This window comes from Myxococcus sp. RHSTA-1-4, from assembly GCF_020037125.1.
GTDB lineage: Bacteria > Myxococcota > Myxococcia > Myxococcales > Myxococcaceae > Myxococcus.
The window spans coordinates 1-91,662 of record NZ_JAIQDG010000044.1 but is presented as its reverse complement, the minus strand read 5'-3'; the positions used below and the strand labels follow the sequence as shown (position 1 = coordinate 91,662).

Below are 91,662 nucleotides of genomic sequence, written 5' to 3'. Positions count from 1 at the left end.
TGGGCGAGCGGCGCGAACCCATCACGCCGCCGGCTCGAACTCGGGCCTCGAGCCCTCATCCAGGGTGCTCGTCAACAGGCGACGAGCAGGCGCCCGCGCACGGCGAAGAGGAATCCAGAGGGCGTCGTGCCATGTGAGCTCGTCGTCACCGGGGTGGCTGCCGGCAGGCCCTGCGCATCCACCGCGAAGACGAAATCCGGTTCGTTCCCTTGATGGTGACGGCCAGGAAATCACCCGTAGGCTGAATCCGACCTGGGCGGGCGAGACGAGGAAGAATGGGCGCACTCCTTCCCAAGGGGAGGGGAGGTGGGGGCCCGCAGCAGGTGGGCGAAATCCCCAAGAAATCAGGGACGAAACTTGCGTGCGCGGAGGTGCGATAACCGATCCATCGGTAGGCGTTTTCTCACCTTTCCAGCCAAAGGGCTACTCCCATGACCACCCCCATTGCCTCGAACCACTCGCGTGCGACCCAGTTGTCCTCGCGTACCCGCATGGACGTCTCCCACTCCCGGAGCAGTGTGCAGGTCGAGGGAGGTGCGGTCAGTGCTTCGCGGATGGATTTCCGCGCGTCCTTCCAGACGGACAGCTTCAGCGGTGGGGGCTCCCGCGTGTCCTCCCAGTCGGAGGGCATCCGCGCCGGGGGCTGCTTCCCGACGCCGCCGGGGGGAGACACCCAGGCGAAGCAGTTGGAGGCGGCCATCGAGATGTTCCAGCAGCTGACGAGCCTCCTCGAGGCGTGCCTGGGCTTCTTCAAGTCGCAGTGCGAGCCGCAGACCCCGCCGGGCTGCCAGACTCCGACGAAGCCGAACTGCCCTCCCACGCAGCGTCCGCCGCTGTGCCCGCCCGAGGGCAAGGACGGGAAGATGTGGGACGTCTTCTTCGACGCGAAGTCGGGCACGGAGACGAAGCAGAAGTCGCCCATCGTCCTGGACCTGAACGGCAACGGCCAGGCGGACATCACCGGCAGCAACATCAAGGGCAACGGCAAGCTGGAGGGGCAGACGGTGAAGGGCTTCGACCTGGACCCGAGCAACCGTCAGTGGACGACCAAGAGCGTCATGCGCCGCCCGGGCAAGGGCGCCCCGGAGCTGCCCAAGGGCACGAAGGTGGAGGTGTTCGACGCCAACGGCAAGAAGGTGAAGTCGCTGGACGCCAGCGCCCTGAACAAGGCCAAGGCGAAGTCGGGCGACATGGGCCTGGGCCTGGGCAAGGACATGCGCGCCGAGTTCCGGGATGCCAATGGCAAGCTGGTGGGTGAGCTGAAGACGGACGCGAAGAAGAACCAGCTCATGTACCACTTCGGCAACGTCAACGAGAACGAGTGGACCAAGGCCTGGGACGCGAAGAAGGGCGGCGACGGCATCCTGGCGTGGGACGTGGACGGCGACGGGAAGATCACCAGCGGCAAGGAGATCTTCGGCCACGTGGACCTGGATGGGAAGAACCGCTTCACCAACGGCTACGAGAAGCTGTCGAAGTACTTCGACAAGGACGGCGACGGCCGCGTCGAGGGCGGCGAACTCAAGGGCTTGAAGGTCTGGGAGGACCGCAACGGCGACGGCACCACGCAGGAGGGGGAACTCGTCGACCTGGCCTCCCGTGGCGTCAACCGCCTGAGCACCTGGTTCAACGCGAGCGACATGAGCTCGTCGTACAAGCACGGGTAGGCGCCCGTTCCCGCCGCGAGGGCTCAACTGCCTTCGCGGCGGGAGGTGGCCTTGCCCGGCTGGGGGAGCGTCTCCTCCTTCTTTTCCTTGCCGAACGCCTCGGCCAGCATCCCTTCCATGTCGGGAACGAACGTGCGCTCGGGGACGACGCGGGCCCGTCGGATGCGGTCCATCCGGAAGAGGCGCGCGGCGGACTTCTCCACGTCCCGCGCGAGCACGTACCAGGCGGGCGCCTCCACCAGCAGTCCGTGCGGCTCCACCATCCGCCGGGTCGCATTGCCATGGCGGTCGCGGTAGTCGAAGGACAGGCACACCTGTCCGCTGAAGGCACGCTCGAAGACGGCGAGCAGCTCCTCGGGCGGCGTCCCCAGCTCCTCCATCACCCGGGCGCTGGCGGGACGCCCCACCACCACGCGGCGGCACAGCTCGCGCATGCTCCGGGCCCGCTCGCGCGGCACGCTGGCGAAGAGCTTCTCCAGCCCCGAGCGCGCGGCGCTCCCCCACGGCAGGGCACTGGCCGTCGCCGACAGGTTCGCGGCCAGCCACAGCGCCACCACCTCTTCCAGCGACAGGTGCACCGCCGTCAGCCCGCGGTCGCGCTCCAGCCGCACGCCCCCTCCCGGCCCCGTGTCGCTGCTGATGGGCACCCCCTGCTCCCTCAGCGTGGCCAGGTCCCGGTGCACGGTGCGCACGCTCACCTCCAGCGCCGAGGCAATCTCCGCGACCGTGGTGGCCTCGCGCCCCCGGAGGAAGTCGTGCAGCCGCATCACCCGGTTGACTCGTGCCATGACTGGATTCTGACAGCGCACGGCGGCGCCTGCTTCTTTTCGGGTTCCTGCCAGTTCCTGACAGGGATGGGGCGTACTCCAGAGTTCATGGTGCGCGGGGCCGCGCACCCGGAGACCCAGGGAGACTGTCATGGTGAAGGGGCCTGCTGGAGCGCTGCACGTCGATGATGGAGGGAAGGGTGGGCTGCCGGTGGTGTTCGTCCACTCGAGCTGCGGGAACACCACGCACTGGGCGGCCCAGTTCGTCCACCTGAGGAGGAGCCGGCGGGCCGTGGCGCTCGACCTGCGGGGCCACGGGAAGTCGGCGCCTCCGGCGGACGGGGACATCTCCGTGGAGGACTTCGCCCGGGACATCGAGGCGGTGGTGGACGCGCTCGGGCTCCAGCGCTTCGTGCTCGTGGGGCACAGCATGGGCGGAGCGGTCTGCGCGGCCTACGCGGGCCTGCACCCCGACCGTGTCGCCGGGCTGTTCCTGCTCGACCCGGCCTCGGACGGACGCTCGATTCCGGCCGAGCAGGCCGCGGGTTTCATGCAGGTGCTGGCGACCGACGCGTGGAGCGCCGTCATCGAGGAGTACTGGACGCCCATGCTCGCGCCGTCCCGGCCCGAGGTGCGCGAGCGCGTGCTCTCGCAGATGCGGGCCACGTCCCAGGCGGGCGCGCGGGCGGGGCTGGGGGCGCTGCTGACCTTCGACCCTGTCGCGGCGCTCCGGCGCTACCCGGGGCCCCGCCTCTCCGTCATCACCGCGTTCAACGAGGAGCCCGGCTCGTACCAGCGCCTGGTCCCCGAGCTGCCGTTCCGGAAGGTGGAGGGGACGGGCCACTGGGTGCAGCTCGACGCGCCGGACACGGTGAACGCGCTGCTGGATGGCTTCCTCGCGTCCATCCGTTGAGCCACAGTGCGGGCATGGGGCCCCTGTTCGCCTACAGCCTCGTGCCCGTCCTCTCCGTGGCGCTCCTGCTGTGCTTCACCGCCGCGCTCCGGGGCCGCAACGCCCGGGGGCTCGCGCTCTACTGTCTGGCCACGGCCCTGTGGAGCGGCGCGCTGTTGTTGCTCTGCATTCCCCGGTGGGCCTGGGTGGGCGAGCGCTTCGTCGCCGCTGGCGCCTTCATCGCCGCGACGTACCTCCATGCCGCCTACGACGTGACGCGGCAGCGCTCCTACCGGCTGGTGGTGCTGGCCTATGCGGTGGCGGTGGTGGTGGCGGGCCTGGGCGTCTTCCTTCCCAACCTCCTCCATGGGCCGCTGGCGATGACTCGCGGGCCGCTGTTCTGGCCGTCCATGGCGCTGGCCGTGTCCGCGGCCGCCGTGCCGCTGGCGCACCTGGCGCGCTCCTACCGCCACGAGGCGCCCGAGCGCCGGCCCGTGCTGCGCAGCCTGGGCATCGCCGGCGTGCTGGCGTACTCCGGCAGCATCGGCAACGCGCTGCTGCTGTCGGGCGGCTACGCGCTGCCCTTCGGCATGTACCTGGTGCTGGCCGCGCTGCTGGTGCTGGCGCACGTCCTCAACGCGCACCAGGCGCCGGGGGACCGGAGGCTGATGGAGCGCAGCCTCGTCTACTCGGCGATGGCGGCGGTGCTGTCCGCGGGCTTCCTCTTCGGCGTGCTGACGCTCATGGCCGGCAGCGGCCAGCCCTTCCTCGCCGAGTACCGCGCCGGCGCCTTCTTCCTGTTGGCCCTGGCGGCGCTCGCCTTCGAGCCGGTACGTCAGGGACTCCAGGAGTGGCTGGGGCGGCGGCTGCTCAAGGGCCGCGCCACCGGCAGCGACCTGGCCGCCGCGCTGGCCACCCAGGAGGCCCGCGCGGACCAGGCGGCGCGGCTCGCGGAATTGGGCCAGTTCACCTCCGCCGTGGCCCACGAGGTGCGAAACCCGCTGGGCGTGCTCGCCGCGCACCTCAAGCTGGTGGAGCGCCGGGGGGGAGACCCGGAGTCGCTCGCCGCCATGCGCGAGCAGATAGAGCGCGCCAGCCATTTCGTGGACGAGCTGCTCCGCTATGGCCGCCCGCGCCCCCTGGACCTGCGCCGCGTGGACGTGCCCTCCATCCTTGCATTGTCGTACTCCACCGCACGTCAGGGGTTGGGCGCCCTCGCGCCGGAGGTGGCTTTCGAACCGCCCGTGAGCGAGTCATTGGAAGTCGAGGCGGACCAGGCCCAGCTCTCGCAAGTGTTTGTCATTTTACTCGAGAATTCCTTGCTTGCGCTGAGAGACGTTCCGTCCCCCCGGCTGCGCGTCCAGTGCATGTGTGACGCGAGGACGCTCCGGGTCCGGTTCGAGGACAGCGGGCCCGGTATTCCCGCGGAGTTGCTGCCGCGCCTCTTCCAGCCCTTCGTGACGGGGCGCAAGCGCGAGGGGCCCCGGCCGGGCACGGGACTGGGCCTGGCCATCGCTCGCGGCATCGTGGAACGTCATGGAGGCAACATTCGCGCGGGCCGCTCGGAGTCGCTCGGTGGAGCGCTCTTCGAGGTGGAAATGCCTTTGATTCAGCCTGCTTCGCTCGCGGCCGCCGCCTCGTAGAGCCCTCTCACTGCAAGGAATTGCCGGCCTTGTGAATGCGGTCACAGCGCCGTCACGCGCTCGTGTCTAAGACACCGGTACGGGGGGTTCGATGAATTGTGGATAAGAAATCGGACCCACCGCGTCTTCTGGTTTGAACGGAGGGGGCCCGTGAGAGCAAGAGCGAGATTGTGGGTCGTGAAGTCGCCACTGGGGGGGGAGTTCGAGTCCTTCGCCTGGCGCATTCAGCCCACATTGTTTGCCATCCTGGGAAAGTATTGCGCCGGGATTGAACACGAGCTCGAAGACCTCGTGCATGACGTGCTGCTCCGCGCGCTGCTGCGGTGGGAGCACCTGAAGCTGCTGGACGAGGACGCGCAGCGGGCCTGGACGGGGCGGGTGGCCCACAACTGCTTCCTGGACCGGTGCCGCCGGAAGGGGAGCGAGGCCAGCCGGATGGAGGCGCTGCTCCACCTGCACGAGCAGTCGGAGCAGCTCGGCGAGGACTGGGAGCCGGAGCTGTGGGAGTTCGTCGGGCCGGAGGACCTGCTCCAGGCCATCGAAGGGCTCAGCAGTCACAAGCTGCGCAGGACGTTCGAGCTGTACCTCCAGGGCCTCTCGTACGCGGAGATTGGCCGCGACACGGGGGACAAGTCCGGCACGGTGGGCGCGCGGTTGACGCGGGCGCGCAAGGAGCTGCGGGCGCTGCTGCGTGAGCCCGCGGAGCGGCGGCGGCGGGAGCGCAGGCGATGAACCCCGACGACACATGCAAGGAGCTTCCCCGCTTCCTGGATGGGGACATGTCCGCCGAGGAGCAGGTGCGCTTCCGCGAGCACCTGGCCGGCTGCGAGGCCTGCTCCGAGGCGTTCCGCGAGGCGCTGCAACTGGAGCTGCTGGGGCAGATGACCGAGGAGGAGGAGCCGGTGCGTGCGTCCGGGGAGACTCGGAGGCCCCGGGCCCCCTTCGGGCGCTGGAAGGACCGGCGGACGTGGCTCGCCGGTGGCTCGGCGCTGGCCGCCGTGCTGCTGGTGGCGCTGTTCGTGGCCGTCCTGGGGCGCCAGAGGGCCGCGGACGTGGCGTGGCTCGTTCCGAAAGGTGGGCGGCACCTGGAGGCGCGGCTGACGTACGAGGCGGTGGACCGCCACTACCGGCGCTACGTACCGGACCGGAGCGGGGCCGACACGGCGGCCCGCGTGGCGGCGCTGCCGCTGCACGAGCTGGCCCGGATGGAAGCCAGGGAGGACCTCCATGGCATCGCCACCGCGTACCTGCTGCATGGTGCGCCCCGGCAGGCCATGGCCTTCCTGGCGCAGATGCCCGACTCGCCGGACAAGCACTGTGACGCGGCGGTGATTGCCCTGGAGCAGGCCCGCCTGGCGCGGGACGGGGACATGAATGGCGCCCTGTTGAAGCAGACCCACCTGGACGCGGCCCTGGGACTGCTGGATGAGGTGCTGCGCGAGGAACCGGACCATCCCCAGGCCTTGTGGAACCGGGCGCTGGTGCTGCGGGAGATGGGGCTGACGCTGCTGGCGGCGGAGGCGTTCGAGGCGGTGGCGAGGCGCGCGGAGCCGGGGTGGAGCGAGGAGGCGTGGAGCCAGGCGCGGAAGCTGCGGGACGAGACGTTGGCCCATGAGCGCGAGTGGAAGGAGGCCTACGCGGCGACGCGTGACCTGGTGACGGACCCGGCGGCGCGGCTGCCGTTGGAGGAGGCCCGGCAGTATCCGGGCATCGTCCGGCTGGTCTTCTACGACGCGGTACGGGCGGCGCCCACGCGCGAGGCCGTGCTGCGGCTCCTGCCGGTGGCGAAGGCGCTGGACCTCGCGTACAGCGGCCGCGTCCCGGATGACCGCCAGCCCGGTGACCGGGGGCCGCGTGTCGAGGACTACGTCCGGCGGGTGGCGGAGCGGGACTTCACCCGCCGCGGGCCGGCGGCGCGGAGCTACGGGCTGTACTACCGGGGGGAGCTCCCCGCGACCTCCGCCCTGGCGGAGGAACTGCGGCGCTCGGGCGAGGAGGACATCCTCCTGGGGCTCCTCGTGCACTCGGGCACGCGTGTCGCGACGGACTTGGAGGAGCTGGCGCGGCTGGCGGATGCGCGGGAGGACCCCTGGATGCAGCTGCAGGCCGAGCGCGAGCTGGCCGCTCATGATTCGCGGGAGGGAGCCTGGTGGAAGGCGGAGCAGCGGCTGTTGCGGGCGCTGGAGGCGTGCCAGCGCGAGTCGCTCGCCTACCGCTGCCTGGGCCTGGAGCGGGAGCTGACGGACCTCTACCTGGACCTGCACCGGCCGGCGGACGCGCTCCGGCATGCGTGGAGCGGCTGGACCCGCGCGAAGGACGCACGGGAATGGCGATTCGAACAGGAGTTCCTCCAGGAACTGGCGGACGTCGCGCGCTACCAGCACGCCTTCGCGAGCGCGCGCGCCTACCTGGAGGAGTCGCAGGCGCGCATGCCCGAGGACTGCGAGCAGCGCACGCACATCCAGGCGAGCCTGGCCTCCGTGGAGTGGCGGAGCTTCCGGCCGGACAGCGCCCGCCGCGCGCTGGACCGGGCCCTGGCGTGCCAGCGGCCGCTGGGACTGACGGGGGCCTTCGTGCTGTCGGACCTGGCGCGCTCCAGGCCCCAGCCCCGGGACGGGGACCACCTCCGCCGCTCGCTGGCGGAGCTGCGCCGGCCCGGTGTTTCGCGGGGCCGCGAGGCCCTGCTGCTCTTCATCGAGGGCCAGTTCGCCCTGGCGCGCTCGCACGCGGAAGGTGAGGCGGTGCTGTGGCGCGCCATCGAGCTGGCGGAGCCGTGGCCCGAGGACGTGGAGGCGCGCAAGGCCCGGGCCTACGCCTATGACGTCCTCATCGCCGAGGAGGGAAGGGCGGGACGGTGGTCCGAGGCCCTGGCGATGCTGGGCCGCCAGCTCCGGATGGAGTCGGTACCAACGGAGTGCCTGGTCGCGGTGTCCATCCACCACGAGCGCACGCTGGTGCTGGCCCAGGGGGCTTCCGGCAGGCTGCATGGCTACTTCGACGACACGCGCACGCGGCCACTGGACGGGACGGAGACGCTGGTGCCGAAGCACCTGGTGGCGGAGCTGCGGGGCTGCGAGCACGTGGACGTGCTGGCCCTCCCGCCCGTGCACGGGCTCACGGGGCTGTTGCCCATGGACCTGGCGTGGAGCTACCGCGTCGGGCGGGGCGCTCGGTCGCTGCGGCCGCCAGCGGAGGGGCCCGGGACGCACCTCGTCGTCACGCGCGTGGCGGCTCCGGCGTCGCTGAGGCTCCCGCGGCTCGACATGCTGGAGCCTCCGCGAGTCCCGGACCCGCTGCGCGTGGAGCTCCAGGGCACGCAGGCCACGCCCGCGCGGGTGCTGGAGGGAATGGTGGAGGCCAGCGAGGTGGAGCTGCACGCGCATGGAATGTTCAGCCCGGCGGTGTCGGACGCGTCGCTGGTGGTGCTGGCCCCGGACGGGGACGGCCGGTACGCGCTCACCGCGGACCGCGTGCGTCAGACGCGGCTGCGGCATGCGCCGCTGGTGCTGCTGGTCGCCTGCAGCGCGGCGAGGACGGCGCCCTTCCGGCATGAGCCGTTCAGCCTGCCAGGGGCCTTCATCCAGGCGGGGGCGCGCGTCGTGCTGGCCTCCACGGTGGACATCCCCGACACGGCGGGCGCCTTCTTCGAGGCGGTGCGGGAGCGCATCCGGGGAGGGGCGAGGCCCTCGCTGGCGCTGCGGGACACCCGCACGCGGTGGCTGATGGAGCGTCCCGCTGACGGGAAGTGGCTGAACCACGTCCTCCTCTTCGAGTGAGCGCACGAGGTATTCCGGCAGGTCTCCGGCAAGGAGCCAGACCCGGTGCGTTGTCAGGGTGGCTACTCGGGCCCGTCATGACGGCGGGCCACGATGGCCAAAAAGGGGGAGCGCGACATGTTGAGCTGCCAGCACGACAAGCCGGACCGGCCCGAGGTGAGGGACCCGCCGCCGAAGGGACCCACGGGACTGGCGCCACTGCTCGATGAGGTGGAACCCGGCGGCGGTCTCCCGGACGCCGCGCTACCGCCTCCGGAGGAGCCCGCGCGGTTCGACGAGCCCGAGGTGCGGGATCCTCCGCCCAAGGGGCCGACCGGCTGAACCCGGCGCCCCGTCCTTCCGGGCCGCTCGGGGCGTGAAATGAAGTGAACACCCCGGTTCATGGCACGGGTGGACCGGGGCCTCCCGCCCCACGGGGCAGGCCCTCCCGCCGGAAGGCGGAGCCGGGTGTCGCCCAACCCGCGCAACCCCGCGTCACTGCGTCGTTTTCCGGACGGCCACCCAAGGATTCCCGCCCAGCGCGTTTCGACTGATGCGTGGAAGGAAGGTGGGGGTCGATGAGGGTCCAGCGCATTGCAACGGTCGCCGGTTTCGCAGTGGCCTACAGTGCCGCCGTGCATCACGACGGCTTCGAGGACTTCGCGCAGCGGGTCAGGCCCATGCTGCTGGCCCTGGCGAAGCGCATGTGTGGACAGGGCGGGCTGGACCCGGAGGACCTGGTCCAGGAGGCGCTGGCGCGCGCGCTCGTGCATCACGGTGCGTTGTCCGTGCAGCCGGAGCCCGTGTACCGGGCGTGGCTGTGCCGGGCCCTCACCAACCACTTCCTGGACCTGTGCCGCAAGCGCAGGACGGAGGTGCTGGAGCTGGAGCGGGGCGACCTGCGGCTGGTCCGCGAGGAGGCGACGTCGTCGCCGGACGCGCGCGAGGGCGAGGTGTGGGAGCAGATCTCCGAGAAGGACTTCCGGACCGCCATCGCCCAGCTTCCCAACCCGCGCGTGCGCGAGGCGTACGAGCTGCACGTGACGGGGCTGCGCTACCGGGCCATTGCCCAGCGCATGGGCGTGCCCGAGGGCACGGTGGGGAGCTGGCTCTACCAGGCACGCAAGGAGCTGAAGGCGCTGCTGCTGCCGCTGACCGGAGCTGACGGGGGAGGGGACGCGACATGAGCCCCCAGTGCAACAAGCTGTATCTCTTCCTGGATGGCGAGCTGGGCGCGGTGGACGAGGAGAACTTCCGGCACCACCTGGCCCGCTGCGAGCCGTGCGCGTCCGGGCTGCACGAGGCGATGCAGCTCGAGCTGCTCGGCCAGTACGCCATGCGGGACGTGAGGGCTCCGCCGAAGCCCGGGCCCATGCTCGTGGATCCGGAGCCGGAGCAGGAGCCCGTGGTGGACCTGGAGCCGGCGCGTCGCCGGCGGCTGCCCCGGTGGGTGCCGCGCGGGCGCCAGGCCGTGGGCGCCCTGGTGGCCCTGGCCGCGGGCGTGGCGGCCCTCGTCTTCTTCGTCCCGTCCCACCGCGACGCCCCGCGGGAAGTGTGGCTCGCCCAGGCGCCCACCCGGCTGCTGGAAGCACGGGTGGCGTACGCGCACGCGGACGGGCACCGTCCCTACGCGCCCATGCGCAGCGGCTCCGGCACGCCCGCGGCCACGCCGCCACTGCCGCTTCGCGACCTGGCGGACCTGGAGGAGCAGGGCGACCTGCACGGCATCGCCGCCGCGTACCTCGTCCGAGGAGACCTGCGGCAGGCGTCGGACTTCCTCCAGCGCGTGCCGCCGTCGCCGGACCGCGACTGCGACCGGGCCGTCGTCGCGCTGGAGCAGGGCCACCCCGAGGAGGCGCTCGCGCTGCTGGAGGGCGTGCTGCGCCAGGTGCCGGACCATCCGCAGGCCCTGTGGAACCGGGCGCTGGTGCTGAGGGAGATGGGGCTGACGCTGCTGGCGGCGGAGGCCTTCGAGGCGGTGGCGAAGCGGGGCGAGCCGGGCTGGAGCGAGGAGGCCCTCATCCGCGCGCGGGCGCTGAGGCAGGACACGCAGGCACGGGGGCGGGCGTGGAAGGCGGCCTTCGCGGCCGTGCGCGACCTGATGACGGACGAGGGGGCGCGGCTGCCACTGGAGGAGGCGCGGCAGTTCCCGGGCATCGTCCGGCTGGGCTTCTACGACGCGGTGCGGGCGGCGCCCACGCGCGACGCGGTGCTGCGCCTGCTGCCGCTGGCCGAGGTGCTGGACGGCGTGCAGGGCGGCGACGTGCTGCGCGGCTACGTGCACCATGTGGCCGCTCGGGACTTCGGCCGGCGGGGGCCGCTGGCGCGGGACTACGCGCGGCTGGTGCGCGGCGAGCTGCCCTCGCGCGACGCGTTCCTGGAGACGGCGCGGCGCTCCGGGGAGGAGGACGTGTACCTGGGGGCACTCACCGTCCTCGGCCCCTCGGTGCGCCTCCGGCACATGGAGGACTTCACGCGCCTGGCCCGGTCCGGGCAGGACGCCTGGCTGGCGCTGCTGGCCGAGCGTGAGCTGTCCGTGGCCGAGGAGCACTCCGGCCACTGGTGGAAGGCGGAGGCGCGGCTGCGAGCCGCCCTGGAGGCCTGCCAGGGACGGGGCATGGTGTACCGCTGCATCTCGCTGAAGAAGCGGCTGGCGGACCTGTATCTCGCCCTCAACCGCCCGGCCGACGCCTTCGAGATGGCGTGGAGCGGCTGGCGCACCTCCCATGCGCTGGGGGAGTGGGAGCTGGAGCAGCAGCTCCTCCAGGAACTGGCGCACATCGCCCGGTATCGCCTCGACGTCACCAGCGCGCGCGCGTACCTGCGGGAGTCCCTGGCGCGCACCCCCGAGGTATGCGAGCAGCGGACGTACGTCCACCGCAACCTGGCATACCTGTCCTGGCTGGACTTCGACCCGAGGGGGGCCCGGAGGGAGCTGGAGCAGGCGCTCGAGTGTGGCCGGCCGCTGGGGCTGCCCGGCGCGCTGGTGCTGTCGTACCTGGCGCGCTTCGGCTCCGATGCGCACGACGCGGACCTGCTGCGCCGCACCCTGTCCGAGCTGCGCCGGGGCGAGCCCACGCCGGGCGAACTGGCGCAGCTCGGTTTCGCCGAGGGGCAGTTCGTCCTGGAGAAGGACCGTGCCGCGGGACGGGAGCTGCTGCGCGGTGCCATCCAGCGGGCGGAGGCACTGCCCGGCGACGTGGACGCGCGGAAGACGCGGATGGGCGCCTACAACGTGCTGGTGAACGACGCGGGGCGGAGCGGCGACATGGGCGAGGCGCTGGCGCTGATGGGCGCCGCGCTGCGCGTGCAGGTGCCGGACCGGTGCGTGCTGGGCGTGGCCGTCGACTACGAGCGCTCGGTGCTGGCCGTGCGCGGCGGCGACGGCGGGCTGCGGGGCCACTTCGACGCGAGCCGCGCCACGCCCCTGGGACGGGACGCGTCGGGGCTGGTGCCGGCGTCGCTCCTGGCGGCGCTGCGCGGCTGCGAGCGCGTGGATGTGCTGGCCCTGCCGCCCGTGCACGGCCTGCCCGGACTGCTGCCCGCGGACATGGCGTGGAGCTATCGCGTGGGCCGCGCGTTCGCGCCGCCGCCAGCCGGGCCTCGCGCCGGGGGCATCCACCTGGTCGTCAACGATGTGCAGGCGCCCGCGTCGCTGCACCTGCCGAAGCTGCCGCCCTTGAAGTCCCCGAGCGTTCCGGACCCGCAACGGGTGGAGCTGAGCGGGGCGCGCGCCACGCCGTCGCGCGTGCTGGAGGCGATGGTGGACGCGAGCGAGGTGGAGCTCCATGCGCATGGCTCCTTCAGCCCGGAGATGTCGGACGCATCGCTGGTGGTGCTCGCCCCGGAGGTGGACGGCCGCTATGCGCTCTCCGCCGCGCAGGTGCGGGAGCTCCGGCTGGAGCGCGCGCCGCTGGTGCTGCTCGCGACGTGCAGCGCCGCGCGGGCCACGCCCTTCCTCCATGAGTCCTCCAGCCTTCCGGTGGCCTTCATCGAGGCCGGGGCGGGCACCGTGCTGGCCTCCACCGTGGACATTCCCGACACGGCCGGACGCTTCTTCGAGGCCGTGCGCGAGCGCATCCGCGCGGGCACGCCGCCGGCCATCGCCCTGCGGGACGAGCGGCGCCAGTGGCTGGCCGCGGCTCCCTCCGAGGACTGGGTCCATTCGGTGCTGCTCTTCGAGTGACAAGGATTCCGACCCGGCACGTTCTACCGGAGTCGGTTGCACGGTGACGGCATGGAGCCGCTCCGGGTTGACCGGAACACGAGGAGGGGGACGCCATGGTGAATCAGGTTTCGAGGGTCGAAGGGGAAGAGGGGCCGGTGGAGGGCATCAACCCCAAGGACCCGCCTCCGGAAATCACGCAGGGTCTGACCTTGCAGCCGTACTCCGCGAAGATGTCCGTGCCGACCTCTCAGCCCGCGGTTGAAACATCGACGCAGCAGGCCAAGGACGGCGAGTAGCCCCCGGTTCCAGGGCTGCCTGGAATCACGGATGAGTTACATGTTTTACGGGGCATTTCCCCTCGGGGAGGTGCCCCGAAATTTTTTGAACGGCTCACACAAGAAAACGGGCCGCCTGCGTATTTGAAGATGAACGGCGGCCGCGGGGGGGACCTGGCCGCCAGCATCGCAAGGGGGGAGTGATGTTCCGTTGTGACGCACGTGGCCATGGGGAGGCCAACGGGATGTGGGCGCCTGAGGAGGGGCGTGGGGCGATGGGGGGCGGGTGGTGGTCGAAGTCGGAGGGGGACGTGACGGTGACGGCGCGAGTGGGGCAGGGGGATGTGCGGTTCGAGGGGGAAGCCGGGGGGGACGAGGAGGACCTGGGGGGGCTGGAAGTCGAGCTGTTCTACGAAGACGACCTGGAGTTCCAGATCGCCAGCTTCTGAGTGTCTGGCGCGAGGGGCCCGGGGCGCTCCGCTCTGGCCGACGGCGTCGGGGGACGGCCGTCATCACGAAGGGTGGACTCGTCGAGCCTGGGGGGACGAGCAAGAGACTCGGTAGGAGGGGGGACCGGGTCCACCTGGAGGAGCCAGGGTGCGGTGCTCGAGGGGATGTGTGAGGGGCGCGCCCAGGTCCTCCGCCTCCGGAGTCTCCAAGGGCTCCGGGGGCGGGGGACCCCTGCTTTTCCTGAGATAGGGTGAGGGCTCCTTCTCGATGGGAGTCCTCGAATGCGGTGTCGGAGTCTGGCCGTCCTCGCCTGGGTGCTGCTGGCCGCCTGTGCCACGCCGGGCCGGCGGGGGACGGTGGCCGATGCGCCGCGACTGCTGCCGTGGTCGGAGCAGATCGCCGCGCGCGAGGCCTGGCTGGAGAAGCGCCATGCCCTGCTGCTGGAGATGATGCGGCGGCACGGCGTGGGCATGTGGATCATCGTCAACGAGGAGTTCCATGATGATCCACTCACCCAGTTCGTGGCGCCGCCACGGCCGTACGCGGGCAACCGGGACGTGTTCGTCTTCGTGGACGCGGGAGCCGAGGGGCTGAAGCGGGTGGCGCTGACCGGCTACGCCGAGGCCTCGCTCAAGCGCTTCTTCGAACTGCCCGAGGAGGGCCGCACGCTACGTGAGGTGCTGGCGGAGCTGGACACTCGCTACCAGCCGAAGAGCATCGGCCTGGGGATTGGCGGCAGTCGCGGGGTGACGCGCAGCCTGACGCGTGACGGATATGCCTTCCTGTTGGCGCTGCTGGGGGCGGGGGCGGAGGCGCGCTTCGTGAGCGCGGCGCCGCTCATCGAGGAGTACCTGGACACGCGGCTGCCGGAGGAGTGGGAGCACTACCGGACGCTGGTGGCGCTGACGGAGGCGGTGGTGAAGGAGGCCTTCTCGCCCGCGGTGGTGGTGCCGGGGAAGACGACGGTGGGGGACGTGCGCCGCTGGCTGTACGACAGGCTGTGGGAGCTGGGGGTGGACACCTGGTTCCAGCCGGACCTGCGCGTGCAGCGCAGGGGAATGGTGAATGGCACCTCGCGCGGTTTCCTGGCGCCCTCCACGGAGGACGTGGTCATCCAGCGGGGGGACTTGCTGCACGTGGACTTCGGCATCACCTACATGGGGCTCAACTCGGACTGGCAGAAGATGGCGTACGTGGCGCGCGAGGGCGAGACGGACGTGCCCGAGGGACTGAAGCGGGCGCTGGCGAACACGCATGCGCTGCAGGACGCGCTGATGCTGCGGGCCTCGCGGCCGGGCCGCTCCTCGGCGGAGGTATATGAGCAGACCCTGGCGGAGATGAAGGAGAAGGGCATCGAGGCCATGGTGTACAGCCACCCGCTGGGCAACCAGGGCCACGCGCTGGGGGCGCACATCGACTTCCGCTCGGCACGCCGGAAGGAGGAGCCCAGGATGCTGCGCGAGGGCTCGTACATCGCCATCGAGCTGAGCACGGCCACCGCGGTGCCCGAGTGGGACGGGCAGAAGGTGTACGTGATGCAGGAGGACCCGGCGTACCTCACGGCCGAGGGCTGGAAGTTCTTCGTGCCGCGGCAGGAGGCCTTCTACTTCATCGGGGGCGGAGGCCTCACAACCCGAGGAGCGCCCCTACGCTGAAGGCCCACATGCGGTGGGTGTCCGGGCGGGGGCCGTCCTCGGGCCTGCCCAGGTCGACGCGGACGCCGGCCCGCAGGGACGCGGCGCCGAGACGGGCACGGACGAAGGGCTCCAGGGAGAGCTGCGAGTCGTTGCCGTCCCAGGTGGCCTCGGTGAGGCGGGGCGAGACGGCCTGGGTGCGCACGCCGGGCTCCAGCAGGCCGAGCCCGAGCGAGGCTTCCGCGCTGGCCTGGGCGACGAAGTGCGTGTCCTCCGACGCGCGGGAGACGGGCACCAGCATGCCCACCGCCACGTCGGCGCGGAGCTGGAAGCCGGGCAGGTCCACTCCGGCGGCGAGCGGCAGCACCACGGAGGTGGTGTCGAGCGCCCACAGCCACGGGTCGGCCAGCCCGCGCACGGCGGTGGCGGCGGCGTAGTTCGCGCCCTCGGCGAGGACGGGCGCTTCTTCCCGGAGCGAGTCGTCGCGCAGGGCGATGGGGAGGGCCACGGCGGCGCCAACGCGGAGGAAGAGGCTGTCATTCACCGCGGTGCTGACATGGTGGAGTCCGACGAGGAGGTTGGAGGGGCCGACATGGCTCCACTCCCGGCTCCCCCCGGCCCCGAGCGACGTGTAGGGCAGGCCCCAGTCCAGGCGGAGCTGTCCGTGCTCGGACACCTTGAAGCCGGCGGAGAGGGTGGGGGAGAAGTGGCGCGTGGCGACGTCGTTCAGTCGCGGCGCCGACGAGAAGAGGAGGGTGGTGGCGAGGAAGTTGTCGGGCTCGCGCACCTGCGCCGTGGCGGCGGTGCCCGCGAGCGCGAGGCAGGTGGCGAGAAGCCACGCGGCGGCCCGGCGGTGCGGGCCGCGACTGCGGGAAGATGTCTTCATGACGGCGTTTCCCGTGAGGCCTGTCCGGCTCACGGCCCCCTGTGCTGCTTGAAACACCGGTAACAACGAAGACGGTCACCGCATCTTCAAAACGCGCGCGGATTTTCCACGCGCCCGTGCAGGGGATGACACACCCGCGCGGCGCGTCTCATCCTTCAGCAATTCGAGAGCGTGGCGTGGACGCTCATGCCGCTTCCGTCGCCCCGCGCCCGCACACGTCCGCCCAGGTGAGGCCGAAGCGCGCGAGGTACTTCTTCAGCCGGTCCGCGTCGTTGACGCTCTTCTTCTGGGTGCGCGAGTGCGCGAACAGCACGCGTCCGGCGTCCGACAGCGAGCGCGCCGCCCGGCAGACGCTGAGCACGTCCGCGAGCTGCACGCGGTCGAACCGGTCCAGCTCCCCGGCGAGGCCCTCTCCCAGAATCTCCGCCACGAGGTCCACGGCTCCGGCGCGCGAGTCCGCCCGCGCCCCGGCTGGCCGCCACTGCTCGCGCAGCCGGGCAATCTCCTCGTCCACCACCTCGCGCGTAATCCGCCCACCCGCGGCGAGCGTGGCCATGCGCAGCACGGCGGCATTGAGGTCCCGGAAGTTGCCAGACCACCGCGCGTCCGGCGACGTGGCGAAGGCGAGGAACCGTTCCTGCGCCTCCTTGTTCATGGTGACTCGCGTGCCCATCGCCTCGGACGCCTGGTCCAGCTCGTAGAGGAGGTTGGGGGGAATGTCCTCGGGGCGCTCGCGCAGCGCGGGCAGCCGGAAGGTCCACAGGTTGATGCGCGCGAGCAGGTCCTCACGGAAGCGCCCGCGCTCCACCTCGGCCTGGAGGTCGCGGTTGGTGCCGGCGATGAGCTGGAAGTCGCTCTCCACCTCCTTGTCGGAGCCCACCGGCAGGAAGCGCTTGTCCTCGAGCGCTCGCAGCAGCATGGCCTGTTCATCCGCGCCCAGCTCTCCAATCTCGTCCAGGAAGAGCACTCCGCCGTTGGCCTGCCGCAGCAGGCCGGGCCGGTCCTGGAGGGCCCCGGTGAAGGCGCCCTTCACGTGGCCGAAGAGGGCGGACATGGCGCCGTCACCCCGCAGCGTGGCGCAATTGAGGTCCACGAAGGGGCCGGCCACCCCGCGCCGCGCCTTCTTCAGCGCGTAGATGCGGCGCGCGAGCTGCGACTTGCCCGCGCCCGTGGGGCCCGTCACCAGCAGCGGAGCGCGGGAGTGGACGGCCACCTGCTCGATTCGCTCGATGAGCCGGTTGAAGGCGGGGTTGAGCGTGTCGATGCCGGCCTTGAGGAAGGACAGGCCCTCGCGCTGCTCCTGCCGGAAGCGCGCGGCCAGCGTGTCGTACTGGGACAGGTCCAGGTCGATGAGGGTGTGCGTGCCCGGGCCCGAGCGGTCCCTCCCGGTGCCCGCGGGCGACACCTGCACCAGCTTCCCGGGGATGAACCGGCTCTCCACCAGGAGGAACATGCAGATCTGCGCGATGTGCGTGCCCGTGGTGATGTGGACGAGGTAGTCCTCCTCCTCCGGGTTGAAGGTGTAGCCGCGCACGTAGTCGAGCAGCGCGCCGTACACCTCCTCCAGGTTCCACGGGTCGCGGATGTCCAGCACCGTGGGCCGCACCTCCGTCTCCGGTGACACCTGGCGGATGTCCACCACCAGCGTCCCCGCGAGCGCCGTCGCGTTGGGCGGGTGCAGCAGCTCCAGCCGGTGCACCAGGAGGTCCTCCTGCTGGCACAGCGCCACCGTGGGCCGCCACTTCGCCCACCGCTGCGGCCCCTGCCCCGTGTCCAGCGTCGTCCCCAGCATCCCGAGGACCACCGTCTTGCGTGCCCGTGTCTTCGCCATACAGATAGGACTTTATCTCAACGGATAGGACATGGCACCCCACCTGGAGTGGCCTCCCTCGGGAGAAGGGTTGGCACGCCGGCTGCTCTACCTCCCGACGTGCCCGGGACGCAGAGCCCGGGCGGACGACCGAAAGGTGAAGGACATGAGCCGCGACAACGTGAACTACGAGGTGCTGTCGGACGAGGCGGGCCGCCCCATCAAGGCGTGGACGGTGGGGGTGCCGTTCGAGGACGAGGCGAAGAAGCAGCTCCGCAACCTCCGTGGCCTGCCCTTCATCCACAAGTGGATCGCCGTGATGCCGGACGTGCACCGCGGGTACGGCGCGACGGTGGGGAGCGTGGTGCCGACGGTGGGCGCGGTGGTGCCGGCGGCGGTGGGTGTGGATATCGGCTGCGGGATGATTGCGGTGCGCACGACGCTGCGCGCGGACCAGCTTCCGGACTCGCTGCGCGGGGTGCGCTCGGCCATCGAGCGGGCGGTTCCGCACGGCCGTACGGACAACGGTGGCCGTAACGACGCGGGCGCGTGGCGCTCGGCGCCGGCTCCGCACCAGGCGGCGTGGGCGCGGCTGATGGAGGGGTACGACCGCATCGTCGCGAAGCACCCGCGCATCGGCCGTGGGCCGGACCTGGCGCACCTCGGGACGCTCGGGACGGGTAACCACTTCATCGAGCTGTGCCTGGATGAGTCGGACGGCGTGTGGCTGATGCTGCACTCGGGTTCGCGCGGGGTGGGTAACCGCATCGGGAGCCACTTCATCGAGCTGGCGAAGGAGGACATGCGCCGCTTCTTCATCAACCTCCCGGACGCGGACCTGGCGTACCTGCCCGAGGGGACGGAGCACTTCGAGGACTACGTCTTCGCGGTGAGCTGGGCGCAGGACTACGCGGCGACGAACCGGCAGTTGATGCTGCACTCGGTGGTGGAGGCCCTGAAGCTGAGCGGTGAGCTGCCGCCGTTCGAGCTGAAGGACGAGGCGGTGAACTGCCACCACAACTACATCTCCCGTGAGCACCACTTCGGGAAGAACTGCTTCGTGACGCGCAAGGGCGCGGTGCGGGCGCGCGAGGGTGACCTCGGCATCATCCCCGGCAGCATGGGGGCGCGTTCGTACATCGTCCGCGGGAAGGGGAACGCGGACGCCTTCGACTCGTGCAGCCACGGCGCGGGCCGGGTGATGTCGCGTGAGGCGGCGAAGAAGCGCTTCACGCTGGAGGACCACGCGAAGGCGACCGCGGGCGTGGAGTGCCGCAAGGACGCGGACGTCATCGACGAGACGCCGGCTGCGTACAAGCCCATCGACGTGGTGATGGCGGCGCAGGCGGACCTGGTGGAGGTCGTCCACACGCTGAAGCAGGTGGTGTGCGTGAAGGGCTGAAACGGAGGCGCGTCCATGCCGGGATGAAGACACCGAGGCGCCCGCTTCCCCCTAGAGGCCGAAAGGCCGCCAGAATGGGGGAGGCGGGCGCCGCTATTTTGGGAAGGGTGTCAGGCCGTCCCGGTTGGTTCGTGGGTCGCGGGGAGCAAGGAGACTGAAGATGGTGCGCATCGATGGTTCCAAGGGAGAGGGTGGCGGACAGGTGCTGCGCACGTCGCTGGCGCTGTCGCTGGTGACGGGGACGCCGTTCACCATCACGAACATTCGCGCGGGCCGGAAGAAGCCGGGGCTCTTGCGCCAGCACCTGACGGCGGTGAAGGCGGCGGAGGCGGTGGGCGCGGCGGAGGTGTCCGGAGCGGAGCTGGGCTCGCGGGAGCTGACGTTCCGCCCGCGGGCGCTGGCGGCGGGCAACTACCACTTCGCGGTGGGGACGGCGGGCAGCGCGACGCTGGTGCTCCAGACGGTGCTGCCGGCGCTGCTGATGGCCCAGGGGCCGTCCACGCTGATGCTGGAGGGTGGGACGCACAACCCGGCGGCGCCGCCGTTCGACTTCCTCCAGAGGGCGTACCTGCCGCTGGTCCGGCGGATGGGGCCGGCGGTGGAGGCGACGCTGGAGCGGCCGGGCTTCTTCCCGGCGGGAGGCGGGAAGTTCCGCGTCGACGTGAAGCCGGCGCCGCTGAAGCCGCTGAGCCTGCTGGAGCGGGGACGGGTGCTGCGCCGCGACGTGAAGGCGGTGGTGGCGATGATTCCGTTCGACGTGGCGAAGCGCGAGCTGGACACGGTGGCGGGGGCGCTGAAGTGGCGGCCGGATGAGTTCCGGACGGAGGAGCTGAAGCGCTCACCGGGACCGGGGAACGTGCTCGTGGCGGAGGTGGAGAGCGAGCACGTGACGGAGGTCTTCACCGCGTTCGGCGAGCGCGGGAAGCGGGCGGAGGCGGTGGGTGAGGAGGTGGCGGAGGAGGTGATGCGCTACCTGGACGCGGAGGTGCCGGTGGGCGAGCACCTGTGCGACCAGCTCCTGCTGCTGCTGGCGCTGGCGAAGGGCGGGACGTTCCGCACGCTGCCGCTGGACGGGCACGCGGAGACGCAGCTCCACACGATGGCGCACTTCCTGGACGTGAAGGTCCAGGTCCGGGAGGTGTCTCGCGAGGTGCGGGAGGTGGAGGTGCGCGGGTGATGGAGGCTACGGGGGGCCGCCGAGCTCGCGCTGGAGGTCTCGTGGAACGGGACGTTCCAGCTCGAAGGCGACGGTCATGGGCTCATCACCGGGGGACACTCCGTACCCGGAGGTGGGCGCCGGTGGAGAAGGGCTCAGGTGTCGAGAGCCTGGCGCGCGGGCTCGCGTGGCATCAGGCCGCTGAACTCGTAGATGAAGGCGCCCTGGTCGGTGACGTCGACGGTGCAGGCGCCCGCGCGCGAGAGCTGCTCGAGCACCTCCTTGGCCTCGGTGAAGGTGAGGTCACTCTCGGCCGCCACTTCGGCGATGGTGACGCGGCCACCATGCTGCTTCGCGCAGGTGAGGACCGTCCGCTCGACGTCGCGAGGGGACCTGGCGGGGAGATGCGCCACGGCGGGCGCCGCCTTCAGCTCGGCTGGCAGCTTCGCTCGCCGCGCGCCGCGGATGAGCGCGCCGCCTCCGAGGACGAAGATGGTGGCGAGAACGAGCCCCACGGCGGTGTTGTCTGTCGTGCCCTTCCGCAGGTTGTCGATCTCCACACCAAAGCCAGTGAGCCCGAAGATGACGAGAAACCAGCCGGCGACGCTCCGCATGCGACCCTCACTGCGATGGGGCGGACCATCCGTCCCCGGGCCCTGTCATAACAGAAGATGCCGTTCCGCCAGGGACGCCGTGCCACGCGCACGAGGCCGCCGCGGTCCGCTCGGAACCCTGTCGAGCTCCACCGCGTACCCGCGGTGCTGACGAACCCACGGGCGGGGAACCCTGGCGCGTCGCGCAGGCGGTCGCCGACCCGTGGCTCGATGTCCCCACCATGCCCAACGCGCATCAGCCCGGGGGCCGTTCGCTGGGCAGGGGATGGGAGGAGCGGTCGCGCTTCCCGCGCCGGCTCCTGCTCGTGGAGCAGCCGGGCCGTCCAGGCCACAACCTCATGAGTAGCGCGGATGCCGACCTACGCAGCAGTGTATGTGCGAAGGGGGTGACTGCGTGGCCGAAGTCCCCGAAGTGGAAATCATCGTCCGAGACCTGCGGCAGGCCGTCGTGGGACGGCGCTTCACGGATGTCGAGGTGCCCGCGCCCGCCGCCGTCCGCTTCCCCTCACCGCCGGAGTTCATCGAGGAGCTGAAGGGTCGCCGCGTCACCGACGCGCGGCGGCGGGCCAAGTTCATCCTGCTGACGCTCGACGACGGGAGGATGCTCGCCATCCACTTCATGCTCTGGGGGGACCTGAAGCTCGTCCCGCGCGGAAGCGAGCGTCCCGCCGCGACGCTCGTGGTCCTCGCGCTGGAGGGGGGCGAGGAGCTGCACCTCACGGACACGCTGGGCTATGCGCGCGTGGCGGTGGGCCGCGCCCCCGAGACGGCCGCGCGCCTGAAGCTGGAGGAGCTGGGGCCCGAGGCGCTCGATGAGGGCTTCACGCCGGAGGTGCTCGCGCGCCAGCTCCGGCGACGGAAGAGCCCCCTCAAGACGGTGCTCCTCAACCAGCGCGTCCTCGCGGGGCTCGGTAACCGTGACGCGGACGAGAGTCTGTGGCAGGCCGGGCTCGACCCGCGCCGGCTCGCGTCCTCGCTCACCACCGAGGAAGTGGTCCGGCTGCACCGTGGCATCCGCGCCGTGCTCGAAGAGGGGCTGAAGCTGCGCGGGACGCAGCGGGACCTGTTCGGCGTGCAGGGCCAGGCGAAGCACCGCCGCAACGTCTTCGGCCGCACCGGCGCTCCATGCCCGCGCTGCGCCACGCCCGTGTCGCATCTGCGCATCGGCGGGCGCAACACGCACTGGTGCGCCACGTGCCAGCCTCCCGAGAGCGCTCCGTCGACTCCCGCGCAGTCGTCACTCTTGTAGCCCCGTTCGCGAATCACCGGGGCAGGTTCTCGTGGAGACGGTGCGCCTGGGGTGTTAGTCCTCGCGCTCGTGCCCGCCGCATGAGCCGCGGGCAGAGGAGATGGCGCCATGATTCGCTCGCTGTTCCTTGCCTCGTTCGCTTTCGTTGCCCTCACCAGTGCTCCGGCCATCGCCCAGCAGCCGGCTCCCGCACGGCCCGCCGCCCCGAAGCAGGCGCCGAAGGAGACTCCGCCAGGGAAGCTGCAGCCCGAGCCTCCGGCGAAGCCCGACACCCAGAAGAACGAGGTCCAGCTCGAGCAGGTCGCCGAGCTGAAGGAGGGCCCCGGCAACATCGCCGTCGCCGGCCGCCGCATCATCCTCAGCATGCACCCGTTCTACTCGCCCACGCTGCGCGTGGTGGAGCTGAAGCCGGACGGCTCGCTCGTGCCGTTCCCCAACGAGGACTGGGCCCGTGCTCCGGAGAAGGACGCGCCGGACGCGGTCGGCATGAACGCGGTGCTCGGCATCCGTGCCGACTCGCGCGGCGTGGTGTGGATGCTGGACCACGGCGGGAAGGTGCCCAAGGTCGTCGGCTGGGACACGCGCAAGAACAAGCTCGTCAAGGTCATCCCCCTGCCGCCTCCGGCGACGACGCCCACGTCCTTCCACAACGACCTCGCCGTGGACGCGGTGCATGACGCCCTCTTCATCGCCGATGTGGGCGGCGGCAGCACGCCCGCCATCGTCGTGGTGGACGTCAAGACGGGCCAGGCCCGCCGCGTGCTGGAGAGCCACGCCAGCGTCCGCTCCGAGGACGTGCCCATGGTCGTCGAGGGCAGGCCCGTGCGCCGCAAGAGCCCTGACGGCTCCGTCACCGAGCCCCGGCTCGGCATCAACCCCATCGCCATCGACCCCAACGCGCAGTGGGTCTACTACGGCGCCATGCACGGCACGTCGCTCTACCGCGTGCGCACCAAGGACCTGCTCGACACGAAGCTCACCCCCGAGCAGCTCGCCTCCCGCGTCGAGCGCTACGGCGACAAGCCCGTCAGCGACGGCATCGTCGTGGGGAAGGATGACAACGTGTTCATCACCGACGTGACGGCCAATGCCATCGGTGTCACCGGCAAGGACGGCAAGTACCGCCGCATCGTCCAGGACGAGCGCCTGAGCTGGCCGGACGGGATGGCCATTGGCAGCGACGGCAAGGTCTACGTCACCGTCAACCGGCTCCACCGCTCCGCCGCCCTCAACGCGGGGGAGAACGAGTCCAAGCCCCCGTACTACGTCTTCCGCTTCGCGCAGCCTCGCAAGCAGGGACGCTGAGCCGGTCGTCATGTCCGTAGCGGGGCCGGCACCGCGCGGGCCTCCTGCGTGCTTCAATAAGAACGGCCCCCCGGGTCCGCCGGGCCCGGGTGGGCGGGGGGCCCGTCCGCTGTTATGTCTCGGGCGTGTCCGACGTCACCGAGCCTCCCTCTCTCGACGCCGCGCTGGCCCGGGCCAGCGAGGAGCTGGGCCTCCCCGGCTACTACCAGTCCACCGTGCGCCCGCTGCTGCGCAACCCCGAGGGGCGCTGGCCCCGCTGCTGTGGCGGTGGCTGCGAGCCCTGTGCCCAGACGCTCATCCGCGTCGCGCTGCGCACCCTGGAGTTGATGGGCACGCCGCGACAGGCCCCGCTGCCGGACTGAGCCTGGAGACACCCCATGCCCGCACCACACGCGCTGCTGCTCGTGGATGACGATGCCGCCTTCCGCAAGGTGTACGGCGGCCTGCTGCGGGAGGCGGGGTACGAGGTGGTGGAGGCCGCGGACCGCCCGTCCGCCCGCGCCGCCTTCGAGGCTCGCGCCTTCCCGCTGGTGCTGCTGGACTTGATGCTGCCGCCGGACGGCAGCGTGTCCGCGGGGCTGGAGGGGCTCGGCGCGCTGCTGAGCGCCCGGCCCGGCACCAAGGTCATCGTCGTGTCCGGAGCGGGGGACACGCGCCACACGCTGGAGGCGGTGCGGCTGGGCGCGTACGACTTCCTCACCAAGCCGGTGGACCCGGACGTGCTGCTCGTCGTCGTGCAGCGGGCCCTGGCCCGGGTGACGCTGGAGCGCCAGGTGGAGGCGCTGCGCACGTCGCTGGCGCGCGCCGGCGGAGACACGTCGCTGGTGGGGCAGAGCGCCCCATTCCTCGCCGCCGTCTCCCTGGCCGAGCGCGTGGCCCCCAGCGACCTGCCCGTGCTCATCACCGGAGAGAACGGCACGGGCAAGGAGCTGCTCGCGCGCACCGTCCACCTCAAGAGCCGCCGCCACGCGGGGCCCTTCGTCCCCATCAACTGCGGCGCCCTGCCGGAGTCGCTGCTGGAGAGCGCCCTCTTCGGCCACGTGAAGGGCAGCTTCACGGGCGCGACGAAGGACCACCGGGGCCTCTTCGCGGAGGCCGACGGCGGCACGCTCTTCCTCGATGAGCTGGGGGACATGACTCCGTCCCTCCAGGTGAAGGTGCTGCGCGCGCTGGAGACGGGCGACATCCTCTCCGTGGGCGCGGACCTGCCGGTGAAGGTGGACGTGCGGCTCATCTCCGCCACGCACCGGGATTTGGGCCGCATGCAGCAGGAGGGCGCCTTCCGCGAGGACCTCTACTGGCGCGTCAAGGGCGTGGAAATCCGCCTGCCGCCCCTGCGTGAGCGCGCCTCGGACCTGCCGCTGCTGGCGAAGCACTTCCTCAACCAGTGCGCCCATCTGTGCCCGGACGGGCGCGCACGACTCCTGTCGGACGCGGCCGCCGAGGCGCTCGCCGCCCATGCATGGCCCGGCAACCTGCGCGAGCTGCGCCATGAAATGCAGCGCGCCACCGTGCTCGCCGGGGAGCGCCGCGAAATCCAGCCCGAGGATTTGTCCTTCACCGGCAGCGAGCGCCCCCGCGCCAGCGCGCCCGGTGCCACCACGCTGGCGCGGAAGGTGGAAGCGCTGGAGCGCCGCGAAATCGAGGAGGCGCTGAAGCGCTGTGGCGGCAACCGCACGCACACGGCGGAGGCGCTCGGGCTGTCGCGCCAGGGCCTGCTCAAGAAGCTGGAGCGCTTCGGCCTGACGTGAGTCAGAACAGCCGCGCGCCCAGCCCCAGCCTCGCGGACCAGCCCAGCCGCGTCTCACCCGCGCCCGGGCGCTCGCGGAACGTCTCGATGCCCACCTGCCCCGCGGCCAGCGCGGACAGGTTGGAGCCCAGGTACACCTCCACGCCGCCACCGCCGAGCGCCTGGAAGCGCCGCGCCTCGTCCTCCGACAGCCCGATGTCCACCGGCAGGTCCACCAGCCCCAGCAGCGTCACCGTGTCCGCCACCCGGTAGCCGGCCACCAGCCCCGGCGACACCCGCAGCAGCACGCCGGAGAAGTTCTCCTCGTCCATGTACGTGGACCCGGAGTTGAGCACCACGCCCACCGCCAGCGTCGGCGCCAGCGACAGTGCCCCGCGCTCCAGCACCTTGAACCGTGCCCCCAGCTCCAGCGCCGCGGAGAGCTGGAACCAGTTCAGCCGCGCGCGCGCCTCCAACTCGAAGCCGGAGATGCCCTGCCGGAAGCCCACGCCCAGCTCCGGCGCTCCGACGTAGCCGTAGAGCGCCGTGGTGCCCGCGGGCAGGGTCACCGGCGCCACCACCGCGCCCAACCGGTCCTCCTCGCCGCCGCCCGCCGCCGTGTCCTCGTCCATGACGCGCTGCTCCCCAGAGGGGAGCGCGGGGGCGGACTCCTGGGCGGCGGAGGTCTGGAAGGACACCAACAACAGCGCGGACACGAGCAGGCGGGAGAGAACGAGGCGCGTCATGGCGCGCACGCTACCTCGGGAAAGCACTGCTCGAAACCCAACGATTCCGGTGACTTGTACGGAGCTGAATGATCTGTCACGCTTGCCTGGAAGACACCGGAATCCATGGCTGCCGCGCTCTCACAACGTTTCACGCGGATTGAAGCGGGCTCCTCCGCCTCGGCGGAGACGGGCATGCGGCGCCGCGCGTCACGTCGTCGTGCGCGGGTGTTGCTGGTGGACTCGGACGCGGGCGCGCAGGCGGTGCTCGCGGGCGCGCTGGCGGAGGCGGGCTTCGAGGTGCTGATGGTGGGCGGCGTGCACGCGGCGCTGGACGCGCTGACGTCGGACGGCGAGCCGCCGCACCTGGTCATCTCCGAGGTGGAGTTGCCGGACGGAGACGGCTTCAGCCTCTGCGGCCAGGTTCGCGCGGACACGCGCACGGCGCACCTGCCGGTGCTGCTGCTGGCGCGGCGGCAGGAGGACTTCCACAAGGACCTCGCGGGAGGCGTGGGCGCGGACGACTACCTGCCCCAGCCGGTGACGGTGGGGGACGTGGTGGCGCTCGCGCGGCTCAAGACGGGCCGGCGCACGGGTGACGCCACCGTCGAGTCCCACACCGCGCGGCTGCCGCTGGCGCACGTGGCGCGGGCGCTGCTGGCGGGCGTGCGCTCCGGCCGGGTGGTGCTCGCGGAGGGCGAGGGCTGGTTCGCCTTCCGCCATGGGTTGGTGGTGGACGCCGTCTTCCATGGGGAGCGGGGCAGCCTCGCCTTCCGGCGCATGTTGTGCTTCGGCAGCGGGGCGTACGCGGTGGTGCTCGGGCCGGAGCTGCACAAGGGCTCGTTCACCATGGACCGCGCCTACCTGTGCGAGACGCTGCTTCCGGGCCTGGAGCGCTTCGATGCGCTGCGCGCCCGGGGCCTGCCGCTGGCGTCCCGGCTGACGGTGGACTTCGCGCGGCTGGCGGAGATGCTGCCCACGCTGCCCGAGGACGTGGGCGAGGTGGTGCGCCTGTTCGACGGCCGCCGCACGCTGCGGGCCATGCTGCTGGAGTGCCCGTTCCCCGAGGCGGTGGCCTACGAGGCCTCCACGCGGCTGTTCGCGCTCGGGGTGCTGGTGCCCGCCTGCCTCGTGGAGGAGCGTGAGCGGGCCCGCTGCGGCACCACGGTGCCCGGCTTCTTCGAGCCGGTGCTCCCGCCAGCCCCGGAGCCGGCGTCCGCCGTGGATGCGTCCAACCCCGAGTCCTTCGAGGCGCAGGTGGAGCTGGTGGGCGGCGCGCAGCCTCCCGTCATCCTGACCTTCCCGAAGAAGCCCGCGCGTACCGGGAGTGGACCGGACGGAGTGGACTCCGCCGCGAGCCCCGACGACGCCGGGATTTGAAGGGTTTGACTCGGCGGCCCGGGGTGGGCGACAAGGCCCGCCAGAGGCCACACCCATGTCCGGTCACAATCGCTGGTCGAAGATAAAGCGCCAGAAGGCAGCCATGGGCGCGACCAAGGGCAAGCTGTACTCGAAGGTCATCAAGGAGATAACCGTCTCCGCGCGCCTGGGCGGGGGCGACCCGGCCGGCAACGCCCGCCTGCGCGTGGCGCTGGCCGCGGCCCGCGAGGCGAACATCCCCAAGGACACCGTCGAGCGCGCCATCAAGAAGGGCACCGGGGAGCTGGAGGGCGAGAGCTACGAGGAGGTGACGTACGAGGGCTACGGCCCCGGCGGCGTGGCCATGCTCGTGGAGTGCCTCACCGACAACCGCAACCGCACCGCGGCCGACGTGCGCTCCGTCTTCGGCAAGTGGGGCGGCAACCTGGGCGCCGAGGGCGCGGTGGCCTGGATGTTCCAGAAGAAGGGCTCCATCACCGTCAAGCCCGGCCCCACCGAGGACCAGGTGATGGAGCGCGCCATCGACGCGGGCGCCGAGGACGTCATCAACCACGGCGACGACGGCTTCGAGGTGCGCACCGCCCCGGCGGACCTGCACACCGTGGCCACGCGCCTGGAGCCGGGCCTGTCGCTGGGCGAGCAGAAGTACACGTACCTGCCGCAGAACACCGTCCGCGTGGAGGGTGAGAACGCGCAGAAGATGCTCAAGCTGATGGATGCGCTCGACGACAACGACGACGTGCAGAACGTGTACGCGAACTTCGAAATCGACGAGTCCGTGATGGAGGCCCTGTCGCGCTGAGCGGCGGGGAGGGAGTGGCGACATGCGCGTGCTCGGCGTGGACCCCGGCAGCCGGTTCATGGGCTACGGGGTGGTGGAGGAGAAGCGGGGCCGGCTGGTGCACGTGGGCCACGGCGTCATCAAGGTGGACGCGGAGGCTCCGCTGGCCGCCCGCCTGAAGGATTTGCACGCCGCGCTGGAGGCGGCGCTGGCGCGCTACCGCCCGCAGGCCGTGGCGGTGGAGGGCCTGTTCACCTTCCGCAACGCGCGCAGCGCCCTGGTGCTGGGGCATGCACGCGGGGTGGCGCTGCTGGCGGCGGCGCAGGCGGGGCTGACGGTCTACGAGTACGCACCCGCGAAGGTGAAGAAGTCCGTGGGCGCGGGCGGCGCGGACGGCAAGGACGCCGTGGCGCGCATGGTGCGGACGTTCCTGGACCTGGAGGCGTCGCAGCTGGAGCGGGCGGACGCGAGCGACGCGCTGGCGGTGGCGCTGTGCCACCTCAACCACGGCCGCGCCGCGGTGCCGCCGTCCGCGGCGGGCAGGAAATCGAAGGGCGCGGCGGCGCTGCTGGCGGGCCGCCTGGCGCCCGCGTATCGCAAACCGGAGGCGAGATGATTTCGCGGTTGCGCGGGACGGTGCTGGAGAAGGGCGCCGAGGACGCCACCATCGACGTGGGGGGCGTGGGCTACCGGGTGAACTTCTCCGGGCTGGCGCTGGGGAAGCTGCCCGCGGAGGGACAGCCGGTGGACGTGCGCGTGCGCACGGTGGTGCGCGAGGACGCCTTCGAGCTGTTCGGCTTCCTGTCGCGGGGCGAGGAGGAGGTCTTCCAGCTCCTCAACGAGGTGTCGCGCGTGGGCCCCCGGCTGGCGCTCACGGTGATGTCCGGCATGGAGGTGCCGGAATTGGTGGCCGCCCTGTCCCGCGCCGAGGTGGCGCGCCTGGCCAAGATTCACGGCGTGGGGAAGAAGACCGCCGAGCGGCTCGTGCTGGAGCTCAAGGACAAGGTGAAGACCATCCACCTGGAGGCGGTGGCGCGGGGCACGGCGCCGGCCGCCCCGAGTGGGACGCACTCCGACCTTGTCTCCGCCCTGCTCAACCTCGGCTACAAGCAGCCCCAGGCGGAGAAGGCGGCGGAGCTGGCCGGCGAGCGGCTGGGCGCGGAGGCCTCGTTCCAGGCCCTGTTCCGCGAGGCCCTCAAGGCCCTGCGCTCGGGTGGCTGAGCGGCGTGTGGGTGTGACAGGCCGTGACGGCGCTGTGACGACAAGTCTAGCGTTCCCAGCAAAACCTGCCCAAGCTTCAATCCTCCAAGAAATTGAATCGGTCCGGGGCCTGACGGCCCCGGTGTTCAGCTGTCGGCACAGGTCGTCGCGCGTCGCGGCATGGCGGACAGCATGGGCGTTCTCCTTCCCCGGTCTGAGTAGACGCGTCCCCCATGAGTGACACTTTTCAGCTCCAGCGGCGGAGGTCCGTGCTCCACCGTGGACAAGGGGCTGCTCACATGAAGTCTTGGCGCGGCGTTCCGGTGCTGATGTTCATGCTCTCCGGGGTGGTGGTCGGGTGTGGGCCTGGACCGGAGGATGAGGTGGCGGTGGCTGCCCCGGAGTCGGAGGCGGCTGACGCGGCGGCGACAGGCGCGAGTGGGCCGGAGCTGCTCGCGAACCGGTGGGAGGTCTGTGACGACGTCGCGCGGCGCGTTCCGGGAATCTCCGGGGCGGTGGATTCGGGAGAGGCGCCGCCCGTGCACGGGCATCGGCGGCTGTTCTTCGTCGCGAGCGACGAGGCGCATGGCCCGGAGCTGTGGGCGACCACGGGCGAGGCGAGCGACACCGCGCTGGTGAAGGACGTGTGGCCGGGGCGGCAGGGCTCGACTCCGCGCCACCTGACGGCGATGGGGCGGTGGGTGTACTTCGTCGCGGCCGACGAGAATCACGGGCCGGAGCTGTGGCGCACCGACGGCACGGAGAAGGGCACGGAGCTCGTGAGGGACATCCAGCCCGGCCCCGTGGGCTCGGCGCCGGACGCGCTCACCGTGGTGGAGGGCGCGCTCTATTTCACGGCCTACGACGAGGTGCACGGCCGCGAGCTGTGGCGCTCGGACGGCACGGAGAAGGGCACGGTGCTGGTGCGTGACTTCGTGCCGGGGCCCAGGCCCGGGCCGAACTCGTACTCGGAAGGGCTCACGCAGCTGACGGCGTGGGACAAGGGCCTGGCGCTGGTGGCCTACGCGCACGGCCAGCCGGCGGTGCTCTGGTGGGTGGACCGGAAGGGGCGCGCCAGCCCGCTGTTCTCCCTGGACTACGGGGCGTTCCTCGAGCTGGAGCCCGCGGGCCGGCAGCTCTTCTTCACGGTGGATGCGGGCACGGACGAGGCGGACCTGTGGGTGACGCGGAGCTCGCCGGGGAGCGCGACGAAGCTGCGGCACTTCCCGGGGGAGTACCCGTCGTACTTCACGGCCATGGGGGACGCGGTCTACTTCGTCGCGGGAGGAGAGGGCTGGTTCGGTCCCGGAGACCCCGAGCATGGGAGCGAGCTGTGGACCAGCGACGGGACGGAGGAGGGCACGCGCCTGCTGCGGGACATCAGCCCGGGCCCCGAGAGCGCCTTCTCCTTCGAGTTCCTGCCGCAGTTCGTGACGACGGAAGGCGTGCTGTACTTCGTGGCGCATCACCGGGAGTACGGCCGCGAGCTGTGGCGCAGCGACGGGACGCCGGCGGGCACGTCGCTGGTGCGGGACGTGGTGCCGGGCGAAGCGGGGAGCGCCCCCAGCCACCTCGCGGCCGACAGCGGCTGGGTGTTCTTCTCCGCGGACACGCCCGGCGAGGGGCGCGAGGCGTGGTACAGCAGCGGGCGGTTCTGGGACACGAAGCCGCTGGCGGACCTGTCGCCGGGGACGGCGTCCTCGAATCCGCGCTACTTCGTGCGCTCGGGCTGGGACATCTTCTTCATCGCCAGCGACGCCATGGGCGGCCAGGAGCTGTGGTCGGTGCCGTTCCGCCCGGCGGCGCGCTGCGGCGAGCGGAATCCCTGAGGCCCGCGCTACGCCGCGCGCCGGGACGCGGGGGTGGGGCGGATGTCGCCGAAGTTGGGCGCGGGCAGGACGATGGTGGGGGACAGCGCCGGCGCCATCAGGTGGGTCGTGAGCTGTGAGGACGGGTGGAAGTTGACGAACGCGCCTTCCACCGCGGACGTGCCGGCGAACAGCTTCTCCACCACCATGGACGAGTACTGGTCCAGGGAGTTCTCGCGCGTGTTGCCGTTGAGCACCACCTCCCAGCCCATGTGCTCGGCATGGCGGCGCACGCCGGGGATGGCGGACTGGAGCGGCGTGTAGCACTCCGTGGCCACGCCGTTCTCACTGACGACGAACACCTCGCGCGAGGTGGCCACCGCCAGCGACATGTTGCCCTGCGTGTGCCCCGGCGTGCAGAGGAGGGCCGCGCCCTGGCCCAGCCACACGTCCCCCTCCAGCAGCACCACGCGCTCCTTCGGCACCTCGGCCCCGCCCGGCACGAACCACACCGTCTGCATGGGGTGCAGGTCCTTCACCATCTCCCACTCGGCGCGCTGCACCAGCAGCCGCGCCCGGGGGAAGTAGGCCTGCATCCCGTCACCGCCCAGCCAGCCGCGCAGGTCCTGGATGTGCAGGTGGTCGTACGCGATGTAGTCCACGTCCGCGGGCGTCAGCCCCAGCGACGCCAGGTGGCTCTGCACCGAGCCGTGCTTCGTGGACATCACCTTGTCGGAGACGAACGCGCCGTAGCGCTCGCGCAGCGCGCGGTAGAAGGGCGCCGCGTAGCCCTTCTCGTAGTCCGACGGGTTGAAGAGCAGCGTGCGCCGCTCGCCCTCGCGGTCCACGAACTGCACCACCTGCATCCGGTTGGTCATCATCACGTACGGCGCCGGGGACAGCGCCGCCCCGCTGAAGGCGAACTGCGCGGGGTACGGGAAGGTGATGAGGTCGCAGGTGGCCACCGCCGCCACGGGGCCTTCCCGGACGAAGGCTTCGCGCGCATCCAGCGCCGCGCGGCGCAGCTTCTGCAACTTCACCCCCGGCACGGACTCGGCGCGCGCGCCAGCCAGGGAAGGGAGGGGACGAAACGCAGGGCTCGAGCTCATGACGTGAGATTGGCCTCAATCGCCTCCTGGTGGCGAGCCAGGGGGAAGGGGGGCTTGACGAGAACGGAACAGTCCGGAGGGGGCGCTCCGGGCAGGCGGCGGCCCGGCCGCCAGCCAGGCGTTCGCGGTGGAGAGGTCGAAGACGAGGCCCTTCATGGGACGCGCGCTCCCTGGCTGCTCGGCCTGCTGGCCGTCCGAGTCTAGCGCCGCCAGATGTGCGGCGACACGCGCGGCCTTCCTGTATAGGGTTCCGGATGGTCATGGCGAGGAAGTCCGAATCCCGGAAGACCGACACACTCTCGGAAGAAATCCAGCCCGATGAGGTCCGGCTCGAGGCCTCCCTGCGTCCGCGCTCGTTCGACGAGTACGTGGGCCAGGGCCCCGTGGTGGAGAAGCTCAAGGTCTACGTCCAGGCGGCCCGCAGCCGCGGGGATTCACTGGACCACTGCCTCTTCTCCGGGCCCCCGGGCCTGGGCAAGACGTCGCTGGCGCACATCATCGCCAACGAGCTGGGCGTGGGCATCCACGTGACGAGCGGCCCCGCCCTGGAGCGCAAGGGCGACCTGGCGGGCCTGCTCACCAACCTCAACGCCCGCGACGTCCTCTTCATCGACGAAATCCACCGCCTCAACGCCGCCGTGGAGGAGTACCTCTACCCGGCCATGGAGGACTTCCGGCTGGACATCACCATCGACACCGGGCCCGCCGCCCGGGCGATGAAGATAGATTTGCCGCCCTTCACGCTCATCGGCGCCACCACGCGCACCGGTCTGCTCACCTCGCCGCTGCGGGACAGGTTCCAGATTCAAGAGCGCCTGGAGTACTACGACCCGAAGGCGCTGGAGCTCATCCTCCACCGCTCCGCGCGCATCCTCGGCATCCCCCTGGACAAGGACGCCGCGCGCGAGGTGGCCACCCGCTCGCGCGGCACGCCCCGCATCACCAACCGGCTGCTGCGCCGGCTGCGCGACTTCGCGGAGGTGGAGGGCAACGGGAAGATAACCCTGGAGCTGGCGAAGAAGTCGCTGGACCGGCTGGGCGTGGACGCCAGCGGCCTGGACGCGATGGACCGGAAAATCCTGCTCACCATCATCGAGAAGTTCGGCGGTGGCCCGGTGGGCGTGGAGACCATCGCCGCCAGCGTGGGCGAGCAGCGCGACACGATTGAAGACGTCTACGAGCCCTTCCTCATGCAGGAGGGCTTCCTCCAGCGCACGCCCCGGGGCCGCATGGCCACGCACCGGGCCTATCAGTATTTCAAGAAGCAGCCCCCCCCGCCCACGCCCCAGGGCATGCTCTTCTGAGAGTAGACTCTTCCGCGCCATGGACTCCGCCACTCCTCCCATCACCTCCGCCTCTGGCCGTGACTTCTACGGGGACCTGATGCGCGCGTCGCAGACGTCGCGCGCGGGCTTCCTCGCCGAGCGCGAGCGCTGGCTGCGCGGCGTGCCCGTGGAGGGCCGTGAGGAGCTGCTCTTCGAGTTCGAGATGCTCCTGCGCGCGGTGGAGCGCTACCTCAACCTCAACACCGTGGTGGACGCGGGAGGCCGGCCGCTCGTCACCCGCGACTTCCACGAGGAGCTGGCGGACGTGCGCGACGCCATGGACCGCGCCATCCGCGTCGCCCGGCACCTGCAGGACCCGGACAGCGACCAGAAGATGGTCTTCCGCAAGTACGTGGAGACCCAGCTCGCGGACGACCGCATCCGGCGCGCCCTCATCGAGGAGGAGCTGGACCAGGAGACGCCGCCGGAGAGCCTCTTCGTGCTGCGCGAGGCCTTCGACGCGCTGAAGAACCTGCTGGACCACCTGCTGAAGCTGCCGGTGGCCAACCTCGGCCTCTTCCAGGACGTGGGCAAGCTGGCCCTGCGCGAAATCGTCCTCAACCGCTACTTCCGCCCCTTCCGCCCGCTGGAGTTCCGCGTCGAGTACGACCGGCTGCGCTCGGTGCGCCTGCTGGACACGCTGGCCTCGCTCGCGGAGGAGCAGCGCGTCCTCTTCGCCACCGCCTTCCTCGGCCTCTTCCGCCTCCTGCACTACCTGGCCTACGTGGACGCGGAGGGACAGCCGCCGTACCCGCGCCGCGTGCGCGTGCTGCTGGCGCTGGTGCGCAGCGAGGCCAACTCGCTGGCGTCGTGGATGCACTCGGAGCTGTCGCCCAGGGCGGGCTCCAAGGCGCTCCAGGCCGCCACGCTGCGCGCCGCGCGCGACATCGCCCGGGAGACGGAGCGCGTGGCCCGCGAGGTGCTCGTCAACCTGGACCGGGACCCGGAGGCCCCCGCCCGCGCCGCCGCCGCCTTCACCACGGTGCTGCGCACCCAGGTGGTGGTGCTGGTGGAGACGCTCGCTCCCAACGGCGGCCTGACGGACGGTGTCTTCGACGAGCTGATGAGCCCCCAGGACGCCGCGCTGCGGCTGCGCAAGGACCTGTGGGTCTACGCCCAGCTGTGCCGCGCGGCGGAAGGCCACCTGCGCGCCGAGGACGTGCCCGCCGCCGAGCGCGCGCTGGACGCCCTCAAGTCCTTCCTCGCCTACTTCCACGACGGCGGCTACCAGCTCCTGCGCTACGCGGACTACGACGCCTTCGACCGCTTCACCTCGCTGCTGGTGGAGCTGCCCTGGCCCCCGGAAGGGCCCGGCATCCGCGCCCGCCTCGCGGAAGATTTGCGCCGCTTCGTCCAGACGCTGGAGTCCACCTTCCACGCCGTCAGCCGCCGCACGCTCCTCCAGGGCCGCGGCTTCGACCGGCAGGAGGCGGAGGCCCTCCGGGACCGCTTCCTCTCCGCCGCCGCCCGCTAGGGGCAGGACACCGGCGCCCTACCTCACCCACGCATCGTGCGCCGCCGCCCTCACGCGGGGTGATTGCCGCGCCGCGTTTGCGTCCAGCCGGTTCCTTGCGCTATTGACGCGCCCCTGTTGCATGGATGACACGCCGGGCTCCGGCGAGTCGAGGTGAAGGGGACGCGGATTCCGGGCTTTGCCAAATCCCGGACATCGGTGTCGCGGTATCGGGAGGAATCACCGGGCTTCATACGGGGGGCGGGCGCCAGGCCGGAACCGGCGCCCACCACGACGCACCAGAAAGCCGAGTCGTTTCAAGGGGTTGTCTTCACTTTCACCCCTCCGGCTCCGCGGCCCCTGTCACACGGGTGTGGCATGCCGATTGCTGAATCAGTGCGTCGCGTCAGATGACTGATGAACGTTTCCAGGTCCTTCCGGCGGGGCCTGGACCGGCAGACAGGCAGTCCCGCGGTACCGAGCAGCCACGAGGCAACACCGACATGCGACCGTCCTCCTACAACCAGCGCACTGTTTCCAAGACTGCCAGCCTGCAGGGAGTGGGTCTCCACTCCGGCGCGAAGGTGACGCTGACCCTGCGTCCCTCGCCCGCCGGTCATGGCATCGTCTTCGTGCGCACGGACCTGCCGCGGCCGGTGAGCATCCCCGCCCTGGCGGACTACGTGGTGGACACGTCGCTGGCCACCACGCTGGGCCGCGACGGCGTGCGCGTGGGCACGGTGGAGCACTTCATGTCGGCGCTGGCCGGCCTGGGCATCGACAACGTCCGCGTGGAGCTGGACGGGCCGGAAGTGCCCATCATGGACGGCAGCGCCGCCCCGTTCGCCGCGCTCATCCAGGACGCCGGCATCCGCGAGCTGGACGCGCCCAAGGAGCTGCTCGTCATCCGCAAGCCGGTGTCCGTGGTGGACGGTGACAAGCAGGCCTCGCTCACCCCGTCCAGGCAGTTCCGCATCAGCTGCACCATCGACTTCGAGCACCCCGTCATCCAGGGCCAGGCCTTCGACCTGGACTTCAGCGACCGGGACTTCTCGCGCGAAATCTCCCGCGCGCGCACCTTCGGCTTCCTCCGCGACGTGGAGAAGCTGAAGCAGCTGGGCCTGGCGCGCGGCGGCTCGCTGGAGAACGCCATCGTCGTGGACGAGGTCTCCATCCTCAACCCGGACGGGCTGCGCTTCCCGGACGAGTTCGTGCGGCACAAGATTCTCGACGCCATCGGCGACGTGTCGCTGTTCGGCCGCCCGGTCATCGGGCACATGACGGCGTACAAGACGGGCCATGCGCTCAACCACAAGCTGGTGCGCAAGGTGCTCTCGGATCCGAGCTGCTACGAGATTGTCCCCGCCCGCCGCCGCGAGCTGGAGGGGCTGGACCTGGGCTTCACCGGCATGGCGGGCGCGCTGGAGCTGGAGCCCCTGGTCGCTTGAAGTAGATTCCTTGCAGGTCCGGTCAAGCTCGATTAAGTCGGCGGGATATGCTCAACCGTCCCACCCGCGTCATCCTCGCCGCGCTCCTGGCGGCATCCCTCACCGCAGGCTGCAACAAGGAGAAGGCGCCGGCCACCACACAGGGGCCCGCCGCCACCGCGCAGCAGGCGAACGCGGGGGAGCCCGCTCCCGACACCGTGGTCGCCACCTTCGGTGACGGGCAGAAGATCACCTACAAGCAGCTCAACGAGAAGATCCAGGACCGCCTGTCCGAGCTGGACAAGCAGAAGCACCAGCTCCGCAAGCGCGGCCTCGAGGGCATGGTGACGGAGGCCCTGGTCGACGCCGAGGCGAAGAAGCGCGGCATGACGCAGGACCAGTACCTGAAGGCGGAGATCGACGACAAGGTTCCGGCGCCCCCCGAGGAGCGCATCAAGGAGGTCTTCGAGGGCGCCAAGGGTCAGCTTCCGCCGGGGGCTACCTACGAGCAGATGAAGCCGCAGATCGTGGACTTCCTCACGCAGCAGCCGAAGCAGGAGCGCGCCCAGGCCCTCTTCGCGGAGCTGCGGAAGAACGCCAACGTCCAGATCACCCTGCCCGAGCCGCCGCGTCCGCCGGCCGAGCGCAAGCAGGTGGCCGCCACCGGCGCCGCGAAGGGCGGCGGGGAGAATGCTCCCATCACCATCGTCGAGTTCAGCGACTTCCAGTGCCCGTTCTGCAGCCGCGCCAACGCGTCCGTGGACCAGGTCCTGAAGGAGTACGGCGACAAGGTTCGCCTGGTGTTCCGTCACTTCCCGCTGGACTTCCACAAGCAGGCGCCGAAGGCCTCCGAGGCCGCGCTGTGCGCCGGCGACCAGGGCAAGTTCTGGGAGATGCACGACACGCTCTTCGCCAACCAGCAGAAGCTGGAGGTCCCGGACCTGAAGCAGCACGCCGCGGACCTGAAGCTGGACACGGCGAAGTTCGACAAGTGCCTGGACTCGGGTGAGAAGGCGGCCACCGTCCAGAAGGACCTGGAGGACGGCAAGAAGGTCGGCGTGTCCGGCACCCCGGCGTTCTTCATCAACGGCATCCTGCTGTCCGGGGCGCAGCCGTTCGAGGAGTTCAAGAGCATCATCGACGAGGAGCTGAAGACCGCGAAGAAGTAGTCGCGGAAAGGGGAGGAGGGCGGGTGGCGCCAAAACCCAAGGCCACGCCCCGCGTCAGCGGTGAGCAGGCGTCGCTCGAGCTGGAGCGGCCGCTTGCCGCTGGCCTCTCCGCATCCCGTCCCCTCGGGGCCTGGTACCACGGGCCCGAGGGGATGGTGCTCCTCCAGGAGTCGCCCGGCTACTCCGGCTTCCTCGCCGGCAGCCTGGGCACGCTCTCCATCGAGGAGGTCTTCGCCCACGTCCTGTCGGGCATCCGCAGTGGCCTCCTGGCCGTGCAGCACGGCACGGTGCGCCGCACGGTGTCCTTCCGGGACGGGCAGGTGGTCTTCGCGACGTCCACGGAGCGCTGGGAGCGGCTGGGCGCGGTGCTGGTGCGCCTGGGGCTGCTCAAGCAGGCGCAGCTCACGCAGGCCCTGTCGAAGGTGACGCCCTCGCGGCGCATCGGCCAGGTGCTGACGTCCGAGGGGCTGGTGTCCGAGGCCAGCCTCTACGGCGCCATGACGTACGTGGTGCGCGAGGTGGTGCTCAGCCTCTTCGAATTGGTGGAGGGCAGCTTCCTGTTCGTGGAGGGCCCGGCGCCCATGGCGGACGTGGTGAAGCTGCCCGAGCGCACGCGGGACCTGGTCCTCACCGGAATCAAGCGGACGGAGGAGGTGTCGCGCCTGCGCCGCCGCTTCCCGGAGGACATGCGCGTGGAGCCGGGGCCGGGAGGCACGCCGCCCGGTGACGAGCCCCTCTTCGCGCGCCTGGGCGCGGGCGCCACGCTGAAGGAGCTGCGCGCCGCCTACGAGGGCGGGCACTACGGCTTCTACACGTGGCTGGACGAGGCCGTGCGCGGCGGCAACCTGGTGGTGAAGGCCGCCGAGCCGCCCCCGCCTCCCATGCCCGCGGTGGAGGGCATGGCCTGGGAGCTGCTGTCCGCCGAGGAGCGCTACAACCTGCTCCTGTCCCTGGTGCACCGGGCGCTGCGCGACGCGGGGAAGGACGTGGACCTGCTGCGCGGCTTCCTGGACGCGCCCCCGCCGGGCCTGGAGGAGGCCTACGCCGGGGTGACGCTGGGCCCGGACGGGCGCGTGGACGTGGCGCGGCTGAGCGCCAACCTCTCCGGTGGGGGCGAGGCCGTGGGCCGGGCCCTCACCCTGGAGGCGCTGGACGCCATCGTCTCCTACGCGCTCTTTTCAGCGCGCAACGTCCTGCCTCCCGAGGTGGCGGAGCGGTTGTCCAACACCTACCGCACACTCCAGGGAGGGCTGGCCTAGGCGCCCCTGTGTGCCCACGTTCGCGTCCACGGCCTTGACGGCGGGGGACGAGCGACATGGGCGCGATGCGGAAGCTGGCGTGGGGAGTCCTGGCACTGTGCACGGCCTGCGGCGGCTCGCGCCCGGCGGTGAAGGCCGAGGCGGGCCGGGGCGAGGGCGTGGGCGGCTCCGGGAAGTCCGAGCCGGTGAGCCACTCCACCGCCCGCCGCTACGTGGACGAGGACCTGGGCTTCGAAATCGTCCGGCCCACGGCGGACTGGGAGCTCGACGAGACGAATGAGCGCACGCCGGAGGGGCTCTCCATTCCCGTCATCCTCCGCCACAACACGTCCGGGGCGCAGGTGGTGCTGCAGGTGGCCCCGGCGGTGGCGTCTCCCACGCAGTTCGCCGAGCGGCTGACGGAGGGGCTGCGCCAGCAGCCGGGCTTCACCACCACGGACCCCGCGCCCATTCCGCTGTCCGAGGACGCGGTGGGCTTCGACTTCCAGGTGGGGGACACGGTGCTGGGCCGGGTGGCGGTGCGCGAGGGCCGCCCCGGACGCGTGCTGATGATGCTGGCCACGTGGCCGGCCCAGGCCTCGTCCGACGTCACCCGGAGCGTGGACGCCCTCATCGAAGGCGTCCGTCCGCTTCCGGGCCCCGGGGCCACGCAGGCCATGCTGCCGCGGGGCCGCTGGCGCTAGCTTCCTAGCCTCGGGCCGGCTTCCGGGCGCGCTTGCCGGCCGCCTTCGAGGCACCCTTGACGGTGGGGGCCGGCGCGGCCTCGTAGGCCTCGGGATTCGCGGCGCGCAGCCGCACCCACTCCACCAGGGTGCGCAAGCCCACGCCGGTGCCGCCCTTGCTCAGGTAGCCGCGCTCCTTGGGGCTGTTGGAGGGGCCGGCGATGTCCAGGTGCACCCACGGCGTCTCGCCGACGAACTCCTTGAGGAAGAGGGCGGCGTTGATGGAGCTGCCCCATCGCTCGCCGGAGTTCTTCATGTCGGCCACCTCGGAGCGCAGCGCGTCCTTCTGCATCTCGCTCATGGGCATGCGCCACATCTCCTCGCCCGCGGTGCGCGCGGACTGGAGCACCTCGTTCACCGTGCCGTCGTGCTCGCCGAAGGCGCCGGTGATGTAGTTGCCCAGGGCGATGACGCAGGCGCCGGTGAGGGTGGCCAGGTCGATGACGGCGGACGGCCTGTGCTCGCAGGCCCAGGTGAGGATGTCGCCCAGCACCAGGCGGCCCTCCGCGTCCGTGTTGGTGATTTCCACCGTCTTGCCCAGGCGCGAGGTGAGGATGTCCCCCGGCTTGTAGGCGGTGCCGGAGGGCATGTTCTCGCACGCGCCGATGAAGGCGTGCACGGGGAAGGGCGGCTTGAGGGCGGCGATGACCTTCATGGCGCCCAGCACCGCGGCCGAGCCCGCCATGTCCGTCTTCATGTCAATCATGCCGTCGCTGGGCTTGAGGGACAGGCCGCCCGAGTCGAACGTAATCGCCTTGCCCACCAGCGCCAGCGGCGGGCGCTTCGCGTCGCGCGCGCTCTTCGGCGTGTAGACGACGTGGATGAGGCGGGGCTCCTCCGCGCTGCCGGCGGTGACGCCGAGGAACATGCCCATGTCGAGCTTCTCGATTTCGCGGAGGCCGCCGATGGTGACCTGCAGGCCCGCTTCCTTCGCGGCCTGCCGCGCGGCCTCGGCCAGCACCGTGGGCGTGACGGCGTTGGGCGGCTCGTTCACCAGGTCGCGCGCCCAGTTGGTGGCCTCCCCCACGCGCTTCGCCAGGGCCAGCGCGTCGTCCAGCTCACGCGTCTTCTCCACGCCCTCGGGCAGCACCAGCGCCACCTTGCCGACGCGGGCCGGGTTCTTCTCCTCGCGGGCGGAGGACTTGTACTTGTCGAAGCGGTAGGCGCCCAGGAGCAGGCCCTCCGCCACCGCGCGCACCGCGTCCGCCGCCGCGTCCGTGGCCGGGAGCACGAAGGCCACCGAGCCCGCCTTCAGCCGCAGCGCGGCCTTCACCGCGCGGCCGGCGGCCAGGCGCAGGGTTTCCGGGTGGAAGCGGGCGCGGTTGCCCAGCCCGAGCAGCAGCACGCGGTCCGCGGTGGCGCGGCCATGCGTGTGCATGAGGAAGGACTGCTCTCCCTTGGCCTTGAACCCCTCCTGGGCGGCGGCGCCGCGCAGGCGTCCCTCCAGGGCGGTGTCGGCCGCGGCCAGGGATGACGGGGCGGTGTCTCCCAGCTCGCCCTCGAAGAGGGGGATGACGAGCAGTTCGCCGCTCGCCCGCGTGGCGTCGCCGGAGACAAAGCTGAAATTCATGGGCCGTGGAACTCCTGAACGGATGAAAGAGGGAACCGAAAAGGCGCGGACTGTAACGCCCGCCCTGTCGTGCGCAAAGCGCCGGATTTCATTCGAGTATTGCATTGACGCGGGGGTCTGGATAGCAGTGTGGGGAATGCCCACGCTGCTGATGCATCTGACCGCCATCGAACGGATGGCCGCCAATCCTGGCGACCTTCCGCCAGACTGGGTCCGAGCGCTGTCGGAGGACCTCCCGTACGCGCGGTTCGGGGCGGCGTTGCCGGACCTGCCGCTGTGCGAGGGCGTGCGAGGCGGCCTGTCCGCGTTCCTCCCGGAGCGCGAGTGCCCGCGCTTCGCCCGGCTGTACCACGAGCGCGCGCCGGTGGGCTTCGGGCTGAAGATGGCGGAGCTGGTGGCCACCGGGGCGCTGGTGGGCACCGAGCCGGGGCTGGCGCTGCTGGCGGGCTACTTCACGCACCTGTGCCTGGACCGGCGCCTGTATCCGGTGGTGGACAGGCTGGTGGCGCGCCACCGCCGCCGGGGCGAGAAGGCGCGGGACGCGCACCGCGACATCGAGTGGGCGCAGACGCTCTTCTACCTGCGCGAGCTGCACGGCATGGACCTGCTGGGCACGCCGCGGCTGCGCGAGAAGTGTCAGGTGGTGAAGAGCCCGGGCTTCCCGTGGCGGGGGATTGGCCGCGGCATCTACGAGCTGGTGCGCCTGTCGTCGCAGGAGCGCGTGGGCCAGGCGCCCTCCAAGGCGGACGTGGACGGCTGGGTGCGCGGTCTGTACGTCTCCGGACTCTTCCTCTCCAGCCCCATGGGCCGCGCGCGCGCGCTGCCGGCGTACGCGCACCTGTCCTTCCAGGAGCTGTACCGCAACGACACCTTCGACTTCGCCAACGAGGTGGAGGAGGCGCTGGAGTCGGCGCGTTCCGTCCTTCGCAGGTTGCACGGCTACATGGCGAGGGGCACCTTCACGCCGCGTACGCGCGGGCGCTTCCTCGAGGCGTTTCCCGAGGGCGCGCTGGGCGCGTGTGCCGCGTAGCGTCGTCGAGCGACGGCCGGGCCCCCACAACTCCTCGTGCGCAGGGCAGGCATCCTGGCGAGCATTTTTCCCAGGGGGGAATGCCGCTGTCCGAAGCGGGAGACCGCTCCTATCCTCGTAGAGGAATGACGGTCCTACTCCTCATGGTGGCGGGCGGCCTCGCGGGCTCTCTCGGGGCGATGCTGGGCATCGGGGGAGGCATCGTCCTGGTCCCCGCGCTCGTGTTGCTGTTCGGCATCCCCGTGGAGGACGCGGTGCCGGCCAGCCTGATGTGCGTGGTGGCCAACTCGTGCGCGGCGGCGGCGGGGTACGTCCACAACCACCTGAGTGACATCCGCCTGGGCCTGACGCTGGAGCTGTCCACGGTGCTGGGCGCCATCTTCGGCGGGCTGGTGGCGGCGATGGTGGCCCCGGCGATGGTGGCCGTGGTGTTCGGCCTGTTCACCTTCTACGTGGCCTTGCAGATGCTGCTCTTGCGCGCGCCGCGGCAGGAGCCGGCGACGCTGGATGACTACTCGCCGACGAACTACCCGCTGGGCATCTCCGGCTCCTTCGTCGCGGGCGGGCTGTCCGCGCTGCTGGGGGTGGGAGGCGGGCCGCTGAAGGTGCCGCTGATGAGCTACGGCATGCGGGTGCCCTTCAAGGTGGCCAGCGCCACCAGCAACCTGATGATTGGCGTGACGGGCGCGGCGAGCGTCGCGGCCTATGCCCTCCGGGGCCACCTGAAGCTGGCGCTGGTGTCGCCGCTGGTGGTGGGCGTGCTGGGCGGCGCGTACGTGGGCAGCCTGCTGATGCCGAAGGTGCCCACGCCGGTGCTCAAGAAGCTGTTCGCGCTGGTGCTGCTGGTGGTGGCGAGCCAGATGTTGTGGAAGGGAGGGGCGGGACTGTGGCCGAACATGTTGAAGTGAGCGAGCCGGAAGCAGCCGGGCCCGAGGGGCCGGCGGTGTCCGCCGCGGTGATGGCGGACGCGCATGTCACCCACAACGTGGTGGTGCCCACGGTGGAGCAACCGCTGGCGCCGGAGGTGGACGCGGAGCCCATCACCCAACCCGGCGCCGAGGCGCCCCCCATGGGACGGGCGCGGCGCCGGGACAGGACGGTGGCGGGAGACCGGTGGATTGCCCGGGTGCTGCGAGGCGGCGCGGTGGTCAGCGGCGGGATGTTCGTGGTGTCTCTAGGACTGGAGGCGCTGCCCCAGTCGGAGAACGTGCACGTCGCCATCGACCTCCTGCGCAAGGGCGCGGCATCAATGCTGCTGGTGACGCCGGTGGCGCGCCTGGCGGTGGCGGGAACGCTGCTGGGCCTCAAGGGCGAGTGGCGCTACACCCTCATCGCCGCCGGTGTGCTGGGCCTGCTGGCCATCGCCGTGAGCACCGGCATCCCCACCTGAGGTGCCGCGCTGACGGGAAGCGGAAGCGGCCTCCCCGGAGCCCTCGCTCCGGGGATGGGCGCTCAGACGCCGCGCGCGGCGAAGTGGGCGAGCACGTTGCGGACCTTGGCGACCTCGTCCGTGCGGCCCTGCTCCTCGTAGAGCGGCAGCACGGCCTCGAACTGGGCCCGGGCCGCCGGCCAGTCCTGGAGGTAGTAGCAGGCCAGGGCCAGGTCCCACCGGGCGCGCGCCTCGTACACGTGGTCGTGCATCTCCGAGTACAGCTCCACCGCGCGCAACAGGTGCGGGCGGGCGCCGTCGTGGTTGCCCAGGAGTCCCTCGGCCTCGCCCAGGAGCAGGTGGCCCTGCGCGAGCGCCTCCGGGTCCTCGCCCTGCTCCAGGAGCGGCACCGCCTCCAGGAAGCGCTTGCGGGCCGGCTCGTACTCGCCCTTCTCCATGCGGATGTCGCCGATGTCCAGGAGCAGCCGCGCCACCCGGTCGGTGTTGCGCGTCTGGCGCAGGAGGATGAGCGCCTCCTGGTACTTCTCCTCCGCGCCGTCGGGCTGGCCCAGGGCGCGCAGGGACTCGCCGATGCAGGCGCGGGCCAGGGCCTCGCCCTCGCGGTCCTTCACCTCGTTGAAGAGGGAGGCCGCCAGGGCGATGCGCTCAATCGCGCCGCGGTGGTCCTCGAAGTACGCCTTCACCACGCCCAGGCCCATCAGCGCCTGTGCCTGGCCGGGCTTGTACTTCGCCTGCTGGAAGAGGCCGAGCGCCTCCTCGTAGCAGTCCCGGCTCGCGGCGTGGTCCTCCAGCAGGCCATGCAGCTCGGCCAGGCTCACCAGCCCCTGGCCCACCTCGGTGGGCGCGCCGGTGATGCGCAGCGAGGCCAGCGTGTTCTTCTGCTTCTGGATGGCGTCCAGGATGTGGGCGCGTTGAGAGTCGTCGGACGGGTGCATGTCGGCCTCAGGCGTCGCCACCCTTGCGGCGGCGGGGCGGCTTGTCCAACGAATCGTCCTTCTCGCTCCCGTGAGAGCCGTTGACGGGGGCGGGCAGGTGGCTCATGGGCAGGGCCGGCAGGCCCCCGCCGTTCGCATGGGCGCCGCCGCCATTGCCGTGGCGGTGGTGGTGCTCCTTGTCCGCCTTCTCGTGGACGAGCAGCGGGGAGAAGAAGCAGTCCTTCTTCGTGTACTCGTCGAAGGCGAAGGCGAAGCGGTAGCTGGCCGCCGCGCGCTGGTTGCAGTCGGTGCGCTCGCAGAAGCGGCAGGAGATGCCGGAGGGAATGGCGTCCTTGCGCAGGTCCGTGGTGGGCAGGCCGTAGGCCAGGTACTTCGCGTTCTCCGCGTGGGTGCCCAGGCCGATGGAGTAGGCGGTGCCCTTGACGATGGAGCCCTCGATCGGCTGGAGCTGCACCTTGGCGAAGCAGAAGTACGTCGTGCCGTCCGGCATGATGGAGTACTGCCGGGTGATTTGGGACGGGTTGAGGAAGGCCAGGTGCACGGCCCACTTGGCGCAGCTCCCGCCGCCGGTGGCGAAGCGGATGCCGGTGCCGCTGTAGCGCTTGGAGATGTTGCCGGCGATGTCCGCGCGCAGGAAGTGGAAGGGGATGCCCGGGCGCTTCGGGTCCGACAGGTTGCAGAGCCGGTGGGCCACCGTCTCGTAGGTGGAGCCGAAGATGCTGGACAAGAGCTCCACGTCGTAGCGCGTGCGCTGCACCTCCTTGAAGAAGTCCCCGTAGGGCAGCATCAGCGCGCCGGCGAAGTAGTTGGCCAGGTTGACCTTGATGAGCCGCTGCGTCTCCGCGTGGCGCATGCGGCCCGCGTTGAGGATGCGCTCCACCAGCTTCTCGCGGTCCATCACCAGCAGGCCGATGGAGGCGGCAATCTGGAACTTCAGCGGCTGCTCGGTGAGGAAGGGCGACAGGGTGAGCGTCTGCTCCTCCGGGTCCAACCGCCGCACCACGGACGAGCCGCTGGGCGCCGGGTCGTCGAAGTTGACGCGGTAGCCGAAGCGCTCCTCCAGCAGGCGGATGAGCTGGCCGCTGGTGATCTGCCGCTCCAGGCGCACGTCCTTGCGCAGCGCCTCCGCCTGTTCCTCCAGCTCCGGGAAGTAGTTGCGGTGCTGCTCCAGGAAGTCGCTGACCTCGTCGAAGGGCGAGTAGTCGAAGCGGACGCCCGGCACCGTGCCGTTCTGCGCGCCGCCCTGCGCCCGCGTGCGCTCCTCCACGTTGAGCTGCGCCAGCACGTTCTCCAGCTGCGTGCGCGTGTTCTTGTAGAGGTTGAAGAGCGCGGCCACCGTGCCCGCCAGCTTCGGCTCCGCCGACAGCGACTGGAGCGACTCCGGGTCGATGTCGAGGCTCTTCAGCAGCGGCTCGTCCAGCAGCTTCGCCAGCGCCTCGTCCACCCGGCCCTCGCCCAGCGTGGACATGAACTGCTCGGGGTCCTGGTCGAAGTACCTCAGCGCCTTCCAGAGCAGCGGGAAGGGCATCACCCGCTTCCCCTTCTCGATGAGGTTGAGGTACGCGGGGGACACACCCAGGTCCTTGGCCGCGTCCGCTTGCTTGATGTTGCGTGCGAGCCGCAGCCCCCGGAGCTTCAGGCCCACGTTGGCGTTCAGTGCGTTGTCGTTCATGGCCGAGTCGGCCCCCGCAAGCGCGCCTCTGGCCTCGCGCTCTTGGGGCCTCAGCCCACTTTGCAAACCGATTTACCGATTTGCAATCAACGTTTTGGGGTGGGGGGCCCCCTGTCCTGCGAGCGACGGAACTGCTGTCCCTCCGGGCGACAGCGCTGTGAAAATGGGCGTAAGCACATGTAATCACTGTTGTTGACGCGGGGTGTCATGTGCGTTCCGGCAGGTCTTCGCCGCACCTTGTCAACCGTTTACTGTCGCACCGCGCCATGGAACCTGTGGTGCGTCAGTAAACGAGATTTCACGGTTTACAAAGAAAGGACCTCCTCGCGGGCGGAGGGGGACTCAGCCGATCACCCGCTGGAACACCAGCGACACGTTGGTGCCGCCGAAGCCGAACGAGTTGCTCATGACGGCATCGACGCGGACCTCGCGGGCGGTGTTGGGCACGCAGTCCAGGGAGATGCGGGAGTCCTGCCGCTGGAGGTTGATGGTGGGCGGGAGCACGCCGCGGGTGAGGGCGAGCACGCTGATGACGGCCTCGGCGGCGCCGGCCGCGCCGTTCATGTGGCCCGTCATGGACTTGGTGGAGGAGACGGCCACGGTGCGCGCGGCGTCCCCGAAGACGCGGGTGATGCCCCGCATCTCCAGCACGTCGCCGATGTCCGTCGAGGTGCCGTGCGCGTTGATGTAGCCGATGTCGGCGGGCTTCAGCCCCGCGTCGGCGAGCGCGTTGCGCATGCTGCGCTGGGCGCCCTCGTGCTCGGGGGCGGGCTGGGTGACGTGGTACGCGTCGGAGCTGGCGCCGTAGCCGGTCAGCTCCGCGAGGATGCGCGCGCCCCGGGCCCGGGCATGCTCGTACTCCTCGAGCACGAGCATGCCGGCGCCCTCGGCGAGCACGAAGCCGTCGCGGTCCTCGTCGAAGGGCCGGCTGGCCGCCTGGGGTGCGTCGTTGCGCGTGGACAGGGCCTTCATGGCCGCGAAGCCGCCAATGGCGAGCATGGTGATGGGGGCCTCGGCGCCTCCGGCCACCGCCGCGTCGAACTCGCCGCGCTGGATGCCGCGCATCGCCTCGCCGATGGCGTGGGCGCTGGTGGAGCAGGCGGAGTTGGTGGACCAGGAGGGGCCTTTGATTCCGTGGCGCATGGTGACGTAGCCGGGCGCCAGGTTGATGATCATCTGCAGGATGAAGAACGGACTGATGCGGTCCGGTCCCTTTTCCAGCGCCTTGCGGTAGGTCTCCTCCAGGCTGGCGATGCCGCCGATGCCGGAGCCGATGATGGCCGCCACGCGCTCGGCGTTCTCCGGGGTGATTTTCAGCCCGGAGTCCGCCAGCGCCATGTCCGCGGCCACCACCGCGAGCTGCGCGAAGCGGTCCATTCTCCGCAGCTCGCGCCGGTCGATGTACTCCTCCGGCCGGAAGTCCGTCACCTCGCCCGCGATGCGGCAGTCCAGCCGGCTTGCGTCGAAGAGGGTGATGGGGCCCACGCCGCTCCGCCCGTTCACCAGGGCGTCCCAGCTCTTCTCCACCCCCGTGCCACAGGGGCTGATGAGCCCCATCCCGGTCACCACGACACGCCGCTTCTGCATGGCTCTCTCCCTGTCTCCGCACGCACCGGCAGGACGGCGGACGGGCCCGGCCGCCCGGGGGCCCTCCGTTCCGGCGTGCGCTCGATGGGGCTTTGTATTATGACCATCATGTCATCAGGGCAAGCGATACAAACAGGACCGCCGTGACACTACCCACGATGAAATGACGACCATCATTCCAAGTGGGAGGAGGGAGCACCGATGAGCCAGGGAGACGCGGGGCCGCGAACGCGGACGGTGACGTGGAGGGACCCTCGTGAGGGCGTGGCCGCGGCGAGGTCGCTGCCGGGGCTGGAGTACCTGCGCGCCATCGTCCGGGGGGAGCTGCCCGGGGCCCCCATCGCGGAGTTGATGGGGTTCGCGCTGGTGGAGGTGGGCGAGGGGCGGGCGGTGTTCGCGGTGGAGCCGGCGGAGTACCACTACAATCCCATTGGTACGGTGCATGGGGGGCTGGCGGCCACGGTGCTGGACTCGTCGCTGGGGTGCGCGGTGCACTCCACGCTGCCGGTGGGGGCGGGGTACACCACGCTGGAGTTGCATGTGAATCTGGTGCGGGCCATTGCCCATGACACGGGGCGGTTGACGTGTACGGGAGAGGTGGTCCACGTGGGTGGGCGGGTGGCCACCGCGCAGGCGAAGCTGACGGATGCCTCCGGGAAGCTGTATGCCCACGGCACCACCACGTGTTTGTTGTTCCGGCCCCCCGGAGCGGGAGGCCGAGAGTAGGCAGGAGACGGCGATGCGGTACGGACCGGAGCACAAGCAGGCCACACGCGAGCGCATCCTGTCGGCGGCGGAGAACCTCTTCCGCAAGCAGGGCTTCGAGGGCGCCAGCGTGGAGCGCGTCATGCGCGCCGCGGGGCTGACGGTGGGCGGCTTCTATGCCCACTTCGCGTCGAAGGACGCGCTGCTCGCCGAGTCCCTCCGCGCCTTCTTCCAGCACAACGGCCAGCGGTGGCTGGGCGGGCTGGAGGAGCTGCGGGGCGCGGAGTGGCTGAGCCACTTCGTGCGCCGGTACCTCAACCGGCACATCCGCGACAACATGGAGACGGGCTGCGTCCTGCCGTCGGTGCTGTCGGACCTGGCGCGCGGCACGCAGGAGTCACGCGAGGCCTTCGCCGAAGGGGTGGAGGGACTGACGGCGGAGATGGCCTCGCGCGTGCCGGGGGAGGACGGTGTCACCGCGCGCAAGCGGGCGCTGGCGACGGTGACGTGTCTCATCGGCGCGATGACACTGGCCCGGGCGACGAAGGGGCTCTCCCTGTCGGATGAAATCCTGGAGGCGGCGCGGGAGTTCCTGCTCGCGGGCGGGGAGGGGACGGAGGCGGCTCCCCCGGCGCGCAAGAAAGCCGGCTGAGCGCGAGACCCAGGGCGGTATCATCCCCCCGCGAGGCTCGCGGGAAGTGTTCGCTTGCGCGCGAGCGGCCGTACGGTCGATTCCCGCGGGGCGCGTCCTCGCGGGAGCCTGTCCGTACCCACCCATGGGAGTGAAGTGTCGTGGTTGATATCCGTCCGTTCCGCGGTGTGCGTCCTCCCAGGGAGGGAGTGGAGCAGCTCGTGGTGCCGCCGTACGACGTGGTGAGCACCGAGGAGGCACGCGCGGGCGCGAGCGGCAACCCGCGCAGCTTCTTCCGCATCTCCCGCCCCGAGGTGGACGCGGCGCCCGGTACGGACGAGCACTCCGGCGCGGTCCATGCGCTCGGGCGCCGCAACCTGGAGGAGTTCCTCTCCAGGGGCTGGTTGCGGCAGGACGCGCGGGCGGGCTTCTATCTCTACCGCCAGCGCATGGGCGACCATGTGCAGACGGGTGTGGTGGCCGCCGCCAGCGTGGCGGAGTACGACGCGGGCCTCATCAAGAAGCACGAGCTCACGCGCGCGGACAAGGAGGAGGACCGCACGCGGCACGTCGACTCGCTGGGCGGCAATGACGAGCCGGTGTTCCTCACCTACCGGGCGCGCGCCGCCATCGACGCGTGTGTCTCCGAGGGCACGCGGGAGCCCCCCGAGTACGACTTCTCCACCGGGGACGGCATCCGCCACACCTTCTGGTGCGTGCGGGGAGACCTCAACGTGCGCCTGTCCGAGGCTTTCGCCGAGGTGCCGGCGCTCTACATCGCGGACGGCCACCACCGCAGTGCCGCGGCCTCGCGCGTCCACGCGTTGCGAGAGGGACGCGGAGCGGGCGGCGAGCATGGCCGGTTCCTCGCGGTGGTGTTCCCCCACGACCAGCTCCGCATCCTCGACTACAACCGCGTGGTGAAGGACCTGAACGGACTGTCACCGGAACAGTTCCTCCACCAGTTGGCGGAGCGCTTCGAGGTGACGCGTGGGGCGCGGAAGCAGCCGGACCGGGAGCATCGCTTCGGCATGTACCTGGACGGCGTGTGGTACCAGCTCACCGCGAAGCCGGACGCACTGGAGGCCACGCCCACCGGCGTCCTGGACGTCAACGTCCTCCAGCGCCACGTGCTCGGGCCGCTGCTGGGCATCGGTGACCCGCGCGCGGACGCGCGCATTGACTTCATCGGTGGCATCCGGGGCATGGAGGCGCTGGAGCGGCGGGTGGACTCGAAGGCCGCGAGGGTGGCCTTCGCCCTGTACCCCACGGGCCTGGAGCAGCTCATGGCCATCGCCGACGCGGGCGACATCCTTCCGCCCAAGTCCACCTGGTTCGAGCCCAAGCTGCGCAGTGGGCTGGTGCTGCACCTGTTCTGACGCGCGCGCCGTGGGCTCGCGCGTCGTCCTCCAAGAGGGTGGGGTGGGTGATGACGAAGCTCCTCGCGCCGGTACGTGCCGCCCCTCTCGTCCTGCTCGCGCTGGCGTGGCTGTCCTGCCAGTCCACGGCGCGCTCCCGTCCCGTGGGAGACCCGGCGGCGCTCCGCTACAACGTCACCTACGTGCGCGAGCCCGAGCACGCGCTGGACGTGGAGGTGGTGCTGGTACGGGGCTCCCCTCGCGAGTTCCTCTTCAGCAAGCCGGGAGGCGTGGACTCCGTCCAGGTCTGGAGCGATGACGGCGAGGTGCGCTCGCTGCGGGTGCACGAGGGCGCGGTGCGCCTGCCGGCGGGCACGCGCTTCCTGCGCTATCGCTACGCACTGGACGCACGCATTCGCGAAAAGGGGCCGGACTTCTTCGCGGGCATGGGGGAGGGGGACGCGCGCCACGTGGCCGGGCGCGAGTACCTCATCCGCCCGCGCGTGGTGACGCCGGCGTTGCGCGTGGAGCTGTACGTCGAGGGCGCGGAGGCGCTGCTGCCGTGGGCGCCGGGGGAGGGGGGCCTCTACCGGCTGCGCGGCGAGGACCTGGTGGACTCGGGCTTCCACGGCTTCGGCGGGCGCCGGTGCCATGTGGGTTTGCCGGACGCGGTGCTGGAGGTCGCCATCCTCGGCCACTTCACGCGGCTGGACGACGTGGCCGTGTGCGCGTGGCTGCGGCAGGCCGCCGAGGAGGTACGCACCGTGCGCCGCGCCTTCCCGTACCCGCGCGTCTCCGTGCGTGTCATCCCCGTGCCGGCGCGCGGGAGCTCCAGCCTCTTCGGCATGGTGCTGTGGAGCTCGCCGCCCAGCATCTCCATCCTCGTGGGGCAGGACGCGGAGGCCGCCACCTTGGAGCGGGACTGGGTGGCCGTGCACGAGATGCTGCACCTGGCACACCCCGTCCTCCTCCCTCGCGTGCCCTGGCTGTCGGAGGGGCTGGCCACCTACTACACGGAGGTGGCGCGCGCCCGCTCGGGACGGCAGAGCGCGGAGCGTGCCTGGGAGGAGTTGGTGGACGGCTTCACGCGCGGACGCGCCCGCGCCGGCATGCGCACCATGGAGGAGGCCGTGTCCGGGAGCGACTTCTCCCTCCCCGTGTACTGGACGGGTGCGCTCTTCGCCTTGCATCTCGATGTGGAATTACGCCGTGTCACTGAAAACAAGCGCCGGTTGGATGACGTGCTGGAGCTGCTGGCGGAGCGCGGCCCCACGTCGACGTTCGGCGCGTTCGGCGTGGCGGTGGATGCCGTGGCGGGCCAGCCGTTGTTCGACGCGTTGCTTGCCCGGCACCTTCCGCGGCCTGCTTTTGCGGAAATGGAAGGTCTGCTAGAAGCGCTGGGCGTGAGGGCCGACACGGCGGGAGTCACGCTGGTGCCGGCCCGGGACAGCCTGTTGCGTGAGGCGGTGGATGGCCGGCGCACCCGCGGCGCTGGCTTCTGAACGGAAGTGGCGGAACGGGTGATGTAACCGGCGGACGGGAGCTGCGTACCGGATGCATCCGCGAACCCCTGACACTCGTAAATGAGGTCCGTCATGTCCCGCAGCCTCCTGGCGCTCGTCGCCCTCCTGTCGCTTCCCGCGCTCGCCGCCGAGCCCGCCGCGGCGCAGTCCTTCGTCTTCAACGACCCGAACAGCCGCGACACCGTGGCCTTCATGCTGGACGCGCCGCTGGAGGTCATCAACGGCCTGTCCAACGCGCTTCGCGGCCGTGTGGAGCTGAAGGGCAACAAGGCCAGCGGGAAATTCCAGGTGCCCGTGAAGTCCATCAAGACGGGCAACGACACGCGCGACGAGCACCTGCGCAATGACCGCTGGCTGGACGCGGCGAAGGCCCCGGACATCGTCTTCGAGTTCGCCGACCTGGCGCTGCCCTCCACGCTGGAGCCGGGCAAGCCGGTGAAGCTCCAGGGCAAGGGCCGCTTCACCGTGCGCGGCGTCACGCGCGAGGAGCCCGTGGAGGTGACGGCCACGTACCTCAAGGAGTCCGCCGAGACGAAGCACCGCGCGGCCGGAGACCTGCTGCGCGTGCGCGCGAAGTTCCAGATTCCGCTCGAGGCCTACGGCATCAAGCGGACGGAAGCGTTGGTGCTCAAGGTGGGGGAGACCGCGGAGGTCTCCGTCGACGCCTGGGGCTCCACGCAGTTCAAGCTGTAGTTCCACCCCCCAAGGCAGTACCGAAAGGAAGCAACACCATGAACGTCAAGACCCTGGCGGCCATCGTCGGCACCCTCTCCCTGTCCGCGCTGGCCACCGGCTGTGCGTCCACCAAGTCCGCGGAGGCCCAGCCGGCCACCGCCGAGAAGGGCGCCGAGGGCAGCTGCGGCGCGAAGGCCACCGAGGCCACTGGCGCCGAGGGCGCCCAGAAGCAGGAGGGCGCTGCTCCCGCCGCGACCCCGGAGAAGGGCGCCGAGGGCAGCTGCGGCTCCGGCTCCTGCGGCTCCGGCTCCTGCGGCGGCACCAAGAAGTAGTCACGCCCGCGTGAGGGCCGGGTGAAGCCCTGGCCTTCGCGCGGCCGGGCGGTGGGGAGCGTGCTCTCCGCCGCCCGTGTCATTTCCTCCCCTGAAGCAGGAGTCCCCCGGTGGTGGCGACATACGCGCGGAGACACGGGCTGAAGCCGCTGGGCGCGGGCATCGGGCTGCGGAGGAGCTTCTACGAAGAGCTGCCCCGTACCGGCCGGGCGCTCGACTGGGTGGAAGTCATCCCGGAGAACTTCCTCACGCTGGGAGGCCGCTCGCAGCGCACGCTGGACGCCTGCGCGGAGCGCTGGCCGGTGCTGCCGCACGGCGTGGGGCTGAACATCGGCGGGCCGGACGCGCTGGACGTGGACTACGTCACCCGGCTGGCGGCGCTGGTGGCGCGCGTGGACGCGCCGTTCTTCTCGGACCACCTGTGCTACTCACGGCTGGACGGGGTGTACCTCCACGACCTGTTGCCGCTGCCCTTCACCGAGGCCGCCGTGGAGCACGTGGTGCCTCGCGTGCGTGAGGTGATGGCTCGCGTGGGCCGGCCCTTCCTGCTGGAGAACCCGAGCTACTACGCGCGGATGCCGGGCGGCACGCTGTCCGAGTCGGACTTCCTGCGGCACGTGGTGGAGGAGGCGGACTGCGGGCTGCTGCTGGACGTGAACAACGTCTACGTCAACGCGCTCAACCACGGGTACGATGCGCGCGCCTTCGTGGACTCGCTGCCGCTGGAGCGCGTGGTGCAGGTCCACCTGGCGGGCCACACGCGCTACCCGGACGTCATCATCGACACGCACGGGGACCGCGTCTGCGACGACGTGTGGTCCTTGTACCGGTACGTGCTGCGACGCACCGGGCCGGTGGCGACGCTCATCGAGTGGGACCAGGACATTCCCTCCCTGGACGCGGTGCTGGACGAGGCGGACGTGGCGCGCGCGGCGCTGCGGGAGGTGGCGGGGACATGAAGCCGGCGCTGAAGCACTTCTTCGACAGCATGGGCGCGTACTTCGCCCGCCCGGGCCCCGAGTCCCTGGAGCGGCTGTACGCGGAGCACCCGGGCTGGGACGCGCCGCGCGAGCGCGTGGCCGTCTATGGCGATTTCGTGCGTGGGCACGTGCGAGGCGTGCTGGAGAAGGTCTTCCCCCTGGTGCGCGGGGCGGTGGGGGCGGAGGCGTGGAGCGCGCTCGTGGAGGACTTCACGCTGACGCGCCCGGCCCGGCACCATGAGCTCAACCACCTGGCCGAGGGCTTTCCGGCCTTCGTGGCGGACGCGGCGGCGTCCCGTGGACTGGCGCCCTTCGTGCCCGCGCTGGCGCGCTTCGAGTGGACGGACTTCGCGGTGTTCGCTTCCGAGGCGCCGTCGCCGGAGTCCGTGGAGCGGCTGACGGCCAACCCCACGCTGATGGTGCTGGAGCACCCCTTCCGCCTCTGCGCGTACGTGCGGGCGAAGGGCGCGCTCGCGGAGCCGGAGGCGGGGGACGAGCTGGCGCTGCTGTGGCGCCATCCGGCGCGGTTGGTGACGTTCTACGTGGAGGCCACGCCGCCCGCGCTATTGGTGCTGAAGATGGCGGTGGAGGGGCTCTCGGTGGAGGACGTGGCGGCGGCCACCGGCATGTCCGCGGCGGACCTGCGGAGCTCCGTGGAGCGCTTCTCTCTCGACGGCCTGGTGCTGGCGCCGCGCGGCTCTGGAGTCTGAGGACCCTCCGGCCCGGCTACGGGCCCGAGTAGCTCGCGACTCCGCTCGCGGTGCCGATGTAGCGGGCGCCGTGCGCTCCGTCGACCAGTGCGTGCACCTCGGGGGAGGGGAGCCCCTCCGCCGGAGTGAACAGGGTGACGATGTCGCTCGCCACGTCGTAGCGCACCAGTCCGCCCTTCGTTCCCGCCCACAGCACGTCGCGCGAACCGGTGTCCGAGGTCTGCCGCTCGAAGAGGAGCGTGCGCACCTCCTCGTCGGCAAGCTCCCAGGGCGCGTCGCGGAGCTGCGGCCCCGGCTGCCCGAGGGCGCTGAAGCCCCTCCGCGTGCCCGCGAACACCTGTCCCTCCGGGCCCACCGTCACGGACAGCACGTCCTCGTCCGGCACCGCGGGGGCCACGTGGAGCACCACCGCGACAGAGGCGAGCGCGGGCTCGAACATGTCGTCCACGTGCACGGTCAGCTCGGCGAGCCCGTCGGACGTCGCGGCCCAGGCCTTCACCTGCGTGGCCGTGGAAGCGGGCGAGAGGACCACCTGCCGCACCTCGCGCCCCTCCAGCAGGCGGCGGCCGACGAGGGTGCCTGGATGGCCCCCGGCGGAAGGGGCGCTCGCGCGGGAGAGGACGAGTCCCCGGGCCGTGCCCAGCAGCAGCAGGTCGGGCGACTCCAGCGCCGCCACCGACGTCACCCGGTCATCCGCGGCGCCCAGCGGGCCGCCCGTGAAGCGGGTGCACGTACCACTCACACAGCGGTGGACGCCGCCGCCGTCCGTGCCCACGAAGAGCACCTCTCCGTCCGTGCCGCGCAGGGTGAACAGCGCCCGCGCCGGCGCGCTCACGCTCAGGGTGCCCGACGGCGGCTGCGTGCTGAACACCGAGGCCGACACGCCGTCCACGTAGCGCAGCGCGCTCCCAGCCATCGTCAGCGCCACCGCGGGCGCGCCGCCATCGCTCACCGTCTCCACGAGCCGCGTGCGCCCCACGGGCATCACCGTGAAGGAGGCCGCGGCGCGGCCTACCGCCCCGTCGCGGTCCACGGCGCGCAGCACCACCGTGTGCCGGCCGGCCTCGGGCGCGCCGAGCGTGGCGATGGGGCTGTTGCCCGTTCCCAGCTCCAGGGGGCCGTTCAGGCTGTCCAGCCACGCCAGCTCCGCGAGGCTCCCCGGCGTTTCCAAATCCCTCACGAAGCCGGTGGCGAGCACCGCGCGGTCCTCGCGGCACGGTGCCTCGAGGCAGTCCGCCCCGTCCTGCCGCACGCCATCCACCCGCACCTCGGGCGCCCCGTTCACCGTCACGGCCACGGTGGCGGCGCAGGCCTGGCCCCAGGGGTCCGTCACGGTGAGCGTCAGCACGTGCGCGCCCTCCGAGGTCAGCCGCACGGTGGTGGCGCTCGCACCGGTCGCCAGCGCCCCGTCGCGCGAGGACGTCCACGTGAAGCGCAGGTCACCCCGCGGGTCCTCCGCGTCCGCGGCCGAGCCCTCCAGCGCCAGCGGCCTTCCGGCGTTCACCACGCTTGCAGCCCGAGGCGCCTGGATGGAGCAGCCCGTGGGAGCCGAGTTGACGATGGCGCGCACCTGCCGCGTCGCACAGCCGCGCAGCGTCGCGTCCTCCGGATCCACCGCGCAGGCGGAGAGCACCTGCGCGCCCGCCACGGTGAGGAGTCCTTCCACTTCGTTGCCGGTGCCCAGCGGCGTGGGTGAGGCGCTGGTGGACCAGGCCGGCTCCGGCGTCGCGCCCGTCTCCGGGTCCACGCACCGGGCACGCAGCACGCTGGCCGAGCCCAGCAGCAGGCGCGCGTCATCGAGCGGCGCCTCGATTTCGCACCACGGCGGCAGGTTGGTGACGAGCCGCACACGCACGCTGTCGGTGGCGGTGTTGCCCAGGCCGTCCACGGCCCGAGCCGTCACCGTGTATTCGCCGGGGGTGGTGAAGGTGTACGTCGCGGACGGGCCGGCGCCGAGCGCCATGCCACCCGGCTCCACGGTCCACTGGATGGCGCCGTCCAGGCTGCCCGCGCCACCGTCGGTGTTGAAGTCCCTCGCGGTGGCCCGGAAGACGAGGGTGGAGGCGAAGGGCGCGGGCTCTCCCGTCTTCACGTACACCGCCTCCTGCTCGGGGCGGGTGATGAGCACCGCGGGCGCCAGGGTGGCGCGCACCGTGACGGGCACGCTGGCGCTGGCGCTGTCTCCGGTCTCCGGGTCCTTCGCGGTGCAGGTGAGCGTGTCCTCACCCGCCACGAGGAGCGCGGCCTTCACCACCTCGCCCGAAGGCAGCGGCCCGGTCAGCTCGGACGTCCACTGCACCGCGTTGCCCGTCAGGTGCACTCCGCCCACGGTGACGGCCTGGCACTCCAGCTCCAGGAGCTCGCCCAGGTTGAAGGTGCTGCCCGGCGCCGGCCGGACGAGGGTCGTCACGGGCGCGCCACGGGTCAGCACGTTCAGGCGGAGCGAAGCGCTGGTGACCTGTCCGCCCGAGTCCACCACCGTGGCCGTCAGCGTCTGCTCACCGCCCTCCTGGAAGGTGGCGCGGGTCCGCGCGCCCCGCGCGAGCTGTCCCTCCCGCGAGGACACCCAGAGGACGCGCTCGGCCAGAGACTCGCCGTCCTCCACGTCCTCCACGGTGGCCTCGAGGTCCACCGGCTGTCCCACGCGCAGGGCGGCCGAGTCCTGGGGCCGGAGGATGCGCAGCGCGGGCGGGGCGTTGGGCGGAGGCAGCGGAGGGGGCTGGGACGTGTCACAGCCCCAGAGGCTGGTGAACCCGAGGGCCACGAGGGCCAGCCGGGCGAGCCGGCCACGAGGGCGGGGCAGGGACGTCACGGTTCAGCGCCGCGGCCGGCAGACGCGGCCGGCGGCGGAGTCCTCGCAGAGGAAGGTGCCCGGGCACTCCCGGTCCGTGGTGCAGGGCACCGTGCACGCACCCTCCACGCAGAGCCCGTCGGTCAGGCCCTGGTCACGGCACCGCGCGTCCCCGTCACAGGGCGTGTTGAGGGCCGGCAGCGCATGGCAGCCCTCGAAGCGCGCCGCGTCCGGAAGGCACCGCCCGCCCTGGCAGGTGAAGCCCGAGTCACACGTGCTCGCGCCGGAGTCCGAGCCACACGGCACCACGCACGCCGAGACGCCCTCGGGCAGCTCCTGGCAGCTCGAGCCCGCCTGGCACTTCCAGTCCCCGTCGCACGCGGCGCACTGCGCGCCAGGGCCCTCGCAGCGGAAGCCGACGCAGGAGAGACCCTCGCCGCACTGCGAGTCCGCATGACACTCGACGCACTTGTTGTTGGGCGCGCACACGAGGCCATCCGCGCAGCCCGTCACCACGCAGCCGCGGTTGACGTAGTCCTCGGCCGCCTCCAGGTCGACCTTGATTTCCTTCTTCTCTCCCGGCCCCACGCACGCCTCGGCCTGGAGCATCGGGAAGCCGGTGGCGGACACCGCCACCGAGTAGCAGCCGTCCGGAAGCGGCCCCACCCGCAGGCGCCCCTCGGAGTCCAGCTGCAGCCGCTGGAAGGGCGTGCCCACCACGGACACCTGCGCGCCCGTCAGCAGCTCACCGCCCTTGGACTTCACCCGCATCTCGAAGAAGCCCGCGTCCTTCGGGGCCACACCCTTCACATCGATGGACTGCCCACCCTGCACCGTCACGCCCACGCGCGTCGCCTTCTCGGCGGTGGCGACGATGAAGAGCTCGGCCGGGCCCGCGGGCACGCCCTCCAGCACGAAGCGCCCCTCGGCGTCCACGTTGCTGCGCACCCCGGGCTGGCCCACCAGCGACACCAGCGCGACGGCGGCGTCGTACTCCGTGAGCTGGCCGCGCACGGTGCCCACCCGGAACGGGTCGTTCCGCAGGTTGCCGCACGCCCCCATGCCCAGGGCGACGAGGGCGGCCATCGTGATGTGAAGAGTCGAGCGCATCAGAACCGATACCCCACACCGGCCCAGCCGCCGGTGAAGCCCACGGCCTGTCCCTGCCCATCCACCACCACATAGGTCAGCATGAGCTGTGCCTGCGACATCAGCTCCAACCGTTCCCCGACCCGCCACACCAAGCCACCCACCACGCCGGGGCTGACCGTGAAGAAACTCTGGCCGCCGGCGAAGGCCTCCACGTCAAAGGACCGCCCCAGATAGAGAGCGGCCACACGCGGGCCCGCGAAGAGTGTGAATCGCTCCCACCGCCACAGGTACGGCAGGGCCGCCCCGGCGGTGAAGGTGGTGTAGCTGAAGGGCACCTCGCTGCCCGGCGCGATGACGAGCGCCTGCCGGCCGGTGCTGAAACCCACGTCGAAGAGCAGCCCGAAGTCCTGCAGCGGCCGGTCCTCCAGCCGCAGCGATAGCGCCACCTCCGGCGCCCGGGGCAGCAATTCGTTGCGGCTGCGAGCATCCGCGAAGGTGAACATGCCGCCCAGCAGCGACAGCGAGCGCCTCGGGAAGGCCTCCGACAGCAGCCGCTCCAGCGGCAGCCGCTCTCCGGCGCCCACGTCCACCTCGCGCCGCACCAGCACCGAGTCGCCCTTGGTCAGCTCCACCGTGCGCTTGCCGGGCACCACCGCCGTGCCGCCCGGCAGCTCCGTGCGGGGCTCCCCGTCCACCTTGAGGGTGAAGCCGTCCAGCCGCGGGTTGTAGGAGAACAGCTCCGGCCGGCCCGTCCGGGCGATGCTGCCCGACAGCACCACCGGGTCCGCGCCCACCTCGAGGATTTCCGCCGAGGGGCGCTGCCTTCCTTCCGTGAAGGCGAAGGTGCGGCGGCGCGCGTAGTCATGCGCCTCCGTGGCGGTGACGGCGCCGTCCACGTTGCGGTCCGCCGCGCCGCCCAGGCCGTCGATGAGGAAGTGGGTGTAGATGTCGTTGCGCAGCCCCTCGTCCTCGCGCGCCGTCTCGCCCCAGTCGCAGGCGGCGAACACCATGGACGCGCGCGACGACTCCTCCAGCGGCCGCGCGTAGAAGCCCGACTTGATTCCGGCCAGCTCCGCTTCCAGCTCCTTGGGCAGCAACGACTTGCCGCTGCCGCTGTGGCAGGTGGCCAGCACCAGCAGCCGCCGCCGGCTGGCCAGCCCGTCGAACTCCGCCTTCAGCGCGTCCATGGAGAGCGCCGTCTGGGGAATGGAGCGGTAGGCCGAGTCGCGCGTCACCAGGTAGCGCCGCAGCTCGCCCTGGTTGTCGCGCGCCAGCGTGCCGTGCGCGGAGAAGTAGACCACCACCACGTCATCCGGCCGGTGCGCCTCCTTCTTGAGCTGCCGCAGCGCCGCGAGGATGGACGCGCGCGTCGTCTCCTCCGGGCGGGTGAGCACGCGCACATGGTCGAACCGGCCGCGCGCCGGGTCCTTCAGCGCCTCCGCCAGGTCCGCGGCGTCCTTGGTGGTGTAGCGCAGGCCTCGCCAGTGTGGGTCGTCGAACTCGGAAATGCCCACCAGCAGCGCCATGCGCCGCGGGGTGTACGCGCTGGACAGCGCCTCCTCGTCGAGCCGGAGCGGCACGAGTCCGCCCTTCTCCAAGGAAGTGGGGCCCGTGCACGAAGCCAGGCCCGCCAGCAGGATGGGAAGAAGGCGCCTCACACTCATGCGGTCAGCGGCGATTCTGACCGCTTCGGACGCTGACGTCGAACCGCGTCACCGCCAGCCTGCTTCGCTCCCGCGCCGCGCTTCCACCCACCAACACTTCCCGCACCGCGTCAGGTGACGGCTCCTGTCCACCCGCCGAGCCCACGAGCCACAGCGTCACCGGTCCGGACTCGCCCTCCAGGCTCACACCGGCCAGCCCCTGCGGCCCTTCCAGGTCATGCGTCCCCGCCTCCAGCGGGAAGCGGCCGAGCAGCTCGGGCCCCTGGCCGGCCCGCTGCTGGAAGAGCAGGGCGGTGCCGGCCTCGGTGGCGTGGTAGCGCAGCAGCAGCACGTCCGACTCCGCCACCGCGGACTGGGGGTCCAACCGCCGGAGGGCGCCGTCCGCGCTCCGAGCCACGACGGCCAGCTCCAGGGCGATGGTGCCCGCGGGGCCCTTGACACCGTCCCACTCCGTGCCGGCCTGCACCGCCGGGTCCTCCGCCCGCATCCGGGGCACCACCACCACCGCCAGGAGGCTCGCGGCGATGGCACCCGCGACCAGCCCCCAGCGCCGGATGTCGGGCCGGTTTCCCTTCATCCCCCGGCGCACGCGGGCCAGGCCCACCTCGTCCAGGGGGGCGTCCTCCGCCTTCTGCGCCGTCGGGCCCACCCCGAGCAGCAGCGAGTCCACCTGCCCGTCGAGCAGGTCGGGGCCGGAGTGCGTGGCGAGGAAGGCCTCGCACGTGTCGCACGGAGCGGCCAGGTGCTCGCGGAAGTACGCCACCGCCGCCGGCTCCCGGCGGGACAGGGCGCTCATCGCGTCGGCATCCAGGTGTTTCATCACGTCTCACTCCCACCGACCGGCGAGCACCCGCCGGAGCAGCTCGCGCTTGATGCGGGACCGGAACCGCTCCAGCCGCATCGTCACCGCGCTCTTTCCCACGCCGAGCTTCTCGGCAATCTCTCGAGCGGACAGCTCGCCCTCAATGTAGAAGAGCTGCACCGTCCGCTTCTCCTCGCCCTCCGGCAGCTCCGCGATGAGCCGCCGCACCACCTCGATGTCGCGCTCCAGCTGGAGCGCCTCGGGGATGTGGGGGACCGTCTCCGGCTCCGGGTCCGCCACGTCGTCCTCCAGCCGCCGCGTGCTCGCCTTCCGCTCCAGCCGCGTCCGCGCCCGGTTCCGGGCAATGGACAGGAGCCACGCCTCGAACGCCCCCGCCTCCTTCAGCCGCGGCAGCGCCCGGAACGCCCGGACAAACGTCTCCTGGATGACATCTTCCACCTCGTCCGGGTCCAGCGGGGCAAACCCCGCCACCAGCCTCGCCACCATGGGGCGGGAGCGCCGGTATAGCTCGCTGTAGGCGGACGTCTCCCCCCGTGCCGCTCGCCTTACCCACTCCGTCAACCCCTCCGAGGAACCCACCTGACCTCCAGACCCGCGGAATCCTCCGTCGGCCACGCATCCGGGAAAAACCCGCCGGTTGCCCGGGGAAGCAGCCGGACAGTCTCCTTCACGCTGGCCCCAGGGGGGCCACCAGGGGGAAGAATGCCGTCCCGGGCGTTCATTTTCCAAAGGACACTGCCATGCGCGTCATCAACTTCAACCCCGGCCCCGCCGGACTCCCCCTTCCGGCCCTCGAGCGGGCCCGGGACGAGCTGCTCGACTTCCAGGGCTCCGGGATGTCCGTCATGGAGCACAGCCACCGGGGCAAGGAGTACGAGGCCGTCCATGAGGAGGCCATCTCGCTGCTGACCGAGTTGCTCGGTATTCCCGCCACCCATCAAGTCCTCTTCCTCACCGGGGGCGCCTCGCAGCAGTTCGCCCAGGTGCCGATGAACTTCCTCACCCCGGAGACGAGCGCGGACTACCTCATCACCGGGGTGTGGAGCGAGAAGGCTTTCGACGAGGCGAAGTACTACGGGAAACCCCGTATCGCGGCCACCACGGTGCAGCCGGACAAGCACTACACGCGCGTGCCCCGCCAGGACGAGCTGAAGCTGGACGCCAAGGCCGCCTACGTCCACATCACCACCAACAACACCATCTACGGCACGCAGTGGCACACCCTCCCGGACGTGGGGAGCGTGCCGCTCGTGGCGGACATGAGCTCGGACTTCATGTGGAAGCGCATGGACGTGAGCCGCTTCGGGCTCATCTACGCGGGCGCGCAGAAGAACCTGGGCCCGTCGGGCGTGACGCTGGTGCTGGCCGACAAGGGCTTCATCGCCCGCGGCCGCAAGGACATCCCCAAGTTCTTCCGCTACACCACCCACGCGGAGAACAACTCGCTCTACAACACGCCCCCCACCCTGGCCATCTACCTGGTGCGCAACGTGCTGGCGTGGATGAAGAGCGTGGGCGGCCTTGCCCAGGTGGAGCAGTGGAACCGGGAGAAGGCCCAGGTGCTCTACGGCGCCATCGACCGGCACCCGGACTTCTACCGCGCCCCCGTGGAGCGCGAGTCCCGCTCGGTGATGAACGTCGTCTTCCACCTGCCCTCGGAGGAGCTGAACGCCGCCTTCGTCGCCGAGGCGAAGAAGGCCGGCATGGTGGGACTGAAGGGGCACCGCACCGCGGGAGGCATCCGCGTCTCCACGTACAACGCGGTGACGGTGGACAATGTGCGCACCCTGGCCACCTTCATGGAGCATTTCGTGAAGACGCGCGGGTAGGCTGCGTCCAACCCCACGGATGTTCCAACCGGAGGTCTCATGAAAGCCACGCTGTCCGCCGTCGCGCTGTCCCTGATGCTCGCGGTCCCCGCCTTCGCCAAGGAGGTTGCCGGCGTGAAGTATCCGGAGACCGCCACCGTCGAAGGCAAGGAGCTGAAGCTCAACGGGGTGGGCCTGCGCAAGAAGGTCGTCTTCAAGGTCTACACGGCGGGGCTGTACGTGGAGAACCCGTCCCAGGACGGGGCGAAGCTCATCAGCGCGGACGAAATCAAGCGCGTGCGCATGTACATGCTGCGCGACCTGGACAAGAAGACCATTACCGACGCCATCGGCGACGCCTTCAAGAAGAACGCAGGCTCGAAGATGGCGGAGCTCCAGCCCAGGCTGGACACCTTCAACTCGGGTGTCACCGACGTGAAGAAGGGTGACGAGCTCATCCTCACCTACGTGCCGGGCCAGGGCACGCGCGTGCAGAGCAAGAGCGGCAAGGAAATCACCGTGGAGGGCAAGGACTTCGCGGACGCGCTCTTCTCCGTCTTCGTGGGGAAGAATCCGGTGGACGGCGGCCTCAAGGACGGGATGCTCGGCAAGGACTGAGCGGCCCCTTCACGGACGCCCGCCTCCGGGCGTCTTCAAGCGACTGGCGCCCCGTGTCTCCGCGCGAGCCACGGGGCGCCGTCGTTTCGGGGCCCGGGCGGCAATCCCCCGACACTTCACCCGTAGCGAAGACAGTGCCCGGCTGCACCGGGGTGTCGGGTCTGATAGCACCCGGTGGCAAAGGAGGATGTGATGGGTATCTGCGCGTGGCTGGTGCTCGGAGGACTCGCGGGCTGGCTTGCCAGCATGATCAAGGGCACCAATGCCCGGATGGGGCTGTTCGCCAACATCGCCACCGGCATCGTCGGGGCCATGATTGGCGGGTGGATTGCCAACCTGCTAGGTGGCCGCGGGGTGACGGGCTTCAACATCTACTCGCTGGCGGTGGCCACGGGAGGTGCCGTCCTCCTCATCTCCCTCATCCAGGCCATCCGGAAATAGGGGGCCTCAGAAGAGGCTGAGCTGGGGCGAGGGCGGTGGCTTGCGCTCCGGGCGCCGGAAGGTGTCCGGGGCGTCGGGCTCGGTGACGGAAGAGGTGCGGATGCCGGCCTTGCGCGCCGCCGTGTGGAAGAGGCGGTGGATGGTCTCCGCGTAGAGCCCCTCGCCGCGCATGCGGTGCTTGAAGCGCGAGTCGGTGAGCTCTCCGCCGCGTGTCTCGCGGATGCGGTGCAGCACGCGCTCGGCGCGCAGGGGCAGCTTCGCGCGCAGGCGCTCCTCGAAGACTTCCTGCACGGGGCCGGGCAGGCGCACCAGGGTGTGGTGCGCGCGGGTGGCGCCGGCCTCGCGCGCCGCGGCCAGCACCCGGTGGATGTCCTCGTCGTTGAGCCCCGGGATGATGGGGGAGACGGACACCGCCACGTCGATGCCAGCCTCGGTGAGCCGCTGAATCGCGAGCAGCCGCCGCTTCGGTGAGGCCGCGTACGGCTCCATGGCGCGGGCCAGCTCCGCGTTGTGGAAGGGCAGGCTGATGCTCACCCAGAGCCGCGCGTCCCGGGCCAGGCGCTGGAGCACGTCGATGTCCCGCTCAATCAACACGCCCTTGGTGATGATGCCCACCGGGTTGCGGTACTCGGCGCACACCTCCAGGCAGCCGCGGGTGAGCCGCAGTGATGCCTCAAGCGGCTGGTAGCAGTCGGTGACGCCGCTGAAGACGACCGTCTCCCCCTTCCATGACGGCTTCTCGAAGGCCTCGCGCAGCAGCTCCGGGGCGCGTGGCTTCACCACCAGCTTCGTCTCGAAGTCCGTGCCCGCGCCCATGTCGAGGTACTGGTGCGTGGGCCGGGCGTAGCAGTACGCGCAGGCGTGCAGGCAGCCGCGGTACGGGTTGACGCTCCAGGTGAAGCACACGTCCGGGCTGTCGTTGCGCGACACCACCTGCCGGCTGTGGTCCTCCCACACCTCCAGCTTCGAGGGCGGAATCTCGTCCAGGTACTCCACCGCGGTGCTCGCCCAGGGGTTGGGCGGATTGTCGACGGGGCGGGCCTTCACACGCTCACGGTGAGCCTGAATGCACGTTCAGTCAAGGAGAGAAGGGCCGGAATTATGAGGGGCCGGCAGCCAGGGAGCGTGGCGACACATCCACCCGGGCGTCGAGGAGCTCCGCCGAACCGGGAGCCCCGTTGCCGAGCGCCAGCATGCCGTCCGTCATCCAGTGCTCGTCCCGAGGGTTCGACTCCATGCCCCACTGGAGCAGGAGCGCGCGCAGCGACACCCCGTCCACATGCCCACGGGGGACCTCGCCCTGCTCGAGCCCGGCCGGCTTCTGGACAGCGGCCGTTTACCGGGGCAGATGTGCGCACACCGATGGCCTCCCGTCCGCCCTCCGCGCGAGCCTCGTCCATCCGGACGCAGAAGACGAAGCAGCTCCCATCCGGCGCCCGGCGCGTCGTGGGGAAGCGCTCCGGTTCGGGGTGGGGGCGCTGGGCGCTCGGCGGGTGGCTGCTGTTCGTCCTCTGGCTCAGCGCGGGGTACGCGCGGCTGCCCGACGTGAGCCCCCTGCGGACGCAGAACCCGCGCACCACCGCGCTCATGGCGCAGCGAGCCGAGGAGGCGCTCGAGGCGGGCAAGAAGCCCCGCGTGCGCCAGGCATGGGTGTCCCTCGGCGCGGTGGCCCCGCATGTGGTGGACGCCGTGCTGATCTCCGAGGATGCGCGCTTCTACCAGCACGGGGGCGTGGACTGGACCGAGGTGGAGAACGCCCTCGAGCAGTCGGTGCGCGAGGCGCGCCTCGGGCGAGGCGCCTCCACCCTCACCCAGCAGCTGGCGAAGAACCTCTACCTCTCCACGGACCGCAGCCTGCTGCGCAAGGGCAAGGAGCTGCTGCTCGCCCACCGGCTGGAAGCTCACCTGTCCAAGCAGCGCATCCTCACGCTGTACGTGAACGTCGTGGAGTGGGGAGAGGGCGTGTACGGCATCGAGGCGGCGGCGCGCGAGCACTTCGGCACCTCAGCGCGAGCGCTCAGCGTGGCGCAGGGCGCGATGCTCGCGGGCATGCTGCCCGCCCCGCGCCGCTGGCTGCCCGCCCAGCGGCCCGAGGCCCTGCGCATCCGCGCTGGCGTCATCCTCGGGAGGATGGAGCGCGAGGGCCGCATCAGCGGGGCGCAAGCCCGCGAGGCCCAGGCCGAGCTCTCGCGTTTCTTCGGCGTGCCGCCCGCGCCCGGCTCCGTGGCGGAGGCCAGCACCCGGCTACCCGCGGGGAGCTGAGCCGCCATCCCATGCCTTGCCTGCACAGACGCTGGGGCGCAGGCCCTGACGGTGGCCTTGGGGCGTGAGCATCCTCTCGGGGTGACTGGATTCACCCGAGCAGGAGTCTCAGCATGGCCACATCCATTCCCGACACGATGAAAGCCGCGGCGCTCGACCGCTTCGGTGGTCCGGAGGTCATCGGCATCAAGACGCTGCCTGTTCCCCAATGTGGTGACGATGAACTCCTCATCCGTGTCGACGCGGCCGGGGTGGGCGTCTGGGATTCCTGGGAGCGAGAAGGGGCGATGGTCGACATGATCGAAGGAGGCCCGCGGTTCCCCTACGTGCCCGGCTCCGACGGCGCGGGGGAGGTGGTCGCCGTTGGCAAGGACGTGAAGGACCTCAAGGTGGGGGACCCTGTCTATGCCTTCGCGCTCGGAAGTTCCAAGGGCGGCTTCTACGCGGAGTTCACCGCGGTGAAGGCGAAGCACGCAGCGCGGATTCCCAAGGGAATGAAAGTGGAGCAGGCGGCCTCGCTCGCGGTGGACGGCATCACCGCGCTTCGCGGGCTCGAGGACCACCTCAAGCTCGAGTCGGGGCAGCGCCTGCTCATCTACGGCGCCAGCGGCGGGGTGGGGCACATCGCGCTGCAGCTCGCCAGGCGGATGGGGGCGAAGGTGCTGGCGGTCGCCTCGGGGAAGGACGGGGTGGAGCTGGCCCGTCGCCTCGGCGCGGACGCGGTCGTCGAGGGCCACCACGGAGACATGGAGAAGGCCTGCCGCGACTTCGCGCCGGACGGGCTCGACGCGGCGCTGACGCTGGCGTGCGGTGACACCTGCCAGACCGCACTGAAGCACGTCCGCAAGGGCGGCCGCATCGCCTACCCGAATGGCGTGGAGCCGGTCCCGGAAGGCCCCGAGGGCATCGAGGCCATCGCCTACGACGGCATCCCCAGCAAGAAGATCTTCGAGCGGCTCAACGAGCTCATCGAAGCGGGGCCCTTCCACCTGGAGGTCAGCCACCTCTACGCGATGGAGGAGGCCGCCCGGGCACAGCAGGAAGTGCTCAAGCACCACGTGGGCAAGTTCGCACTGCGAATCCACTGACGTGGCGCCAGGCGCAAGGGGCGTGCTGATGCACGGAGGCAGGGGAGGGCTGCTGAGGGGCGCCTTCGGCCAGGCCCTGTCTGTCTGACGGATGCAGGTGGCCCCTGAGGAGCCGGCGCGCGAGCGCTTCAGCCAGGCCCTGAAGGTTGACCCGGACTTCCTCTCTACTCTCCCGAGGGAGATCACAGAAAGTGCGGGAGAGCCGAAGAACTGGGGCCGATTCCACAGCATCGACGCCTTCAACGACAAGGCTTCGGCCGTTCGGTGGTGCATCCCGCCCGGCTGGCGCGTGCGGCTCTACGACGACTCGAACTACGCGGGCAGCTACAAGGACTTCATCGGAGACGGAACCCTCCGCGAGGTCAACCTGAACAGCTGGAGCTACGGCGACAAGGTCTCGTCCGAACGCTGGCTGGCGTTCTGAGCAGAGCGCTCTCGCGGAAGGACACGCTCGTCGCGGCATGGAGAAGCGGCGCGGGCCCGCCATTGTCACGGGCCCGCGCCTCCTGGATTCACGCCGTTGGCCTGGCGCGGTCACACCTGACCGCGCCGGGCAAACTCCTCTCGCGGCTCAGAGCTCTTCGGCCGTGAGCGGGCGCGGCCCCGGAACGGACTTGGATACAACCGAGCGCCTCCCCGCCGCGTCGCGAACCAACATTCTCAGCACCACCTGCCCTCCTCGGAACGACCCGACCCCGACGTGCAGGCGGAAGTGACCGACGGTCGGATCCACCGGGTCGAGCCAGCCGTTGAAGTAGACGTTGCCGAACTCCGGCGGGTTCATGTTCACGACCACGGATTCGCGTTCCGTGCCATCGGGGAGGTTCCAGAAGATGTCATCCTCCAGCCGCAGCCCGAACATCCCGCCGGTGTAGTTACGAGGCGGGTAGTAGCCCCCCACCTCGTAGGCATCGCCTGGGCCTCGCGTCGCGATTTCACGCCTGCCGGGGACGGTGGTGGGGATGAACACGCCGGGCGCGAACCAGCTCATCGAGATGTACACGCCATTGCCTTGATCCAGGGCCTTCATCAACCGCAGCGAACCAGCCACGAAGACGGCGGCCCCCATGATGAATGGCGCCGCGGGGCCGGTCACCGGCCCGATTGAGGCGGCGATGGCATTGAGCGGCTCAGCCACGCTCAGGAAGTCGCGCACATTCTGGCTGCTGACTTCGATGTTGAAGCCCCAGAAGTAGGTGCGGACGATGGGATTCCCCGTCGCGGCGCGCTGTGCGGTGGAGCTGGCGTGGCTCTGCGCCTCCTCCGTCGGGCTCGCGATGACCGACCCCCCGTCGACCTTCACGGAGTGCGCATCGGATTCGACAGTGGAGAGGTCCAGCGCTGGGAAGAGCCGTTTCAGCTCGGCGCGCACTTCTGCCCAATTGCCTTCGTTGGATTGCTGCGTGTTCATGGTGTTGTTTCCTGTCGGTGTGTTGTCTGCCATCGGTGCGATGGGCGAGATGGTGAATGGACGCTCGTTCTCGAAGTCGGACATGCCCTCACCGAAGGTGAGGTAGCCAGGGCTCTGACTCGGGGGCATGGTCCTTCCAATGTGTTGCCAGAACGCGCGGTGGCTTCCGCGAAACTGCCCGCTACTCCAGACCTCCTTCAGGTTGCTGGTAAAGAGACCGTTTCCCTGTCCGTCAGCTGAGAGCTGCTCGTCCTGGCAGCCCGAGAGCTGGATGACCGCCGCTCGGACCCGTTCTCGAGGATTCGGGGGTATCTCCCGGGTGAGCGCCTGGTATTGACTCGCATGCTGGCGCAATACCCGTTGCCCGAACCCTGACTCGCTGGGAGTACGGAAGAAGCAATTTGCGCCCACGTACTGCGAGGCCACCGGGCTTGCCCCGGCCAACTGGCGGTAGGTGGCCGTCCGCGCAACCGAGCCGCTATGGCAGCTGTCGGAGATGAGCAGGACGCGCACTCCGCCGGAGAAGGCCGACAGCGCGGCATACAGTTCGTCGTCCAGCAGCATGCGGTCGAACAAAACCCAGGTCTCGTCGAGCGCGTCGGATTCGTCTCCGCTCTCGTCCGGTACCTGGGCGCCATGTCCCGCGTAGGTCAGCAGGAACGTGTCGCCGGGGCGCAGCGTGCGCGCCGCGTCGTTGATTGCCGCGATGACAGCGGGCGCGGTGGCCTCGGCGTCGAGGCAGATCCGCGAGCGGAAGCCGGTGGCTTGCGCGATGGCCCCCATGTCTCGCGCGTCGTTGTGGCAGCCACTCAGTGGGAGCGGGCTGCCGTAGTGTGCGGAGTCGACCGCGTTCAATCCCAGATGGAGCGAGATGCCGACGGGCATGACGAGTCCTCCCGCGACAACTTCGACAACACCCTTTCCTGGAGCGTGGCCCGGACCTCATCCCGCAGTGTTCATTGATTTTTATCATCATGTGATTCTCTGACATATTCCCCTCGAGCATCGATTCACAGTGGCCCGCCTCAACCTCTGTGTCATTCCTAGACATAGAGTGCCGACTTGGAGGACGTGATTCGCGAAATCTTAACAAGGCGTGTCATCAGAGCCGATGTCTCGAATGATCGACGCTCCCGGCCGCGCATTGTGTGCCAGCCGCTGGGGGAAATAATCAGACAATGCCGGCTGGAGTCCGAGCTGATTCAGTCTCGGGCCTCGAACTGCTGGCCCACCTTGGGGCGGCGAACGTGGCAGCGAGCGCCAGGATGGACAAGCCTGCATGGACGCCGACGGACGGCTCGCAGGCTCCTGACGGATGCCCATCAACCAGCCGGTTTGCTCGCCCATCAGCAGACGTGCGCGTCAACAGGACACGTCCCTACGCCGCGAGTAGTCTCCTCGCGAGAGGGGCGCACCGCCTTGTTTCTCCGCGAGGAACGTCATGCAAGCGACAGGACGCGCTCCGGCTGGGCGCGGCAAAGTTCGTGGTGTCAGCGAGCCCGGAGGAGCTGGTGGCGCAGGCGAACCGGCTGGACTTCATCCTCGACACCGTCTCCGCGGCCCACGACGTCAGCCCGTACCTCCGGTGCCTGCGCCGGGACGGTCACCTGGTGCTGGTGGGCTTCCCGGCGAAGCCGCTGGAGGTGCGCGCCCTGTCACGCTTCGTCATCGACCTGAAGAGCCTGGAGGGATTCGCGGGCAGCGCCAGGCCACCCCTTGGATGAGCTCCCCACATCCCCCACACGTACGGGGCATGAGCATGCTCGAACCGAGCGAGCGGGCTCGGGAGCGCCGAAACTATACCGGGGCTCCCACAGCCTCGCTGTAGTAGGTTGGCGCGAATGGTACGAACTCCCGTGCTGGTGTTGATTGGGTTCTTCATCTTCGCCTCCGCCGACGCCTCCGCCGCGGCGCCAGATGCTGGCACCGCGAGGTCCGTCGAGGAGGCCTCGAAGCGAGTGGAGCGCACTCGCGCTGCCCTCGCGACGGCCGTTCAGCGCATCGAGAAGGAGCCGCCGAGCAACGCGGACCTCGACGCTGCCCTCGCGGCGGTGGAAGCGCTGAAAGATGCGCTCAATGCGGGAGCGAGCTTCGAGACGGAGGATCTCGAGTACGCCAAGACTGTCCTGGCGGCACGGAAGCAGCTCCGGACGCACCGCGAGTACGTCGAAGAGCGCCGGGCCAAGGTCCACATCCACGAGTTCCGCCGGCGCATCGACGGCGCGCTCGCGACCCTGAACGGGCGCATGGCGAAGCTCGCGGAGAAGGAGCCCGGCCCCAAGGCGATGGACGATGCCCGGGCCGCGGTGGAGGCGCTCAGGAAGCTGACGGAGGAAGGCCGGCCCCTGACGAACCAGGATCCGAAGTTCGCCACGTACGTCACCGAGGTCGACGCGGCCATCGCCCGTCACGAGAAGACCCTCGACGAACGGTGGCTGCAGCTGTCGGCACAGAAGCAGCGAGGGCTCCTGGACGAGAGCCGCAAGGCACTGTCCACCGCGCTCGCCGAGCTGGGCAAGGCCTGGTCGGACGAGAAGTTCTCAGCCGCCGACAAGGCGGCGGCGGCGCTGCAGAAGCAGCTCGAGGAGGGCAAGCCGCTCGAGGAGCGCGACAAGGCGTATCGCGCGGAGGCGGAGAAGGCACGAGCCGAGGTCACACAGGCCAGGCGCCGGATGGAGGAGCTCGTGGCGCAGGCGGGGGTCTCGAGGGTCAAGGCGGAGGTGGGGCCTGCTCATGAGGAGCTCTCCGTGGCCGCCAAGGCGCTCCGCGCGAGGAGGCCAACGTCCGAGCAGCTCGCCGAGGCCAAGACCGCGGCGTTCGTCGTCCGGAAGCTGGTGGAGAAGTACGAGCCGCAGGCTGCGCGGAGCCAGGCGATCGGCCAGTACCTCGCCGAGGTGAAGAACACGCTCGTCGAGGTGGAGGTGGCACTCCAGGTCCGCGGCCTCGATGCGGCTCGCGCCGACGTCATGCAGGCCTTGCGCAATATCGAGAAGCGGGCTGCGACCGCCGAGCAGTTCGAGGAGGCGAAGACGGCGCTGGTCGTCCTGGAGAAGACGCTCGAGACGGTTCACGCGAAGAACCCCGCCATCAGCGGAGCCGCCGCCGAGGCGCGTCAGCTGCTCAGGGACGGGCGGGCGACGATGGAGCGGCGCCGGTACGAGGTCGATCTGCAGCAGCAGCGCGTGAAGGTCGACGAGGCGCGGAAGAACGCGGCGGCCCTGGTCACCCAGCTCCAGAAGGAGAAGCCCTCGGAGGCGCAGCTCCTGGAGGCGGAGAACGCGGTCAAGCAGATCGGCGTGGTGCTGGAGGCTGGCGCCCACTTCGTCAAGAAGGATCGCGACTACGCGATATACGCCAAGGAGACGAAGGAGCGCATGGCGGAGCTGAGCGAGCGCATCACCCGGCGGAAGATCGTGCTGTCCGCGGCGGACGCCCGCGCTCAGCTCGCCGAGCGGCTGGCCACGACGAAGGAGAAGCTCGAAGCCGCGAAGCCCGTCTCGTCGACCGATGGCGACGTCGAGACTGCCTCGAAGAGCGTGGACGAGGTCATGCAGATGCTCGAGGCGCGCGCGGAGTTGGAGCGGCAGGACGCGGGCTACGCAGCGTACGCGGAGCGGGCGCGCGCCGAGTGGCTGAAGCTTGTGGAGGCGCTCGAGCTCGCGCGGCAAGCGCGAGCGTTGCGCCGGATGACCGGTGAGGCCCTGGCCGCCGCCAGCGTGGCGTCGGAGGCGGCCGCGTCGTCCGCGGACCTGCGCAAGAGGAAGGAGCTGTACGCGAGCGCGATGGAGAAGCTCAAGGCCTGCCAGGACGACGGCGCCAGGATGGTGAAGGAGAACGCCAGCCTCGCCACGGTCGACGTGCTGGTTGGCGGTGTCCCCATCCGGCCCCAGGAGGTGATGGCTCAGTGCGCCCAGCAGGCAACGGCGCTGCAAGAGCCACAGAAGAGGGCCGACGTGCAGCTTCGGTTCCACGAAGGCCCGAAGAAGGCCTACGACTCGGCGAAGTCGCTCCTCTCCAAGGGGCGCAAGAACGAGGCGCTCGCGCAGCTCAACGAGTGCATCGCGGAGGGGCGCATCCTGGAGAACCGGTATCCCGACTTCAAGGAGCAGAAGTTCGACGTCGGCGGCACCCGCCTGAGCGTCCTCGAGCTGATCCAGGTCTGCGTGAAGGAGCGCAAACCGCTGCAGCCGGCCCCTTGACGAGCCGGAGGCGTTGCGCGCAAGGGGGGCACCAGGCAGCCCACTCACTGGTGCCGGACGGCGTCTTCGTGCCGTGGGAGGACGGCGTGCGCTTCGAGCCAGCTGGCGCTGGTCCCCCTTGCTTCGTCGCATCCTGATTCCCCGGCTCGAGGCGAAGCGGTTGGCACCATGGGGACGGCCCTTCCCCGAGGGAGGCTCCTACGTCCGGGTGGAGCTCCTGTGGTAGGGTGGGCGCCGATGAACACTGCGGTCGAGGGCTTCTTGCCGTGGGCGTGCGTCGGGGAGGCGGACCGCTCTCTCCAGGGCGAGGTCTGAGCCATGCGCGCGCTGGCGCCGGCCCAGGCCGCCCCCGCCGCAACGCAGGACACGCGCTCGGCCATGCCAGCCAACGCGTCGGCCCGCGGCCCCGCGCCCGAGCTGCCCGCCCCGGGTGCCAGCCTCTCCTGGGACTTCGGCCGCATCCCCGTCCACGCGCCCCCGCCGGGCACGCCGCCTCCTGACCCGCGCCGCGGCGCCGCACCGGAAACCCGCGCCATCACCCCCACGCCCGCCTGGGATTTCCGGCGCATCCCCGTCCACGCACCTCCTCCGCCGCTGCCGCGCGCGGTCGCCCCGCCCGGCCACCCCGCCGAGGCGCGCGCCGACGCCGAGGCCGGGTGGATGCGCGACCGCCAGCGCGGACCGGGCGCACCGCTCCCCGAGCGCAGCGCCCTTGCCGCCGCGGCGGTCGCGCCCGCTCGCCCGGGCACCCTCATTCACGAGGGGGCCGTGGTCGACCAGATTGGCGCGGCGCTCGGCGCGCGCGGGTTCAGCTTCGGCGGGCACGTGTTCCTCACCGGCGAGGCGCGCGCGAGCGCCGACCTGCCGCGCATCCTGGGCCACGAGCTCGCGCACGCGCGTCATGACGACCCGGGGCTCCTCCACGCCGACGGGCAGGTCCCGACGATTGATGAGTTCATCGCGCACCCGCCGCCCTCGCGCATGTTCGCGAACATCGGGGAGCTGGTGTTCTACCCGGTGGACTCGGCGGAGTTCGTCTACCCGGCCGACCCCCGCGTCCTCTACGCCATCGCCGCGTTCCGCCTGACGGGCGAGCGCTATGACCCCGACATGGTGCGCGCCCTCCAGGCCGCGGCCAGCGCGGCGGGCGGCACCGTGACCGGGCTCCCCCCGCAGCGCTCCGAGCGGGCCCGGGTGGATACGCGGATGGCCTCGGTCTACATCGCCACGCTGCGCACGTGGCTGCGCGAGCATGGCCGGGACGAGGCGCTCGACATCTCGGCGGAGCAGGAGCGCCTCATCGTGGCGGGGCGGGCGTTTCCCCCGCCGGAGCCCATCCAGCAGGCCGCGGCCCGCGCAATCGTGCGCCGCCGCCTGGACATCCCGTTCGACCTGCTCCAGGGCAGCCTGGTCGGCATCGTCCCCCAGTACGGGCGCGAGCTCTGGCCGTACGTCGACGCGGTGGTCGCGTGGGAGGGGCACCAGGACACGGCGCACGCGAATACCGCGGCCGAGCGCCTCGTGGACCTGCTCGCCGCGTTCGCGCCCATCACCCGCCTGCTGGACCAGGTGCGCCAGGACGCCGCCCTCCAGGGGCACGCCGCCTACGAGCTGCTCTTCCCGCCGAACGACGATGACACGCGTCGCGTGGATGCCCGCCGGGTCGTCGCCTTCCATACGTACGTGCCCACGCAGCCGCGCGGATTGCTCGACCGGGCGCGGGCGGGCTCCGAAGGGCGGAGCGAGCTACTCGACGGGTTCCTCTCCTACCTGGGCCGCGTGCCGGCCGGGCAGCGGGGGAACACCGTGGTCACGGAAACGCCGAGCCGGGTGAATGCGCCCCCGCTGCCGAGCCGGATGACCGTCTACCCGGCGCTGGAGCCGCCCCACTTCGACGCGGCGCTCAACGCCGTGCACCACTTCACGATGGCCATCCAGTGGCCCGACGTCTACGAGGCGCTCGGGAACGCGTTCGGGGGGTGGACCTACGAGTGGGACCTCATCAAGGTGCGCGAGAGCGACATCGCCAACCTGCCGGAGGCCGCCGAGGCGGAGGGGCGCGCGCCCAGCTTCTGGGACCCTCTCGCGACCGAGCTCGCGCGCGACGTCCGCTACGCGGGTGAGGACATGGCGCGGGTGCGGCGGGACCTGGGCGCGCTCGAGCTGCGGCTGGGCCCCCCGGGCATGGGGGCGGAGACCCTCGTGGCCGCGAGCGCGATGGTCAGCACGATTGGCACGGTGGTCCGGAACGTCATCAGCGAAGTCACGATGCCTCGGAACGAGGAGCGGTTCGCGCTGACCGAGGGAGGGCTCCACATCGTGCGCTGCCGCGCGTCCCCGCGGTTCGACGAGGACCGCGAGGAGTCGAGCTTCCGCCGCGCCACGAGCGTCGCCTGGCTTCCGTTCTGGGCCCGCACCGCGCAGTCGATGGCGGAGCTCCGCACCGCCGCCGAGACGCGCAGCCTCACCGAGGGCGAGGCCCGCCTCGCGGAGCTGGAGAGCCTCCTCTCGAATCCCGACGAGTCGCTCCCGAACCGCGCGGAGCTCATCACGGAGCGGGACGCGCTCCGGCGCAGCCTCCACGGCAGCATCGAGGCCATCCTCCAGGCGCGGCTGCGCGACCTCCGGGCGCAGAAGGCGCGCATCGACGCCCGCACCCCCGCCCCCGGCGAGGAGGGGCTCACCTCCGAAGGGGTCGCCCAGCAGCTCACCTCGGTGGAGCGCATGCTCGCGATGCGGAGCGCCCGCACGACGGTGACCTCGAACCGCCCGGTCCGCCTCGTCGGCACGCTGGTGACGGACGTGGGCGACCCCATCCACCTGCTGCTCGAGGCCGCGCGCCTCGACGACAGGCGAGACCCCCGGCGCGCGCACTGGACGGTCTCCGACCTGACCACCGAACGGAGCGGCTTCGAGGACGCGTGGTCCGACGGCTCCCACGTTCGCGACAACCCCAACCACGACGCCATCCTCAACGCCATCCTCGAGATTCTCGAAGGCCAGAGCGGCTACGGGGTCGGCTACCTCTCCGTGTTCCTTCCCTCGGACACGTCGGGCGCCGTCGCCACGCCGTCGTCGGGAGGGGTGGCGCGTACGGTCCGCGTCGCGCGCAGCCTGGCCACGATTGCCGTCAACGCGGTCGAGAACGTGACGCAGCTCATCACGATTGCCGCCATCGTCGCCGCGCCGTTCACCGGCGGGGCCTCGCTGGTCCTGCTCGTGCCGGTCGGCATCGTCGGCGCGATGCCGTCGGCCTACCGCCTCTACCACCGCCACGAGATGGGCACCCTCCGGGTGGACGCGCAGACGGCGATGGAAATCGTCGACATCGTGGGCGCCGTGGTGGGGCTCTCCGAGCTTGGCGCGGGCATGCGGGTGGCCTCGCAGGCGGGGCGCGGCGTCACCCGCTCGGCGCTGCGCTGGGCGCGGGTGCAGGGCGCCCTGTGGATTGTCGGGCTCGGCTCCGACGGCCTCGGCATGGTGATGATGGGCACGGGCCTCCTCGACCAGCTCGCGGCGCTCGAGGGGCTCCCCGCCGGCATGCGCGCCGCGCGCGCGGCGGAGATTCTGGGCAATGCGCTCCTCCAGGTGGGAATCCAGGCGGGCGGGGCGCTGGCGTCGCGGCGGCACGCGGAATCGCTGCAGGGCACGCTCGGGGAGGGGGCCGCGGGCGCGCGGCCGCGTATCGAGGACCGGCCGCGCGGCGTCACCACTGGCATCGATGCCGACATCCCGAGGCCGCTGCAGGCCTACGTGAGGGAGAGCGCGGACCTGCCGACCGGCGAGGTGCGGGTCGTGTACGAAAGCCGGGACGGCCTCGTCGACGCAGGCTCGGTGCATGTCCTCGTCGGCCCTGGCGCCGCGCACAACATCGCGGCCCACCTCCCCCTCGTGAACGCGCTGCGCGGCTACTCCGGGGTGGCCGGGCGCATCCGCCGGGTGATCAACCGCCTGCGGCGCTGGCTGACCGGCCGCTCCGCGCCCGAGCCCGGCTCCCAGCTGTTCGAGGCCCGGCTGGAGCTCGAGAAGCTCGACCGGCTCGTCAGCCAGCGGCTCGAGGCCCTCGCGCGCACCCGTGACCCCGGCGCGGTGGAGGACCTCGTCGCCGACCTCGGCCACCTCGACGCCCAGGTTGCCCGCCACGAGGCGACGATACGCGAGGGCATTGACGCCGAAGGCCGCGGCTACGTGGCGGTCGAGGGCGGGGCCGTGCGCGACGCGAACCGCACCGCGGCGCTCGCGGCCGGCTACCCCGAGCCTCCCGCCGGCCACTTCTACCGGCGCCGTACCAGCGGGGAGGGCTTCGACCTCGTCGCCGACCCGCTCTACACGCGCGGCTCGGACTGGGTGCAGTACACCGTCGTCCGCGAGGGCGGCCACCCGGTGCTCGTGCGCGCGGGGAGCGCTTCGGACATCAACAGCGCGCTCGCCCAGCGCGCCGGCTACGACCCGCCGCCGCCGGGCCACCAGTACCTCCGCGAGGGCACCGGCTGGCAGCTTCAGCTCATCCCGGGCGCGACCGAGCAGTCGATGCGCGTCGTGCACGGCCCTGACGGCCGGCCCCTGCGCCGCGACGGGCGGATGGTTGTGGAGCCGCGCCCGCGGCGGGGCACGTTCGAGACCCGCCAGGCCTCCGCGGGCATCACGCACCCCACGGGCGACTACGCCCCCCTGGAGACCGCGCTCACCGGGCGCGGCGTGCGGGACGACGCGACGTCCCGCGGCATCCTCCGGCAGTGGACGCCCGCGCTCGAGGTCCTGGACGGAATCGCGGAGGCGAACCCCGGCCAGAACCTGCGGACCGGCGCCGAGACGGCCGCGCGCGCCACCGCGCACCTCTCCCAGGGGTACGGCGAGGCCGCCTACGGCCAGTTCCGCCGCACCCTCCGGAGCGACGAGCTGGACGTCATCACGGGTAACGGCACCGCGACGCCCGCCGTGCAGCGCGACCGGCTGGACCTGGTGCTCGCGCAGCAGCCGGACAACGCCTCGGCCGGCGCCCTCTTCACCGGCTGGGTCAACCGGCGCCTCCGGGGAGGCGAGGGCACGCTCTCGATGACCTCGCTACGCGACCGTGAGCTTGCCCTCGGTCACTGGAACGGGGCGGACCGGTTCGCCGACACGGCCGTGCGCCTCTCCGAGACGCAAGGCGGGCAGACTGTCACCCGCGAGTTCCTCGGCGAGAACAAGCTCGGCGGCTCCTATGACCCCGCGCAGTCGCTCGGGTACCACCAGAACCTCACCGCGAACGGCGGCGAAGTCGTCGCGGTGAACGGGGCCCGCTACGCGGGCGTCGTCTACATCTGCGAGAGCCAGCGGAACGCCTCGCGCATCGTCGCGAACCTCGACGCCGAGGGCCGCCACCCGAACATCCGCGTCGTGTACGTCGACGCCGACGGGAACCTCCAGCCCGTGCCGCGTGCCGCCGCGGCCGCCCGGCCCGCCGCGGCCCCGCCCGCCACCCCCAGCACGGGCGGCACCGAGGAACATTGATGCCCCGCTACCCGGAGAGCCTCACCATCGAAGCGCAGCTCATCGCCTCCAGCCTCGAGGAGGTGGCCGCGCGGGCGCGGCAGACGTGGGAGGCGGCCGGCCTCCCGCCGCTCGTCGCCTGGGGGATGGACGCGCGCGCGCGCCCGCCTACGCCCACGCCGCCACCCGACGCCTTCGGGCAGGGCGGGCTCGCCTTCGAACTCCCGGACGGCTGGGCTGGGGTCATCACCCCGGTGGGCCCGAGCGGCACGCGCTTCAACCTCCGACTTCCCGTGGACGTGAAGCGTGACGCCGTCCACCTCATCCCGGCCACCGTGGCGGCGGCGCGCCGCTGGATTGGCCTGCTGGGCGTCGGCACCGGCATCGCGTCGATGAGCGTCCTCCGGGGAGTCGGTGCCAACTGCCTCCCCATCGCGCCCCTCGCCGCTCCCGACGCCATCCTCGTCCTCGTCCGGCGTTCCCGCGTCGAGGAGGCCTATACCTCCGTGGAGGCCTTCCTCGCGGCCTGGGAGCACGTGGAAGAGCGCGACGGCTTCCTCCTCGTGTCACGCGGCGAGGCAGCGCTCGACACCGAGCGCTGGCTGGAGGCCGCCGGGCCCTCCCAGTGGGCGCTCGCGCGCGCCGCGCGCGCAGGGCGGACCACCTACCGCCCCGCGACCCCGCTACCAGAAGAAGAGCCTCTCTACTTCGCCGGCACGGAGACACTCCGCCCCGCCGGCTATGAGCCCGACACCGGCGTCCTCACGTTCGCCGCCTGGACCCCTCCGGGCACCCACCCCCACGGCTGGGAGGTCTACAACCTGCTCTCCTTCCTGCGCGAGGGCGTGGTGCCCGACGGCCGCCCCCTCCGCGAGGTCCGCGTCATCTTCCCCGACGAGGCCGCGGCCCGCAGGGAAGCGCGCCCGCTGTCCGACATCGGGGCCCGCGTGTACTTCACGGGCCCGGACGGAGAGTTTCACGCGCTGGAAGAGGGCTGACCGGGGCGTGGCTCCTCCTGCGCGTCCCGCGCTGCCTTCCCCCTCGGGGCACGAGGCAATTCCCCTCCCTGGTGCCGGCCCGGGGGCTGGAGGCAGGCTTGAGGGTATTCAGCCGGGAGCTGCGAAGTGGCGGTGGCACCCGCGTAGGGGACGCGCCATGACGGCCTTGTCAGGAACGGACGGGGCCGGGCTCTCGTCTTCAGAGGGAGCGGGGCTCTGCACCGGTTTTGCACTGGCAGCGAGGCTCACGGGTGGAGGAGGTTCCCATGCGATGGATGCGCACGTTGACACTGGGTGTGCTGGCGATGCTGGGCGGCTGTACCGAGAGCAAGGTGGAGGAGGAGCTGGACATCGTCCTGAGTGGGCGGCTCGTTGACGAGGCTGGCGCGCCGCTCCCGGAAGCGTTGCTGAAGCTCTACCGCAGCGAGAACTCCTCGTGCGCGTTCGCGGCCTTCACGTCGAGCTGGAGGTCGGTGAAGACCCGAGCCGATGGCACCTTCGAGCTCGACCTGCTGGGGGCGGACACCCGCAACGGGAGCATCGCGCGCTGCTTCGTCGCCCGCTCGCCCGCGCAGTCCCAGGGAAGGCGCGTCTCGGCCTACTTCCTCATCCAGCAGTCGGAGGTGGCGCTGCCCGCCTTCCAGGAGTGGACCGGCACGCTGACGGCCACCGCGGAGGCGCAGGGGGTGAGCGTGGGCTTCCGGCCCCTGTCCGCCACCCACGGTGCCGGGGATGATGAGCACGTGTTGTCCATCCGCGCGTCGGGCGGATGGGATGCCTGGCAGGTGCTCAAGGCCTCCTCGCCGGTCCACCTGAGCGACTACGTCCTCGAGGACGCGGAGGGGCTCAAGGCCTCCGTCAACGTCGAGCGCGTGGCGAAGGCGGGGGGCGTGACGGTCGGCCTCGAGTACTCCAGCGATGATGTGGCCCTGCCTCGCCGCGCCCTCGTCCCGGTGAGCCGTGGCGCGGCGTGCACCTACCTGAACGCCGAGCCGCCCTGCCGCATCACCAGCGGCGACCTCGACGGGCTCGTGCTCTTCCAGTCTGGAGTCCGGGAGGTCGCCGTGCAGCTCTCGCGGTCCGTGGTGCCGCGCAAGGCCGTGCTGCGCAACTTCCAGGTGTCGGGCACCATGAACGAGCTGGTGCTGGAGGGCAGCGCCGACGGCACCCAGTGGATGCCCCTGGCCAACCTGCTCGGTGGCGCCGGCGTGCAGCCCTTCATGGAAGTGGACCTCACGGGCACGACACCGGTGTCGCAGGTCCGTGTGCGGGCAACCCCGCGGGATACGACGGGAGACTTGCGCTCGCTGGGGCAGTTCTCCCTCTTCGAGTAGCGGCCCGCCCGCGGGGGGAGCCGGGTCCGCGACGGCGGCACCGGGCTCCAGCCCCCGCCCTGGAGCGCACGTCATCCGGGCGGGGGGCAGCGGGCAACAGGCTTCGCCTTTCAGCAGTGGCACCGCTTCGCCCACCGCGAGGCGTTCGGCAACGTCATGGAGGGGCCCCTCACGGTGCGGGGGAGAGGGCCTCGAGCAGGGCCTGGGCGGTGAGCTGGGGAACGGCGATCATGGCATCGTGGCCGGAGTCGATGTCGAGGAAGCGGAAGCCGCGCTGGCGAGCCTTGTCGAAGAAGGGGGCGAGCGGGTCGGTGCCGAAGGCCTGCAAGAGGCCCTCGCGCTGGGAGCAGCGGATGTAGGTGCCCGGGAGGGTGGAGGGGCCGCGGTGGAGGGGGAGGGGCTCGTTGAGGGTGTGCAGGGGGTGGGGGACGCGGCGGGGCTGGGCCCATTCCACATCCTCGGGGCGGGTGACGCCCATGACGTGCAGGGGGAGGGGGGGAAGGAGCCACGCCTCCCCCTGGGCCTGGGCGAGGGACTGGAGGACATCGGCGGTGCCCTCGGAGAAGGCACCGCTGGCGGCCTGTCCAGGGTCCGGCAGGTGGGCATCCAGGTAGACGAGGTGCCGCAGGCGGCCGGGGAGGCGGTCAGCCACGCCGGTGATGACCATGCCGCCGTAGCTGTGGCCGACGAGCACGACGTCACGCAAGTCCTCATGCTCGAGCACCTGGACGATGTCCTGGACATGGGTGGCGAGGCTCACCTCACGGGAGAGGAGATGGTGGCGCTCGCCGCTGCCGGTGAGGGTGGGGGTGAAGACTTCATGGCCGGCCTGGCGCAGCAATGCCCGGACATGCTTCCAGCACCAACCGCCGTAGAAGGCTCCGTGGACGAGGACGAAGGTGGCCATGCTCGGGCTCCAGGTGTGAGGGGAGTGCGTGGGGGAGTATGCCTTGGAACGAGCCGGCGGCAGGGCGTTCGTGGGTGAGAGGGGGCCTCACTTGCAGACACCGCGGTGCGTGATGAGCGTGAAGGCGCGCCGCCGCGCTGGCACGCCTGGAAATCCGCGAGACATTCTCACGTAGCACCCCGCCCTCAACCTGGGCCTGCCCCCTGGGAGCCGCACTTGCGCGGCCCCAGCACCTCCACTCCGGGGCACCCAGGGAGAAGCCAGATGAGACGCAGTCCCTTCCGTACCGGCCTCGCGGCGCTCGCGCTGCTGGCCTTGCCGGCGATGGCGCAGGGCGACAGCCACTCCGAGGGCAGTGGCGCGTGGGGAGCACCGGCCCCGCCCACCAGCAACGTGCTCCGCAGCTCGCGGACCGTCACGCGGACGCCCAGCCGTTCGTGCGCACGCTGGAGGGCAGCCTGGAGCGGCGCGGGCTGGCCGAGCAGCGGCGTCAGCTCCAGCGCGAGGTACGAGCCCAGGCGCAGCACCTCCCGCCGCTCCGGCGTCTGGAGCACGTGCTGCCGCGCCAGGGTGAGCGCGCCGGTGATGAGGGTGAACTGCAGTACGCCCATGAGGTAGAGGCGCGGAAGCATCCGCGGCCCGCTCACGGCTCGCTTCCCGCCACCAGCATGTAGCCCGCGCCGCGCACCGTCTTGAGGAGCCGGGGCCTGCGCGGGTCCTGCTCCAGCTTCTGGCGGATGCGGAAGATGTGGACGTCCACCGCGCGGTCGAACACCTCCTCCGCGCTGCCCCGGGCGAGCTCCAGCAACCGCTCGCGCGTGAGCACCTGTCCGGTCCGCTCGGCCAGCACGCGCAGCAGGGCGAACTCGTGAGGGGTGATGCCCAGGGGCCGTCCGTCGAGAGTGGCCTGGAAGCTGCGCGTGTCGAGCGCCAGCCCGCCCACCCGCAGCGTCCCCAGCTCCGGCCCCGCCCTGCCGCGAGCCCTGCGGACCTGCGCGTGGATTCGCGCGAGCAGCCCCCGCGAGGAGAAGGGCTTGGAGAGGTAGTCGTCCGCGCCCAGCTCCAGGCCGAGGACGCGGTCCGCCTCCTCGTCCCGGGCCGTCACCATGATGATGGGCACGTGTGAGCGCCGCCTCAACTCCTGACACACCGCCAGGCCATTCCGGCCCGGGAGCATGACGTCCAGCAGGACGGCGTCGAAGGGGCGCTGCACCGCCTCGAGCAGCGCCTGCGTCCCCGAGCGCACCACCCGCAGGGCGATGCCACGGCGCTCCAGGTAGCGCGCCGTCAGCCGGGCCAGCTTCTCGTCATCCTCGGCGAGCAGCACCTGGAGGGGACTGTCTCCCACGTTGTCCATGAGAGCCGGCAACACGCGGCGCGTGAAAAGGTTTCGCGAGGCGCCGGTGCGCACAGGGCCACCCCTCCAGCCCTCACCCCCAACTGGCCTCCTCTTCGCCCTATGCGCAAGCGGAGCTTCACGTGACGGGGGACACGGATGAGGCACTGGCCGAGTCGCTCGTCGCCGGAATGCCCTGCACCGGGCTCACGCGGAAGATGTGACGAGCCGGCGCTACGTCGTCGCGACCAGCAGCTCCTCCGAGTTGGTGGGCGGACGAAGACCATCGGCGCGACCTGCGAAGTAGCGCTCGGCGAGAGCAGCCGCCGACACGTGCTTCACGTCTCGGAAGCCGGTTTCGCGAGCCAGCGCGAGCATCTCCTCCGGCGTGAAGAAGCTGATGAACGGCGTGCCGTTCGCTCGCGCGCCCCGCGCCGCTGCCTCGATCCCGGGGCGCACGTCCGGGTCCGCGAGCTCGATCGGCAGCATGAACGACATGACGAGCGTGGAGCCTGGTGCGAGTGCCGCGATCTGGCGCAGCGTGGCCGCGATGGCGTCCTTCGTGAGGTACATACTGACGCCCGTGGAGGCAACGAGCGTCGGCTGCTTCGCGTCGAAGCCCGCCGCTGCCAGCCGCTCCAACCACGCATCGCCGCGCTCGAAATCGACCGGCACGAGCCGAAGGAACGGCGGGACACCGAAACCAAGGTCGACGAGACGCTGGTGCTTCCACTCCTGGGGACCCGGCTGGTCGACCTCGAACACACGGAGGCGGGAGGCGAGCTCCGGCCGGCGCTGAGCGAAGGTGTCGAGGCCCGCTCCGAGGATGACGTACTGCACGACACCGCGAGCGGCTTGCTCCTCGAGGAGAGCTTCAACGAAGCGCGCGCGAGCCACGATGGAGGCGCGGAAGGGCCGCGTGAACGGGCTCATGTCCGGTCGCTTCTGCCAATCGGCGTCCGGCGCCGCGAGGGCGAGGCCGATCTTGTCCTCGAACACGTGCGGCGCGGGATCGGTCAGCACGTGGAGCGCGCGCCACAGCGCGACGCGGACAGCGGTGTTGTCGGGAGCGAGGGGCGACGCGTCAGCCATGATGATGCTCCTTCTTGGCTCCTTCGGGCAACGGCGCCTGCACGCTGAAGTGGCGGCCATCGGGATCGGCCAGCAGCAACTCGAGAACGTCCCAATGTTGCGGTTCGAAGGGGCGCACGACGGTGCCCGAACTCGGAGGTGAGAACTGCGCGGCGTCGCGTACCGTGAGCACCGGCTGAAGCTGGAGCGGCGAGCCCTCGGGGCGCTCGGCGATGAAGAGGTACGGTCCGCCGCTTGGATGTCGAAGCTGGCCGGAGTGGTGATCCGTCTCGAACTCGAGCTCGTACCCGAGTGCCTTCCAGAACGCGACCGTCTTGCCCCAGTTGTGCGTTTCGATGAGGAGTCCTGCGACTCCGTTCGTCGTCATGGCTTTCTCCGTTTTTGTGACTGCTTGTCGAGGTAATCGCGCAGGGCGGTGGCCACGATCGCCGACAGCGACTGCTCGGTCTCCACGGCGTGGTGCTTCACCTCGCGAATGAGGGCGGCCGGCAAGTACACGTTGAACTGCTTGACGTCGTCGGCCATCGACACCTCGCATCTAGGATGCTAGCAAGCTAACAAGCTAGCATCAGCCGCGCAACAGCCGCTCGCACACCGTCGGTCGCCAACGCGCGCAAGTTCGAGGAGGTCGAGCTCTCCCTCAAGAGGGGAGGAACTGGGGCCGCAAGGAGTGTCTCAAGTCCCGCAGACTGATCGGCGTCCTTGTCATTTCGCCGCAGCGTCCCCTCGTCCAGCCGGGAGTCCGAGAGGTCGCCGTGCAGCTTGCGCGGACCGTGGTGCCGCGCAAGGCCGTGCTGCGCAACTTCGAGGTGTCGGGCACCATGAACGAGCTGGTGCTGGAGGGCAGCGCCGACGGCACGCAGTGGATGCCCCTGGCCAACCTGCTCGGCGGCGCCGGCGTGCAGCCCTTCATGGAAGTGGGCCTCACGGGCACGACACCGGTGTCGCAGATCCGCGACGGCGGCACCGGGCTCCAGCCCCCGCGCTGGAGCGCACGTCATCCGGGCGGGGGGCAGCGGGCAACAGGTCGGCTTCGCCGCGGAGGTAGATGGCCTGGGGCTCAGGCGCCTGGTGATGGCGGCGTACACGTGCCCATTGACGGTGCACGAGGCGTAGCGCGCTACAGCAGCGGCTGCGCTGGACGGGAGTGGACGTCCGGGCTCCTCCCAGAAAGCAGCCTCGGTGCGCCTTGCTGGAGGGCTTCTCCCTTGGGTCCATGCAAAGACCCGACGTCTGGCTTTACGTAGAAGGATGTGCCTTGTTGCTGCCTCGGCCGATCGCGACCAGCCAAGGCAGGCAATCCATTGCAGCCGCAGGAATCACAGATTCTGTTCCAGGAACTCCTGGATCATTCCTTCACCAATATAGACGTTCCCGCGAAGGCTTGTGAGAATCGCGAGTGTGCCATCCAGGAGCTTGATGTTGCCTTCAACGAACGGCACATCGTCTCGCTCGCTGTTGGCGATGGTGACTTTCTTGATCTTGGCCTTGAAGGCGTCCTTGCCGAAGTCATCTGCGCATACCTTCTTCAGGGCGTTCTCCAGATGCGAGAAGAAGTACTCTTTGACGTACTTGCATTCGTCGCGCAGAACCCAGTCAGGGTCCGTGGTGTTTTCGACTGAAGTCCAATCGACCTCAACCTCAACCTCGGTGTTGGTGATGCCTCGGACAAGGCCCTGAAAACCACTGACATAGGGGGTGGTCTTGAAGTTGTTCAGGGTACGTCGTTGAGCGAGGTTCAATGGCATTGGTGGATCCTGTCGAGTAATTGCGAGAAGTGAATTGTAGCGTTTGATTTGGGTGTTAGCGAGGATTGAATACACCTTCACACAGATGGAGTAAAGTGCGCACCGTTCGAGCTTGGGGAGTCCCCACATGCGGATGGCGCTGCGGCAGTAGCGAGGTCCGGGTGTCATGACCCGTATCGTGGAGAACCGCTCCCTTCGCGACGTTCGGCCCTCGGATGTGGGGATTACCCTCGTGGAGAGAGCGCGCGCGGCCGGGCCGGTGGGGAACGGCGTCGCGCGGTTGCTCGGGTGAGCGCGCTCGGAGCCCGCCCCGTCGCGGCGCCCTGCTCACGCAGACGTGCGAGCAACTCCGTGACGACGGGCCGCACGGGCGCGCGGGCGCGGAGCACCGCGTAGATGGGGTTCGCCAGCTCCGGCTTGCCCCAGCCCACGCTGCGCAGGCCCTTCACGTGCCCGAGGCAGAAGTCGGGCACGACGGCGACGCCCTCGCCGCGGGCCACCAGCGCCAGCACCTCCTCCAACTCCTCGAAGTGGGCCACGGAGTGCCAGCGCGGCTGGCGCCGGCCGAAGTGGTGACCGAGCCAGCGGCCGACGACGTAGTCCCCGTCGTCGTACGTCACCAACGGCACGTCCTGAAAGTCGGTCTGCTCACGCAGACGCCGCGCCCACGTGGGCCCGGCCGCGAGCACCAGCCGCTCCTCGTACACGGGCTCCAGCGACAAGCGTGGGTGCACCGTGGGCTGGTACGTGAAACCCACGTCCACCTGGCCTTCCAGCACGCGCTGGAAGACGCCCTCGGCGGGAGGGAAGCGCAGCGTGAGCTGGTTGCGCGGATGCGGGGACTCCAGCAGCAGGGGGAAGAGGACGTAGCGGCCGAAGCCCGCCACCGACACCACCTCCAGCGGCCGGTCCTCCTCCACGCCGGAGAGGACGGAGTGCACGTCGCGCGCGAAGCCGCCGAGGAATCGGAAGAGCCGGTCCGCGAGCGCCGTGGGAAGCAGCCGCGCCGAGCGCCGCTCGAAGAGGGGCGCCCCGATGGCTTCTTCGAGGCGCTGGAGCTGATAGCTCACCGTGGGCTGCGTGCGGTGCAGGCGTCTCGCGGCCGTGGTGATGCTGCCCGTCTCGTAGACCCTGATGAAGGTGCCCAGGAAGGGGAGGTCCGGGAAGTCCATGGAGGATTTCTATGGCTCGTGTCTGGAACTATCGATTGGCGTGTGAGGCCCGGGAAGGCGCAGCTTTCTCCCATGCCGAAGTCCCTGCCACTGCTGCTGCTCGCAACACTCTGCGCCTGCACCCATTCCCCAGTCATGCCCACTCCGACTCCCGCCCACCGACAGCACGCCACCCCGGAGGAGGCGGTGCAGGCGTACTTCCGCGCCTCGGATACCCGCTCCAGCCAGACGCTGCGCTCGGCCTTCCACCCCAGTGCCCTCATGCTCCAGGTGGAGCGCGACGGCGGCGCGCTGCGCAGGGTGACACAACTGGAGTGGTGGCAGCGGCTGGACTCCAGCGCGTCTCCGCCCCAGCCCGCCACCGAGCGCCACCTGAAGGTGTTGGACAGGGAGGGCCCGCTCGCGCTGGTGGAGGCGGTGTCCCGCTGGCCGGGCCACGCCTTCGATGACCTGATGCTGCTGGTGGAGACGCCCGGGGGCTGGCGCATCGTCGGCAAGGCCTTCGAGCGCATCGAGGTGGGTGAGCAACTCCCCTCGGTGCCGTCCGCGGAGGGGGACATCCGCGCGGTGCTGGCCAGGAAGATTGAGGCGCACGCCGCCTACAGCCCCGCGCTGCTGCACCAGACGCACACGCCGGACTGCCCGTACTACCGCGTCCACGTGAAGGGCATCCCCTTCGACTGGGTGACGCTCTCCGAGGCCGCGGCGGGCTACGCCGACCACCAGTCTCGCGGCGAGACGGACCGGGAGAGTCCGTGGCGCATCCTCGCCGTCGAGGTGCGGGGGAGCATCGCGGCGGCGAAGCTGGATGTGGTGTTCGAGGGCGTGCGCTACATCGACCACCTGCTGCTGGTGCGCGAGCGCGGCACGTGGCGCATCGCCGCCGCGGCCTGGGGAGACCCGAAGGCCGGGGGGCGCTGAGGCTCCTCTGCGAGAGAGTCCCGCTCGGAGTCGCTGGGACCCAAGCTGGCGCGCCGCGTCTGCGCCAATTGCGCGTGACTCAGCGCTTCCGCTTCGTCGCTGGCGCGTCGCTGGAGTCGTTCGCCTTGCGTTTCGGCTTCCTCGCCGCGGTCGCGACGCCGTCCGTCTCCATGCTGCTGGACATGACGTTGCCCTTGTCGTCCTTGGTGAAGACGCGGTCGTCCTTCAGCAGCCGGTCCGGCGCGTAGGTCTGGTGGGCGTCGTGGAGGCGCTCCGCGCGGGAGGTGGGCTTGCCGTGCTTGTCGAGCGGCGCGTCGAAGCCGGTGCTCACCTTGGTGTTCTGCGTCCGGTCCCCCACGCGCAGGTTGCCCGGCGCGTCGAAGGTGTCCTTCATCACGCCCTTGTACGCGTCGAAGCGCTTCGCCGGGGTGTCCCCGGTGACGCGCTGGCGGCTGTCCTTTCCCTGGAGCGCGGTGAGCGTTCCCTGCATCGCGTCGCGGCGCTTGTCCAGGACCTGCTTCTGGGTCAGCTCACCCTGGCGCTCATTGAGGGTGGCCCGCGAGTAGCCCTGTGTGCGGCCCACGCTGGCGGCCTGCTGCGCCAGTCCCTGCGCCACCTGCTTCTTCGCGGCCTGGGAGGCGGGGTCCTTCTTCAGCGCGGCGAGCCCGTCCTGGGTCCGCTTCGCGCCTTCCTGGAAGCGCAGCGTCTCGTGGTTGAGGACGTTCTGCCCGGTGCCCGCCGCGATGACGTGGTTGATGCTGGCGTTGGGCGCGTTCTGCCCGGTGCGCTTCGCCGTCAGCTCCTGGGCCGTGAGCGGACGTTTGGAGGACTCGGCGGCCTTCACGAAGGTGCTGTGCGAGCTGCTGTACTGGGACAGGCGCGTCAGCGCGTTCTGCTGCGTCTTGCCCTTCCCGTGCGTGCCGTAGTGCTCGAGGAGCTTCTTCTTCTGCGCGTCGCTCAGGTCCGCGGTGGGCCCGTACTTCACCTGGCTGCCCACCTTCGTCGAGCCGGTGCCGACCTTGAAACTCGTTCCCTTCAACTTCATGTGGAGCTCCCCGAACGGACTCCGGGTGGGAATTCACCCGGCTTTCGGAGATATTATCGCCGCAGTGCGGCAAAAGCGGCTTTGTCGGAGAAGACCGTACGATTTCAGGCGTTGGCCTGCGCCGCCCCGGTGGACTGCTCGTCCACCACGCTCGCTGCTGGTGACAGCGCGCACCTCATGGGAGGGCCAGCCTGGGCTGGCGTGTACCCCAGGGGGGCTGCGCGGCCTCTCCACCCGGCCTGGCGTTCAGGCTCCACCCGTCAGCGGCCCTCCTCGGCCCTTCTGCTCCAGCCCTCACCCCCAACAGGCCTCCTATTCGCCCGATGCGCACGCACGTGCTCTACACGTCCTTCTTCGTCTTCCCGCGGGTGGCGCGTGGGCGCTGGCGGCCGAGGAGTACGTGCGGATGCTGGGCGCGGTGCTGGTGGTGAATGCAGTGGTTCGTGTCCCGAGCAGACTGCTACCTCACCGCGTTCCCGCGGTTCTGGCGCGGACCGGTCAGAACACAACCCGGGCAACACCTCCCGGTCGAATCGCTTCGTTCTTCATCAGTGCTCAGGCCGGCGGCCTTGGCCCCGCGGGCCGATTCCAGGGCCGGTGTCTCCTCGGCTTGAGTCCGCTCATCGGTCTCATGCCCGGGGGGCCCCATGTTCCGCTCCACCACCGCCGCGCTCGCGGCCTGTGCGCTGTTGTCTGGCTGTGCCTCCGTGCCCCGGCCGCCCGAGCGGGCCGCGCCCCTCGCCATCCCCGAGTGGCCGCTGGCCTCCTGCCAGCGTGGAGAGTTGAGGCACGATGACTCGCTTCCCCTCTGGCCCTGGCACTGTGGTGAAGCCGTGGTCATGGCGTATGCGCTCGAGCCGGCCCCGCCTTCGGACAATCCGTTGGTGAGCGAGCTTCTCCGGCAGGGATACAGCCGCCAGGCGCCTGTTCGCCTCGACCTGCCGGGTGGCGCGGTGGAGGCACTCCGGCTCTCGAAGCGAGAGGCGGCCTCCGGGGAGGAATGGACCGCATACGTCGCGGAGCGCCGCTTGGAGGAGGAGTTGGTGCGTGTGGTCTCCTGTGCCTCCCGGGAGGGTGCCGGAGGCCGCGCGCGATGTGAGCAGTTGATGGACGGCTTCTTGGAGGACGGCGTGCCAGCTCGCCAGGAGCCTTCGGAGTTCACCGCCCGGAAGCTGGAGGCCTTGCTGGGCCGGAAGGTGGCGCTGCCCGGGGACTGCGTGCTGGAGAGCGGGCACGGAGCCCGGGGCGGAGCCTTGAGATGCGAGGAGCGGTTGGAGCTCGTATGGGAAGACAGGGACGAGCCTCCAGAACGGACCGCCGCGGCGCTGCGCATGGCCTTGGACGAGGCTGGGGACGTGACGGCGTCCCAGGCGCTGACGTGCCTGCTGCGGGGCCGCCGCACTCCCTGCGTGCGCGTGACGGGGGAACCGCCGTGGGCCGGCTACGTGGGCGTCTTGCCGGAGCAGCCGGCACTGCTCGTCGAATGCAGGGCCTCGGACACCGCGGCGGAGATGCGGGCCCTCTGCGATGAGCTCTTCCAACCCGAGCCGCCCGCGTCCTCCACCCGGTAGTGGAGTCCGGGGCCCCCGCTATGGCGCGCTCCGGCGTGCCTTGAGGAAGCGGTAGATGCCGAGGCCGATGAGCAATACACCCACATTCATGCCCACCTGTGAGCCGATCGCCGAGACCCACCAGGCGGCCCTGTGTCCGGGCGGGAGCGAGGACAGCCCGCGGCTGATGGGTGTCCAGTGCCAGCCCTCGAAGTGGTTGTCCTCGTAGTCCATGAGCAGCAGGCCATTGAAGGCCATCAGCACCCAGGAGCCCACCACCAGCAGAACCCCCAGTGCGATGCTCCGCCAGGGCCGGCCCCTGCTGGCTGTGACGGCTGGGGTGTTCACGTTCATGGGCTTGCCTCCCCCGAGGCGAACAGTTTCGCCTTTCGCAGGCGCACCTTCAGCACGCAACTCCAGCGCGTGCACACGGTCATACGCGCGCGCATATACCTCCGCGAGGAGGAAGGTCGTCCGACACATCTCCACGATGCGGTTGGCGGCCTGATTCAGGACGCGGATGAGTCCTGCCGCGAAGCCACTTCGGCCGCGCAGTCGCAGGAACGGCATCTCCGACTTGTTCGGAGTGCCCGGAGCCTGAGGGCGCGCGAGGCCCCAGCCTCCGCTTTCCCGCCATGTCGCCCCCCCCGGCCGCGCAGGTCTGGAATGGAGCGTCCGTTCCGAACGGCCTTCCGGGCGCTCTCCATTCATCGGACCCGCCTCCCCGGCATGCCCCCTGCGCCGCTCGGGCCCGTAATGGAACTTCCATTTCCGCGTGGCAGGTCATGCTCTCACCGCTCATGGGCCCTGCCCCCCCCCGCCCGGACTGTCAGCCCTCTCTTGAGCCGTGCAGGTCCGGAATGGAAGTTCCATTCCGCGTGGCCTGCCACGCGCTCGCTACTCATGGGCCTGGCCTCTCCATCTTGTCAGCTCCCCCTTCTCGGGCTGCCCTGCACGGAATGGAGCCTCCGTTCCGAGTGGCCCGCCACGCGCTCGCCACTCATGAGCCTGGCCGCTCCATCTTGTCAGCTC

General features: G+C 70.9%; 79 protein-coding genes. 52 read left to right on the top strand and 27 right to left on the bottom strand.

Annotated features, from left to right (window positions below; all coding sequences use genetic code 11):
* The first annotated feature begins 554 nt into the window (after positions 1 to 554).
* Entirely contained in the window at positions 555 to 1,667 is a 1,113-nt protein-coding gene (locus K8638_RS39200) for a hypothetical protein (RefSeq protein ID WP_223759857.1), read from the top strand.
* Positions 1,668 to 1,690: 23 nt separating this feature from the next.
* Here K8638_RS39200 and K8638_RS39195 read toward each other — a convergent pair whose 3' ends face one another.
* A complete protein-coding gene (locus K8638_RS39195) occupies positions 1,691 to 2,455 on the bottom strand; it encodes a YafY family protein (protein ID WP_223759856.1) in 765 nt (254 codons plus the stop codon).
* A 130-nt stretch (positions 2,456 to 2,585) separates the two neighbouring features.
* Here K8638_RS39195 and K8638_RS39190 point away from each other — a divergent pair, with 130 nt between their 5' ends.
* The 10 genes from K8638_RS39190 (at position 2,586) to K8638_RS39145 (ending at position 15,272) form a co-directional block, all read left to right on the top strand.
* Entirely contained in the window at positions 2,586 to 3,347 is a 762-nt protein-coding gene (locus K8638_RS39190; protein WP_225937955.1) for an alpha/beta fold hydrolase, read from the top strand.
* Between the two features lie 14 nt (positions 3,348 to 3,361).
* On the top strand, positions 3,362 to 4,969 hold the full coding sequence (locus K8638_RS39185; protein WP_223759855.1) for a HAMP domain-containing sensor histidine kinase: 1,608 nt from the start codon (positions 3,362 to 3,364) through the stop codon (positions 4,967 to 4,969).
* 177 nt (positions 4,970 to 5,146) lie between these two features.
* Positions 5,147 to 5,701 carry an RNA polymerase sigma factor gene (locus tag K8638_RS39180; protein WP_223759854.1) on the top strand — a complete coding sequence of 185 codons (555 nt, stop codon included), beginning with the start codon at positions 5,147 to 5,149 and terminating at the stop codon, positions 5,699 to 5,701.
* On the top strand, positions 5,698 to 8,745 hold the full coding sequence (locus tag K8638_RS39175) for a CHAT domain-containing protein (RefSeq protein ID WP_223759853.1): 3,048 nt from the start codon (positions 5,698 to 5,700) through the stop codon (positions 8,743 to 8,745). Before K8638_RS39180 ends, K8638_RS39175 begins: the two co-directional genes overlap by 4 nt.
* A gap of 93 nt (positions 8,746 to 8,838) precedes the next feature.
* Positions 8,839 to 9,066, top strand: coding sequence for a hypothetical protein (locus tag K8638_RS39170; protein WP_223759852.1), 228 nt, complete (start codon positions 8,839 to 8,841; stop codon positions 9,064 to 9,066).
* 236 nt (positions 9,067 to 9,302) lie between these two features.
* The gene (locus K8638_RS39165) at positions 9,303 to 9,911 is read left to right on the top strand and encodes an RNA polymerase sigma factor (protein ID WP_223759851.1); all 609 of its coding nucleotides are present in this window, start codon (positions 9,303 to 9,305) and stop codon (positions 9,909 to 9,911) included.
* Positions 9,908 to 12,910, top strand: a complete 3,003-nt coding sequence (locus tag K8638_RS39160) for a CHAT domain-containing protein (protein ID WP_223759850.1) — start codon at positions 9,908 to 9,910, stop codon at positions 12,908 to 12,910. The genes K8638_RS39165 and K8638_RS39160 overlap by 4 nt, the downstream gene beginning before the upstream one ends.
* A 95-nt stretch (positions 12,911 to 13,005) precedes the next feature.
* Complete coding sequence (locus tag K8638_RS39155; RefSeq protein WP_223759849.1) at positions 13,006 to 13,188, top strand: hypothetical protein; 183 nt, start codon at positions 13,006 to 13,008, stop codon at positions 13,186 to 13,188.
* Between the two features lie 224 nt (positions 13,189 to 13,412).
* Positions 13,413 to 13,616, top strand: a complete 204-nt coding sequence (locus K8638_RS39150) for a hypothetical protein (protein WP_305071225.1) — start codon at positions 13,413 to 13,415, stop codon at positions 13,614 to 13,616.
* Positions 13,617 to 13,898: 282 nt separating this feature from the next.
* Positions 13,899 to 15,272: a M24 family metallopeptidase gene (locus tag K8638_RS39145; protein ID WP_223759848.1), complete on the top strand. Its 1,374-nt coding sequence runs from the start codon at positions 13,899 to 13,901 to the stop codon at positions 15,270 to 15,272.
* Here the strand turns inward: K8638_RS39145 and K8638_RS39140 are convergent.
* A complete protein-coding gene (locus tag K8638_RS39140; RefSeq protein ID WP_223759847.1) occupies positions 15,244 to 16,137 on the bottom strand; it encodes a hypothetical protein in 894 nt (297 codons plus the stop codon). The genes K8638_RS39145 and K8638_RS39140 overlap by 29 nt on opposite strands.
* 184 nt (positions 16,138 to 16,321) lie before the next feature.
* Positions 16,322 to 17,968, bottom strand: coding sequence for an RNA repair transcriptional activator RtcR (rtcR, locus tag K8638_RS39135; RefSeq protein ID WP_223759846.1), 1,647 nt, complete (start codon positions 17,966 to 17,968; stop codon positions 16,322 to 16,324).
* Positions 17,969 to 18,113: 145 nt separating this feature from the next.
* Here rtcR and K8638_RS39130 point away from each other — a divergent pair, with 145 nt between their 5' ends.
* Both K8638_RS39130 and rtcA read left to right on the top strand, forming a co-directional pair.
* Positions 18,114 to 19,349, top strand: a complete 1,236-nt coding sequence (locus K8638_RS39130) for an RtcB family protein (protein ID WP_223759845.1) — start codon at positions 18,114 to 18,116, stop codon at positions 19,347 to 19,349.
* Positions 19,350 to 19,509: 160 nt separating this feature from the next.
* Positions 19,510 to 20,526 (top strand): RNA 3'-terminal phosphate cyclase, encoded by a 1,017-nt coding sequence (rtcA, locus tag K8638_RS39125; protein WP_223759844.1) that lies wholly within the window; start codon positions 19,510 to 19,512, stop codon positions 20,524 to 20,526.
* A 134-nt stretch (positions 20,527 to 20,660) separates the two neighbouring features.
* Here the strand turns inward: rtcA and K8638_RS39120 are convergent, their stop codons facing one another.
* A complete protein-coding gene (locus K8638_RS39120) occupies positions 20,661 to 21,119 on the bottom strand; it encodes a hypothetical protein (protein WP_223759843.1) in 459 nt (152 codons plus the stop codon).
* Between the two features lie 394 nt (positions 21,120 to 21,513).
* Between K8638_RS39120 and mutM the strand changes: the two genes are divergently transcribed.
* The 4 genes from mutM to K8638_RS39100 all read left to right on the top strand — a co-directional run bounded on the left by mutM (position 21,514) and on the right by K8638_RS39100 (position 25,424).
* Complete coding sequence (gene mutM, locus K8638_RS39115; RefSeq protein ID WP_223759842.1) at positions 21,514 to 22,368, top strand: DNA-formamidopyrimidine glycosylase; 855 nt, start codon at positions 21,514 to 21,516, stop codon at positions 22,366 to 22,368.
* 108 nt (positions 22,369 to 22,476) lie between these two features.
* Positions 22,477 to 23,673: a major royal jelly family protein gene (locus tag K8638_RS39110; protein WP_223759841.1), complete on the top strand. Its 1,197-nt coding sequence runs from the start codon at positions 22,477 to 22,479 to the stop codon at positions 23,671 to 23,673.
* A 125-nt stretch (positions 23,674 to 23,798) separates the two neighbouring features.
* Positions 23,799 to 24,035 carry a hypothetical protein gene (locus K8638_RS39105; protein ID WP_223759840.1) on the top strand — a complete coding sequence of 79 codons (237 nt, stop codon included), beginning with the start codon at positions 23,799 to 23,801 and terminating at the stop codon, positions 24,033 to 24,035.
* Between the two features lie 15 nt (positions 24,036 to 24,050).
* The gene (locus tag K8638_RS39100) at positions 24,051 to 25,424 is read left to right on the top strand and encodes a sigma-54 dependent transcriptional regulator (RefSeq protein WP_223759839.1); all 1,374 of its coding nucleotides are present in this window, start codon (positions 24,051 to 24,053) and stop codon (positions 25,422 to 25,424) included.
* Position 25,425: 1 nt separating this feature from the next.
* On the opposite strand, the gene K8638_RS39095 is transcribed toward K8638_RS39100, so the two are convergent.
* Positions 25,426 to 26,148, bottom strand: a complete 723-nt coding sequence (locus K8638_RS39095) for a hypothetical protein (protein ID WP_223759838.1) — start codon at positions 26,146 to 26,148, stop codon at positions 25,426 to 25,428.
* 105 nt (positions 26,149 to 26,253) lie between these two features.
* Between K8638_RS39095 and K8638_RS39090 the strand changes: the two genes are divergently transcribed.
* The 5 genes from K8638_RS39090 (at position 26,254) to K8638_RS39070 (ending at position 31,317) form a co-directional block, all read left to right on the top strand.
* Positions 26,254 to 27,507, top strand: a complete 1,254-nt coding sequence (locus K8638_RS39090; RefSeq protein ID WP_223759837.1) for a PleD family two-component system response regulator — start codon at positions 26,254 to 26,256, stop codon at positions 27,505 to 27,507.
* A gap of 55 nt (positions 27,508 to 27,562) precedes the next feature.
* Entirely contained in the window at positions 27,563 to 28,309 is a 747-nt protein-coding gene (locus K8638_RS39085) for a YebC/PmpR family DNA-binding transcriptional regulator (protein WP_223759836.1), read from the top strand.
* Between the two features lie 22 nt (positions 28,310 to 28,331).
* Positions 28,332 to 28,904 (top strand): crossover junction endodeoxyribonuclease RuvC, encoded by a 573-nt coding sequence (ruvC, locus tag K8638_RS39080; RefSeq protein WP_223759835.1) that lies wholly within the window; start codon positions 28,332 to 28,334, stop codon positions 28,902 to 28,904.
* On the top strand, positions 28,901 to 29,509 hold the full coding sequence (gene ruvA, locus K8638_RS39075) for a Holliday junction branch migration protein RuvA (RefSeq protein ID WP_223759834.1): 609 nt from the start codon (positions 28,901 to 28,903) through the stop codon (positions 29,507 to 29,509). Before ruvC ends, ruvA begins: the two co-directional genes overlap by 4 nt.
* A 278-nt stretch (positions 29,510 to 29,787) precedes the next feature.
* A complete protein-coding gene (locus K8638_RS39070) occupies positions 29,788 to 31,317 on the top strand; it encodes an ELWxxDGT repeat protein (protein WP_223759833.1) in 1,530 nt (509 codons plus the stop codon).
* A gap of 8 nt (positions 31,318 to 31,325) precedes the next feature.
* Here the strand turns inward: K8638_RS39070 and K8638_RS39065 are convergent, their stop codons facing one another.
* Positions 31,326 to 32,405 carry a hypothetical protein gene (locus K8638_RS39065; RefSeq protein WP_223759832.1) on the bottom strand — a complete coding sequence of 360 codons (1,080 nt, stop codon included), beginning with the start codon at positions 32,403 to 32,405 and terminating at the stop codon, positions 31,326 to 31,328.
* A gap of 254 nt (positions 32,406 to 32,659) precedes the next feature.
* Between K8638_RS39065 and ruvB the strand changes: the two genes are divergently transcribed.
* The 6 genes from ruvB (at position 32,660) to K8638_RS39035 (ending at position 39,721) form a co-directional block, all read left to right on the top strand.
* Positions 32,660 to 33,709, top strand: a complete 1,050-nt coding sequence (ruvB, locus tag K8638_RS39060; RefSeq protein ID WP_223759831.1) for a Holliday junction branch migration DNA helicase RuvB — start codon at positions 32,660 to 32,662, stop codon at positions 33,707 to 33,709.
* Positions 33,710 to 33,728: 19 nt separating this feature from the next.
* Positions 33,729 to 35,204, top strand: a complete 1,476-nt coding sequence (locus K8638_RS39055) for a hypothetical protein (protein WP_223759830.1) — start codon at positions 33,729 to 33,731, stop codon at positions 35,202 to 35,204.
* A gap of 482 nt (positions 35,205 to 35,686) precedes the next feature.
* The gene (gene lpxC, locus K8638_RS39050) at positions 35,687 to 36,631 is read left to right on the top strand and encodes a UDP-3-O-acyl-N-acetylglucosamine deacetylase (RefSeq protein ID WP_223759829.1); all 945 of its coding nucleotides are present in this window, start codon (positions 35,687 to 35,689) and stop codon (positions 36,629 to 36,631) included.
* 47 nt (positions 36,632 to 36,678) lie between these two features.
* Complete coding sequence (locus K8638_RS39045; protein WP_223759828.1) at positions 36,679 to 37,779, top strand: thioredoxin domain-containing protein; 1,101 nt, start codon at positions 36,679 to 36,681, stop codon at positions 37,777 to 37,779.
* Between the two features lie 23 nt (positions 37,780 to 37,802).
* A complete protein-coding gene (locus tag K8638_RS39040; protein ID WP_223759827.1) occupies positions 37,803 to 39,038 on the top strand; it encodes a DUF4388 domain-containing protein in 1,236 nt (411 codons plus the stop codon).
* Positions 39,039 to 39,094: 56 nt separating this feature from the next.
* Positions 39,095 to 39,721 (top strand): hypothetical protein, encoded by a 627-nt coding sequence (locus K8638_RS39035; protein ID WP_223759826.1) that lies wholly within the window; start codon positions 39,095 to 39,097, stop codon positions 39,719 to 39,721.
* Between the two features lie 4 nt (positions 39,722 to 39,725).
* Here K8638_RS39035 and K8638_RS39030 read toward each other — a convergent pair whose 3' ends face one another.
* On the bottom strand, positions 39,726 to 41,330 hold the full coding sequence (locus K8638_RS39030) for a leucyl aminopeptidase (RefSeq protein ID WP_223759825.1): 1,605 nt from the start codon (positions 41,328 to 41,330) through the stop codon (positions 39,726 to 39,728).
* A gap of 136 nt (positions 41,331 to 41,466) precedes the next feature.
* On the opposite strand from K8638_RS39030, the gene K8638_RS39025 reads away from it, so the two are divergent.
* The 3 genes from K8638_RS39025 to K8638_RS39015 all read left to right on the top strand — a co-directional run bounded on the left by K8638_RS39025 (position 41,467) and on the right by K8638_RS39015 (position 43,750).
* Positions 41,467 to 42,360 carry a hypothetical protein gene (locus K8638_RS39025; RefSeq protein ID WP_223759824.1) on the top strand — a complete coding sequence of 298 codons (894 nt, stop codon included), beginning with the start codon at positions 41,467 to 41,469 and terminating at the stop codon, positions 42,358 to 42,360.
* Between the two features lie 125 nt (positions 42,361 to 42,485).
* On the top strand, positions 42,486 to 43,268 hold the full coding sequence (locus tag K8638_RS39020) for a sulfite exporter TauE/SafE family protein (protein ID WP_223759823.1): 783 nt from the start codon (positions 42,486 to 42,488) through the stop codon (positions 43,266 to 43,268).
* Positions 43,265 to 43,750, top strand: a complete 486-nt coding sequence (locus tag K8638_RS39015) for a hypothetical protein (RefSeq protein WP_370644227.1) — start codon at positions 43,265 to 43,267, stop codon at positions 43,748 to 43,750. The genes K8638_RS39020 and K8638_RS39015 overlap by 4 nt, the downstream gene beginning before the upstream one ends.
* A 62-nt stretch (positions 43,751 to 43,812) precedes the next feature.
* Here the strand turns inward: K8638_RS39015 and K8638_RS39010 are convergent, their stop codons facing one another.
* The 3 genes from K8638_RS39010 to fabF all read right to left on the bottom strand — a co-directional run bounded on the left by K8638_RS39010 (position 43,813) and on the right by fabF (position 47,944).
* Positions 43,813 to 44,685, bottom strand: coding sequence for a tetratricopeptide repeat protein (locus K8638_RS39010; RefSeq protein WP_223759822.1), 873 nt, complete (start codon positions 44,683 to 44,685; stop codon positions 43,813 to 43,815).
* Positions 44,686 to 44,692: 7 nt separating this feature from the next.
* Complete coding sequence (locus tag K8638_RS39005; protein WP_223759821.1) at positions 44,693 to 46,357, bottom strand: short-chain fatty acyl-CoA regulator family protein; 1,665 nt, start codon at positions 46,355 to 46,357, stop codon at positions 44,693 to 44,695.
* Between the two features lie 342 nt (positions 46,358 to 46,699).
* On the bottom strand, positions 46,700 to 47,944 hold the full coding sequence (fabF, locus tag K8638_RS39000; RefSeq protein WP_223759820.1) for a beta-ketoacyl-ACP synthase II: 1,245 nt from the start codon (positions 47,942 to 47,944) through the stop codon (positions 46,700 to 46,702).
* Between the two features lie 201 nt (positions 47,945 to 48,145).
* Here fabF and K8638_RS38995 point away from each other — a divergent pair, with 201 nt between their 5' ends.
* From K8638_RS38995 to K8638_RS38960, 8 genes are all read left to right on the top strand, one after another.
* Positions 48,146 to 48,670 carry a PaaI family thioesterase gene (locus tag K8638_RS38995; protein ID WP_223759819.1) on the top strand — a complete coding sequence of 175 codons (525 nt, stop codon included), beginning with the start codon at positions 48,146 to 48,148 and terminating at the stop codon, positions 48,668 to 48,670.
* Positions 48,671 to 48,683: 13 nt separating this feature from the next.
* A complete protein-coding gene (locus K8638_RS38990; RefSeq protein WP_223759818.1) occupies positions 48,684 to 49,301 on the top strand; it encodes a TetR/AcrR family transcriptional regulator in 618 nt (205 codons plus the stop codon).
* Between the two features lie 140 nt (positions 49,302 to 49,441).
* Positions 49,442 to 50,659 carry a DUF1015 family protein gene (locus K8638_RS38985; protein ID WP_223759817.1) on the top strand — a complete coding sequence of 406 codons (1,218 nt, stop codon included), beginning with the start codon at positions 49,442 to 49,444 and terminating at the stop codon, positions 50,657 to 50,659.
* Positions 50,660 to 50,709: 50 nt separating this feature from the next.
* Positions 50,710 to 52,140 carry a hypothetical protein gene (locus tag K8638_RS38980; protein WP_223759860.1) on the top strand — a complete coding sequence of 477 codons (1,431 nt, stop codon included), beginning with the start codon at positions 50,710 to 50,712 and terminating at the stop codon, positions 52,138 to 52,140.
* Positions 52,141 to 52,233: 93 nt separating this feature from the next.
* A complete protein-coding gene (locus K8638_RS38975) occupies positions 52,234 to 52,854 on the top strand; it encodes a YceI family protein (RefSeq protein ID WP_223759816.1) in 621 nt (206 codons plus the stop codon).
* Between the two features lie 38 nt (positions 52,855 to 52,892).
* Entirely contained in the window at positions 52,893 to 53,168 is a 276-nt protein-coding gene (locus tag K8638_RS38970; RefSeq protein WP_223759815.1) for a hypothetical protein, read from the top strand.
* 113 nt (positions 53,169 to 53,281) lie between these two features.
* A complete protein-coding gene (locus K8638_RS38965) occupies positions 53,282 to 54,127 on the top strand; it encodes a DUF692 domain-containing protein (RefSeq protein ID WP_370644226.1) in 846 nt (281 codons plus the stop codon).
* On the top strand, positions 54,124 to 54,858 hold the full coding sequence (locus tag K8638_RS38960; protein ID WP_223759813.1) for a DUF2063 domain-containing protein: 735 nt from the start codon (positions 54,124 to 54,126) through the stop codon (positions 54,856 to 54,858). The genes K8638_RS38965 and K8638_RS38960 overlap by 4 nt, the downstream gene beginning before the upstream one ends.
* Positions 54,859 to 54,874: 16 nt before the next feature.
* Here K8638_RS38960 and K8638_RS38955 read toward each other — a convergent pair whose 3' ends face one another.
* From K8638_RS38955 to K8638_RS38935, 5 genes are read right to left on the bottom strand one after another with little or no spacing between them, the layout of a single operon-like run.
* The gene (locus K8638_RS38955; protein WP_223759812.1) at positions 54,875 to 57,670 is read right to left on the bottom strand and encodes a PKD domain-containing protein; all 2,796 of its coding nucleotides are present in this window, start codon (positions 57,668 to 57,670) and stop codon (positions 54,875 to 54,877) included.
* Positions 57,671 to 57,673: 3 nt separating this feature from the next.
* Positions 57,674 to 58,759: a carboxypeptidase-like regulatory domain-containing protein gene (locus tag K8638_RS38950; protein ID WP_223759811.1), complete on the bottom strand. Its 1,086-nt coding sequence runs from the start codon at positions 58,757 to 58,759 to the stop codon at positions 57,674 to 57,676.
* On the bottom strand, positions 58,759 to 60,399 hold the full coding sequence (locus tag K8638_RS38945; RefSeq protein ID WP_223759859.1) for a caspase family protein: 1,641 nt from the start codon (positions 60,397 to 60,399) through the stop codon (positions 58,759 to 58,761). The genes K8638_RS38950 and K8638_RS38945 overlap by 1 nt, the downstream gene beginning before the upstream one ends.
* Positions 60,400 to 60,409: 10 nt before the next feature.
* Positions 60,410 to 61,225 carry a hypothetical protein gene (locus K8638_RS38940; RefSeq protein ID WP_223759858.1) on the bottom strand — a complete coding sequence of 272 codons (816 nt, stop codon included), beginning with the start codon at positions 61,223 to 61,225 and terminating at the stop codon, positions 60,410 to 60,412.
* Between the two features lie 6 nt (positions 61,226 to 61,231).
* Complete coding sequence (locus K8638_RS38935; RefSeq protein ID WP_223759810.1) at positions 61,232 to 61,807, bottom strand: sigma-70 family RNA polymerase sigma factor; 576 nt, start codon at positions 61,805 to 61,807, stop codon at positions 61,232 to 61,234.
* 161 nt (positions 61,808 to 61,968) lie between these two features.
* Here K8638_RS38935 and serC point away from each other — a divergent pair, with 161 nt between their 5' ends.
* The 3 genes from serC (at position 61,969) to K8638_RS38920 (ending at position 64,095) form a co-directional block, all read left to right on the top strand.
* Complete coding sequence (gene serC / locus K8638_RS38930) at positions 61,969 to 63,057, top strand: 3-phosphoserine/phosphohydroxythreonine transaminase (protein WP_223759809.1); 1,089 nt, start codon at positions 61,969 to 61,971, stop codon at positions 63,055 to 63,057.
* A 39-nt stretch (positions 63,058 to 63,096) separates the two neighbouring features.
* Positions 63,097 to 63,654, top strand: coding sequence for a chalcone isomerase family protein (locus tag K8638_RS38925; RefSeq protein WP_223759808.1), 558 nt, complete (start codon positions 63,097 to 63,099; stop codon positions 63,652 to 63,654).
* Between the two features lie 192 nt (positions 63,655 to 63,846).
* The gene (locus K8638_RS38920) at positions 63,847 to 64,095 is read left to right on the top strand and encodes a GlsB/YeaQ/YmgE family stress response membrane protein (protein WP_223759807.1); all 249 of its coding nucleotides are present in this window, start codon (positions 63,847 to 63,849) and stop codon (positions 64,093 to 64,095) included.
* Positions 64,096 to 64,101: 6 nt separating this feature from the next.
* Here K8638_RS38920 and K8638_RS38915 read toward each other — a convergent pair whose 3' ends face one another.
* A complete protein-coding gene (locus K8638_RS38915) occupies positions 64,102 to 65,142 on the bottom strand; it encodes a PA0069 family radical SAM protein (protein WP_223759806.1) in 1,041 nt (346 codons plus the stop codon).
* 315 nt (positions 65,143 to 65,457) lie between these two features.
* Here K8638_RS38915 and mtgA point away from each other — a divergent pair, with 315 nt between their 5' ends.
* The 3 genes from mtgA to K8638_RS38900 all read left to right on the top strand — a co-directional run bounded on the left by mtgA (position 65,458) and on the right by K8638_RS38900 (position 67,869).
* Positions 65,458 to 66,357, top strand: coding sequence for a monofunctional biosynthetic peptidoglycan transglycosylase (gene mtgA / locus K8638_RS38910; protein WP_223759805.1), 900 nt, complete (start codon positions 65,458 to 65,460; stop codon positions 66,355 to 66,357).
* A gap of 113 nt (positions 66,358 to 66,470) precedes the next feature.
* Positions 66,471 to 67,445 (top strand): NADP-dependent oxidoreductase, encoded by a 975-nt coding sequence (locus K8638_RS38905; RefSeq protein WP_223759804.1) that lies wholly within the window; start codon positions 66,471 to 66,473, stop codon positions 67,443 to 67,445.
* A gap of 97 nt (positions 67,446 to 67,542) precedes the next feature.
* Positions 67,543 to 67,869 (top strand): hypothetical protein, encoded by a 327-nt coding sequence (locus K8638_RS38900; protein WP_223759803.1) that lies wholly within the window; start codon positions 67,543 to 67,545, stop codon positions 67,867 to 67,869.
* Between the two features lie 147 nt (positions 67,870 to 68,016).
* Here K8638_RS38900 and K8638_RS38895 read toward each other — a convergent pair whose 3' ends face one another.
* Positions 68,017 to 69,741: a caspase family protein gene (locus K8638_RS38895; protein WP_223759802.1), complete on the bottom strand. Its 1,725-nt coding sequence runs from the start codon at positions 69,739 to 69,741 to the stop codon at positions 68,017 to 68,019.
* A 293-nt stretch (positions 69,742 to 70,034) separates the two neighbouring features.
* On the opposite strand from K8638_RS38895, the gene K8638_RS38890 reads away from it, so the two are divergent.
* From K8638_RS38890 to K8638_RS38870, 5 genes are all read left to right on the top strand, one after another.
* Complete coding sequence (locus K8638_RS38890) at positions 70,035 to 70,580, top strand: zinc-binding dehydrogenase (RefSeq protein WP_370644225.1); 546 nt, start codon at positions 70,035 to 70,037, stop codon at positions 70,578 to 70,580.
* Positions 70,581 to 70,697: 117 nt separating this feature from the next.
* Positions 70,698 to 73,055: a hypothetical protein gene (locus K8638_RS38885; RefSeq protein WP_223759800.1), complete on the top strand. Its 2,358-nt coding sequence runs from the start codon at positions 70,698 to 70,700 to the stop codon at positions 73,053 to 73,055.
* 318 nt (positions 73,056 to 73,373) lie between these two features.
* Positions 73,374 to 78,548, top strand: a complete 5,175-nt coding sequence (locus K8638_RS38880) for a DUF4157 domain-containing protein (RefSeq protein ID WP_223759799.1) — start codon at positions 73,374 to 73,376, stop codon at positions 78,546 to 78,548.
* Positions 78,548 to 79,525 carry a hypothetical protein gene (locus tag K8638_RS38875; protein WP_223759798.1) on the top strand — a complete coding sequence of 326 codons (978 nt, stop codon included), beginning with the start codon at positions 78,548 to 78,550 and terminating at the stop codon, positions 79,523 to 79,525. Before K8638_RS38880 ends, K8638_RS38875 begins: the two co-directional genes overlap by 1 nt.
* A 275-nt stretch (positions 79,526 to 79,800) precedes the next feature.
* Complete coding sequence (locus K8638_RS38870) at positions 79,801 to 80,859, top strand: hypothetical protein (RefSeq protein WP_223759797.1); 1,059 nt, start codon at positions 79,801 to 79,803, stop codon at positions 80,857 to 80,859.
* A gap of 169 nt (positions 80,860 to 81,028) precedes the next feature.
* On the opposite strand, the gene K8638_RS38865 is transcribed toward K8638_RS38870, so the two are convergent.
* The 8 genes from K8638_RS38865 to K8638_RS38830 form a co-directional block, all read right to left on the bottom strand.
* Entirely contained in the window at positions 81,029 to 81,766 is a 738-nt protein-coding gene (locus tag K8638_RS38865) for an alpha/beta fold hydrolase (RefSeq protein WP_223759796.1), read from the bottom strand.
* A 185-nt stretch (positions 81,767 to 81,951) separates the two neighbouring features.
* Positions 81,952 to 82,398, bottom strand: a complete 447-nt coding sequence (locus K8638_RS38860) for a hypothetical protein (protein ID WP_223759795.1) — start codon at positions 82,396 to 82,398, stop codon at positions 81,952 to 81,954.
* Positions 82,399 to 82,409: 11 nt separating this feature from the next.
* On the bottom strand, positions 82,410 to 83,123 hold the full coding sequence (locus tag K8638_RS38855; protein WP_223759794.1) for a response regulator transcription factor: 714 nt from the start codon (positions 83,121 to 83,123) through the stop codon (positions 82,410 to 82,412).
* Positions 83,124 to 83,336: 213 nt separating this feature from the next.
* Complete coding sequence (locus tag K8638_RS38850) at positions 83,337 to 84,194, bottom strand: class I SAM-dependent methyltransferase (RefSeq protein ID WP_223759793.1); 858 nt, start codon at positions 84,192 to 84,194, stop codon at positions 83,337 to 83,339.
* A complete protein-coding gene (locus K8638_RS38845) occupies positions 84,187 to 84,561 on the bottom strand; it encodes a hypothetical protein (RefSeq protein WP_223759792.1) in 375 nt (124 codons plus the stop codon). Before K8638_RS38845 ends, K8638_RS38850 begins: the two co-directional genes overlap by 8 nt.
* On the bottom strand, positions 84,558 to 84,719 hold the full coding sequence (locus K8638_RS38840) for a ribbon-helix-helix protein, CopG family (protein ID WP_223759791.1): 162 nt from the start codon (positions 84,717 to 84,719) through the stop codon (positions 84,558 to 84,560). Before K8638_RS38840 ends, K8638_RS38845 begins: the two co-directional genes overlap by 4 nt.
* Before the next feature lie 794 nt (positions 84,720 to 85,513).
* A complete protein-coding gene (locus tag K8638_RS38835) occupies positions 85,514 to 85,942 on the bottom strand; it encodes a hypothetical protein (protein WP_223759790.1) in 429 nt (142 codons plus the stop codon).
* A 224-nt stretch (positions 85,943 to 86,166) separates the two neighbouring features.
* Positions 86,167 to 87,114 (bottom strand): LysR family transcriptional regulator, encoded by a 948-nt coding sequence (locus tag K8638_RS38830; protein ID WP_223759789.1) that lies wholly within the window; start codon positions 87,112 to 87,114, stop codon positions 86,167 to 86,169.
* Positions 87,115 to 87,186: 72 nt separating this feature from the next.
* On the opposite strand from K8638_RS38830, the gene K8638_RS38825 reads away from it, so the two are divergent.
* A complete protein-coding gene (locus K8638_RS38825; protein WP_223759788.1) occupies positions 87,187 to 88,035 on the top strand; it encodes a nuclear transport factor 2 family protein in 849 nt (282 codons plus the stop codon).
* 79 nt (positions 88,036 to 88,114) lie between these two features.
* Here the strand turns inward: K8638_RS38825 and K8638_RS38820 are convergent, their stop codons facing one another.
* A complete protein-coding gene (locus K8638_RS38820; protein ID WP_223759787.1) occupies positions 88,115 to 89,080 on the bottom strand; it encodes a hypothetical protein in 966 nt (321 codons plus the stop codon).
* A gap of 647 nt (positions 89,081 to 89,727) precedes the next feature.
* Between K8638_RS38820 and K8638_RS38815 the strand changes: the two genes are divergently transcribed.
* Entirely contained in the window at positions 89,728 to 90,651 is a 924-nt protein-coding gene (locus tag K8638_RS38815; protein WP_223759786.1) for a hypothetical protein, read from the top strand.
* Between the two features lie 18 nt (positions 90,652 to 90,669).
* On the opposite strand, the gene K8638_RS38810 is transcribed toward K8638_RS38815, so the two are convergent.
* Positions 90,670 to 90,984, bottom strand: a complete 315-nt coding sequence (locus K8638_RS38810; RefSeq protein WP_223759785.1) for a hypothetical protein — start codon at positions 90,982 to 90,984, stop codon at positions 90,670 to 90,672.
* Positions 90,985 to 91,662 lie beyond the last annotated feature (678 nt).

Bases quoted from the DNA above. Each gene is read 5' to 3' on its own strand.
- K8638_RS39200 (WP_223759857.1), top strand. From the start codon at position 555: ATGGATTTCCGCGCGTCCTTCCAGACGGACAGCTTCAGCGGTGGGGGC.
- K8638_RS39195 (WP_223759856.1), bottom strand. From the start codon at position 2,455: ATGGCACGAGTCAACCGGGTGATGCGGCTGCACGACTTCCTCCGGGGG.
- K8638_RS39190 (WP_225937955.1), top strand. From the start codon at position 2,586: ATGGTGAAGGGGCCTGCTGGAGCGCTGCACGTCGATGATGGAGGGAAG.
- K8638_RS39185 (WP_223759855.1), top strand. From the start codon at position 3,362: ATGGGGCCCCTGTTCGCCTACAGCCTCGTGCCCGTCCTCTCCGTGGCG.
- K8638_RS39175 (WP_223759853.1), top strand. From the start codon at position 5,698: ATGAACCCCGACGACACATGCAAGGAGCTTCCCCGCTTCCTGGATGGG.
- K8638_RS39170 (WP_223759852.1), top strand. From the start codon at position 8,839: ATGGCCAAAAAGGGGGAGCGCGACATGTTGAGCTGCCAGCACGACAAG.
- K8638_RS39165 (WP_223759851.1), top strand. From the start codon at position 9,303: ATGAGGGTCCAGCGCATTGCAACGGTCGCCGGTTTCGCAGTGGCCTAC.
- K8638_RS39160 (WP_223759850.1), top strand. From the start codon at position 9,908: ATGAGCCCCCAGTGCAACAAGCTGTATCTCTTCCTGGATGGCGAGCTG.
- K8638_RS39155 (WP_223759849.1), top strand. From the start codon at position 13,006: ATGGTGAATCAGGTTTCGAGGGTCGAAGGGGAAGAGGGGCCGGTGGAG.
- K8638_RS39150 (WP_305071225.1), top strand. From the start codon at position 13,413: ATGTGGGCGCCTGAGGAGGGGCGTGGGGCGATGGGGGGCGGGTGGTGG.
- K8638_RS39145 (WP_223759848.1), top strand. From the start codon at position 13,899: ATGCGGTGTCGGAGTCTGGCCGTCCTCGCCTGGGTGCTGCTGGCCGCC.
- K8638_RS39140 (WP_223759847.1), bottom strand. From the start codon at position 16,137: ATGAAGACATCTTCCCGCAGTCGCGGCCCGCACCGCCGGGCCGCCGCG.
- rtcR (WP_223759846.1), bottom strand. From the start codon at position 17,968: ATGGCGAAGACACGGGCACGCAAGACGGTGGTCCTCGGGATGCTGGGG.
- K8638_RS39130 (WP_223759845.1), top strand. From the start codon at position 18,114: ATGAGCCGCGACAACGTGAACTACGAGGTGCTGTCGGACGAGGCGGGC.
- rtcA (WP_223759844.1), top strand. From the start codon at position 19,510: ATGGTGCGCATCGATGGTTCCAAGGGAGAGGGTGGCGGACAGGTGCTG.
- K8638_RS39120 (WP_223759843.1), bottom strand. From the start codon at position 21,119: ATGCGGAGCGTCGCCGGCTGGTTTCTCGTCATCTTCGGGCTCACTGGC.
- K8638_RS39110 (WP_223759841.1), top strand. From the start codon at position 22,477: ATGATTCGCTCGCTGTTCCTTGCCTCGTTCGCTTTCGTTGCCCTCACC.
- K8638_RS39100 (WP_223759839.1), top strand. From the start codon at position 24,051: ATGCCCGCACCACACGCGCTGCTGCTCGTGGATGACGATGCCGCCTTC.
- K8638_RS39095 (WP_223759838.1), bottom strand. From the start codon at position 26,148: ATGACGCGCCTCGTTCTCTCCCGCCTGCTCGTGTCCGCGCTGTTGTTG.
- K8638_RS39090 (WP_223759837.1), top strand. From the start codon at position 26,254: ATGGCTGCCGCGCTCTCACAACGTTTCACGCGGATTGAAGCGGGCTCC.
- K8638_RS39085 (WP_223759836.1), top strand. From the start codon at position 27,563: ATGTCCGGTCACAATCGCTGGTCGAAGATAAAGCGCCAGAAGGCAGCC.
- ruvC (WP_223759835.1), top strand. From the start codon at position 28,332: ATGCGCGTGCTCGGCGTGGACCCCGGCAGCCGGTTCATGGGCTACGGG.
- ruvA (WP_223759834.1), top strand. From the start codon at position 28,901: ATGATTTCGCGGTTGCGCGGGACGGTGCTGGAGAAGGGCGCCGAGGAC.
- K8638_RS39070 (WP_223759833.1), top strand. From the start codon at position 29,788: ATGAAGTCTTGGCGCGGCGTTCCGGTGCTGATGTTCATGCTCTCCGGG.
- K8638_RS39065 (WP_223759832.1), bottom strand. From the start codon at position 32,405: ATGAGCTCGAGCCCTGCGTTTCGTCCCCTCCCTTCCCTGGCTGGCGCG.
- ruvB (WP_223759831.1), top strand. From the start codon at position 32,660: ATGGTCATGGCGAGGAAGTCCGAATCCCGGAAGACCGACACACTCTCG.
- K8638_RS39055 (WP_223759830.1), top strand. From the start codon at position 33,729: ATGGACTCCGCCACTCCTCCCATCACCTCCGCCTCTGGCCGTGACTTC.
- lpxC (WP_223759829.1), top strand. From the start codon at position 35,687: ATGCGACCGTCCTCCTACAACCAGCGCACTGTTTCCAAGACTGCCAGC.
- K8638_RS39045 (WP_223759828.1), top strand. From the start codon at position 36,679: ATGCTCAACCGTCCCACCCGCGTCATCCTCGCCGCGCTCCTGGCGGCA.
- K8638_RS39035 (WP_223759826.1), top strand. From the start codon at position 39,095: ATGGGCGCGATGCGGAAGCTGGCGTGGGGAGTCCTGGCACTGTGCACG.
- K8638_RS39030 (WP_223759825.1), bottom strand. From the start codon at position 41,330: ATGAATTTCAGCTTTGTCTCCGGCGACGCCACGCGGGCGAGCGGCGAA.
- K8638_RS39025 (WP_223759824.1), top strand. From the start codon at position 41,467: ATGCCCACGCTGCTGATGCATCTGACCGCCATCGAACGGATGGCCGCC.
- K8638_RS39020 (WP_223759823.1), top strand. From the start codon at position 42,486: ATGACGGTCCTACTCCTCATGGTGGCGGGCGGCCTCGCGGGCTCTCTC.
- K8638_RS39010 (WP_223759822.1), bottom strand. From the start codon at position 44,685: ATGCACCCGTCCGACGACTCTCAACGCGCCCACATCCTGGACGCCATC.
- K8638_RS39005 (WP_223759821.1), bottom strand. From the start codon at position 46,357: ATGAACGACAACGCACTGAACGCCAACGTGGGCCTGAAGCTCCGGGGG.
- fabF (WP_223759820.1), bottom strand. From the start codon at position 47,944: ATGCAGAAGCGGCGTGTCGTGGTGACCGGGATGGGGCTCATCAGCCCC.
- K8638_RS38995 (WP_223759819.1), top strand. From the start codon at position 48,146: ATGAGCCAGGGAGACGCGGGGCCGCGAACGCGGACGGTGACGTGGAGG.
- K8638_RS38990 (WP_223759818.1), top strand. From the start codon at position 48,684: ATGCGGTACGGACCGGAGCACAAGCAGGCCACACGCGAGCGCATCCTG.
- K8638_RS38980 (WP_223759860.1), top strand. From the start codon at position 50,710: ATGACGAAGCTCCTCGCGCCGGTACGTGCCGCCCCTCTCGTCCTGCTC.
- K8638_RS38975 (WP_223759816.1), top strand. From the start codon at position 52,234: ATGTCCCGCAGCCTCCTGGCGCTCGTCGCCCTCCTGTCGCTTCCCGCG.
- K8638_RS38970 (WP_223759815.1), top strand. From the start codon at position 52,893: ATGAACGTCAAGACCCTGGCGGCCATCGTCGGCACCCTCTCCCTGTCC.
- K8638_RS38960 (WP_223759813.1), top strand. From the start codon at position 54,124: ATGAAGCCGGCGCTGAAGCACTTCTTCGACAGCATGGGCGCGTACTTC.
- K8638_RS38950 (WP_223759811.1), bottom strand. From the start codon at position 58,759: ATGCGCTCGACTCTTCACATCACGATGGCCGCCCTCGTCGCCCTGGGC.
- K8638_RS38940 (WP_223759858.1), bottom strand. From the start codon at position 61,225: ATGAAACACCTGGATGCCGACGCGATGAGCGCCCTGTCCCGCCGGGAG.
- serC (WP_223759809.1), top strand. From the start codon at position 61,969: ATGCGCGTCATCAACTTCAACCCCGGCCCCGCCGGACTCCCCCTTCCG.
- K8638_RS38925 (WP_223759808.1), top strand. From the start codon at position 63,097: ATGAAAGCCACGCTGTCCGCCGTCGCGCTGTCCCTGATGCTCGCGGTC.
- K8638_RS38920 (WP_223759807.1), top strand. From the start codon at position 63,847: ATGGGTATCTGCGCGTGGCTGGTGCTCGGAGGACTCGCGGGCTGGCTT.
- mtgA (WP_223759805.1), top strand. From the start codon at position 65,458: ATGGCCTCCCGTCCGCCCTCCGCGCGAGCCTCGTCCATCCGGACGCAG.
- K8638_RS38905 (WP_223759804.1), top strand. From the start codon at position 66,471: ATGGCCACATCCATTCCCGACACGATGAAAGCCGCGGCGCTCGACCGC.
- K8638_RS38895 (WP_223759802.1), bottom strand. From the start codon at position 69,741: ATGCCCGTCGGCATCTCGCTCCATCTGGGATTGAACGCGGTCGACTCC.
- K8638_RS38890 (WP_370644225.1), top strand. From the start codon at position 70,035: ATGCCGGCTGGAGTCCGAGCTGATTCAGTCTCGGGCCTCGAACTGCTG.
- K8638_RS38885 (WP_223759800.1), top strand. From the start codon at position 70,698: ATGGTACGAACTCCCGTGCTGGTGTTGATTGGGTTCTTCATCTTCGCC.
- K8638_RS38880 (WP_223759799.1), top strand. From the start codon at position 73,374: ATGCGCGCGCTGGCGCCGGCCCAGGCCGCCCCCGCCGCAACGCAGGAC.
- K8638_RS38875 (WP_223759798.1), top strand. From the start codon at position 78,548: ATGCCCCGCTACCCGGAGAGCCTCACCATCGAAGCGCAGCTCATCGCC.
- K8638_RS38870 (WP_223759797.1), top strand. From the start codon at position 79,801: ATGCGCACGTTGACACTGGGTGTGCTGGCGATGCTGGGCGGCTGTACC.
- K8638_RS38865 (WP_223759796.1), bottom strand. From the start codon at position 81,766: ATGGCCACCTTCGTCCTCGTCCACGGAGCCTTCTACGGCGGTTGGTGC.
- K8638_RS38860 (WP_223759795.1), bottom strand. From the start codon at position 82,398: ATGCTTCCGCGCCTCTACCTCATGGGCGTACTGCAGTTCACCCTCATC.
- K8638_RS38855 (WP_223759794.1), bottom strand. From the start codon at position 83,123: ATGGACAACGTGGGAGACAGTCCCCTCCAGGTGCTGCTCGCCGAGGAT.
- K8638_RS38850 (WP_223759793.1), bottom strand. From the start codon at position 84,194: ATGGCTGACGCGTCGCCCCTCGCTCCCGACAACACCGCTGTCCGCGTC.
- K8638_RS38845 (WP_223759792.1), bottom strand. From the start codon at position 84,561: ATGACGACGAACGGAGTCGCAGGACTCCTCATCGAAACGCACAACTGG.
- K8638_RS38840 (WP_223759791.1), bottom strand. From the start codon at position 84,719: ATGGCCGACGACGTCAAGCAGTTCAACGTGTACTTGCCGGCCGCCCTC.
- K8638_RS38835 (WP_223759790.1), bottom strand. From the start codon at position 85,942: ATGCCATTGAACCTCGCTCAACGACGTACCCTGAACAACTTCAAGACC.
- K8638_RS38830 (WP_223759789.1), bottom strand. From the start codon at position 87,114: ATGGACTTCCCGGACCTCCCCTTCCTGGGCACCTTCATCAGGGTCTAC.
- K8638_RS38825 (WP_223759788.1), top strand. From the start codon at position 87,187: ATGCCGAAGTCCCTGCCACTGCTGCTGCTCGCAACACTCTGCGCCTGC.
- K8638_RS38820 (WP_223759787.1), bottom strand. From the start codon at position 89,080: ATGAAGTTGAAGGGAACGAGTTTCAAGGTCGGCACCGGCTCGACGAAG.
- K8638_RS38815 (WP_223759786.1), top strand. From the start codon at position 89,728: ATGTTCCGCTCCACCACCGCCGCGCTCGCGGCCTGTGCGCTGTTGTCT.
- K8638_RS38810 (WP_223759785.1), bottom strand. From the start codon at position 90,984: ATGAACGTGAACACCCCAGCCGTCACAGCCAGCAGGGGCCGGCCCTGG.